Consider the following 115343-nt stretch of genomic DNA (forward strand, 5'->3'; position numbering starts at 1 on the left):
AAGCATCCTCATCACCCCAAGTTTTAATACTTCTATTTTAAAACAAAAAAAACTGTAGGCAAAGTCGATTTTCATCGAGTTTGTCTACAGTCTGAAACACTCTTACGGAGTGTTTTTTTTTAGGGCAATACCAAAAATAGTCCTAAAGTAATGTGAAAATATGTTCAAAAATGAGGAAATTTTCATCAAAATAGCTTAATATTAACATAGAATATGACTTACTATCATAAATCGAAAGCAGATATCCGGAGGCAAGTCTTAATGAAAATCATATGGAAAAATAACCTTACCAATGATATTGATTATATGAAGTATAAGGATCAAGTTGGTATACAAATTAAAAACCATTCAGGTGTGTTAACCCAAATAGACATGATTCATTTAACTACAAAGGATCTCTGTGTTATTCGTTCATTACAGGACGATGTGAAGGAACATATTATTAAAATTGTAGACAATTTCTACAGAAACTTAGAAAAGGAACCCTCTTTAATGCAGGTGATTAATAAGCACAGTTCTGTTGATCGGTTGAAGACGACGTTACACCATCATATGTTTGAAATGTTTAGTGGTTGTATCGATGATGAATATATTAAACAGCGTTATATCATTGCACATGTCCATGTAAGGATTGGCTTGCAGCCAAAATGGTATCTGAGTGCATTTCAGGATTTGCTTCAGTCAATCATTCTCCAAGTGATGACTCATATCAAGGACATAGAACTATACCAGGACACGATTTTGGCTGTCACAAAAATCATGAATTTAGAACAACAAATCGTTCTAGAAGCATATGATCTTGAAAATGAGAGAATTCGCCAACAAATCCAGGGTGATAAGGAAATGATTAAACAACAAGTCAATCGGAATGCAGAAGAATTGTCTGCCATCAGTCAACAGACTAGTTCCGCCACTCAATTAATGGCGGATAAAGTAATGGATATCCAAGTTGTTACCCAAAAGGGATCCGATACCGCCATCAGGACAGAAGAGCAATCCAAAGAAGGGGTTGAACTTTTAAAGGGGCTCGAAAAAAGGATGGTTAAAACCCAAGAGCAAATAATTATTATCTCAAAGGATATGGAGCAGCTATCCAATACATCCAAGGAAATTGAAAGAATTGTATCAATCATTACTTCAATCGCAGAACAGACGAATCTTTTAGCTTTGAATGCAGCAATTGAGGCAGCTAGAGCAGGTGAACATGGTAAAGGCTTTGCGGTGGTGGCTGGTGAGGTTAGAAAGCTATCGGAAAACACGAAAAAGTCCGTTACTGAAGTGGCAAAATTGGTAAACGGAATAGGGGACTTTACAAATGTGATGAATACATCCATTGCTGTCGTGAGTGATGAAATTATTCAAGGTACGCAACAAGGAAAGGAAACTGGATTATTTTTTACTGATATTGCGGAGGCCATGCTGTCTGTCAAAGAGCAAAACATTAAAGTCGCCAAAGAAATGAACGAGCTTAACGAAATATTCGATGGAATCAGTAAAGCGTTCGATCAAGTGGCGGTATCCTCTGAGGAATTAACAACAATGACAATGAATTTATAAGATCATGATAGAAAAGATACGGAATCTGCTAGATTCATTCCTTTTTGACCAATAGCGTGTAAAAGGGAGGGAGTGAATCATGAAATGTATACCCCTCTAAAACGCTTTTTTAGAAAAGTATTCTTAATTCCTTCTTTTTTTGGGAATGAGTGAGTATAGGTGCTACCTAGTAAGGGGACTAAATTAAGAATAGAAAAGTCTCAAACATTAACTTGTAATAATTTCAGATTAATGTTATATTAATAAAGCGATGAGCTAATTTGTGTAAGCCGTAGAACATGCTTTTAGCTAAACGTCGGGATGTGGCCTGACGGTTTTGCGCCACAAACGCATCAAGACGCCTGCTGCGTGCAGGCGTCTTTTTCTATGCACTTTTCTATTTAATGGACTCTTTTTTAGCAGCTTGTACGTCTTCTTTGAAATCGGCTTGTATATCATCGGTGATCCCTTTTGTGGCATCCTTGAACTCACGAAGCGAAGTGCCGACAGCACGTCCAATTTGAGGAAGTTTACTTGGGCCAAAGACCATTAAAGCTAATAGAAGGATTATAATTAAACCAGGTATTCCAATATTTGAAAACATAGATAGTCACCCCTAAAAATATTGATATCTAATATTATAGACTTCACACCGTCAATTGCAAAGGTTAATTACTATTAATTGTAAGCCTTGTTTGCTTATAATCTAAACATATTGCCTCCATATTATTCTCTGCTTGCAAGCTAAATTGTTTGATTGTTCGATTCCCTCATCATAACTTTACCTTCCTACCATATTTTGTGTTACCATTAAATTACATGATGGATAAAAATATTGGATTGGAGGTGTTTATGTGTCCAGTACACTTATTTTTACCCCGCTCAGTCATGTGGGCTGGGGGTCATTGAAACAACTTATTCCTCAAGTGAAGAGGTATGACATCTCCAGTATTCTGATCATCACGGACCCGGTGCTTATAAAAATAGGGGTGACGAATAAGATTACTCTCCCATTGGAAGAAGCAGGGTATCAAGTTCAATTATATACAGAAGTGATTCCTGAACCCCCTTTAGAATCAGGAGAAAAACTGGTTAGCTATATAAAGGAGCATCCATTCGATCTTATCATTGGTCTAGGTGGTGGCAGTGCTCTGGATTTAGCGAAACTGGCTGCGGTTCTTGCTGTTCATGAAGGATCTGTGGCAGATTACCTGAACCTAACGGGAACACGGAAGATTACTGCAAAAGGGATTCCCAAAATATTAATCCCAACCACAGCGGGAACGGGTTCTGAAGTAACCAATATTGCCGTGCTTTCTCTTGGAAACACCAAGGATGTTGTGACCCATGACTTTTTATTGGCGGACGCTGCCATAGTGGATCCAGAACTGACCGTATCCGTGCCACCACATATAACAGCTGCAACAGGTATCGATGCCCTAACTCATGCAGTAGAAGCTTATGTTTCCGTCAATAGCAGCCCTACGACTGAAGCCTTATCATTACACGCTGTCAGGCTCATTAGCAAATCTCTTCGTACTGCCGTTCAGGATGGGCAAAATCAACAAGCAAGGACAGACATGAGCCAGGGAAGTTATATGGCCGGCCTTGCCTTTTTTAATGCTGGCGTAGCGGGAGTACATGCACTTGCCTATCCACTAGGTGGCCAATTTCACCTATCACATGGTGACTCCAATGCCGTCCTGCTTCCGTATGTTATGGGCTATATTAGAAAAAGTTGTACGAAAAAGATGGTTGACTTATTAAATGCCATGGGTGGAAGCTCTGTTTACTTATCCGAAGAAGAGGCATCCCTTAGATGTGTTGAAGAAATTAAAAGATTGGTTCAAGATATAGGGATCCCAACTACTTTAGGTGATTTCGATATTCCTGAAAACGCAATAGACAAGCTGGTGGAGGATGGAGAAAAGCAAAAAAGGCTATTAGCGAGAAGCCCCATGCCACTGGGAAAAGAAGATATTCGAACCATTTATCAATCCGCCTTTAATGGTCGTATTACTGAGCCTTTATAAAATTTATTGCACGAAATGTAGTGGATGGAAATTTTTGACCTTGCAACTTAAGATATCTTTAGGTATTATAAATACATAAGCTGCGTTGTTCGTAATGATAATTAAGTTTTAACCTTTAAGCTGTAATAGGGAGTTTTATATCAAGGTTGGAATGTTATGCCTCGTCACTGACTTGGAAAACAGGAAAATTTTTGCAAACACCCACTTTGAGGAGTGGTGGTTTAAAACTTTCTTACTGAAATACGGCAATGGCGGCTTTATAACCTTTACAATTTGAGACCAGTCCCTAATGGGGGCTGGTCTTTTGTATTTGTTCAACTTAATTAAGCGAAGGTTAATAAACAGAGGCAATGTTATATAATAAAAGATCTTAGAGGCGTTTTTTTAGAGGTATTATAGGATCCTGGGTTCGGGACACTCACGATGTTGAGCTTTAAACCAAGCATGTTCATGCTTTATTTGCTTCTAGCTTTGGCAGGGGAACGACAACAGGTACACAAATCATTACGAATGCCTATGTATCACAGTATTACCCAAATGAAATTGTCCCTTCAGGTCAATTTCTTGGCCTTTGCCATTCCTTGTATTATCGCAGCGATAGCGATATGGTTCATACAAGAAAAATTCAGCAATGCAGCACTAAGTTCAGTAAAGAAAGTAAGTTAACAGAGTATTGTATGATTAGTATCACTTTAGAGTAAAACGTAATGATAAAATATCCGGTCAGTGTTATGATTAACTCTATCATTTCATTTGGAGGATAAAACATGAACATAATCGTATTTGGGGCTTCAGGTAAAACAGGAAAATTGGTTGTGGAGCAAGCACTAAATTTACAGCACGAAGTAACAGCCTTTGTAAGGAACCCAACTAAGCTGCAATTGAATCATCCGAACTTGCATATCATTCAAGGGGATGCTCTAGAAGAAGAGGCGGTACAAAAGGCCATATCGGGCAAAGATGTGGTCATATCATGCCTAGGCTCAAGCAGTGGGTTGGGAAAGACGACCGTTCTACATGAAATGACGCAGAATATTGTCAATGGAATGAAAGTCAACAATGTTTCAAGAATCATTTATATGGCGTCAGCGGGTATTGAAAAAGAAATCCCAGGATTAATTGGGAAGTTGACAATGAAGATGTTGGGGAATGTATTGGAAGATCATCGTAATGCAGTGGATGTTATTAAAGCAAACAATTTGACATGGACCGTGGCAAGACCGATGGGGTTATCTGATAATCCGCCTACTGGTTCGTATCGGGAAGAGCATCAAGGTGTACCAAAAGGAAGCCGTAGCATTTCCCGTGCAGATGTTGCCGATTTCATAACACGAGCACTCACGGATGATAAATATTTAAATCAATCTGTTGCTTTAGGAAACTAAAGGGGTTAATAGCCCTTTAGTTTTTTTAGTTTCTTGGTGCCCATAGGATGATGGATGCCCCGATTACACAAATGATAGCGCCAATCCAATCATATAAATCAGGTGTTTTCTTATCTATTCCCCATCCCCATCCCCATAAAACCGATAATACGATAAAAACGCCACCATATGCTGCATATACACGTCCAAAAGTAGGGAATGTTTGAAATGTGGCAATTATGCCATATAAAATAAGTGCAATTCCTCCGGCCAATCCAAAATAAATGGATTTTCCTTCTCGTAGCCACATCCAGATAAGATATCCGCCACCAATCTCGGCCAGACCAGCCATAAGAAATATAAGGATGGTCACAATCATATGTATCCCTCACTTTCTTCATTGAATTCTATCATAACTTGTATAACGTTGGCAGACTTTGCTACCTATGTTTTAGGAGCATCAACTCCATCTCCTTTTCTTCGATCCATGGGTCATTCACTGAATTCTAACCAATGAATATTCAAATGAATTATTGGATTGCATTTCAAGTACAAAGGGTACTAGAACTAAAACGGAATCATAGTATCCTAGTTAAGGAGATGCAACCATGAAAACCAAATCATATGCTTATATGCTAGCCATATTGCATGCCAGCATTGTTGGCTTATCCTTTTTGTTTACAAAGATGGCAATCGCCGAATCGAACCCACTTGATACGTTGGCGTTCCGTTTCAGCATTTCTTTCGCCGTTATATTAGTTCTGGTCGCACTAAAAGTAATTAAGGTGAGCTATACAATTGAGTCAATCAAAAAACTGCTTCCATTATCATTAATGTTTCCCACCCTTTTCTTTGTCTTTCAAACTTTCGGACTTAAATATTCCCAATCCACGGATGCCGGAATCTTATCGGCTATCACCCCAATCATTACAGTCATCATTGCGGGATACTTTCTAAAGGAAAGAACCTCTCTTTATCAAAACATCTCTATTGTTTTATCGGTAGTAGGGGTCATTTTCATTTTCCTTATGAAAGGAAGTACGATGAATGCCTCTGATTTGCTCGGTATGGGATTAATCCTTCTATCTTGTTTAGCGACAGCAGGATATACGACGATGACACGGTCCTTGGCAAAGGAATATACGCCTGGTGAAATGTCCTTTTTCATGCTGGGAACAGGTTTCATCCTTTTTAACCTGGCTGCAATCATATCTCATATGAGCAAGGGAACGATGCCGGAATTCATTTCACCATGGTCAAGTATGGAATTTGTCGGTTCTATCTTATATTTAGGAATCTTGGCTTCGTTGGTCACGTCGATGCTTTCGAACACGATATTATCAAAAATCAAGGCTTCTCAAATGAGTGTCTTTGCAAATCTATCGACAGTGGTGACCATTATTGCAGGAGCACTCTTTCTTAATGAAAAAATTACGATTTTCGATATAGTGGGTTCAGGTTTAATTATCCTGGGCGTGTTCGGTACCAACTATTTTGGGGAGAGGAAAGATCACCCTATTAAAATGAAACTTCATTTTGATGAGAAAGAGCATAGTGTAAAATGAAAAAATCAGCTTATCCTCAATAAAGGGATAAGCTGATTTTATTTCCACCATATTGTGTCAGGGAATTCCATTCCGCCAATGTGAACAGGCTCGCCGATTTTTGGGGTAGCTATTTGTACGGTTTTTTCCTTGGCAGCTTTTGTCACCCTTTCAATGGGTTCTGTCCAATCATGAAGAGATAAAGTGAAGCCTGCCCAATGAATGGGAATCATTAGTTTTCCTTTTACGTCGATAGTTGCTTGGACCGTTTCTTCAGGCATCATATGAATGGTGGACCATCGTTCATCATACTGTCCGCATTCCATTAATGTAAGATCGAAGGGACCGTATTTTTCGCCGATTTCTCTAAAATGTGTGCCGTACCCGCTATCACCGCTGAAAAAGACCTTATCTTCTTTTCCGTATATCACCCAAGAACACCAAAGTGTAGAATTTCTATCATTTAAACTTCTCCCGGAAAAGTGTCTTGCTGGCGTACAAACTAAATGGAGTCCGTCGTAGAATACTTCATCCCACCAGTTGTGTTCCTGTATCTTTTCCTTCGATACACCCCACTTCACCAAATGGTCTCCTACCCCTAGGGGAACAATGAATTGACCGACCTTATCTTTTAATTTCTTTATGGAATAGTAATCTAAATGATCATAGTGGTCATGCGAGAGAATGACAGCATCAATCGGTGGAAGGTTTTCCAAATCGATTGGCAAGTCACCGCTAAATCTCTTGTTTCCAAACATCGGAAAAGGAGTAGGGGCTTTACCAAACATTGGATCCACCAATAAAGTTTTACCGTCCAACTCAAGCATGAAGGCTGAATGTCCATACCAGGTGATTTTATTGGCGTCTTTGTATGATCGGACCGTCGAATCAATCAAAATGGGAACGGCAGGTCGTCTGTTTGGATTTCCTTTCATATACTCCCGAAGTATGGAGCCAGTATGTTTAAGGCTCATCATCTGACTCGCAGGAATTTGATTGATGAATTGCCCATTCTTAAAATTTTCTTTCGTACTGAAGTTTTTGATTCTTTTCTTTGATGCACGTCTTCCTAGTGGAGGATAAAGACTTATAAAAAGTATCCCGGTTAATAGGATGGACATGAAAATTCTTAACGTTTTCAGCATATATGTTCCTCCTGAATATTTAGGGATTTATTCTGAACTAATCATAACATAAAAATTGGTAATCACTCACTGAAGTGGTTCTGAATGAAACGCGTGAGGGTCGCTGTTCAAGTGCAAATGTAAACAGCAATCCTCACTTATACTTTCTCTTTGCTTGCAGGGAAAAGAGGGAGACATCCTGAATATAATTTATATAAGAATTATAGAAGCTGAAAAAAGGGTAGGAGGATAAAAACAGTGTTGATGTTTTTCAGAGTCTTTGTATGGGCCGTATTTATTGCATTATTAGTTTATGTGGTTTTATCCTGGAGGTATAAAGATAAAATCAGCATGAAAATAGAAGCCATTCGAAAAACATGGTATGTCATTTTCATATTGGGGGCTTTAATATACTGGAGTTTTTATCCGACGAGCATTTTTGATGAGTGGAAGAATTTCCTCATTGTCGCCGTTCTGTTTGTGCTGATAGATATGTTCGTATTTTTGAGCATGTATATATCAAAAATTGGCGATAATGAGCTCTCCTATGCAACTAAAGCGGTTGCGGAAAGCGATAAGTTATTATCGGATAATCGGGAAAAGGTCAAAAATATGTTTTACCTTTTGAAAAAAGAAGGGATTCCGGAGTTTTATCAGACGAATGAGGAATACCTGGCCTACTTGCATATCATGCTTCAGGCTTATGCAGCCAAGGAAGGGATGAATGTCAAAATTATTCCTTTTAAAACGGAACAAGACAAGAACTTGATGTTAAAAGCTTACCCGACCTTGTCTGGAAGTACGATCCGTGCTACATTGGAAAGAGAAGATACGTATTACAATGATGAAGAGAAAATGGCGCTTCAGCCCGTTAATGTTTTGACATTTCCTTATATTTTAGAGATAAGATCGGAAAGCTTCGTGTCAGAAGTGGATTGTTTATTAATAGCATTATTGATCATGATGTTTGATATGGTCATAAAACAAAATTAAGGGGAGTTGGTTAAATGAGCATTTATGATAAAGCTGGAAGCAATGTTTCCGTCGCTGTAATTAAACCCCAGGTCAAAATTCCCGATGTGGCTTTAAGTCCACATACAAAAAAGGTGATGAAACAAAATGAACGTGTTATCCTGAACCATAAAGAAAAGACAACACGTTTGAACAAATTGAGGGATGTCCTCTAGAAAGAAGGAGGCTTGGGATTGATGATATTTTAAGGGCACCTGCATATACTATTTTATAATGATAAATAGGAAGGGTCCTTTAGATATGAACAAGAAACCTGTGAGAGTAGACATCCCAGCCCCTTCAGCATCGCCATCCGAAAACAGGATACATAAAAAAAATGCTGAATTGTTGAATGTTTTGCGTAAGTTGAAAACGAAACGTTGGTTTTTTATACGGTAATTCAAAAAAGTGTGGATGATTACAATCATCCACACTTTTTTGAATTACGAATCAAGTAGGATAATATTCAATATGTTTTTTGCCTTCTTTAGCAAGATACATAGAATGGTCCGCTTTTTTCAGTAACGTAACCATGTCGTCCCCATGGACCGGGTAAACGCTTATCCCCATACTTGCAGAAATCAAATGTTCTTTCCCACCGACTTGAATAGGCATGGAAGATAATTGTTTTAAAAGGAGTTCGGCTGTCTGTTTTGTGCTTTTTATTCTATCCTCAGTGCGTAATAAAATAACAAATTCATCCCCACCAATTCGAGCGACATAACTATTGTCAGGTGAAGATTTCAAAAGACACTCCGCGGTCCTTTTAATGACACTATCTCCAAAATCATGACCAAAAGTATCATTGAAATATTTAAAATTGTCGAGATCGATATAAAGGAGGGACATTTCGTTATAAATTTCATCCTTATTATATTCAAAATAGTTATAAATGTAGTTACGGTTATAGAGACCAGTCAAAGAATCCCTGATTATTCCATTCTCGATGTTGACCGTTTGACTGATCAGCGATGCCAAGGAGCTAAGTAGCACTACATCATACTCTTTAAATTCATAAGGTTTAATATCGAATGCACATAATGTTCCGATGATTTTATCCTCATTTTTAATAGGAGCACCCATGTAGCATCCATTTTTAATCCTATCCAATATGGGGTGATTACATGTCAGGGTACTATTTTTTATATCGTTAATAACTACGGGTTCCATTTTATTCTCGACGACCAGGTTACAAAGAACTTCATTAAAGGGTATGGTATCGCCGGTCTTGATTAGATTTGCTTTCCGATTGAAGGACTTGACGATAAAACTTTGGGATTGATCGAAAACCGTGAGCACGAATGTATTGACTTTAATCGTATGCGCTAGTAATTCTAAGACTTCGTTAGCGATGGAATCAAAATTCTTGTAGTAATTAATGTCGTGGTGAATCATTTTCTGAATCCCCTTTCCATAAGTCAGGTTGTTTGATGGGTTCTATATGGGTGATTTATCATGGGTTGAATCTATTTATATAAATGACGGTATGTTCGTCGCGTTAGCTCATTGCTAATTCGAGGTTACTATCACGAAAAATGGATACAGTTTTGCTTGAAATTTGTTAGTATTAGTTTAAACCATCATTATAAATGTAGAAGTTACATAGCTTATTGTAGACAGAGTCACCATTTACTGTACATGTAATGGAAGTAATACCATTAATCTATCATACATGTCATATTTTATCACTATTTGCATCATAGCACTTCCTTTGTGCTTTCTCACAGTTCCGATAAAATGGCTTATCGTGCTGATTTTAAAAAAAATTTTGGAAAGGATAATAAATAAGAAGATTCAAAAGGGGATTATCATGGGAAAATTAGAAAATATACACCCACTTTCAATTGAACAGACAAAGCAAAAATTACTCCAAGATATCGACCGCTATGTAGAAAATAAAGATGTAATGCCGACCTTTGAAACATACCTTTCAGATCGGATGTCTTATATCGAACAGATTTGGATGAATGTTTGGTTAAATAAAGCGTCCAATGACGTTCCGAGAAAAGAAAAGAAAGTATTTTTAAAAGGCAGGGGATTCGTTACAGAAGGGACAGATCATAAGCATATCAACCATTTGTTTCGAAATGAGTTAAGGACGTATCACCCTTTTGATACAATATCCTGGCTGGAGGAGACCTTTTCCGAAAACGATCAAGATTGGGAACAGAGATATGTGAACGCAAGGGAAGTCTTCTTTAAAAGGCAAGAGGAACAAAAGCTAGCACATAAGCGATGGCTGGTACAGGAAAAGCTTGAAAATGAAGCGTACACTTTTTTAGAAAATAACTCTCTGCTAGTTTATTTACATGTCCGTTATTATATATCAGGCAAAATTGCCACTGATCTTCTTAATAAGCCGAAATTTCAGTCTGTAGAACCGTATCTACTTGAAGAACGGTTGATTGAGGAGGGATCATTCGAATCTACCGATTACCTTATGGTGACTGATTTCTTCGATGAACTGACGGGGGATATTCATTCTACTTTTGATTGGGGTAAAAGTCGTTACGAGTATGAAAATTATTTCTATCGTTATGAACGGTTGGTATTAGACTTTATCTTTGAATATATACCTAAAAAGGTTCTTGAGAACTTGACTACAGAAGTGTTGAACGATTATTCAGAAACCTTAGGGGATATCGTCACCCCGGAGATCCTTAAAGAGTTACTTCAAGAGGATTTGACAGATTTGTCACAGGCTTGTTTCGACGAACTTCAAGAAGAATACCTATCTGACTTACTGAAGCTTGCCCAGATTCCCTTTGATGAATCTGTTCATCAAGAGATTTTTGAAAGGGACGAGGCAACCAGGGAACGAAAAAAAGCAGAAGCGCTGGCAGAAGCTGCTCGAAAGAAGGAAGAAGAGAAAAGAATCCTTGACGACATTTTTGGAAAGGCCTATACACCATCATTAGGACTAAAGGTCAAATACATTTTACACATTGGAGACACGAATACAGGAAAGACACACCAGGCCCTGGAGAAAATGAAAAAGGCCGAGAGCGGATTGTATCTTGCACCACTTAGGCTTCTTGCTCTGGAAGTGTTTGATAAGCTGAATGCAGACGGTGTGCTTTGCTCATTAAAAACGGGAGAAGAAGAAAAGCTGGTAAATGGGGCACAGCATATCTCTTGTACGGTTGAGATGTTTCATGAGAAGGACTACTATGATGTAATTGTCATTGATGAAGCTCAAATGATAGCGGACAAGGACCGTGGATTTTCTTGGTATAGAGCGATTACGAAAGCAAATGCAAAAGAAGTACACATTATAGGAAGTAGAAATATTCAAAAGATGTTGCTGAATTTACTTGATGAAACGGATTTGGAGATTTATGAATATAGTCGGGAAATACCGTTAGAAATAGAACCGAAAGAATTCGAATTGAAAAATACCAAGAAAGGGGACGCCCTTATTTGCTTTTCAAGAAGGCAAGTACTCGAAACGGCCTCACGTGTGCAAGCTAGTGGGCATAGGGTCAGCATGATTTATGGGAGTATGCCACCAGAAAACAGAAAAAGGCAAATTGAGCTTTTTAATCGGGGGGAGACATCCGTCGTTGTTTCAACTGACGCAATTGGGATGGGATTGAATTTACCGATTCGCCGCATCGTTTTTCTTGAAAATGAGAAATTTGACGGGACGAGAAGAAGAAGGCTGACTTCTCAAGAAGTAAAACAGATAGCAGGGCGTGCTGGAAGAAAAGGGATTTATGATACGGGTAAAGTAGCATTTACGGGCGACATAAAAATCATGAGGAAATTACTTGAACAGGTAGATGAGCCGGTTCAAACCTTTACGATTGCCCCGACCTCTGCGGTATTTGAACGGTTTCAGAAGTACTACAGGAATTTAGGGACATTCTTTGAGTTATGGGAAAAGTTCACTCCGCCAAATGGAACAAAAAAAGCATCACTTTCGGAAGAGCGGGAGCTTTATGAACTGATCCGTGAGACTGAAATCGAAGCTCGTTTTTCATTAATGGACCTATATGGTTTCCTGCATTTACCTTTTTCGGCAAAAGAACCTCGCCTTATTCGCCAATGGCTAGAAACCATAGAAGCAATTGCTGAGAGTAGCGAACTTCCCGATCCCTTTATAAGGACTAGGAACTTAGAGGAGTTGGAACTATCTTATAAAGCAATAGGTCTTCATCTTTTGTTTCTATATAGGATGGGTAAGAGAACCGAGGCTGTCTATTGGGAACGGGTGCGGGAAGAAATCAGTAATGGCGTTCATGATCAGTTGAAAGATGAAATAATCAATTATCAGAAAAAGTGTAAGCGCTGTGGAAAACAGCTTCCAGATACCTCGCGTTTTCAAATATGTGACGCTTGTTATCATAATGGCCATAGAAAAAATCGAAAATATTAAGGAAATAATAAAGAAAAACCCCGGATATGGTACACCTTTACATGGTGGCAGATATACGGGGTTTTTGAGTTGAATTCATTTTTTTCGATTGGACTTTGCAATCAAGGCAGCTTGATGCTTCATTCGATTATCCGCTTTTTTGTCATGAACAACCAAAATGGCATGAATTAGGCCTGGAACGTAGAAAAATAAGGTGAGAATCAAGTTAAGCAAGGCTTGAATTGGTTTACCGGCCAATAAGACGGCTAGAGGAGGAAAAAGAATGGCGATTAAATATAGAATATTGATCACTCTCCAAAATTAAAAGTAGATACCCCTAATATAACACTTAACCTATTTCGGTGCTATGAATGGGGTTGGGAATTTTCTATAGAGGTCCCACTGTCGCGTAAAGCCTTCGAATGAAAGTTCTTGATATGATTAGGGAATTGCCTGGGAAATGGGAAACCAAGATATTTGACCCATTAGAAAAAGATATGGACAACATATCCATAGGATAGGGATATATGAAACAGAGCCACTTGCGTTACTAGTTATTTCAATGAAGTGAGCAATCAGCCTCCATTCACTTTATTACGTATCTGTTCAAGGATTAATTCCAACTCTTCAACAGGAAGCTCTGCAAGGGAACTTTTAATTTTTTCTTCAACCCGTTTTCGGTCAAGCTCGCGGTATTGATCCCACCATTCCCTCAAACCATCCGTATTTTCCAATAAGTACTCGATGTCAATTTCTTCTTGCTCGTCGTCGGATAAATACCTCATGACGGCTCCTAATAATCGATTGAGTCGAGTTACCTCGTTTTCTTTCTCTTTCTTATCTATAGTTGATACTTTTTTCCCCTTATCGTTCTCACCGGAAACTTTTTGATTTGCCATGCACATTACCCTCCTGTTTTAAGACTAGTATTCCTAAAATAGCCAAGTTTAATAACTTTGAGGATGGAGGGATGCAAAGTATGAGAATTCAAGTGAAATGCCAACCAATAATTTTAGCATGAACCTCGGTAGAATATATTATTTGATCTTTCAACTCAAAGTATAGTTTAAATAAATTAACATCAATCATTAGGAAGAAAAAAACAAAATTATAAAGGGATAGAGCACCCTATCCCTTTATATGAAGTTATGCTGCAAGTTTCCTGCATTCTTCTGCACACGTTAAGCAAGCCTGGGCACATTTCTGACAATGTTCATGATCATGCTTTTTACATTCATTCCCGCAACTTTCACAAATCTTAGCACAGGTAGCTGCCAATTCAGAAACGAATGGTGTATTTCTTCCTAATGCTTGTTCCAAGTATGAACACATATCCGCGCATTCTCGATCCAAGCGGATGCACTCGGCCATCATCTTTACGTTCTCTTCTTTTAAGCAAGCATCAAAACAATGGTTGCATGCAGTCATGCATTCGTGCAAAGTTTGAATGACTGACTGATAATTTTCGTGTGACATAAGTAAGTTCCTCCTTAATGGTTATCTCATATTGTCTACATCTATTTCCTTAATAACAATTTTCAAAACATGAATAGCCAAACAGATAAAGTACAGACATAGTCGAACATAGCAAAAAATCCAGGTTGAGAAGAACAGGGCAAGCAAAATCTTTTAACGGAATGAATAGGGAAGCTAGTGCATAAATTTAAAGAAAAGGAGGTTGCTTGCATGTATATTAAATTAAGCGTGGCTAGTGTTTCCGGAGCTGTCGTCTATTTGATTTATAATTTAAACAAGACGCTTCGAAAAGGAATGGGTACGCTTGAGGAAACCAATAAAACCCTAGAAGAGGTAAGGAAGGCGGTTCATGGGTTAACAGATGAATCCAAACAATTAATCCATACCGCGAACCAAATTACCGTTGATGTAAAAGGGAAAATGAGTAATGTAGATCCGTTATTGGAATCGGCCCAAGATGTTGGCGAAATGATTCATAACGTCACCAGTACCATCAAAGAAGGAAGCAGGACCGATTCAGAAATTCCTTCAAATCCGACTGCTCCTAATAACCAGCCAGAGGGAGTACACATCAAAATCAAATAAAAGATTTCATATTAGGACCATGCACCCCGAGAATTACTAACATATACATCTAAACTACGGCAATATGCATGTAATGAATTTTTTGAGTTTAAGGGGGATTTTTTCATGGTTATGGAATATAGCGTCGCAGCAATCGCATTGGCTTTCATTTGGTTGGTTGTTTTCTTGATTGGTACATTACAAAAAGTGATGGTGACGTTAGGGGAGGCAAATAAAACATTGATTGATGTGAGAGGAGCGATACAGGACCTTTCATCCGAATCAAAACAACTTATTCATACAGCGAACGATATCACTGTGGATGTGAAAGGGAAGATCAAAACAGTGGAACCATTATTCGACTCGGCCCAAGACGTCGGGGAAGCCATTCATTCAGTGACGGATACGGTTAAAAAAGCTACAAATACCTATAATACAAAGCTTTCACCCAAAAAAAGCAATCCTACTAAACCCAAAAGTAATATTAGATAGCACAAAATCTTCTTCTTATTCTTTCTACATACATCTCATTTACCTCATAGAACAAAAAAGACACTTCCAAATTGGGTAGTGTCTTTCCTTTATTAATCTCATTATTTAATTGTCCAATCTTCTTCTATGGATTTAATTGAATGAATAACCCGTATTAGAATCTGAGACAAGAAAGTTTATTTGTAGCCACTCGATTAAGTGGATTAATTATTTCTCGCTTTTACTACTCGAATCGTTACCATTGGCTTTGGAATCATTGCCATGTTTGACGCCCTTACTTACGTACGGCTTGGCACTCTTTTTCTTATTGGCTCCCGTTTTCCAACGATTCCAACCCTTCTTGCCCGTACCTGTTCCTGTTCCCTTACCTGTTCCACTCTTAGCTTTAGCCTTGCTCATGAAATCACTCCATTAATAGTCTATGCTTAGTTTAAACCACATTGCTTGATTAATACCCAAGTATGTTGAAATATACATCAAATAGCGACATAAGTACAGGAAAAGGGACAAATATTTTTCAAAATCCTTATAGATCAGTTTCTGGAAATAGGTTACGTGTACAAGCATTAAGCAAGATGGTTGGGATTTTGAATGACCAAATTGTCCAAACAATCCATTATTAATAAACGTTTTGTTTGGATTTCGTCAACCAGAGGCTTATCCCGATTTTTTTACAGATGGTTAAGTAATGCATTAATGTAATTAAAACAGCACCTGTATTCATACCCAAGATAACGCCTTCCATATTAAGGACAGCTTGAGATCCAAGAATATACATTAGGGTAAAGGAAACAATATGAGCCCACACGGTATGGATGAATGCATCTTTGACGAGACCTAATCCAATGAGGTAGGCTTGCATCGGTATGATGAAAAAGTGGAAAAGGAAATAAGGACAAAGCATTTTCAAATAAAGAGAAGCTGTTGTGGAAGAAAAGAAGAGTGCTGTCAGAGGTTCCGCAAATAAATAGATAATGAGTACGGCTGGGACTCCATACATAACCGTAAACCACATTGATTTTTGTAACAGGACTCTAAGCTTTTCTTTATCCTGATTTTTGTGAGCTTCCGATACAGTCGGAATAAGCATGATCATTAGAGAATGAGCAATAAATGCCGGAAAGAAACCTATAGTCATCGCGACACCCGTTAACATCCCAAAGTGCTCGGTTGCAAGAACGGCACCAAACCCTGCTGAAAGAAGCGCAGCATGAATAAGAAAGGGTTGAATGGCATTAGTGATTGCATGAAAGATTCTAAGTCCCATAGTTGGGAGGGATACCTCCAAAAGCTTTTGTCGGGCATGTTTACCTGTGGTCCTTAAATTCGTACCACGGCCCATGATCCGAACTTGAAGGATCAGTATGCTGATCAAGTATAAGAATACAAGAAATTCACTTCCTACCAATACGAAAAAGGCCATTAGCAAAGACTTTTCCTGGTTAAATTGAAACAAGTTAAAGATGACGAGCAACAGGCCGAACTGAAAAATCTTCTTTAAAAAGTTTGAGATTGCAATTTTGCTCATTTGTTGTACACCCATAAAATAACCTCTTGCAATCGAGGAAAATGCGACGATAGGTATCAAACCGATCAGCATCCATTTTATATATGGGTGAAACCCGTCCATTATTGAAGAAAATGAAAGGATAAAAGGAAGGATGATACACATGATCAGCACGACCACAGTTGCCAATTTGAAGGCATGAAGCAGTAAATTATAATGTAATGCAGGTTTGTTTTCAGCGACAAACTTGGCAATCGAAACATGCAATTCAAAACTGGCAATTACATATATCAGAAAGAATACAGGCAAAATGGACATGTAAAGCCCCATGCCTTCCTCTTGTAGTTCCCTGGCGAGAATCATGTTTACAAAAAACTCGATACATTCACCAAAAAACGCTGCGACTATCAAGATGAGCGTTCCTTTATAAAAAGATTGCATGCTGTCACACTCCTCAAAAGGTGTTTGTATAAATATATGAGACAGGCACCGGAATATTCATATTGAAGGATGACATGACATGGCATGCTATCCATACAGTTCAAAATGACAGCATGTAGCCATGGTGATGATAAAGTGTGTAAAAGTAACTATGTTATGTCCTTTGTAATCTAACTAATATTTTGCTATCCTGTATTCAGAGGAGATGTTAAAAATGAAATTTTCAGCGATTGACCATTCGAACCTAGACGAATTATGTATTGCATTTGAAAGCTGTTTGACCCAAAATCATATTTCATTCAAATATGTTGACATGACTGAAGAAAATGGAATTATCTCGTTCATATTCTGTAACAATCCCGAGTATGCCCGATCTGTTGAATTGGACGGAAAACAGTTTATCGGTTTAGAAACGGATTACATAGCAAATGAAATATTGGTGCCTATTTTACCTAGATTAAAAGAATTCTCACAAGAATGAACTCCTCTAAATTGAGGAGTTTTTATTTTGATCCGTTTTCTTATATAAGCAATCAGGCAAGAAAATTTTAATTACTCTAGTTCAAAAGAAGGGTAAAGTTAATGCTTATTGAATATATGTAATAGGATGGCTATTACCTGCTCTTTCATTAACTCCATGTTATACATCTCATTTTTTTTATATCTTAATAGTAAATCTTGAGCGGTTACGTATTTCAATGGGGAGGTATTCATGCAAAAAAATATAGATGGTAAGCAAAACGAAACAAAAAGACCAAATAGCCAGTCGAGTGGTAACATGCCAACTCTTCCCTGGTCAAACAAAATAAATAACTTTTTGGTGCTTTGCATCTATGAATCAAACAACCAATATAATGATTTTCATAAAATGTATCACATTCATAAGGCTAAAGGCCGGACAGGTTTTCAAACATTTAAAGAAGGTTTTAGTACATCTTTTGTTATTTGGGAAGAGGCATACAAAAAAAATGAAGAGTTGTTTTTTAAACTAAGGATTACAGCACGAAATGAAACCGTTTCACAAATAGCACAGAATGTTGTGTTTTACCTTATAAGCAGATATGAAAAGATGTCTTCAAAAAGCGAGGCTGTTTTTAATGATAAACAATTAATTGAAGATTCCATTTATCAAATGGAAAACAAATTAAAAACAGATACCTTTTTGGCTAAGGAGACTGTTTGGGTCAATTTTTATAGTTGGTTTAGGAATCAGATAAAAGATTGGATTATTGAGGAAATTGTCGATTTGTTAGGCAATAATCATTTGGCAAGACTGGATAATGATGAACTGAATAAATTATTCTATCAACAACTTACGAATAAATTCGCTAAGGACGCCGATTTTGTATTGAAATTAATTGATATCGTAAATGGCTATGTACAAGAATGGGTTAAATTAATCATCATTCATTTCAATCTGGAATCTTGTTCTGTAAAAAAAATAGAAGAGCTTCTTTGTATTAAGAAAGATGGTTTTCGAACACCCGATTTATTATTAACAAATATCAGGGATTTTTCTTCAAGCTTTACTATTCAAGACCATTTACTGGTAATGAATAGTGCTCCGTACCAATCTGTCAGAGACGCCATTTATAAAAAGAACTTTCAAAAAATCGGAAATGCTCCATGGCCATCAACACCTATTCTACGTGGAAACACAGAAGGATTTATACAAATTATCCCTATATTCAACCACTCTCTAAATGTGGAACAGAGTATAGCCGACGAAGCATGGAACAGAGTACAATCATTGTCGGATGCGGATGTGGATGTATTCGATGCCCTTTGCAGCCTCTTTTTATCCAAGGCGAGAAACAATGAAGAAATTATAGAAATTCACCTGAGTGATTTACTATCCATAAGAGGCTTAAAACCTAAACTTGGTGGAGATGGGCGAAGAGGGGGATATGAAGCGAAACAACGAGAACAAGTTTTGAAATCGCTTACAAATATTCAAAGCATATGGATTAATATCCAAAAAGCGATCGTCTACGAAAAAGGTAAACCAGTTCATACAAGGTTGCAAGGACGGACATTTATTTTTATCGACCGTAAGGGGGAAGAATACTCCATTTCGGAGGAAACATGTAAGAAAAAGATTACCTTTACAATTGATCGGGTTTTCGCGAAGTTCTTGAATGGATCTGGCAGGCAGGTTGCACTTCTTTCAATTAAAGCCCTGCAATATAACCCTTATAAACAACTGTGGGAGAAACGACTTACTAGATATTTAAGCTGGCGTTGGAGGACACAAGCAAGAAAAGGAACCTTTTTACAGCCAAATAAAACAAGTACGCTCTTGGAATCTATTGGGGAAGAGTTGAATATTCGAACTCCATCGCGTACAAGAGAACGTTTTGAAAAGGCTTTTGATAAGTTACTTGATGATGGAGTAATTGCATCATGGCATTATGAAAAGTGGGACGAGTCTATTGCGGATTTTAAAGGATGGGCGAATATTTGGTTGAATTCCATGATTTTAATAGAACCTCCGGAGATTATTATGGAACAATATCGTTCAATTGAGAAAAAAAAGACTATTGATGATTCGGAACAAAAACATTCTAACCAAAAGAATGTACAAATTGGTAAGCAAATAAGAAACACTAGAAAAATGCTCAATCTTACACTATATCAATTGGCAGAAGAACTAGAAATTTCTGCTCCTTACGTTAGTAATATTGAGAGGGGAATTAAAGTCCCATCAAAAAAAATTCGCATGAAAATGCTTAAATGGTTGGAAAAACATGAAACGGTTCATCATACATAGTGGTTAAAACGCCGAATTCCGCTCATTAAATTCCATTGAGCCAAAGAGTCCAATTCCTACACTACACTCTAATAAAAGGGAAGGAATTGGACTATAGCCCCCGAAGTAAGCAGGAGGGATTTGGCCCTAATGCAACTACTGTTTTCGGAGGGGTGAATGTTTCATATTGTCATATGTATTTAAACATATCGCTTCATTATTTATATTTGTATCCCTTATCATATCGTTACAACTAAACAATTATTTACTTATTGGTATATGGCTAATTACGTCTATTTTTATTTTTATAACCTTCGATAAATCCATGAAATCGTTTATTATCACAAGTATTCTATTTGGAGTTGGATTTTCCGCTTATTTATATGCAATTACTCATTGGACGGTACAGTTTGAAACAAAGGAATTACGCATACTTTTCAGTAGAGTATCATTAATTCTAATTTTGGTCCCCTTATTCATTTTATCTTTCTTTTCCAAGTCTCCATTTATAGCATATTTGAAAAAACCACAATGGAATGAACTGATTTACTTTCCATTTATATGGTCCGGTTTTCACCGAACGAGTGTTAAGTTTTTTCTATTCATAGCATTAATCGTTAATACTATTGTCTTTACACCTTTCATTATTCAAAATGGTTGGTTCGCCATCAAAGAAATGTGGCTACTCACCATCATATTTTCAATAACAAATGCTGTATTAGAAGAACTTATTTGGAGAGGTAATCTGCTGAATCGGTTCTCAGAACTATTAGGTGAAAAATGGGCGGTCGTACTAACAAGTTTGGGTTTTGGATTGCAACATTATTCACTTGGAATTCCATGGGTTACTTGCATTGCCTTTTCAATTGGAGGAATGTTTTATGGAGGGATTACTATCAAAGGCAGAAGTGTGATTCCTTCGATTCTTTGGCACTTTATTTTTAATATTCTTATGGTTTTAAGTGGTTTCCTATTGAACTAAGAAAAGGTACGAATTCAAGTATCACCAAGGAACAGTAGAAAAAATTTAATAGAGTTTATATAGGAAATCCTTAAACGGGGTTTCCTTTTTTATTTCAAACTAAAAAGTTAAGCGTTTATCTTGTTCAGATGTCGGGGCTATCCCCACGCATAGTCGGGGTTATATAGAACGTAATTTTTTTAGTGTCTCCTTGTATCCCTTGCTGCATCAAGGTTAAATGAAAGGTTTTACATGAATTAACCTCCTAATGTTTATATGAATTTAGCGATAGTTAATTTTCTTATCTTTTTTTCTCTACATGTAAGATGAAAACAGAGAAATGATTTATACATTACGAGGTTGGGGGAGAATGTATGACAAATGAAAATCAAATAGATCTTTCAAATCAATCGCTTGATCCTTTATTTAATCCTAGGTCTGTAGCCATACTAGGTGCATCTGCGAATAAATATAAGATTGGTAATCTACAAGTGAAGACACTTTTGGATGGGGAATTTATCGGAGAGATTTATCCAATCAATCGCAAAGCGAAGGAGATTGAAGGATTAAAATGTTACCCTTCCTTATTGGATGTACCAAACGATATTGACTTGGCCATATTTTGTTTAAATGCCGAACAAGTACAGCAAGGGTTAGAAGAATGTGCAAAAAAGAATGTTAAAGCGGCCATCATTTTTACTGCGGGCTTTTCTGAAACTGGACAGGAAGGCATTGAAAAGCAGAAGGTGCTCACAGAGATTGCCAAAAAGAATGGTATTCGAATAGTCGGTCCCAACTGCGTTGGGTTAGTTAATTTGTCTAATGGATTAATCGGGACGTTTTCACCTGCGATATTATCAGTTCCGTTGGATGGCCAACAAGGTGTGGGGTATGTCTCGCAAAGTGGGGCATTTGGTGTATTAACATATATGGCTGCTGCACAGAATGAACTAAGCTTTAACTACTTTGTGAGTGTCGGAAATGAAATGGAAACCGAGTTTTCGGATATCGTGGAATATATGATCCATGATCCAAAAATAAGCGTAATAAGTGGCTACTTGGAAGGATCTAAAAATCCAGAAAAGCTAAGAATTTTGGCTAAAGACGCACTGGACAAAAATAAACCAATCATTGTCATGAAAACAGGCAGAAGTATAGCAGGAAGCAGAGCTGCTGCTTCTCACACTGGTTCACTCGCTGGTTCGGATCATGTTTATGATGCATTCTTTACGCAATCCGGTATTGTCAGAGCTGATGATTATGAAGATATCATCTCTTTTTCAAAGTTATTTCTTTCCAATAAGTTGCCTAAAGGAAGAAATACAGTAATCATCACAAGTTCTGGAGGAAGAGGCATTAATGAAGCAGACCGTTGTGAAGCAAATGGTCTTACCATCATTCCTCTAAGTGAAAAAACAAAGGAAAAAATCATGCTTAATATTCCTACTTATGCAAGCGCTTCCAACCCAGTTGATTTAACAGCTGCTGCCTCTGTATCCAATCCAGAATTATTTATCGCTCCATTAAGGGCTCTTATTGAAGATCCTGAAGTAGATAATATTATTTTCACTGAGTTTCCTAATTATTGGGATGCTGATCATCCTTTGTTAAAAGAGTTTATAGGTCTTTGTAAAGCTTCCGACAAATTCATATTCATTACCTCTTTCCCACTGGTAGGCATGTCCATTCCTCAAGGCACAGCAGAGCTTGTTAAAAATGGAATTCCTGTTGTACCGGGTAATTTAAATCCAATCAGAGGATTTGCTAAATTAGTCGAATACAGTGAATATTATCGAAAAAATAAGGAGTTACATGCATTTGAACAACTTGAAATTCCTAAGTTGATAGAGAAGCAAGATATAGAAAAACTATTGCCTGCTGGCAAGACACTGAGTGAATCAGAAGCAAGCGCTATATTGGATCATTATCAAATTCCAACTACAAAGAGATCTTTAGCTACAACAGCTGAAGAAGCATCAAATTTTGCAACAAAAATGGGGTACCCAGTCGTTTTAAAAGTGGATTCCCCTGATATTCCACATAAAACAGAAGCAGATGCCATTCGATTGAATGTGAAAGACGAACAAGAAGTCGTAAAAGCTTTCACTGAAATAACCCGTAATGCACTGAAGTATAAACCAGACGCTATAATCAATGGAATTTCCGTACAGGAAATGCTCCCCGAAGGTGTGGAAGTAATTATAGGGGCTAATAATGATCCGGTTTTTGGACCTGTTATCATGTTTGGTCTGGGAGGGATATTTGTAGAGGTCTTCAAAGATGTGTCACTTAGGGTTGCGCCAATTTCGAGAAAAGATGCTCATGAAATGATTGAAGAGATCAAGGGAAAAGCCATCCTTAAAGGAACGCGGGGAAAAGATCCGGTTCATATCGAATCCATTATTGATGTGTTACTAAAGGTTTCAGCCTTGGTCACTGATTATAAAGATTCCATCAAAGAGCTGGATATAAATCCTCTAATTGTTTATCGAGATGGAATTAAAGCAGCGGATGCGATGCTTGTTATCGGTAACGAATCTGAAGTGAAAACAACGATTAGGGGGTAGCAAACTATGGAGTTGGGTTATTTAAAGGGTTTAACTGGAAATCAATTTGTATTTGAAGTCGAAAAAAGGCATATACGGCAATTTGCAGAAGCAATCGGTGATTTTAATCTTTTATATATCGATGAAGAGTATGCTGCAAAAACAATATATGGAGGCATTATTGCTCCTCCCACTTTCCCTATAGCAATAGGGCAAGATAGTGGAGAAAACTTGGATCTAAAGCTCGATCAAAGAAGAATGCTGCATGGTGAGCAGGAATTCATCTATGAACGCCCAATTCGTCCGGGGGATACACTATATTGCCAGATGAAGGTCTCTGATGTGTATGAACGTGAAGGAAAAAAAGGGCCTATGCAGTTCGTGGTTCTCGATACGGAAATCAGAGATGAAACGGGTAAATTGGTTGTGATAAGCCGTACGAATATTATCTATAGGCCCTTAAAAGCTAAATCATCTACAGTTTAAGTAGGTAATAATTGCTTATAAATAGTCGATTGGAGCAAAAGGAAGACTTCCAATGAGAGGAGTAAAGGGAAATGTTGAATTATGAAGGCTTACAAGAAGGACAAAGACTCAAGTCACTTACCAAGCCAAGTGTAACAAAAGTTCAATTAGTCAAATATGCAGGTGCTTCAGGGGACTTCAATCCGCTCCATACAGATGATGACTTTGCCAAAAAAGTAGGAATGCAAGGGGTGATTGCTCACGGAATGCTGGTCATGGGCTTTCTAGGGGAATATGTAATGAAATTGGCTGGGGATACCGCTATGCCAACGAACTTTAAAATGAGATTCGGTGCTATCACTGTACCCGGAGACCAAATTACCTGTTCAGCATTTGTGAAAAATGTGTATGAGAAAGAGGGAAAACGCTTTGTCAAACTGGATCTTATTGCAGAAAAAGAACCAGAGCATGTTGTAGGATCAGGGCAAGTCGTCTTGCAATTTCAATAGGGGGTTGCTTTAGAAATCAAAAGGGAGGCTTTTTTATGGGAAGTATAAAAGATCGCTACGCCATTGTCGGAGTTGGGGAGAGTGAACGATCCAAGAATTCTGGAACAACGCCCCTTCATTTGGCATTGGATGCAGCACGGGCAGCATTGAATGATGCTGGTCTTCAAGCGAAAGATATTGATGGTTTCATGAGTTATTCCGAACATGATTCTTGCACTTCACATCAGTTAGCCACGTATTTAGGCGTTCGTCCGAAATATGTAAACGATATTATGGGTGGAGGAAGCAGCACGGAGATGTTAATTGCTGATGCTGTTGGTCTAATTGAAACAGGGCAATTAAATACGGTATTAATCTACCGCTCTATGAATGGGAGATCTGGCGTCCGAATGGGCGGGGGAGGTTGGGATGTGAATCTGCTCCAATCGGCCATTGAAGGTGGGAGCTTTATCATTCCTTACGGAGCGGGTAGCCCATCACAGTGGTTCGGACTTTTTGCGACTCGCCATATGCATGAAACCGGGTTGACCCAGGAGCATCTTGGACATGTCTGCACGAGCTTTTATGAGCATGCCCAAAGAAATCCAAAAGCATATTTTTACGGGAAACCGTTAACGATGGAAGAATATAAAAATACACCATATTTAAGTTATCCATTCAATAAGCACGATTTCTGCATGGAGTCAGATGAAGCAAATGCAATCATCGTCACTTCAGCAGAGCGAGCTAAAAATGGTAAATCTAAACCAGTCTACATCATGGGCTTATCTGCAAGGCAATGTGTGTCACATGCCCATTATTGGAACAATTTAGATGAAGTCGCTTCTGACTATGTTGCACCTGAAGTATATAAAATGGCAGGGGTTAAACCCGAAGATATTCAGGTTGCGTCCATTTATGACTGTTATAGCTGGGTGGTGCTACGTCAATTAGAGGCTTATGGATTCGCGCCACGAGGCGAAGTAGGGGATTTTGTAGCCGAAGGAAACTTACGGATGGGTGGGAAATTACCATCGAATACTGCTGGAGGAATGTTATCAGAAGGCTATACACATGGGATGAATAACGTATTGGAAATTGTTCGACAAGTCCGACATGAATATAAAGGGACAGATCGCCAGGTGGAAAATTGTGAAATAGGTATATGTACTGGCTGGGCTGGTCCTGATATCGCAGGAGCTATGATTCTTAGAAACTAGGAGGGAAAAAGATGGAATATCAAAAACCAATTCCGGTAAAAACCCAAGATAATACCCCATATTGGGATGGGGCAGATCGTCATGAACTGATTCTACAAAAGTGTAATAGCTGTCAGGAATATTCGCATCCTCCTGGACCAAGTTGTGCAAAATGCGGAAGTACGGAACTAAGTTGGGAAAGTCAAGGTAGTGACATAAACGGGAAAGTTTATTCGTATATCATTTCCTATCGTCCATTTCTGCCAGGATTCCAAGATGATTTACCACTCATCATTGCAATTGTCGAATTAGATAAATTGCCTGATGTCAAATTAATCGGGAATATTCAGCAGTGTCCTACCGATGATGTTCATATCGGAATGCAGGTCAAGATGACTTGGGAGAAAATGACGGAAGAACGTTCTTTGCCACAATGGATTCAAGTATAGATCATTCAATTTAGACTGGTAAAAAAGGGGGAAAGAAACAATGGACTTTTCGTTTTCAGCAAAGGAAGAAGAATTCCGACATGAATTAAGAATGTGGCTTGAACAAAATTTACCTGAAGGTTGGTTAAATGGATCTAGCCAGGTTTCTAAGGATGAAGGTGAATATGCCGCTTTTTTAAGAGATTGGCAAAGGAAGTTATACGAAGGGGGCTGGGCGGGAATTGCTTGGCCGAAAAAGTATGGTGGCCGGGAAGCTACGTTGATGGAGGAAATTGTTTATCATCAGGAAATGGTTCGTGTTAAAGCACCTCCTTTGGTGAATTATGTTGGACTACATATGGTTGCACCAACACTTATGCAAATAGGTACGGAAGAACAAAAAACAAAGTATATTCAAAAAATCCTCACAGGTGAAGAAGTGTGGTGCCAAGGGTATTCCGAGCCTAACGCTGGATCAGATTTATCCGCCATCCAAACGAGTGCAGTAAAAGATGGAGACCGTTGGATCATTAATGGTCAAAAGGTATGGACAAGCTTTGGGCATCTAGCTGATCGATGCTTTTTACTAGCTAGAACAAATCGTTTTGATAAGAAACATAAAGGGATAACGGTGTTCCTCTTGGATATGAAACAACCAGGAGTGGAAACGCGACCTATCATTCAAATGGATGGGCAGCATGATTTTAATGAAGTGTATTTAAATGACGCGATTGCATATGATGCTGAAATTGTTGGAGAAGTGGATGAAGGATGGAAGGTTTCAATTGCGCTCCTTATGCATGAGAGAACGGGTATAGGAGCACAGGTTTTCACATTGGAACAGCAATTCAATGACCTCGTATCATTGACAAAAGAATGGAAAGAGGATGACAAGCCGTTAATGGCCGATCCACTTGTTAGAAAAACGATGATAGATTTATATACTCGTTCCCGTGGTTCTCTTTTAAATTATTATCGGAATTTAACGAAAACAATAAAAAATGGTTATCCAGGAGCCGAGGGTTCCATGGATAAGTTATTGGTAAGTGAACTTACCAAGGACTTGCTTTCTCAGTCCATTTCCTTACAAGGTCATCAAGGCCTTCTATGGAAAGAAGATGCCATTTCAGGTCAGTCATATTGGCAAGATAATTATCTCTATTCATTCGGCCAGACAATTGGCGGTGGGACGAGTGAAATACAAAAGAATACAATTGCTGAAAGAATTCTAGGCTTACCGAAGGATATGGGACGCTAAGTCTAAATAGGGGTGAGGAAAAATGGATTTTTCTTTAAGTCAAGAACAAGAGATGTTTCGGGGATATGTCCGAAAGTATTTAGATGATGCAGGTCAAACAAAGGCAGCTCGTGATTTTATCAAGGGTGATACAGAATCATTACTAGCCCTGCAAAGAGGAATGGCCGAATTAGGCTGTACTAGTATTAATATATCAGAAGAATATGAAGGAATGGGATTAGGACCTTTGGATTTAATACCTGTTCTTGAAGAATCCGGTCGTTCATTAGTACCAGGACTTTATTTAGAAACGAGTGCATTGGCTGTTCCCTTATTAGAAAAGTTCGGTACGGAAGAACAAAAAGAAAACTATCTACCCAATATAGCGAATGGGACTCAATCATTTTCTCTTGCATGGTTAGAGAGGGGCGGAAGTTATGGTCCTTCTGGAATTAATCTATCTGGAAAAGTAGAAAATGACCAAGTGATATTAAATGGGGTAAAATCGCTTGTTCCAGATGCCGAGTTAGCCGATCATTTTATCGTAACGGTCCGCACAGATATAGGAAAAGGTACAGAAGGGATTTCGTTAGTTATTGTCAATCGTACCGATCCCAATCTGACTATTCAAAACCAAAAAAACATGGATGAGACGCGCAGCTTAGGAAAGCTTACATTTAGTAACGTTAAAATTCCAAGAAATCAAATCCTCGGAACTCTTCACAAAGGCTGGGATGTTCTCCAAGAGGGTTTACTTTCCTTCAATGCTTCACTTTCAGCTGTAATAGTGGGAGCTATGGAGAAAGTAGTGGAGATGGCTACCGAGTACGCAAAAATTCGTGAACAGTTTGGCCAACCCATTGGAAGATTCCAGGCTATCAAACACAGAATAGTAGATATGAAAACGGATTTGGAAACAGCAAGATCTTTGGCATATTATGCGAATTGGGCATTGGAAAGTCATGCATCCGATCGTGTTCAGGCCATTGCTTGCGCAAGAATCTTTGCTACGGATGCCTTTACCCGTATCTCCGCTGATAATATTCAAATTCATGGAGGAATTGGTTTTACAGAAGAAATGGATTGCCAGCTATTTGTAAAGCGGGCCCGATTCTATGAGAATTATTTAGGCCGTACAGATCAGTTTTATAAACAAGCCGCAACAGCATTAGGATGGTATGACGAAAGTGCGGTAATCATGCCTGTTTGAAATATATACTCATTTTGAAAGGCGGAGTTGAACTTTGAAAATAGCAAATGAAATTAGGGATTTTCAAAATATGATCAACGGGAATTTAATTCAATCTTCTTCCGGAAGACAAATAGAAAGTATCAATCCATCTACGGGAAAGGTTTGGGCCACTATTCCTAACAGTACAGTCGAAGATGCCAAATCGGCAGTAAGGACAGCGAGGAGTGCTTTTGAGGGCTGGTCTACCCTACCAGCTATGGAGCGGGCAAACTATTTGAGGAAAATTGGTGATCTGATTGTCCAACATGGCGAAGAACTATCGGAGTTAGAGACTAGAGATAATGGGTGGGTCATTAGGGAAACGAGTTACGGACTCATTCCGAGTTTAGCAAGTTACTGGTACGATGCAGCAGGAGCGACAGCTGTAGGAAGTAAGGGAGATACCGTACAGTTGGGCTCATCGAGTGTTGGATATACATTACGGGAACCTTATGGGGTAGTTGTAGGAATACTTCCATGGAACTCACCTCTTTTTACTTTTACTGTTAAAGCAGCTTATGCCCTTGCTGCGGGGAATACCGTCATAATCAAACCATCTGAACTGGCCTCTGTCGCGTCATTAAGGTACGGTGAATTAATTAATGAGGTTCTTCCGCCTGGTACTCTGAATGTTGTTTCAGGGGATGGAGTGGAAGTAGGAAATACATTGGTCAGTCATCCTAACGTGAATAGAGTCAGCCTAACTGGATCTGGGGCAACGGCCAGGGCAATTGCCCATTCAACGGCTAAAAATCCAAAGCCCATGACGTTTGAACTTGGTGGGAAATCAGCAAACATCGTCTTTGAAGATGCTGATCTTGAAAAAGCTGCACAAGGGGTTACACTCAATGGGATTTTCACTGGGAATGCAGGCCAAATATGTGTAGGTGGATCCAGGATCCTTATTCAAAGATCGATTATTGAAAAGATGGTTACCAAAATGAAAGAAGTGATCACCGAGTATATCCAACTAGGAGATCCGATGCATCCTGAAAGCGCAATGGGGCCAATTGCTAATGCAACACAATATGAAAAAGTGTGCTCGTATATAGAATTAGGTAAAAAAGAAGGTAGAGAAATTATCATCGGCGGTCGCCATGGAGGAAAGGACCTATTGCCAAATCAGCCACATTTAGCGGAAGGTTACTGGGTTGAGCCTACATTAATCAGGGTGGATAGTAACTCCTTTCGAATTTGCCAGGAGGAAATATTCGGTCCGGTGGCGACCGTCATCCCTTTTGATACGGAAGATGAAGCGATTGCTATGGCTAATGATACTGAATTTGGTTTAGGAGCAGGCGTTTGGACGACGAACTTGAACCGGGCACACCGAATGATTCGGAAATTAGAGTCCGGAAATGTCTGGGTCAACACATACCGGACAGTAGGTCCTGAGTTGCCTTTCGGTGGACAAAAAAGTAGTGGATACGGTGTGGATTCTATTATGGAATTCACCCGTGAGAAAACTTGTTATATTGATATCGGTTAATCTTCGAAGGTAAATTGAAGTAGTTGGAGAAAGGCGGTTATGTATGGAGCAAGGAACTAAAGGCGTATTCTATGGTTGGTATGTTGTATTATGTGGGTTCTTTATAATGTTTGCCGCTTACTCTATAATAAATTCTTTACACAGCCTATTTATGGTTTCTGTTACTGAAGATTTAGGAATAAGCAGAACCACTTTTTCAATTGCTCTTTCCATAGCTGGTCTTGGCGTGGCAGTAGCTTCTCCATTTATGGGAAAGCTACTGGCTAAGGGAAATATGAGATTGATCATGTCCATTTGTGTAGTGGTGGCGGGCTTGGGATTCATGTCATACTCATTAGCCAATTCGGCTCTATACTTTTGTATTGTTGGGTTTATGATAGGTATCTGTGTCGCGGGTTTTTCGAATATACCCATTTCCATTATGGTAACGAACTGGTTTTATGAGAAAAAGGGAAAGGCCATGGGTTTTGCCTTTGCTGGATCAGGAATAGGCGCTGCTGTGCTTAGTCCTGTACTAACTACCATCATCACAAACTACGGATGGAGAACGGCTTATGTTATAGCGGGAATACTTCTCATTGTCTTAACATTGCCGTTTGTTTTACTATTTGCCAAGAAAAGTCCTTCCGAAAAAGGACTAGCCCCACTTGGTGCTGATAAAATGGAGGCAACTGAGAATATAGAGACAGCGAAGAGCGGCTTAATGATGGGCGAAGCCAAGAAGACAGTAATGTTTTGGATTTTTGTACTAGGAATCGTTTGTTTTGCATTGGTAGCAGGGGGTGTACAGATGCATATTCCCGCTTATTTAATAGATATTGGTCATCCCGCCATCTTTGCCGGTACGATTTTTGGCCTGCTTTCCCTCGCAAACACAGTGGGGAAATTGATTTTAGGTACTGTATTGGATAAGTTCGGTACCGCTGGAGGAGCTATCTATGTAGGGATATGTATGACTATTGCTATGTTATCCCTCCTGTTGGCAAAAGGCCCTGCTTTCGCGTACTTATTTGCGATTGCTTTTGGATTCAGTGTCGTTATCTCGACATTAGGACCTCCATTCATGACAAACGATATTTTTGGTAACAAGGATTTCGGAGCAATTTTTGGAGTCGTACAAGTCTTCTTTGTTGCAGCAGGTTCCTTAGGTGTCATTGTTTCCGGCTTAATCTATGATCTCACTGAAAGCTACCGTGTTGCATGGATTTTCTTTCTTGGTTTATTTATCTTCAGTATGATTTGCGTGCTAGTTGCTAACAGCATGAAAGGGAAAACAAAAGATAAATTTACAATGGAGTCAAATAAAGAAATCATATCATAAGGGGTAGTTTTGAGCTTTTTCATCACTATAAAACTGAATAATCAGTAAAATTAGGCTGAGGGGTGATTTAGCCCAAATTGAACAAAAAGTGAGGAGGTAGAAACGTTTAACAACATTTCCACCTCCTCACTTTTCCATTATTTTACTCAAAAAGGACTTAGACGGCCCCATTCGGTTTTATCATGTGCTTCATGCTTTTTTTAAAATCTTCCATCCCATAAGGCCACTCTATAAACGTTATAGGGATTTTCGTTGTTTATACATATATAGTTACTCTAAGAGAGTTTACCATTTTTATGCATCAACAAAATGGGGTTGAGAGTTGAGGGAAATAATGAACAGGCAATAAAGTAATAAAATATAAATGATTAAGAAACACTCAAACTCACTTGGAAATCTTAAGGCTCCTCAAAGAAAATCACAATGATAAATATCTGTTCCTCATTTATGTAAAAAGTTAAGCACCAATCTATCTATCTGGACTTCCTTCTAAATAATTCGATTTTCCCCCTATATCTTGGTTGTGACTAAAAGTGCGATACACATGCCAACATGCATTACCTAAGCAAGTTTTTATTATTACATACATTTGAAATATAACAGGTAATAAACAGTAAGCTTACACCTAGGCTTATTAAGGAAAGAGATCTTCATAAAAAAACACTTCTATAATACATGGATAGTTAACTATCATTTTTAACCCATTTTTATTAAACGCTTTTTGGTAAAAGTATTTTAATAGTTTTAATATTCTGTTAATTGTGAGATACTTATAATTAACACTACCCCATTCAGAGAATCTATGAATATTTTTTTAGAACTCATAAATTTTTCCACAACACAAAACTTCCATTACAAGATTCTTCTCTTTTAACTTTCCAAATTAGTATTATGGCTTCTTTTGCATGTGATTGTCCGATTAATGATTATGGTTTCTGACTTTGATGGGGTAGATAACCAAGTATGTCCTTAAGTTGTGAATAGGAGGCGATTAATGGGCTAATAACACGAACGACATGAGTTCATCATCAGGTAATCTTTGAAAAGATAAGCCTACATATAAAGTAGGCCATTTTAGGAGGAGAATTTATTTGAAACTTAGAAATAAGATTACAGTAATAACGACCACATTATTGCTTGCAATGTCTTCAACAGCCGCTTTTGCTGTGGAGCCAGGGCTGGATAAAATGCCAGACCCAGTGGACCCACAGTCATGGGTGAATCCGGAGGATATGATGTGGAATGATTATAATCCAATTCCGGGTATTGACTGGAATAACACCGATATTAAACCGGAAACAGAACTTAAAGGGGCCTTGATTTTGGTCGACTTTCCGGATCAGGATTTTATCTTGACAAAACCTAAGGGCTCAGAACTTGTCGGTAACCCACAAGTGGCTGCTGTTCCTCGTGAAGAACTAGGGGAGTGGTGGAAAAATTTCTTGAATGTTCCTAGCAAACTCAACAACTACCAGACAATAGATAGCTTTTGGAAAGAAAACTCTAATGGAAAATGGGGCGTAACCCTTGAATCATTTGGTCCATACCGTTTGGATAAAAATGAATTTCAATATGGGCTAGAAAGCAGTCATAACTCTAATACACTCCCAAGTAACTATACAAGCGGAAACCTTTTTCAGGATGGCATAAATGCCGCTGCCGCCGATATAGCCGCTTTGGGAGAAGAATATGACTTTGCATTCATCGTTCATGCCGGCTATGATGAGTCAACTGTATGGCAGGAACTCGGCGAAATGATGTTCCTGAATCCAGAATCGGTGCCTGATGCATTTGGTCCACCGGATTTACCTGGATTTGAAAACATGCCAAACTGGGCAAAAACTCGTTATGTACCATGGACTTCTTATTATGCAGCTAAAACGATATGGTCGGCTGCATCTAGTGCAACGATTAATGGGAAAAGGATTCGTGTTTCTACTCAAGGTGAAAGTGATGGAATGGGCACATTTGCTCACGAATTTGGTCATATCCGGGGCCTTGGCGACAACTATAATAATGCAGCTCTTGACCCTAGAACCTATTCGGGTTATTGGGAAACAATGAGCCGTGGATCATTTAATGGTCCCGGTGGAACACATACTCGCTGGATGATTCCTTCTACTCTTGGTGCTTCTTTACCAGCAGCGCATATGCTTCGTAATAAGATGAAGCAGGGATTTATTGAAGAAGATGAAGTCTTGCAGATAAACCGTGATGAATTAAAAGAATCTGGACCAGTATTTGCAGATATTATCGCGCGTCAAGCACCAATTGGCAGTGAATTTGGCCGGACCGGACTCTACGGTATCAACATCAGCATGAAAGATTTAACACCTACAGATTACCTTGCCGGTGACTGGCGTAATGATATTCTAAACAATAGATTGTACGATAACTATACCCTTGAAGTTGTAGACCGATTTGGCACGGATTCCTTTGCAGCAGACTCCGGTGTATTGATAGCCAAGACAAAAAATGCGGAGACTGCTCCGAATATTTGGGTAGTTGATTCACATCCTGAGGATATCAATCTGAAAGATTTTACAAGACCTGACGGCACAACAGCAATGGTTGGCAAAGGGGACCCCCGTCAAACTCTTGATGCTTTATTTAAAGCTGGGAGTGGGGCAAGTTTAGTTGCAGGAAAGTTCGATGGTTCAATTGATAAAGATACTATTGTCAGTGAGTATAACGATCCATACAACAAACTTCATTTCTATATTTTAGGGAATCATAAAGACAATGATGGCGTAGTTCGTTATCAAGTTGCCATCCGTAACACGGATGGTGCAGGTGCCTATAAACGCGGGGTAAATGTAAGCGCTGGAACTATAAAGCCTGCCGTCCAGGACAAAGTGGCAGTATATAATTTTAAAGTCACTAACACCGGCGAGGCAAAGGATCTTATTCGTGTCAACGCCTCTGCAGGTAATGATTGGACAGTTCAACTTGATAAAAACGTAGTGGCTGTGGAGCCTGGAGCAACCGTCAATGTACCGGTATACGTGAAAATTCCGAAGGGCAAGACTGCCCCGGCCACCCTTGCCTTTACGGCTACTTCAGAGACAGATCCTAATCAAAGTATTACCGATACGAATCTTTTGGCAAGCAATCTTAGCGCAACCGGTCTAAGTTCTATTATTGATAGCTTTGCCAAAGAGGGAGCCTTTAAAGCAGGTGCAGCGCAAGCTTTGAAACTTCATTTGGCGGGCGTTGACCAATTTGAAAAATCAGGATCTGCGGATAAGGTTGTCAAACAAATGATTGGTTTTAAAGTGCTGTTGGATCATCAAAAAAATACGAATGTGATCTCCGCGAAAGCGTATAACAGTTTGAAAGCGAATGCCGATGCAATGATTGAGGTCTGGCAGTAGGTTAGATTACATGTCAGGATATGCCTTCTGTGCCGGGGGCGGCCCGGCATAGGGGGTAACAAACTCAAAAACTTTTAAAACGTGAAGGTGGCAAATTATTGAAGAGAAAAGCCGGTTAGTGTACAAACCCATGTTAAAAAAGGGGAGGTCGTTACTTATAAAACAAGTGACGGAATCCTGATTACCCATCGGATTGTTAAGGGGCGGGGACGCAATACATAACAAAGGGCGATCACAACAATGCACCGGATTCCCCAATATATGGTGGGCATCTATACAGGGGTTACAATTCCCTATATCGGTTATATCGGTCACTTTGTCAATTCACGTGAGACTAGCGCTTTACTCCTTATTCTACCGGGGGTGTTGTTATTCTGCAATGCAGGTTTTACCATTTGGCAGACCCTAAGGGGAATTGGAAGTAAAGAAGAAAGCGAAGGAACAATATCATTTAGCCTATTTATCCAGTTCGAATCGGTTATAAAACTACAACTTAATAGCCGTTCAAAAATAAAATCCCTGAAAAAGGGGGAAAAAGCTTAAGGAGGAGTAAATATGGAATTGAAAAAGAAGTTAGGTATGGGAATTATGGCGGGAATAATGGGGGTATCTTTAATTGGGGGGGGAACTTTCGCGTACTTTAGTGACAGTGCAGATGCGAGCGGTACGTTTGCGGCGGGGACACTCGATTTATCTGTGCAACCCACAACGATTATTGATATCAGCAACATCGCTCCTGGAGACTCGATGACGCGTGTTTTTGAACTGCATAATGACGGGACACTAGATATCAAAGACGTGACGTTGGGTACCCAGTATTCCGTGGTTGATACCAAAGGGGATAACACGGAGGATTTTGGCAAGTATATTGAAGTGGAATTTCTGTACAATATGGACCAATATAATGAAATCATTTACAAAACAACATTGGATAAGCTAAAGGGTATGAGCCCAAAAGCGGTGTCAGAAAAGATATTTAACGAAGCTCTTGATGGTGGCATCCTTAAGGTGGGCGATGAACATGATTTAGTAGTGAAGTTCAATTTCATTGATAACGAGGGAGATCAAAATCAATTCCAAGGGGATAAACTTAAACTATCATGGACTTTTAACGCCACACAAGGCAAAGGTAGAGACCTATAAGATAAAAAAAGCTGTGTCATGGCTGTTTACTTATTTTGATTGGGACACTTCTCTATCAAACTTAATTATAGATTTTCGCATTTATGAGATTCATAGGAAAAAACCAATAGAATGGATGGGACAGTTGGAGAACTGTCCCGTCTCATTTAAGAAAGTTTAGAATTGAGAAACCAAATTGGCATTTATTTGCTGCTTGAACTTTGCCCTATATAGTTACGTTTTTACAATACCCAGTAAAATATCGGAGGCATTTTAAAGCTTATTAAGCTTTTTATTTGATGGGTAAACTCAAGTCTGATCAGTCAGCGACAATGACTTTGGAAAGTTATCAAAAGTAGGAGTGAAGATAATTGAGGAATAAAATCACAATTTTATCTATTTTATCATTGTTATGTTTACTTGGTGCCTGTTCGTCTTTAACCTCTGTCAATGATAACGATATACTTATTAAAACGAAAAGTGGAAATATCTCCAAAGATGATTTATATAAGGAAGTGGTAAATACCGAACGGGGAAAGGAATTGGTTCAGGAATTGGTTTATATGCAAATATTGAAAGGTAAATATGAGGTATCTGATAATGAAGTGAATCATCGATTAACAGAGATTAAAGAACAAGTCGGTGATAAAGATGAATTTACAATATTTCTACAAAAACAAGGATTTAATAATGAAAATGAACTAAAGGATTATATCGAACAATCACTTTATTTCTTAAAAGCAACAACAGAAGGGTTAAAAGTCTCGGATAAACAAATAAAAGATTACTATGAACAAAATAAAGATCAATATACAAAGGTGAGAACTAGCCATATTCTCGTGAAAAATGAGTCAGATGCTAAAATAGTAGATGAAGAACTCAAAAAAGGAAATGACTTTACTGAATTAGCAAAAAAACAATCGACAGACAAGGTGTCTGCATCACAAGGCGGAGATTTGGGTTATCTTTCCGGTCGAAGCCAGGAATTGGATCCGACTTTTCTTGCTGCGGCTATGAAGTTAAAAAAAGGTGAAGTGAGTGAGCCAGTCAAGACACTATTTGGTTATCACATAATTAAGGTAACAGATAGAAAGGAGAAACCATTAAGTGAAGTGGAAGACCAAATTAAACAAACACTTATGGAAAAAGACGCAAAACCGGTACAAGAGGTATTAAACAATTTGAATAAAGAAATTGAGATAAAAGAAGATGTATTTAAAGATGTATTTAAGAATGTAGAATCAAAAGAACCAAATATGTCCCATTAAGGTTAAAATGTTCAACTATAATTTTTCACTTCAGTTTACATAATGCATGTTATTGTACTATTCCATAACTGACGGGCGTATAGTTGTTATGAAATGGTTGTATTTTTTGTTATAAGTGTCTAATAAGAGGATTGTTACAATTGAACAAAACTGATCTAGTAAATACTGTAGCGACACCAGCAGAACCAACAATAGATGATGCTAAAAAGATGGTAGAAGAATACTTGAACAGATTTCTACTACCTGCGAAAGAGGAGAAAGTCCAGTTAGTTGGATTGGTACATTTGAAGTGCGTAACCGTGCAGCATGAATGGGGAGGAATCCGCAAACAGGAAAAAAACTACAAAGTGCGGATTCTAAAGTCCCAGCATTTAAGAGATAAAGAATTAAAGGAAAGCTCTTAAATAAATTTATACTTGTTTAAAATCGTCTTGGGACTCATGTATCAAGGGGATTTTTTTTCATGTTATTTTAGGTACTTATAGGACAGCCCCCTGAAATTTTGAACAGGACCCATATTAGCATTCCATAGATAGATTAATTAAAACGTTTTTCGCCATTCGTCATCTTCTAATGCCACTCCATCAGTGCTGACGTAATTCACGATGAGTTCACCTCGAACAAGAGCGCGGTCGGTTTTAATGGATTGAATAATACTGTTAAAATCATTTTCATCTGAATCTTGTTTTTTACGGTGAATTGTAAGAAGGATAGATGGTGCAACATCATACTCTTTATAACTTTTTGGATGATTCGGGTCAATGTCTAATTCTCTTCCAATCTCCCTATCAAAAAGGACAACTAATTCACTAGAATCCCCTATTTTAGCCTGGATTTCTTCATAATTGTTACTATCAGTAATTTCTTTCATTTCCACTGATGACTTTACATCCCCAATTTTTTCTTCGATATAGGGCTTTATTTCTTTTTCTGAATCATCTCTCCATTTATTGGAAATAAAGGAATCCTCCATTTTTCCAGTATGCACGTTAGAATACACAAGAAATTCTGTACCATACTTTTCCTCTCTAACTTTAGCGGCGTATTCAAACTCATCAAAGTTACCCATGTTATCGTATAACACGTCGTATACATACGTTTTTTCTTTAAAATTTTCCACTAGATATTGTTCCGCTTGCACCCGGACTTTCTTTTCTTCGTCAGGATCACCCTTCATACCTTGTGTGAAGGAATACATCAGGATGACTACTCCGGCTAATATAAATAGAAAAATTACAAGTAAAATCAATAAAATCTTTTTTGTCTTACTCACGATATGCCCCCTATTATCCATTCTCTTATTTCCATTATATTCTAATGTTTGAGATATACAAAAAGATATCCAAATTTACTGATTTATCTCTTGGAAAAATACCATTTCCTTGTTGCTGAGAATCTCTACATTAGAGCAGTCTTTTGATACAATAGTTTAATCAGTTGTACATAAAGGAGTGTTAAGTCTTGGAAGCCTTCCAAAGGGATTTGAATCATAATCGTGACGAATATAGAAGGATTAAATGGGGAAAACATCGTGAACGGGTAACAGAATTATTTGATACCGTTTTTTTCAAACAAGCTTTTGTAAATAAAATAGGGATTATTGGAGCGGGCAATTGTGATGATCTGGATTTAAATCATCTATCAACAAAATGTAATTCGATTTATTTATTCGATATAGATAAAGAAAGCATGGTAAATGGAATTAAGAACTTTTCAGAAAGTACTCGCAATAAAATTCAGTTAGTTGCAATGGATGTGACCGGATTGGATAAAATAAATTTCGAACAAACACTGACTTCCATGTTGGAGCATGGTGAAAAGACTGAAGACATCATTCAATACGTATTGAATATGAAGGATAAGTTATCAGAAATCGTTCATAATGAATTCAATGATTATATTGGCCAATTTGACATATTCGCAACATCGGCCATTTATACTCAATTATTTTATAATTGGGCGTTAGATACTCTTGAAAAGAATAAACACCACTATGAACAATTTGATTTAGTAAGAATGAAAGATGGATTTTTGGATGTAAGAGATCAGATTGTGCTTAATTTGCAGGATGTAGCCTTCAAGTGTTGTACTGGAAATGGGTTCTACATAACCTGGTCCGATATCTTGAAGATGGAACCAGAATACATTGAGACTACCAATCAAGGAATTAACGCCATTTTTTCATTAGCTTCCAATGTCGGGTACGGGGCCGCATTAATTGCCATCCAGCATTATATGAGTAAAGTGGATCGGCAAGATTTTTCCTTGCGCCATTGGTTATGGGATTTCGATGAAAATAAGCAATATTTATCAATCGGGCTATTGGGAAAAGTGAAACAAGTTTAAGGAACATCAGAGGACAATAAGGATATTAGCACAGACCTGCATCAAAAAAATCAAAATCCTACTTTCATATAAAGAGATCCTTTCTACTAGAAATCGAATAGAAGGGATCTCTTTATTTTTGAAAAACCTTACTAGTTATCTGCCACATCCAAAATAGGAAATATATTATTTGTAAGATTTTTCATAAACTTTTTAAACCCTCCATATACACACCAGCGAAGTTTGAATCGTTAAACTAGTGATTACTGGTAAAAAGGAGGACGATGATGATGGACTCACGAGAATTAACATATTTCGAACATACTATAGAAAAGCTAAAGGAAGCTTATGAACAAGTTTCAAAAGATATTACAAAACAAGACCACTCCTATAAAGAGTTACAAAAATATATGATTGATTACAAAAGTGAAATCGATAAATTTGAGATATATGATTATAGCCAAACGTTAAATATGATTGACCGACGGGGTTTTGCTCAAGTTACCGAACGAGAGCAACTAGAGAAACTAATCGATTCCCCATACTTTGGTCGATTTAATTTTGTTTATGAAGGCGATGAACCAGATGAAGTGGAATCATTTTATATAGGCCGTTTTGGATTTAGTGATGAAGCCAGTAATAATCTCATCTATGATTGGCGTGCTCCAGTTTGTAATATGTACTATGAATTTGAAATAGGAAAAGCTTATTATGAGGCAAAAGAAAATCATTTTGACGGTGAAATTGTTTCGAAAAGGCAATTCAAAATCGAAAATTCCAAAATTGAGTATATGGTTGAAAGCTCATTAACAATTCAAGATGCTGTGTTACAAAAGACTTTAAGTGAGCATGCGAATGATAAAATGAAAACGATCGTGACCTCAATTCAACGGGAACAAAATAAAATTGTCCGTAATGATTCTGCCTATAATGTCATCATACAAGGTGTCGCGGGATCGGGGAAAACGGCAGTTGCTCTGCATCGTATTGCGTACCTTTTATACAAATTTCGAGATACCCTACAAGCAAATCGAATTTTTATACTATCCCCTAACAAAGTTTTCGGTGATTATATATCTTCAGTCCTACCGGAACTTGGCGAGCAGCCAATCCGTTCCTTTACTATAGATGAGTTAACGGAACAGTTACTTCCTAACCACTTAACTTACGTATCGTTTGAACAAGAGGTAAAAGATATTTTAGCAGATCCCAAAAGTGGCTATGCAAAAAGAGCTTCGATCAAATCAACTTATGCTTTTGTAGAACAGTTAAATGCTTTTTTACAAAGATTGAACTCAACCTTATTTAAAAATGGTACCCTTTCGGTTGCTGATTATGAATTCACAACAGAATATTTGCAGAATCGTTTCAGCAAATATGCAAAAGAACCCGTACTTATTCGCTTAGAAATGATAGCTGACGATGTAATGAATGTTCTCAAGACGAAGCGCCAAGGTGAACTAAAACTACCCAGTAAAAACGATTAAAAAAACGGCTACTTATTAACTCCGCAATCGATATTTATAAAGTATTTATGTCGGAATTCAGTGAAGAAACATTCTATTTCAAAAAGCGGCACTTTGAATTTACCGATGTATATCCCTATCTTTATTGTCAGCTTTACTTTGAGGGTATAAAGACATTTGATATGATACAGCATTTTGTCCTAGACGAGATGCAAGATTATACACCCATTCAATATGCACTACTCTAAAAAGTATTTGAGTGTAAACGTACGATTATTGGTGATTTTAGTCAGGCACTTCTACCATACGAAACAATTTCAAAAGAAGGTTTCGAGCAAATTTTTTCAAACCTAGAATATGTTGAACTAACGACTAGTTACAGGTCATCTTTTGAAATCGCAATGTATGCGAAAAAATTCATGCGTAATTCGACAATTCATCCAATCGCTCGTCACGGAGAGGAACCAAAAGAAATCCCCTATAAAACAATGAATGAAATGATTTTGAGATTGCTTGGATCTATTAAAAATGATTTCAAATCTACAGCCATCATTTGTAAAACGGAATCAGACCTTGTTTTGTTAAAAGAACATGTAAACCATTTGCCGATTCACCTAGTAGATGCTCATACAGAAAAATTCGAAAAGGGGATTATTTTAACAACAATACAATATGCAAAGGGACTTGAATTTGACTCAGTAATAGTGCCATTCGTAAATGGAACGAATTATCGGAATGAATTCGATCGTGGGTTACTCTATATTTCAACGACAAGAGCAATGCATGAACTAACCATTTTAAAAGACGAAGTAAATCCGTCTCCTTTATTATAAGTCCTCTAATAATGCGATGATTGACTTTACGTCTTTCATCGCATTTTTTAAATTTATCTCAAGTTCATCTGTAACATGTAAAAATTCATCAGCAAACTTTGGTGAATTTAAAAGGGATTGAATATCCCGTGCGGTTTGCACTTCTTCAATACCTTCTATTAAATGATGTATGGCTGCAATGGAAAAATAAGCAGTACGGAGCGTACGAATAATTAATAGTTTCTGAATATCACGCTCTGAATATTGACGTCGGTTTTGGGAATTTCGTTTTACCGTAAATAAGCCATTTCTTTCCCAATTCCTAAGGGTTTCTTCCGTTAATTGCAGATTATTTGCTACTTCTTTATGAGTGTATGTCTCAGTATGGACTACTACCTTCGTTAAAATCTTTTCAACTATTTGGACAGCACGACAAGTATAAGAATACTCCGCTTCTAAAAATTGCAGATATTTATTTGCTTCTATTAATGCCTCGCTAAACAGCTCACTACCACTTAATCGGACAATTCGGGTAGCTTGTTTGCGCAGGTTATTTTGAATGAATTCTTGTCGAAAAGCATAGCGAGCGATTTGCATTTGAATTAGATGGATGTTTGAATATCTCCTGTATGTATTTGCTTCTCTGGGAACTGAAGAAATAAACCCCCAATCCTCATAAAGCCTTACAGTGTTAGGGTGAACTTTCACTTTTTTTGCTAATTCATTTGTTCGCATTAAATCACTCCTTCCTTTAGCTTTTCCATTATAGTTAACTTTTAAAAATACAACAACATTTCATATCCCTTAGTAAAAAACAATTGTTGGTAGTGTTTTTTTGTTGTTTTAGATAGTAGTAATTGAAAATAGATAAAAGGTATAAAAAACGGTCCAAAGAATTAACTTTTTGTCTAATGAATGTAACAGTCTATGCAAGTATAATAAAAAGAATAATCCGAAAATTAAATTTTATAGAAAGTCATGATGTTTTTTAGTAAGTATTCGAAGGGAGTAGTGCTCTATGAAAAAGCAAAAACTACTGATAAATGGTAAGAGGTTAAGTGACTCACTTGAAAAATTTGCAGATTTCGGACGTACTGAAAATAATGGAGTCACCCGCCTTTCGTTAACTGAAGAAGACCGTTTAGTCAGAGATTACTTTTGCTCTTGTTGTGAAGAATTAGGAATGTCGATTAAAGTTGATGATATGGGTAATATTTACGCTACATTAGAAGGTTTGGAGAATAAACCGCCAATCGTCATGGGTTCACATATGGATACCGTGAAAAAAGGTGGGCGCTTTGATGGAATCCTAGGGGTGGCTGCTGGGTTGGAAGTGGTTCGTACCTTAGTAGATAATGATATCAAACCAAATGTTCCAATCACGATCGTCAATTTTACAAATGAAGAAGGAGCAAGATTCGAGCCTTCGATGATGGCCTCCGGGGTCCTTTCGGGGAAATTTGAAAAAACTACGATGATACAAAAAACCGATAGTGATGGAATTACTTTCGAAGATGCCCTGAACTCGATTGGGTATGCAGGAGACATTGAGTCCCGCCTAAAAGAGGCCACAGCCTTTTTAGAATTACATATTGAGCAAGGACCTATCCTTGAAAGAGAAGCTTTGAAGATTGGTGTAGTGGAATGTGTTCTTGGAATGGTCTGCTACGAAATAGAAGTGACTGGCGAATCAGATCATGCTGGAACCACTCCTATGAATATGAGAAAAGATGCCTTCTTTACGACAAATAGTCTTGTCACAGAAGCCATTCAAAAGTTAAATCTTCTTGATGAAGATTTAGTTTTTACCATAGGGCGGGTAAATGTGCATCCTAATATTCATACAGTCATTCCGAATAAAGTAGTTTTTACATTAGAAGCGAGACATAAGGATCAACAGGTTATTGAGCGTGTAGAAGAAATTATAAAAGGGCTAATACAGTCAGGCTCAAATGATGGGTGTGAAGTCATTGCCACAAAGCTATGGGGACGCGACACGGTTTGGTTTGATGAGTCACTTTGCGATTTAATAGAGCAATCTACTAATTCATTGGGGTATTCCTACAAAAGAATGGTAAGTGGAGCTGGGCATGATGCACAATTCATCGCAAGCTATATCCCTACCGCGATGGTTTTCGTTCCAAGTGTCAACGGAAAAAGCCACTGCGAAAACGAGCTGACATCTTGGGAAGATTGTGAAAAAGGTGTGAATGTCATCTTAGAAACAGTCCTTGCGATACAAGCTAAATAGGCAGATTGAAAAAACACTACTAATATATTACGTGGTTTCCTAAAAGGGCAGATTTCATATGAAATCATGCCTTTTTTTATTGCAACTTACCATGTTGGTGAAATGTATTTCTAAAGATAATGGAGCCTTCCGGATTTAGCTAAATGGAGGGTCGGAAATCTAGAATAGAATAGGAAAAAAATGGTTTTAAAATAGAGAAGATGGGTAATTTAAAAAAACAAATATATTTAGGGTGTTCAATGGCAAGAGGATGCGAAGGAGAGATGGAATTGTTCTTTTCTAAGGAGTTTTTACCAATAGGGAGTGTAGTTGGAGTCCAAGGTGATTCAAGGCGTTTGTTAATCATCGGTCGTCTGGTGTTTTCTGAAAATCATAATGTGGTTAAAGATTATACAGCTATTGAATATCCAAATGGTTATATCCATTCGAAAGAAAAATTCATTCTTTTTAACAAGGATGATATAGACGTTTTGTATCATTATGGGTATGTGGATGAAATGGAAGTAAAAGTTGATCAATTACTTAAAGAGGCGGAAACAAAGGGAGGCGATTCGAAAATTGAAGGAGGCCAAATAAGTGGGGGTATTTAAATTTAATAAAGACTTGCCTGATATGGTTTCTGGAAGCGTCCGAAAATTAGAAGATACGATATTAGCCGTTTATAAACCCATCGTTTTTTTTAGTAAGGAACTTGAGAATCATAGCGGTGAAGCTGTTACAGCGCTTAAGACAAAATTGAGTAATCATATCGAATTTTTTAACAAAGCTAGCGTTGGTTTACTGTATTTTGCTGATACTGTTATGAACTTTGTATCAATGATTTTGAGTACGGATGAATCAGGTTCAGTAGAGACTGTACCTCAGAACAACCGTGCAGTGCAGCAATACGAGTTTTCTTATGAAAATATGAGTAACGAAATTAAACTAAATGCCTACACATTAAAAACAGCAAAAAAAGAATTTTCTTCTAACTTAGATAGCTTAAACGAGTTGTTAAAAGACTTTGAAAAATTATTGAATGATGTACTTTTTCATACGGAGTTTCCTTGGGGGGATGTTGCCGATGTGTGGGAGGAAGGAAAGGTGCAAATTACTTTCCTTTTATCCACGTTTTTAAAAAGTGTCGAAGAACTTAGCACAGACGCGGATGGAATTATTAAAGAGCTTGAACGAGTAGATAATCTCATTGCTCATAACCTAGGGAAGTGTGAATAACCAGGAAAGGATAAAGAACCTATGTATTAAGAGCCAGAAGTAACGAGTTTGATCAATTTACACACTAGCCGCGCAAATGCTACGGTATTATTAGCAAATTCCAAACTTGTAAGAAATGCATATGCAAAGATTTGGGGTTTTATTGATTCAGGCAGTATAACGGAATTGGCTGGTACTATGATTATGTTTGACTTCTCTGATTTGAAAGCTGAAGTGGACCAATACATAAGTGATTTAGACGAGTTAAGGTTGAAGTCGGAGAACAAAAAACTTCAGTTAAAAGGCGATCAGATTGAAGAAGAACTATTAAAACTTACGAATATTATCTCTCAATGTCAGGAAATTTCACTTTATTATAATATGCTCAAAAGTGAAATATCTGAAATTGAATTAGATTTCGAAAATGCTGTCCGCTATTATCGTTCGCCGATGCGACAGGGATTAAATGATATTTCAATAATTTATAATTCCATGAAAAATATTAAAGGACCTATGGGGGACTTTGAAGAAGTATCAGTTTATATTCATGGAATCGAATCAAACGGGAACGAGTTTTTGGAAAGTGCTAAAAAGGCTTCTGTTGAGGGTGACGTAATCGTTCATGTGAAACGTAACGGAAAGAAAGAATATTATGTTGTGAAAATGAATGAATATGGCGAAAAGGAAGTGCTTGCACTAGACGATTTTCAATCCTTACAAAAGGAAGATGCCTTTAAATATCCTGAAGGACGTATTCATTTAGTTTATGATACAGAACAGTCAAATGAACATAGACAGGAAACCAGTGATGATTTAACTAGATTGCTCTCAGAAATGGGGCTTATAAACAAAACCACAAAACTTAATTTGTTTGGTCATAGTTATGGAGGCAGAAGATCTATGCAATTTGCAATGGATTATCCAGACTATGTACAGAGCATTACTACTATCGGCACACCTTATGACAAAAACAAACTAGCTAAAACGGGAAACAGTTTACCTTATGTTGCTGAAAAAATAGGGCAAGACCCACGGCAATTTACAGATTTTTTGGATTTCAATCCAGAAAATAAAAGGGAGGATAATGGAATTCTCCATAGCAATGTCTATACCGATCTATCTAAGGAAGAAATGAAAGAGGACTTACAAAATCTCAAATCTGCAAATCCTGAAGTATATACTAAACTGGAAAAGATGAATATAATAGCTTCTGCCGGTTATCGAATGGAAACGGTATATTATGAGGGTGGGTCTATGGAAGTTAAAAAAGATAGCGACGATGTAGTCTCATTGGAAAGTCAAAATGCAAACAATCTTGAATCATTGATTGATGAAAGACCGCAATATGAGGTAGAGGGTGTTAGCACAATAAAGAATCCAGGTCATGGTAATGAAATTAAAGATGAAGAATTCATTGAACTCATAAGACAAGTTAATACAGACAAATAATTAGGAGCTAAAATCTATGAAAAAGTGTTTCTTTAACGGAATCGTACTTTTAATCATTATTTTTCTCATTGGATGTGGACCGGATCTTTCAACAACAAAAAAACAAGAGGAAGTGAAGGACTTGCTTTATATAAAGGGATTCCCTGAAACGGATAATGAGTCACTTTCTCGATTTATGATCATTTTTTTCGCTCCGAATTATGGTAATCCTCTTTTTATGGAAGACGGCGTTAGCGTAAATGCCATAAGAAAAGGGTCTGAAGAGTTCTCCCCCATTCAATACTTTTCGTATGGTAAGGTATTCCGTGACTTTTACAAGCCCTTGTTAGGTTTAGAGGATGTTTCATCAACATTGAACTCATTACAAAATAAAAATATAAAGCAGGAGGTTTTTCTACCAGTAAAACCACTGCATGAATATAATCTCCCTTTAGTTGAATTGGAAAAAAAGAATAGATTACGAATTAAGACCATGGAAGGTGAGAAAACACTCAATTTGCCTGGCATTTTAAATCGATATAGTTTGACGGAGACCGATCGGCTCAGTTTTAATATAAGGGGATTAAGTAAGGAATCAATGGCAATTGAAATACAACAATTAAATAAAAAAGAAAGTGGGTCAATTTTTCTTTTCGTAAAAAGTGATTTTTCAACGGTAACCGCCAGTAAACTGGTACCAGATGAACTTCAAAACGTCGTTGATTCTGAAGAATTGAAAAACTTTGAAGATTTATTCGTTAAGACTGATCCATCAGGGGAATTCTTTAACATCCTGCATTCCGAAACGATATGGAATAAAAAGGAACATACTGTTTTTAGGATTCATGAAAAAGATGTTCTTCTTAGTGATGATGGGAAGTTTGTCTATTTAAATGGAACGAAAGAAAGCTTTAAAGATGGGATACAAAGGATACAGACTATAGAAAATTATAAAAAAGGAAATGAGAAATACGAAAAAGTATTTAAAATAGATTTTATGGATATAGCAAAAGAGCTTAATCTAAAAGCGGATAGTGTCAACTTTGCCCATATTAATTTTTTTTACGATGACTTAATCGTATTAAGTGTTGATTACGAAGCAAAAGTAGTTGGAACAGCAGGTTTTACGAATGTATTAATTGATCTTAACGAGGATAGCGATAATTCTAAGGCTTATCTGGTGGATTTGGGGGTCCAATAACACCTTAAAGTTGATATATCAATACCCATGTCAAACTTCGATAAGGTAAACTATATAGGCAATTATTTGGCTAACCGACATCGGTTGGCCTTTTATTAGTTGCGATGAAATCCTGTAAATCATAAGGACACCAAGATGCCTTTTTTAGTAGACTTTGCCTGTTTCATTTTTTCTCAATATTCCGTATACTTATATTATTAGGAGTTACAGAGAGAACGTAATGTATCTCAAAATGAAGGTGCATGAGCGGGGGGATTAACATGAAATTTTCCATGATATTGGTCTTTATCATCATGATTGCTGCCTTATTTGGTACCATGGCTTTGGGTGGAAAAAGCGATGAAAATTATTCAGGCGCTGTTAGAGGCAATTTAACCAGGCTAACTTGGATATATGCCGTCCTAGGGATTGTCTTAGCTCTAGGAGTGGGGATTTATATAGTCACTGTATAAAACTAAGGGAGCGTTTCTTCTAACCGAGAAACGCTCCTCTTAGTTTAAGTTGGTATATCCATGCTATTTGTTCATCCTAAATACACGGTAGCCTAAACTATTTCCATAAGTGAGGGTTAGACGATAATGTTCTTCCAGTATTCGGCTGTAGGCTTCATTAGAAGGCAGAGGCTTGACATGTTCCGCTTGAGCATTCTCTAATTCTTCTATAACCGTATTGGATTTTAGAATTTCCAGGTGTGAAAATCCTTCTTTTTCAAAAGCACTTATCCATTCAGATTGTGTCAAGATGGTTTTAAGCTGATAAAAATTCATGATTTCCTCTTTATGTTCACCAGGCAAAATACATTCCGCTGTCATATCTATAGAGATTAACGTGCCTCCAGGTTTAAGGACACGGTAGTATTCCCGAATGGATTTTTGAATGGTAGTGAATGATGTAGATGATTCAGCTATGATAAAATCAAAAAAATATTTGGGGAAGGGCATTTTTTCAATGGAGCCCATAAATACATTCACCGGTAATTGAACTTGTTGTAATCTTTTCGTTGTCTTATTTACCATTTCCGGATGATTATCCATTGCATAAACCTGACAACCATAAGTTTCGGCTAGATATTGTGAAGTCTGGCCAAGTCCACATCCAGCCTCGAGGATCTTATCATTTTTATGAATGTCTTCATTTTTTAGAATACTTTTGGTTAGTTCAAAACCGCCTGGATGGGCCCCTTCCAATTCATAAAAGACCAAGGCATCTTGGTAAGAGTGTTTCATTCCTGTTGTCTCCTTTTTCCATGTAATTGATTCATAGTATGTCACGGAAGTTAAAGTGGATATGATAATTGCTTTTCATAGTGGGTGTTTAACTATGCAAGCTAGTCCCCTTCTGCATACCATGTAGAATCGAATATAAGGGAAGTGTTTATTAAAGTGGGATATAACAATCAAAACTATTTTCATAAGTGCAGCCAAGGAATTGGGAGACCGGTAGAAATCCGTACAAATAGAGGAACAATCCATAGGGGCATTATTCATAGGGTAACACCCAACAAAGTCTATATTCGCCCATTTAATAATGGAGGTAACCTTGGTGGATTTGGCTATGGTGGATATTATGGGGGATTCGGTTGGGGAGCGGCTTCTGGGTTCGCTTTTGGAGCAATCACCTCATTAATCTTCCTTGCATTCCTTTGGTAATAGAAAAAGATTCTTTAAAAACCTGTAAGGCAATGGCAACAGGTTTTTTTCTATCTTTGTATTCCAAAGCGGAAAGGTACAATTAAATATTAAGGTACTAACAATAAGTATAATCACTCTAAACAATATAATCCCCTTAATAAAAATTGTAAATGATCTATTATTAGGGGGATCATTTCATTCGAGAAGATTTTCTTTTATAACAGCTTCACATAAAACTACAGCCATTTCGCTAGATTATTAGATGATACGGCAATTTATTGGAGAATCCTTCTAAGGAGACAGAAACCATTGGAAAGTAAGACTGCTATCCCTTGCTCACCCTAAACGCACGGTAACCAAGACTATTTCCATGAGTAAGCATAAGGCGATAATGCTCTTTGATGATATCATTTAAGGTTCCTTTGAAAACCGGAGAATCGCTCGAGCGTTGGTTGGCAGCAGAGTATCTTTTTAACTCTTCTAAAACTGTACTGGAATGAAGGATTTCCGTATGTTTGAACCCTTGTTCTTTAAAGGCACGTACCCATTCCAATTCAGTCGGAATATTTTTAAGTTTATAGAAATTCATCAATTCAACTTTCAAATTGGCATGCAATGCAATTTCCGCAGTCATATCAATTGAAAGCAAAATTCCGCCAGGTTTTAATACCCTATAATATTCTGCAATGGACTTGTTGATTTCCGTAAAACCTGTGGTGGACTCAGCCACAATATAGTCAAATGAATCGTTGGGAAACGGTAGTTCTTCTAAGGAACTCATATACACTCGAATAGGCAGATTGGCTTGTTGAAATCGCTGTGCTGCCTTTTTAACCATCTGTGGATGATTATCCACCGCATAAATGTGGCATTTAAAGGTTTCTGCCAAGAAATGTGATGTTTGCCCTATCCCGCATCCTGCGTCGAGTATTGTGGTATTCGCATCAATTCTCTCATTCATCATGATGTTTGATGTCAAATCGAAACCGCCTGGATGAGCACTTTCAATCCCGTAGAAGGCTAAGGCATCTAGATATGTGTGATACATAACTTTTATCTCCCTTGGTGTAGTCATATACATATTTTATGCTTTAGAATGAAAGGGTGACTAAAACATTCATGTCCTAGGTTGAATATTAGTGGACGTATTAGGAGTTGCCTCAGAAATAAGGGGCGGTTTGTATGTGGAATCGGTGTTATCAAGTTCATTCCGCGAGCTTGCACTAAGGAAATGATCATTAGTTCTAGAATATATACTCGTTGTTTAATTCAAAATCACAGATATTCTCTATCTTTAAAGGTAAGAAATTGGTGTGAAGGCACTTGAAAGAAGGAACATAAATGAATAAGACAATTGGAATAGTGGCACATGTGGACGCTGGGAAAACAACATTTTCCGAACAGCTTCTTTTTTATACGAATAGCATTAAACATAGGGGGCGTGTTGATCATCAGGACGCATTCCTCGATAGCCATGATATCGAGCGGCAACGAGGAATTACGGTCTTTGCAGATCAAGCCATGTTTTCTTACCGAGATTCGAACTATAATCTCATCGATACGCCGGGCCATGTTGACTTTTCACCGGAGATGGAGCGGAGTATTCAGGTGATGGATTATGCAATCATCATCGTCAGTGCAGTGGAAGGCATAGAAGGTCATACGGAAACCGTTTGGGGGCTTCTCCAGAAGTATCAAGTGCCCACTTTTTTCTTTATCAATAAAATTGACCGTGTAGGAGCAGATGTGGATGCTGTAATGAAAGATATACAGTTGAATTTAACCCAGGACGTCTGTAATATCACAGACTCTTTCACAGATGGAGTGATGAAAGAGGAGCTTGTGGAATTTGTCGCTGAACGTAATGAACTCTTACTGGATCATTATATGGATCAAGGTTATAACCAGGATTTGTGGTTTAAGACGATGAAAGATTTGTTTCATGATAATAAAGTATTCCCACTTGCATGTGGGTCAGCACTGCATGGTGTCGGAGTAGAGAGTTTTATGAAAAAGGTTGACCAGTTAACGGCCACGGATTATCGCAGCCAGGGACCATTTGCTGGGCGTGTGTATAAGATTCGTCATGATGGTAACGGAACGAGAATAACATTTATCAAAGCATTAAGTGGAACATTAAGAGTACGAGATGAAATCGAATATGGAAAACCAGAAGATTCCGTCTTCGAAAAAATCACATCCATTCGCATCTATAATGGTAGTACATTTAAAAACGTAAATCAGGTTGCGGCAGGGGAACTCTTTGCAGTCACCGGTTTATCCTTGGCATCAGTTGGGGATGGTCTAGGACTGATTAAAGAAAGTTCCGTTTTTGACATGATACCGACATTAAAGTCAAAAGTTACATTTGAACCTACTGTGAATATCAAAGAAGCATTACAGTATTTTAAAACTTTGAATGTTGAAGACCCCTCATTGGATGTGTCATGGGAAGAACGCTCTCAAGAAATACACGTTCATGTCATGGGGACCATACAGCTAGAAGTATTGGTGCAGTTGGTCAAGGACCGATTCCTATTAAATATCACTTTTGAAAAGCCTGAAATCCTCTATAAAGAAACAATCGGTACAGACGCTATTGGATATGGACATTTTGAGCCTTTAGGACATTATGCGGAAGTTCATCTTCAATTAGAGCCGGGAGAAAGAAATAGTGGGATTACGTTTGATAATAGATGTCATGCTGATGACCTTACTGTGGGAATACAGAACTTAATCCGCCATCATCTCTTTGAACGGGAACATCATGGCATACTTACAGGTTCTCCCCTTACGGATATACATGTAACACTACTTACTGGACGAGCTCACAATAAACATACATCAGGTGGGGACTTTAGAGAGGCTACATACCGGGCATTAAGGCAGGGATTGGAAAAGGCGGAAAATATCTTGCTTGAACCTGTTTACCTATTTAAGATCAGAGTAGACCTGGACCAGATGGGCCGTGTACTTTCTGATATTCAACAGGCACATGGGAGTTTCGATTCTCCAAAAACGGAAGGTGACAAAGCGATTTTAACGGGTCTCGTACCAGTTGCCACATTTATGGACTATAGTAGCCAACTGGCTTCTTTCACCCAAGGGAAAGGGGCCATAAACTTGACCTTCGCTGGATATGACTTGTGTCATAATCCCAAAGAGGTCATCGAACGGACCGAATATAATAAAAATGCTGATCCTGATTACACCTCATCCTCCATTTTCTGTTCCAAAGGGCAAGGGTATACAGTAACGTGGGAAGAGGCCGAGGGAAATATGCATGGACTTCAATAAGAAAAATCATATGGAATTATACAGTTAAAATAAAAAGAAACCAGATGTCGCAGCTAAAATGCTTCATCTGATTTCTCTTCAATGGCAATGGCAGGGGTGCTTTTTGTAAGTGTATCAAGAATCTTTTCTACTTTATCACTATAAGAAAAGTCCCCGTAACAATATGGATAACGGAAATTTTCCTCATTGCCGCCACAGTCGTAGAGTTCAGGGTTCTTTTCAACTTGCAGGGCAGAGAACTGTTTTGCTAGCTCCTCAGTATGTTTGCCGCCGGAATTTGCAACGTAATCAATATATCCAATCCCCATATTATAAGATTGGATGATGGTTGAGAAGTCAACGGCTTTTTCGTTCCCATATTCCATGATTCTCTGGAAATGTTTCACGCCATATTCGATGCTTTCATTAGGGTCGGTTATTGTATTGGGAGCGAGACCGGCGGATTCGGATGCTTGCATGGGATCTCCTCCTTTTCCTCGACTTTCTTGTTGCATCACGGCAATCAATGTTAGCGTTTGATCCTCAAGGCCATATTTCTTCAATTCAGATTGAATTTGGGTGCTATATTTTTCAACGATTGCAAACGAGTTCATCTTATTAAGTGGTGTTGATAGTTTTACTGAAAAAGGTGTCTGCAACACTTGTTTTATAAACAGAAATAAAAAAAGCATCATCGATATTATCAGAATGACCTTTGATTTTTTACGTAATCTTCTCATGTTTTCTCCCTATTATCACTTTATCTTCTCTTATTCTACCAAAAAGAATGAGTAATAACTATTTTAGTATTCTTTTAAACATCCACAGTATATAGAATGCGTCTAGTCGTAGAAAGTACGTATCAGAATCTATTCGCCTTCAATCATTTTTTAAATTGAAGGGCACGAACGATTTATATTTACCGGATGAAAATATATGTTCATGAAATGAGTAAACCATTGTTTTTTACCGGTGTTTTGGTTGCTTTTTATGTAAAGGAAGGCATATGATAAATAAGGAGTCTCAACTAGAAAAGATAATTTAAGATGAAAGAGGATTTTAAATGATTACATTGAAAAGTGAACGAGAAATACATTTGATGCATGAAGCGGGCAAGCTTCTTGCTGAGACGCATAGAGAAATCGCAAAAATGATCAAGCCGGGCGTAACGACTTGGGAAATTGAAGAATTCGTTGAAAAGTTCTTGGCTGATCATGGTGCAACACCGGAACAAAAAGGCTACCAAGGTTATAAATACGCGACGTGCGCATCTGTTAATGATGTAATCTGTCACGGTTTCCCACAGAAGAAGCCATTGAACGAGGGAGATATCGTAACGATCGACATGGTTGTAAGGCTTAACGGAGGATTAGCTGATTCAGCTTGGACCTATAGTGTGGGTGAAGTTTCCGAGGAAGCACAACGCTTGATGGATGTAACGAAAAATGCTCTTTATAAAGGGATCGAGGCTGCACAAGTAGGCAATCGTCTTGGAGATATCGGGCACGCCATCCAATCGTATGCTGAAGGAGAAAAATTCTCTGTCGTACGTGATTTCACAGGACATGGTATCGGTAAAACGATGCATGAAGATCCAACCGTGTTACATTACGGTAAACCTGGTAAAGGCGCTCGTTTAAAAGAAGGCATGGTCATCACGATCGAACCTATGTTGAATGCCGGAACATGGCATATGAAAGTGGACAAGGATGGCTGGACAGCAAGAACAACAGACGGCAAACTTTCCGCCCAATATGAACATACGATAGTTATTACAAAAGAAGGACCAATCATTCTTACGGAACAATAAGAGATAACAAAAGCGATGACCTAATTTTATGGTCATCGCTTTTGTTGTATCCTCGGTGTAAATTTATTCCAGTAAATACCTCGTCAGAATACTATGAATGAATTTGACAACTAAAATGGACGGTATACATAGTTTAAGTACTAAGGTAATTAGGCACGAAACCCTTTACTAATTTGTGGGTGCGCAGGATAATAAGAAGAAGCTGAACTATTTTGTGACAAACAATATATAAGGGGGGTTGACAGTGAAGAAAGGGGAAAAACTATCTACAACGGTTGAGTCTGTTGGATTAAGCCAGAGAGAATTCTTAACGATTTTTTTACTGCATTCTTTGACGGATAAAGCTAACTATCCACGTGCCATTCATCAAGACCTGAAAAATATGTTTACAGGGAAAGTCCATAGTTATGACTACTTATGTAAAATTTCTAATAATCTCGTCGAATCCGGCCATTTATCATTATATACGAGTAAAGGAAGAAATTATTATCAAATAACAGAAAAAGGGAAAGACCTTTATACATGGTACCAAGAAAATTTCCTGGAACGTTTTTCTGAAGTGAAAAAGGTCATTGACAGGTTTATGTTCGATTTAAAAGGTTCTGGTACGAATCCTCCGGTTGTGAATGAACTACCAGAAGAATACCGCTCTTATTTCTCGAAAATCATTTCTGTGAAGGATCTAGTCCGTTACGTTACTTTGAAGGCCGCTTTCACTAAAAGACCGATTTATATGGGGGAAATTGCCGACTTGTTAAAAAATCAATTCGGCTGGATTGCCTCCAATGGATACTTATATGATTTATCACACGAAATGGAGGAGAATGGGTTACTTGTTGGTAGATGGGAAAGTGAAAAACGAACGAAGCGTTATTTACGGATTACAGATGAAGGACAGCATCACTATAAACAAATTGCCGATTCTGCGGCTTACCAAGTGCAGGAAATCCAAAAGTACCTGGCAAGCGTAGTGACCTTTCTCGAAGAAAAATCCTAACATCTTTCAATCTCTTTTTACTTCGTTAAGAACAACTAATGCCTAGTGACTGAAAAGATCAATCATCTCATGTATATGCTTAAGACGAATCGTTCAGGGGTAAAGTTTAATAAAACTGTTCTTAATTAAGGGGGAATTACAATGAAAGAAAAGCGCGATGAAATGAGTAGTATATATACATTGATTAAGAGCCAGGTCGATAAACTTCCTATTTCAGAATCTAAAAAGAATAAAATGCTGGACCAACTCTTAAAAGTAAAAACGATGACGGTTGATGCTAGGGAGCCACGGATTGCTCTTGTCGGAAGGCGTGGTTCAGGAAAGTCCTCTCTTATTAATTCGATGTTTGGAGAAAAACGGCAATATGTCAGTTCTGTCAAGTCTGGAACGGGTAAAGGAAAATGGCTGTGGTACCCTAGTGAAAACAATCCAAAAATACGTTTGCTTGACTCTCGTGGTTTGGGAGAAAGTGAAGCGCCTACAGAGGCGTTTGAAGAAGAAACGCCATTGGAGGAGTTAATTAGTGCAGTTACTGGGGAACAGCCGGATGTGTTTCTTTTCTTGATTAAAGCGAAAGAAACCGATTCACGGATTGAAGAAGATTTAAAAGAGCTAAATAAGCTACGGAAAATCGTGAAAAATAAACATCACTATGATGTACCAGTAATCTGTGTGGTTACCCAAGTCGATGAATTGGATCCACCTCATTATAAACAAGTGCCATTTGATGCCCACCCCAAGAAAAAACAGCATATAGATGAAGCTGTTTCATTGATGGAAAAGCGATTTAAAGAAAGCGACATCCCACTTTTGAATATCATTCCGATTTGTTCTTATATTGATTTTGATGAAAATGGCAATATCGATTACGACATGAGATGGAACATCGATGAGTTATCTACCTACTTGATCGAGGCCTTACCCAGTGAAGCGAAATTAATGACGGCTAAGGCCATGCAAAGTCACTTCGTCAAGAAGAAATTCGCACGGACAATCGTCAGCACATTTACCGCGATTGCCAGTTTAATCGGTGCTGAACCCATCCCATTTGCTGATTTTCCAATATTGACCGGTATTCAAGGACTGATGATTGTAGTGATTGGATTTATCGCGGATAAAGAAATTAACACAAAAACAGCAAGTGAATTCATCGCTGCTCTAGGCATTAATGTCGGATTAGGCCTCCTTGTTAGGGAAGGCGTGCGTGCCGCAGTCCGTTTGATACCCGGCGCAGGTCTAGCTGTTTCGGGGGCTGTAGCGGGAGCCGTAACATATGGCATTGGTCAGGCTGCAATCGCTTATTTCATTGAAGACAAAAGCATAGAGCAAGCGAAAGAAGCATATAAGCATGCTAATAATGTATATGAAAAAGAAGAAATTATCCCTTAATCAATTCGATTAAGGGAATTCTCGAATCATATATATGACTAAAGTGATAAGATATAGGTGAGTTATAGTGATGAATGATACTCGCGAATACTTGTAAGAGTATTTGGTTACATATCTAGAAGGGATGATCGACATGTTTTATCAAACAGACGCGCAAAAAAAATATATAGAAGAATTAGAGCGAGCGATACAGTCCTTCCCGGATCGTTCCGAATCACTTGATGAGTCTAAAGGTTTTCCTTTTGACAACATTCAGGAATTAAAAGCATTCGGTTATCCAACATTAACGTTGGCTAAAGAGTTTGGAGGACAGGGCGGTTCCTTATATGATTTTCTCTTAGCCCAGGAGAAAATTGCAGAATATTGTGGACCAACCGCTTTAGGAATTGGTTGGCATGTTGGGACGGTTTTATCTTTAACGGAGAAAAGGCCGTGGGAAAAAGAGGTCATGGACGAATTTTTCGAAGAAATATCTAGAGGAGCCCTTGTCAATACGGCTGCATCAGAAGCCGGAACAGGTAGTCCCACACGTGGAGGACGTCCTGAAACGACGGCACGTAAGAAAGGCGATAAATGGATACTTAGTGGTCGTAAAACGTTTACGACGCTTTCCCCAGTCCTTGATATTTTTCTTGTTACCGCCTGGGTAACGGAAGAAGGACAGATGGGTACTTTTTTGGTCCATCGAGACGTTCCAGGTGTATCGATAGAAGAAACATGGGATATGATTTCCATGCAGGGAACAGGTAGTCATGATCTTGTCTTAGATAACGTTAAGATTCCAGAAAAGTACTATGTCATGCAGAAAAATCCTGGTAAAAGAATACCGGATGCTTGGCTACTGCATATACCAGCTTGTTATCTGGGAATTGCGACCGCAGCAAGAAATTATGCAGTCGAATTTGCAAAGACGTATTCCCCAAATAGTCTACCCGGACCCATCCGCGACCTTCCGAATGTGCAAAGAACAATTGGGGAAATTGAATTGGCATTAATGGAAGCGCGACATTTTCTCTTTTCCGTTGCGGAAAAATGGGAAATGCAACCCGAAAATCATGACGAATTATCAAAAGAATTAGGAGCGGTTAAATTATCGGTCGTCAACAAATCCATAACCATTGTCGACAAGGCGATGAGAGTCGTTGGAGCGAAGAGTCTGCAACGGTCTAATCCGCTGCAACGATATTACCGGGATGTACGTGCAGGACTTCATAATCCACCCATGGATGATGTTACAATTACCACGCTTGCGAAATCAGCCCTTTATTAAGAATAAAGCTATTTAGACACTGAAATGGACCATTCGTTTCAGTGTTTTTTACGTTTAGGTTATAGGGAAGCTTTAAATCTCTTTAAGACAAAACTTGTGAGGGATTCTAAGAAGAAGAACCTCATTCTCAGCTTTCATGGGTACAAATTAATGGAGATATTTATCACTTCGTTTTAAGTAAATATTCAATCTAGCTTTTATAGTACGTGAAGGTCTATAGGCGTGTTTGAAGGGGATTATCGAATAATTCAGCCTTCTTGACTGTATACGGATTGACGGTATTTCAACAATCCAGTATCATCAAGTTGAATTACCATTTATAGGATGTGTGCATTGATAAACAACTAGTAATAAACTGTTTGATTTTCGATAGCGAAGGGGGAAAATGATATGAAGTCACTTACAGAAGGACAAATCATTTGGGAACCGACACAAAAGCGGATTGAGCAAACGGGATTGACACACTATGCAAACTGGTTGAAAGAAAAGAAAGGCTTGGAATTTCAAGATTATCAACAACTATGGAAATGGTCAGTCGATGAACTCGAGGAATTTTGGGCATCTGTGTGGGAATTTTGCGAAGTGATTGCAACTAGACCATATGATAGGGTTTTAGCGGATCAGACGATGCCAGGTGCTAAGTGGTTTGAAGGCTCGCGGTTAAATTATGCGGAGAATGCCCTATCGAAAGAACAAGAAGGCAAGACGGCCATTTTCTTTCGTTCCGAGCATATAGTCAATCAAGAAATCAGCTGGAAAGCGCTAAAAGAAAAAGTTGCCTCTGTTTCTCACTCATTAAGAAAACTAGGGGTGAAATCGGGTGATCGAGTTGTTGCATACATGCCCAATATCCCTGAAACCGTCATTGCGTTCTTGGCTACGGCCAGTATAGGTGCCATTTGGTCAAGCTGCTCACCTGACTTTGGGGCAAAAAGCGTCATTGATCGCTTCAAACAGATAGAACCCGTTGTTTTATTTGCTGTTGATGGATATCACTATAATGGAAAGTCGTTCGATAAAACATCCGTAGTTGCCCAGTTACAAAAAGAATTGATTACAGTTAAACATACCGTACTAGTTCCTTACATAGATAAAAAGAATCTAGAGCAAAAAATAGAAAATATCATTCCATGGAAAACACTTTTAATAGAATCATCAGAGTTGTCCTTTGAAAGCGTTGCATTCGACCACCCACTTTGGATTCTTTATTCTTCAGGTACCACGGGCATGCCGAAACCGATTGTTCAAGGACATGGAGGAATCATTCTAGAGCATTTAAAAGCCACGCGCCTGCATCAAGATATGACATCTGAAGATACGGTTTTCTGGTTCACAACGACTGGCTGGATGATGTGGAACCTGTTGATGGCCGGACTACTCAATAGGGCGACCATTGTCCTTTATGATGGCAGTCCTTCCTATCCTGATATGGATACACTTTGGAAATTGGCAGAAGATGCAGGTGTGACTTCATTTGGTACTAGTGCTCCTTTTCTTACCAGCTCGATGAAACTAGGCATTAAACCAATCGAAACATATGATCTATCAAAATTAAAATCTCTTTTTTCTACGGGGGCCCCTTTATCAAGTGATGCTTATAAGTGGGTGTATGAACATGTTAAAAAGGATATTTGGCTTAGTTCATCCAGTGGAGGGACTGATGTATGCTCCGGCTTTGTGGGGGGTGTATCCATACTTCCTGTTAGGATTGGAGAAATACAGGGTCGCTCGTTAGGTGTCCATGTTGAAGCATTTGATGAACAAGGGAACTCACTAGTAAACGATGTCGGTGAACTAGTGATCACTAAACCGATGCCTTCCATGCCGCTATATTTTTGGAATGATCATGATGGTGCAAGATACTTCGATAGTTACTTCGATACGTATCCAGGCATCTGGAAGCATGGCGACTGGATTAAGATTGATGATAGAGGGAGCTGCATCATTTATGGACGTTCAGATTCTACCATCAACCGTTCAGGTGTACGCATGGGGACCAGCGATATTTACCGTGTCGTGGAAGCGATGGATGAAGTGATGGAGAGCCTGGTTATTGATAGGGAGGTACTTGGTCGAGGATCATCCTTGCTGCTATTCGTTGTCCTTAAGCAAGGGAACACTCTCGATTCGAATCTGATGAAAAAAATCAAAAATGAAATTAGGGAACATGTTTCCCCACGCTTTATTTCAGATGAGATTTATCTCGTCAATCAAATACCAAAAACGTTGAATGGTAAGAAGATGGAAGTGCCAATACGTAAACTACTATTAGGATTCGAATTCGATAAAGTAGTAAATCCCGATTCCATGAGCAATCCTGAATCACTGTCGTTTTTCAAACAGTTGGCAATCGAGTTAAACGAGGAGAGAATCTTTTAAGAAAGATGGGCGGGGTTCAAAAACTCCGTCTTTTATTCGTTTTCTTAATGCTATTTTAATCTATCATTTTGTTAAGCTCATACTGTTGACTGGTGAGGCTTTGCAGGCGTAAGGGGTTTAAGTAATATGTTGGGCTCAAATTAGAAGAAAAATTCAAGGATAGTGGCTTTATGGCCATTAAAGACGTACCCATTCAAAGTAACGTACAAGTTTATTTAAACGATATTGGTATTAGAAGGTTCAGACTAGATTAAGAGAAAGGACATCTACTTTGGAGATATGAATACATAGGGAGAGGAATTAAGTGGGTTTTGTAGAGTACATTCATGATTAATTGAATTCGTACCTGATAACACGGCGGAGTTTCATAATCTGATGAAAAATTATTTATAGTTCTATACTTCATTAATGGAGAATTGGAGCAACTTTTCATATGAATTAACGTCTATGTAATAAAGGTGGGGATTCTATATGAAAAAATGGTTAGCATTATCATTCTTTGTGCTTAATCTAATGGGGTGTTCAAACAGTAATGAAATGGATGGGGAAAAGCCCCCAAAGGTTCAGATTGAACTGGCTAATGAAGCATATGAAACGAAACTAGGTACTTACTGTTGGAGGGATAGCAAAGTAAATACTTGTGTAGATATGGCAGGACCAGTGGAACTATTAGCGGATAAAAAGCCTATTGAGGCACTACCAGGTGAGAAGGTTACCATAAAGATGGATTATGAACCTAAACCAAATGAAATGTATATAACACAGTTTAATGCGAATGAGAAAAATAAAGAAACAGACATTCATTTAAGGGATGATCAGTTTACTGTTCCTAAAGAAAAAGGCATATACTATTATTCATATAGTGTGTGGTGGATGGATGGAGAGGATGCTACTGTGTCCAAAGGTGATGCTTTGTATGCATTTGTACTAAAAGTTAATTAGGAAGGGGATGTTGGTTGATGATACCTATATTCTAATAGCGAAAAACCCAAACCAATAAATACCTATTAGTGGTTTGGGTTTTTATTTTGGTAAGTATCAGAACTAGAAGAGTGAATACATTTTTAAAAAGCAACAGGAAGTGAATCAAGACTTTGGGATGAGAGTGAAAACTGCCACTCAACTTTCTCCTTAGGAATACTTAACCTTAAGTTGGGCATTCGTTTTAAAAGAGTAGTAAAGGCAATATCTCCTTCTATACGAGCAAGCGGAGACCCTAGACATACGTGTAGGCCATGTCCAAAGGCGAGGTGACGATCTATCTTACGTTTTATATCTAAATCTTCTGAGTCAGTAAAGACTTTCTCATCACGATTGGCGGCTTTCACCATCACAAGTAGTAAATCTCCTTTTTTGATTTGCTGCCCACCCAATCGTGTATCTTCTTTAGCAAAACGTGGTCCTACAATCGTTGATGGACCATTGAATCGCAATAGTTCTTCAACAGCTGAAGGAACTAAAGTTAAATCAGCCTTAAGCATTTCTAGCTGTTCTGGATGTTCAAATAACATCATAGTCCCAGTTGCAATTAAGTTCGACGTTGTCTCATGACCTGCAAAAATGAGTAAAGTGATCATCGAAATCAATTCTGACTTATCAAGACGCTCACCTTGTTCTTCAATGGCAATCAACTGGCTAATTAAGTCATCGGAAGGATTCTTCCTTTTTTCTTCAACTAACATTTCAGTATATTCCCCGAACTCTTGTAAGTGCTTCCCAACTGTCGGGTCTTGTTTACCCAAACCTAGGCCATTAGCGATTGCGGTGGACCAAACTTTAAGCTTTTCACGATCTTCATGGGGCACACCTAACATTTCTGAAATTACGTTTATCGGTAAGGGGTAAGCATAGTCTTTAACAATGTCCATCTCACCTTGAGACTGAACTTGATCCAGTAATTCATCGGCGATTTCTTGAACGCGAGAACGTAACCCTTCCATGTATCGAGGTGTAAAGGCTTTTGAAACTAACATACGTAATCTTCTATGATCTACACCATCAGCAAAGAGCATGGACTTCCCAGTGAAAAAGGTATCGGGCGACGATGAATCTACATCATTAGCCATTTTATCCCTAAAGCTTTTGTCATTCTCAATCGTTTTTGGGTCTACAGTATATATAGCGTGCTGTTTCAAAACTTGAATCGCTTCATCCATATGTACAACTAGCCATGCTTTACTATCTGTTTGGCCAAAAGGGTTTGGAATAGAAATGACAGATCCCGCTTTACGTATTTGCGCGAATATAGAAAATGGATTCTCTTTATTTTCTCCACTTAATAGATTTAGAACTTGCTCTGGCATCATTTGATCTGACTTATTCATGTTCTATCATCCTTCCTAATAAATATTGGTTATTAGTTCATACTCGTGTAAGTTGTCGTAAAGCAAAACTATTTCATTCAAAGAATCCAAAATTAATTTGCAGTTTAGTAATAAGTACATGTACTATGATTACTTATTTCACTAACCTCCTTAATTAGAACTTCATCTTACTCAAAATACATTACTTTAATTTGAGTAAGATATTATTAAAGGTTACAATTGATTTTTTTCTTAGTCAATGCGAGTAAAGTACTTTACTGATAGTAGGTATAATGGAGGAATGTTTAGAAATATAGTTTTAAATCTGTATAACTTTGCTTATAAAAGAAATCTATATCTAACTAATTAATTGACTAAAGTATGTATTCAATTAATTAGTTAGGAGTGACACTTGTCCATTTATACTCAGCGAACTTATTAGTGAACGTATTAACGGAATTGCTATCATTCGTAACAAAATCAGACTGGAGGGAAAACGGAAAGGAAACATAATTATCATTATCAGTTTAATTTATGGAAAGCGGCTACAGTTATATTTAACAATTGGGAAGGTTGTGATGTTGAAAAGAATTTATAGATATTATTAGTTTTAAAGTGGAAATCACTAATAAATTCGAATGAATTTATTATTCTGAAATACTTTTATTGAAGTGTTAACCCGTGATTTTTATCATTTTAGTTATATTTATATATATTGATATAGTAATGGGCGTTTTAAGAATATCTTGTTCATTCGTTATACTTTTGATTGATCGAAGCCAGTGAAGTAAACGGATTTTACTAATATATATAATACGAGATAGAAGGGAAGGGCGGGTAATATTGATAGTGGGTTTAAAACAATTCAAGTCAATACACATCCAAAATTGAGAGAGATATTACTCGTATGGTAAACCAAAGTTTACATAACAATAAAAAAGTATTTTGGATGTTGTTTCATCTAGAATTAAAGACTCTTGGCGGTTTGCTGTTATAACGTACGGTATGGGGATAAGATACAGGCTTGATACAAAATGTGATACAAACGCTTGTTATTATCTGGTAAGTGATTTAAAGCGAGACTAATATTAATAATATAAGCAGGAACTCATTATGAATATATTTCTGTTTGGAAATCAAATAACACTGGAGTTTCCAGATTACATTTACTGTGAGTGCATTAAAATGAAAATTGTATGTGATCCTGATCAAGAATAATCAATAATAGTTTTATAAATTATTTACATTAAATCTAAATCATTTAAATAGATGAAAACTTGTATGTGTTATAAAAATCATAGTTATGTTAGAGCTTTATATAAAAACATAAATTTTGATTCGGTCTCACTTAGTTAAGTATTCTTATGATATGAGACACAGATTGATATTATTTTATAACTTCCTATAATATATATTATGTAAACTAGAATTATTCATTTTGCTCTGTGACAGACTTTCTTCCCTAACCTTTCATGTCTGTTATACTTTAATGTTGATTTCAAGCATAGCCACTTTTGTGATTTTTTTATTAATCTAAAGCCCCATTAGTTCCCGTTGAAAATCAAAATAATTCTAAAGTAATTCCTGCATTTCATAACACTATGGTAGCTGGAATTTTTGATGCTCCAGGTCCTAATGCTGTTCTTTCAGAATTGGGATCAATGTTACAAAGTTTATGTATAAGCACATATGAAAAAGCAGAATTAATTGCTGTTAAACGTTCAATTGGCCCATGAGAATAAAAAGCTCGGATAACCTTAAGCCCAACCCCTCCTTCTCTTTCTAATTTTGTATTATTTGCAAATCATGGATGTTATTATAATGAGAATACCAATACATACATAAATTAGGATTGGAGGATACCTATGAGTAATAATCAAAAGTTATTTTTAATATTGACCTTGATACCTTTAGTGATCGCTCTTGTTATTGTATTTAATACCGACTTTTTAATACCATTAGGGTATGAACTAGGTGTCAATGGTCTAGTCATTTCAAGAAATCTTTATGTCTTGTTTATCTTATACTTGATAACTAAGATCGGTTTTTATTTTGCAGAAAAGAAAAAGGATTAGCCATATAAAGCTAGTCCCTTTTACTTTATGTTTGACATCTTATTTTCCTCCCTTCCATAGAAAGGTAGCCATTTCCGGCTGTCTTTTTTTATTTCTACATATCTACGAAAGAAGGAATACATATGGCTAAAACTAAAAAGAAAACAATTGGCGAACTAACAAATAGTAGAATGTGTTGGGCTTTCGACCCCTCCACTCGTGTAATCAAGAATAAGAAAGGAAAGGGTTCTTATAATCGTAAAAAGGTTTCCGTATAAAATGCTACACAGGTTTCGCTCTTTAATGCACCAAAAATTTTATAATGCACCAAAACGATTTAATGAGCGGAGCTGAGATAATAAATAAGAGCAGTCCATTTAAGGCGCTGCTCATTCCTATAATATCTATACTAGTGAAGTTTTCTTCTTCCAGTTCCTCATAATGACTTCTCCTTCTCAATGTCCGATAATCTCTCCTTTTAGTAAAAGGAAGTGCCCGACTCGTTATTGAACTAAAGCCCCTATTTGCTCAATAAGTGTATTACTTTTTTAGGATTTTCCATTATTCTTTGAATTCACAATACGTTCATTTCCTCTTTTAAAGTTCCCTGTGATCTTTGCCAATATCAGTTGCACTGCTTTTTCATTTTCAGCAATGTTAATCTTTTCTAAAATTTTTTCAGCATCTTTACCTTTTAATAATTTTACTTGTTTTCCCTTATAATCGATAAAAACAGTATTACTTTTGGTAATTCTGTAACTAAACGGAGCTTCATCTAATCGTTTTCTATTATCAATATTGCCCACTTATAAACCTCCCTAATAAACTCCGAATCTACATTCCATTTAATCTCATTCGATTCCCGCCCCGTGCTCAAAGGCAATTATTTTGCCCCATTTTCTTTTTCATAAGCATTTCACAGAAAAAGGCCAATCCTACTTGGTTCAGGAATCCTTCCAAAATCTTTTAATATGCAAATACCATTCGAAATATTTTACAGATTTCCTTTTATTGAACGACAATATATTGTTGCTGTCGAACGTAGTTCTGAATTTTTTCATTATATGTTCAAAGGATCTCCAAATAGAATGAAATTTTATTTGGAGACCAATAATAGATACTATTTCATATGATGTACATGATTATGTGAGACAAAGTGTTACTTTCACCTTGGCTGAATTCTTGTCTGATCCCAAAAACTCTACTGTTCGACGTTCTACTATTGGATCTAAATTCTTTGGACTTTTCAATTTCAGACAAAAAAAGAATCCCATGAAGAATGGAATTCTTAAATCATTCATATTTAAACCTTCGTCTCCATTGGCTGCACCGGTATTTCCTCGATCTCTTTATTACCAGCAGACTTTTTTGACCAGTATGTCGCAAGAATGGGTCCGGATATATTATGCCAAGCAGCCGCCAGAACGCTTGGGAGCGCTGCTAACGGTCCGAAATGAGCAGTTGCAAGGGCAACGCCTAATCCAGAGTTTTGCATGCCTACTTCAATTGAAATCGCCCTTCTATTCACTTCATCAAGCCCAAGCGCTTTTGCCGCAAAGTAACCAATCAGAAGTCCGAATCCATTGTGAAGCATGACTGCCGTGAAAATAAGGAACCCAGATGTAGCAATACTGGAGGCGTTTCCTGAAACTACTGCGCTTACAATCGTGATAATAGCTACAACGGATATAAGCGGTAATACGGTTAAGCTTTTCTCTACTATAACAGGGAAAAACTTTTTAATGATCAGACCTAAAACAATGGGAAGAATGATGACTTGAACGATGGACATGAACATTGATGAAAAATTAACCGGCATCCATTGGCCTGCCAGCAACAGCAGAAGCAATGGTGTCATAATTGGAGCCAGTAAGGTTGATACCGAAGTCATAGCAATTGACAAGGGAACATTCCCTTTTGCTAGATATACCATAACGTTCGAGGCGGTCCCGCCTGGTACACAGCCAAGTAACACCAACCCTGCAGCCAATTCAGGTGGTAAATTCATGACTTTCGCAATAAAGAATGCCACTAATGGCATGATGACAAACTGTGCGGCAACACCAATGATTACGGGCAGAGGTTTTGTAATGATGATTTTAAAATCAACTGCCTTTAACGTAAGACCCATTCCGAACATGACAACGCCTAACAATATCGTAATATATCCTCCAAGACCCAAAAAGGGATCTGGAAACATAAAGGCAATGACGGATATTAAGATAACCCAAACAGCAAAATATTTTCCGGCTAACGCACTGAGAGTTTCTAGAACTTTCATCTCGTCACTCTCCTTCTTGCATGAATATTTTACTTGGATTTAATAGATTGTCAGGATCAAGGGCTTTTTTTATTTTTTCCATCACCAAGAGTGACTCCCCATGTTCTTGTTTCTGATATTTTTGTTTACCGACTCCCACTCCATGCTCTCCCGTACATGTTCCGTTGCGTTCAAGGGCGTATAGAACAATTTGTTCATTTAATTGTTTAGCCCTTCCCACCTCTTCTTTATTTTCGTTATCGATCATTAAGAGGATATGATAGTTGCCATCGCCTACATGGCCAACGATTCCACCGGTCAGGCCTAATGAATCCACCGTTTCCCTGGCGTGGTGAATGGCTCCAGATAGCTCCGATATCGGCAGGCAGACATCCGTTACCATCAGTTTTTTCCCAGGATGGCCGTGAATATAAGCATAGGCAAGATTATGGCGAGCTTCCCATAGGCGGTTCCTAGCAGCATTATCTGTTTCGAATTCAATATCGAGGCAATTATGTTCTGCTACTATTTCTTTTGTGAAAGCTACATCTTGTTTCAATCCAGCTTCATTCCCATGAAACTCCAAAAATAGCGTAGGGCCTTCGTTATAGCTTGTTTCGCTATGGAGATTCACCTGTTTCATGGATGGCTCATCCACTAGCTCTACCCTTGCGATTGGAATGCCAGCCTGTAATATAGATACTACGCCTTCAACTGCATCATTCAATGAAGGAAAGGATGCTCTTGCGGCCATAATATGCTCAGGAATTCCGTAAACTCTAAGGGTTAATTCAGTAAAACATCCTAGGGTCCCCTCAGAACCAACGAATAGGCCGTTTAGATGGTAACCTGATGATGATTTAGCGGCCAAATTACCGGTATGTATAATTGAACCATCCGCAAGAACCACTTCAAGATCACGGACCTGGTCTCGCATTACACCATATTTAACTGATGTAGTTCCACTAGCATTGGTAGCAGCCATTCCTCCTAGGGTAGCATCTGCTCCCGGATCGACGGAAAAGAATAAACCGTATTTTTTCAATTCTTTGTTCAGTTGAGAACGAGTCACGCCAGGCTGCACCTTTACAAGAAAATCATCACCACGTACTTCCAATACTTTATTCATTAGTGAAAAGTCAATGGTGATACCATGTTGGTATGGGATGACATGCCCTTCTAAGCTAGATCCCAATCCAAAAGGAACCACTGAAACTTTATGTATACTTGCTACCTTTACAACTTCGCTCACTTGCTGCGTTGTTTCCGGAAATACAACAATATCCGGAAGGCTTGTAGCATGATAGGATTCATCTCTGCCATGCAGTTCTCTTACTGTCTGGTTTTCGGTTACTTGACTTTCCGATAGAACTTCTTTTAAAGCCTTTACTAAACCTACGCTAGTTGCTTCCATCCCCATCTCCCACTTTCTACTCAAATATCTGATTGTAATAAAGTAAACGATTTCATAAACGAGTTATTTGTCCACGAATCATTATGAATCTTAATAATTGGTCCAACCAGTTTTCATTATACTAAATATTTTGATTTTTTCAACAAATTTTCGTTTTCTTGAAATTAACGCTAATAAAACACATATTTATTAAAGATTAGTAGGTTCCGCCAATATCACCATGTATGAAATCTCTCTTTTATTTAGGGAGGAATTTATCAACATTGGTCTAACCAGTGTTAATACTCGTATTTATTATGTAAGGTGAAAATAACATTCCACTTATCCGCTTGCTACAATGAGAAATGCTTGTTAAAATGAGTCCACTTATAGTGGGATAAGGATGTGTAATGAGTAATGGATTCTATACCAGTTAAATCGCCAAAAGTATACGAAATAATCTTCAATCAAATTAAAGAATCTTTTATTACTGGGGAACTCAAACCTGGTGATAAATTACCCTCTGAGCGGGATCTATCCATACGGTTTAAGGTGAGTCGAACTTCAATCAGAGAAGCTCTTCGGGTATTGGAGATTAACGGAGTCATAGAGGTAAGACCAGGTGATGGGAGATTTATAAGACATTCTGAAGTTCAGTCACTGATCAATCAGTTATCCACCACCATCATTGATGCTGAGAATGATATGGTTTATGAAATGCTCGAAGTTCGTAGAGTAATTGAAACGGAGTGTGCATTTTTAGCTGCACAGAAAGCAACCTCGCTAGATTTCCAAAAAATGCTTAAGGCTTTAGAAGATATGGCGAATTCAGAACACGATGAGGAATTGGGTTTACAAGCAGATCTGTTGTTTCATAATAGCATTGCACAAGCTACAAACAATTCCATATTTGCAGGACTGGTACATACCCTTAGTGATCAAATGAAAGAAACGATTCAAGCGACTAGACAGCACCGTTTTTCAAAACCAGGTCACTTTCAAGAAACCCTTCAAGAACATAAAGATATCTATATTTCTATCGCATTAAAAGATGCCGACAAAGCCAAGCACCTCATGGATGTCCATATTAAACGTATTAGAGAACAAATGGCCACAGCTACACTTGATAGCATTGGAGATAACGGAGAAAATAAGCTTCCAATTGTTTAAAAGAATCGGAAAGGATATATTTTGTATTATCGTCCCCATTTCCGCTTCCTTCTTCATTTCATATAGTTATTGGAAGATCAACTATCTACTTTTTTTGTTTAATTTTGGAACCAGTAATATCAATTTCATTATATTTACTCTTGTAATATACTTTGTCCCTTTTATAATAGATGTTCTTTTGTTCAGTAGTCATCACATTACCATCAGGCAATTCAATTATTAACATTTGATCACTTTCATTTGAACTTCCCCCAGCTGGAACGAAAGTATTCTTCTTATTGGCTACCTGATTCCATGTGCCGAGAAAAAGGATAAGAGTAAAGATTACTATGGCTATATATAAAGTCCATTGACGCTTTTTTAATCTATCACTTCTGTTCAATTTAGTTCTCCTTTAGTAAGTTTTTCATAAGTCACAAAATAATGTACTCCTTAAAAGGAACGAGTTCAAGAGAAAGGGTTTGGAACTTATAACCAACCTCCGAAATCAGGAAGCTATTACCCTTTTAAAACCTCATAGTATCAGTAATCAAACGATATCTATCCATATAGAATAACGTTTTGAAAATAGGATAGCGTGCTTTGTCTTCATTTCATTTTCTCATTTCCAAAGCCAATGCCCTTTTCCTATATATTTTATGACAGTCTGCAAAAAGCCCTACCGCTTCCAGGTATTCCTACATAAAGTATTATAGCTAATCCCTCTTAGGAAAGAAGGCGGTATTTTGAACAGAAGTAAACGATTAAATCGAGGTTTTTGTGTACCAGGGTATAGATGGTGTGGTCCGGGTTGTTCGGGACCTGGTGCACCTACTAACGCGGTCGATTCGTGCTGCAAATCACATGATATTTGTTATGAAAAATATGGACCTTCAGAACACTGTGATCGAATCTTCCAGAATTGTCTTCGTCCATACATGAATACACGTAACAAAATGGGTAGGGATGCTTCCTTATTTTATGGATTTACGAGATTAAATAATAAATTCAGGTGAAGGCACGGCTCACCTTATGATGTAATTAATATAGGGAAAAATCTATTTTATAACCCATGTTTTTTCACTATTTGTCTTACCTGTCGCTCTCTACCTATTATGCTTAGGTTATGAAAGAAAGGGATGGCTCACTTGTCACCTAGAAATAATGCTCTCTAATCAGGAACTCTGGTTAAACAGGGCTGTATTTAGTGGATACCTTCTGATCACGTGTCTGTCACTTAATTGCTCTTCCATTGAAGAGTCCAATATTACCTGTCACTTTGGTCCATGAAGTGTATGAAATATGAAAGGTAAAGCCATTTGATATGCTTTACCTCTAAATTTCTATAAAATGATGACAATTCCTTTTTTAGTTTATTGGTCCGTGGTTTTTTGTTGAGTGAAGAAAAAAATGAAAAAAATTATTGGAAGAACTATTAGAAATACATTGTACCTCGAATTTTTTACGGTAGGTATATCAGTTAATGACATTATACTCATTCCCTCTTAATTTAGTTACCATTTCTGGAGGAACGTTGTAATGTTTACTTACGATTTTATTGAAAAAGTCATAATCTTCAAAGGGCAGTGCGGGGACAACTTCCGGGTAACCAAAAATGGGGCCTGAAACATTAATGGAGAAGTCACCGGATGAAACGAATGTGCCCGTAACATGTATGACGTTATTGATGAGTAATATAGCTAAAATAATATCAAGTATATCGATGAAAAGATTTCCCACTTCCTCATGATTCTTTCCCTCTAAACGATGCCCTCCAAAAAGTGGCCCACCTAAAGAGAGGCTAAATCTACCCGGTCTTACAAACACTCCAATAATTGTGATTTGTCCGGTCAATAATAGGATGGCTGTCGTAATTTCAATACTACGCTGAAAGGAGTGAATTATTGTTAAATTGGTATCCTTCTCACAGGATTCATTCAATATCATCACTCCCCATGTAGGCATTTTATTCAGGTAAACAGAAATCTGTCACTTCATTCAATGAATTTTATATTGTGTATGGCTGAATGTATCGCTTCTTCAATTTCTTTGTACCCGGTGCATCGACAAATATTAGAAGAAAGCCATGTTTTGATTTTCTCAGGGGTTGGGTCGTCGTCATTAAGAAGTAAAGCCGTAGCATTCATGATAAATCCAGGTGTACAGTACCCGCATTGAAAAGCAAAATGCTCAACGAATGCCTGTTGTATGGGGGTTTTGTGAAGACCTTCAATAGTAATGATTTCTGTATCATTGGCTTCAATCGCTAATACTAAACATGATTTCATTGGCTGTTTACCCATGATTACCGTGCATGCCCCGCAATCACCATTTAAGCATCCTGGCTTGGCTCCCGTGAATCCTATTTTTCGCAATACATCTAGTAATAGATCTGAGGCCAGTATCTCTCTCTCGTACCTCTCCTGATTAATTTTTAAGCGAATTGTTGTATTTTGATTCCCCAAATTCCTATTCATATTCTTCATCACCCAACTTAGACAAAATAGAAGTTAGCGTATTTTCCAATACAAATAGTCGATATTCATTAGATCCTTCCATGTCATTTAAAATTGAATTAGGCAAGTATTCAAAAGATGCCAAAACTCGGTCTTTATAGGATAAATTCTGGTCATTGAGGGTTTCTTCCATTGGGATCGAACGAAAGGGAAATGGACAAACTCCGCTAAATGCAAAACGTACATAACCGTCTTTTTTCAGGGAAGCCACGGTCAAAAGTGGATATCCCGTATCCCATTGTTGCCGTTTCTTAATACTCAGATGGGGAGCAGGAAGATACTCTTTTTCTGTAAGAATTTGCACTAGAAATTCACCTTCTTCCAGTTGTAATTCATTATGAAAAACTTTGCTTAATAATAATTTTCTTATTCCTTTAGGTCCTGCAATAATTACAGCACTATCCGCTAATAAGAATGGCAGAACAGACTCCCTATAAAAAATGTTCCCACATATATTCCCACCAATGGTAATCTTATTTCTTGAAGTATAATCTGCAACTTCCTTTGAAGTCTTCGTTAATAAAGGGAAAAGCATTTTCTCTTCAAAAGCGCTTAGGCTCACTGTAGAACCAATAATGAGTTCATTATTTTGGAATTCAAATATATTACATTCGTAAATCCCTTTTAAATCAATAATAGCATCGGCATATACAAGATTCAGTCGTCCTAATGTTATAATCTCTGTTCCTCCACCATAGTACAAAGGAGTCTTCCCTAGACCTTTTAATGTTTGAAAAAGGTCTAGAGCTTCTTGTATGGATTCTGGTTTATAATAATCAAAATGGAAGGGTAACATCAGTGATGCCTCCCTTCTTTCTTCCCTTCCCAAATTAGTTCGGGAAGTAAGGGTAAGTGATTTAAAGGTATACCCGCAGCAAGGGATAAACAGTTACCTAATGCAGCTGGCATTCCTAACAGGCCATGTTCACCGAGACCTCTTGCCCCATATGGTGCTTCTAGATGCGGTGTCTCTAAAAACTCACAAATGTATTCGGGATTTTCACCATATCTTAAGGGTCGGTACGTCCGGAATTGCGGGTTAAGGACCCTGCCTGCATGGTCGAAATAGAACGTTTCACGACCAGCAAAGGCTAAGCCCATACTCATTGCCCCCATTATTTGACCTTCTGCCGTTTTTTGGTTCAGCACTTTCCCTGCATCGATGACGGATATGGCTCTTACTACCTTATAGGTATATTCATGGGTATCATATTCTACTTCAACCCCTTGTACGCCTACTGTCCATTCAGGTCCTGGGTTCCCTGCTCCCGTTTCGGAATCTAATTTGGAAATATGGGGAGTTATATAATGTCCTCTACCGATGATTTGTCCTCCGATGGCATTTCCATTTGGATAAGTATATCCATAAACTAGCTCCTTGAAAGGAATGCGTATTGTTGGATCACCCTTGAGATATACAATTTCCTGACCGATTTCAATGTCTTCCAGGGGAACTCCTAATACAACCGAAGCAAGTTTCTTGATTTGAAAGATAGCATCTTCAGCAGCTTGGATTGCTGCTCTTCCAGCCATGAACGTTCCACGACTAGCGACCGTCTTCCAATGCTCAGGAGTACTTTGCGTATGGACTCCCATCTGAACATTCACACGATCGACTTCTATCTTCAATTTATCTGATACAATTTGTGCCAACACCGTTTTCGTACCTGTGCCGATTTCCACTACTCCTGATATAAGGTTAACACTCCCATCAGGATTGAATGTTAAAATCACACCGGACCCTGCGTTTGTATCAATGGTGGAATTTTTCCATACGCAAGCTATCCCCTTCGCCAATACTGTTTTGTCACTTTTTCTAATGAACTGTCCTTCTTCCCAATTCATTTTTTTCTTGAGGACATGTATACATTCAGGAAGATTCCCTACGGTACTTGAATTCAACGTAACTTGAGTTGGAGTAGAATGTCCAGGAAGTATCGCATTCCGTTCACGAAGTTCAAGTGGATCCATGCCAAGTTTTTTTGAAAGAGAATCCATGGTCCTCTCAAAAGCAAACAAAACCTCTGCATGGGCAAACCCTCGATATGGAGAAGCGTATGGATGATTTGTATACATACAAAAAGAATCACACCAAACATTTTCAATGTGGTAGGGTCCCGTGCAATCCACTGCTCCAGCACGACTAAGGTCTGTAGCCTTGTCAGCATATGCTCCCCCATCCCAGAGATAAGTCAATTCAGCTACCTTAAGGACCCCAGACTGTGTGCATCCCAGTTTCACTGTCGCATCTAAACCTATATGGCATGGGGATGTAATGATATCCTCTTCACGACTATTTTCCACCTTAACCAACTTTCCACCGACCGCTTTAGAAGCGATATAGGCTAATAGCTCAAGTTGTACTGAGGCTTTACCGCCGAATCCTCCTCCAACCAAAGGAGTGTTTACGACGACTTTTCCGATTTCAACGCCAAAGTATTCGCTTATAAGCCGCTTGATCATGAAAGGAGCTTGCGAAGAAGAAGTGATGAAGACTTTTTGATCTGCATGAATTTCTGCCAATGAACATCTTGTTTCCATTGCAACATGATCAGAAGGAGAAAAGGAGAAATTTTCTTCAACGATTATATCGCTCTCTTGCCATCCACTTTCTTTATCACCTTTTCGGATTTTTGAATGATTTGCTATATTCGTACCTGGTTCAGGATATACCTCGGATATTTTTGTATATGTACCTAAATGGGAATGGAGTAGAGGAGATGAAGGGTTTATGCTTTCAGTCGGAGAATTGACAACAGGCAAAGGTTCATAAACAACTTTTACCTGGTCAGCAGCCATTCTTGCTTGTTTAGGCGTGTCCGCGACTACGAGTGCGACAACTTCACCGTGATAACGGACTTTGTCTTGAGCTATGGGATAACGATCTCTAATCTCTTCTCCTGTTAGGGGTAAATTTCCGCCTGTTATGATTGCACGGACCCCACTGATTTTTTCAGCTTTCGATATATCAATCTTTCTAATTAGTGCATGAGCATAAGGACTGATCACCTTTTTAACGGAAAGGATATTTGCATGATGATGATCTCCTGTATACCTGGCTTGACCGGTCACCTTATCCCACGCATCTTTACGAATCACACCTTTTCCAATGATATCCATATAAATCCCCTCATTATCTGTTTGATTCTACGTGTTTTTTCCAAAACAAGTACTCATCCATATAATCAATGTCAGTAAACAGTTTTTCGTCATTAAAGGGTAAAAGAATTCCTTGCTCCATTTGCTCCTTCAATATCTTTTTTGCACCTTGATCTCCTGTTAAGTGAAGTATCTTGGAAAAAAGCTGGTTATCTAAAAGAATGGGTGGCTGGATAATATCAAGAAAACTAGAGGCAACAAAGGAGGTAGTAGGTTTTTGTTTATATATTTTAATGAGTTGATTTATCATATCTGTCGTAATAAAAGGTTGATCGGCAAGTAAAATGATGACTGCATCCGAATGTAAGATGTTCGCTTGTTCTATACCGACTTTAAGTGAGTGAGATTGTCCCGCATTAGATTTGGTAACTTCTACTTCCATTACTTTTTGGGTGCATAATCCAGATAAGTCTAGTCGATTTTGGTGTTGAGAAATGAGGATAATATCATCCAGATTTGAATCGAGGGCCTTTTCTAAACCCCATCTACCTATTTCTTTATTACCTAATGTTAAGGTTAATTTATTTGTTCCCATACGATAACTATTACCAGCAGCCAAGTATATACCGGAAATTCTCATTGACTGGTCTTCCTTGTTTTTATATGAATTAGTTCAGCTATGATACTTACTGCAATCTCATATGGTCCTACAGCTCCGATCGATAAACCAATGGGTGCATGTATATTCTTAGGAATTTCATCATCAAATAGACTTGCCGTTCGCTTTCTTGAACCTAAAATGCCTAAATAGAATAATGACTCATCTTTAACAAAAGAAAGGATTTCCTTATCTCTTTGAAAGTTATGGGTCATTATAATGACATAATCGTCTTTTTTGAAGGAAATTTGTTTCTCGATTTCTTTTGGGAAGCCAATTATATACTTATCCGCTTCAGGTATATTATGTTCGTTACAAAGTGATTCTCTCCAATCACAAACTGTAACCGAGAATCCGGTTTGGGAAGCTAAAGAAACAACTGGATGTGCATCTGCTCCAGCACCAAAGATAATTAATCGAGGTTTTGGCGAGAACTTTTGAGTAAATACATAATTGGATGTTTGACTATATCTAAGCGATTCGTCTTTGAATGAATCTTCTGGTGAAAAATAGGATTCTGATAAGTTCCATTCATTACTTAGTACTCTTTGATAAATGCTATCCTTACCCTTGGTGATTGTGTCGTTGATACATAAAAGATTTTCTTTTAACTTATGATCTACATATTCAAGTAAAATATATAAGATTCCATTACAACCTGTAGATACTCCCCAATCCAAATCTTCATTATTTTCCATGTTATAGACGACGGTTTCCGCTTTTTTACTTTCAAATATTCTTTGAGAATGATGCAATAAATCGGTTTCCAAACAACCAGCACTAATAATGCCTGTGAATGTGCCATCTTTTTTTATGAGCATCGAGGTACCTTCACGCAAGTATGCCGAACCCTTCACCTGAATAATTGTTGCTAAGACACACTCCATAGAAGTGTTTTGCACTTCTTCCAAGATTTCGAATAGTTGATTCATGATCCTCCCCCGGTCATGTATGAATTCAAATAGGGTATTACTATCATTATGTTGAGTTATGAAAAAAATGAATCTTAGTGGAGAAAGTAGGATTACTTCTTTTTATGATTCGATTTACAAGCTCTAGGAGGTTAGGCCTTTCAATGGTTTATGAATGTTTAGAATATGTGACGAGATGCATAATCAAACTAATATGTATGCATAAGAAAAAGGAGCAAAATGATTGCTCCTTTTTCCTATACTATGAAACTAAATCGAATTACTTTTTCGATAACCCTTCCCAGGTAGACTGAAGCCACTTATCGAAGTCGGCTCCCTTTTCGCCTTCGTAGGCATCATATATATCAATTCTCATCTTTTTGAACTTTTCTTTGAACTCGTTATACGTATGACCTTCAGGCAAGCTCTTTTTAATTCTTACCAAGACTTTGGTTACCCCTTTAAACAATTCACCTTTTTTCTTTGCAGGTAACTGGACATCTTCACCTAAACCTTTTAATTGACGGTAGGCTGCCTCTTGTACTTTATATACAGCATCGTTATTCATAATATGTGTTAGAATATCAATTACTTGTTGGTTTTTCAGCTGTCCTAACTCTTCGATAGCATCTAACCGTTCTCTCCAGTTCGCAGTACGGTGTGCCGATTTTTTTAATTCCTCATAATTTGCTGGTAATTCGATTGCTTTTGCTTCTTTATTATTCAAACGTATCAATTCTCCTTCTGTCTGTATGTAAGAATCAGGTTCTGACTAAATGGAACCATTCTTACATGTGTTACTAAGAATATATATATTCTTATCTATCTAGTATACCCTTTTCTTTATGTTAATATAGGAAAATTTTATAGACTGCCTAAGTAAATGTCCTAATCTGCACAAAAGTATAAACAATATTCACCATTTTGGTTTTGTTACCTTACATTCTGCTTCAGATAGTCTAATGCAAAAAGGGATCCCCAAAATGAGAATCCCTTTTCTTTAGTCATTTAATTCTTCAATAGAATCGATATCCATATAGGTTGGTACCACTAACCCGAGTTTCGTACCTTTCAAGTTTGGCCCAAGATCTACAATATCCTCTTTGTATTCTTCGAAGTATTCAGCTGAAGTGGTTGGCAGCCAGGCGGCAACCATAGCATCAGCGCTACCATTTGCGATTCCTGCGAACATAGGTCCTATCTCTACTTGCTGTAAAGTAACTTTGAATCCTTGTTGTTCCAGAACTTTTCCAATTACATGGGTACTAGCGATTTCTGATTCCCATGCTACGTAAACTAGACTGATACTTTCTCCATTTCCTTTTTGTGCCCCGTCTGTCCACTCTGCTACTTGTTTTGGATGTGCTGCTATCCATTTTTCTGCGGCTTCTTCGGGTTCCATTCCAGTTGCTGTATCTGCCATCACTTCTTCCATATCACTCGATTTCCAGAAGAATTGGTCCAGTACGGTATGGGCTCCTTTCGCATCCTTTTCAAGGCCTTTTCTAGTAATGGTATGAATGTCTTCATCTTTACCATAGGAGTTTTTGGGATCTTCAAGATATTTTAAGTCGAATGATTGAAACATCCAGTGCGGCGTCCAGCCAGTTACAATGATGGGTTCTTTATTGCCATAAGCCTTTTTCAATTCAGCGGTCATGGCAGCTGATGATCCTTCAACAAGGGTCCAATCATCCAGGTTATAATCTTCCATAGCCTTTTTGGTGGATTTCATGATTCCTGCTCCTGGGTCAATACCAATAATTTCATAATCGGTCAGACTGCCTACACTACCTGAATTCTCCTCGGAAGGGTTCTCTCCTTGTAAAGAAGCAAAAATACAGGCACCTAGAAACAAGACACCAAAAACTGAGAAGACGATTCGTTTACTCAAAAAATTCGTATAGGCAGGATTTCGTAGGTTTTGTGTAATTCGGTCTAGGATAACGGCGATTATGACAATAGACAAACCCGCTTCAAACCCTTGTCCTACTTTGATCTGAGCTACAGCACGATAAACTTCTGCACCTAGACCTGGTGCTCCTACCAAGGAAGCTATAACAACCATAGAGAGAGCTAACATAATGCTTTGATTAATGCCGGCAAAAATGGTTGGAGCAGCCAATGGTAATTGAACTTTGAGTAATTTTTGATTATTTGTTGAACCGAACGCATCAGAAGCTTCAATTAATTCTTTCGGAACTTCCTGTATGCCAAGATTGGTTAAGCGAATTGTCGGTGCAACTGCAAAGATAATCGAAGCGAAAATACCAGGAACAACCCCAATTCCAAAAAATAAGATGGCTGGAATCAAATATACGAAAGCTGGCATTGTCTGCATGAAATCCAGAGTTGGAATGATGATTTTTCTCGCAGTAGGACTTTGGGCAGCCCAAATCCCTATCGGAATACCAATCGCAATCGTTAAGATCGCCGATGAAAGAACGAGGGCCAAAGTTTGGACACTAGCTTCCCAATAACCCAGATTATCGATTAACAGGAGGGCTAATACTGTAAAAAGGCCTAACTTCCATTTACTCGTATAGGCAACTAAAAGCGTCAAAAATATAATTAAAACCAGTGGTGGCCCTATACTCAAAGCATCAACAAGGATATTTAAAATCCCTTCGATTAATCGTGTTAGAAAAGAGAATAAACCAACGAATGTGATGGTGATCCAATCAACTATTTTATCAACCCAAGTGCCTAATGGGATTCTTGTGATATTCATGTATTCACTTCCATCTCGTTCAAGGAATCTTTATTACCAGCCAAAGCACCAATGACGGCTCCACGGATAATGACTCCTTTCAATCTTTTCTCTTCATCGACTACAGATATCGGAAGTGTTGAAGTGGACATCACATCTAGTATTTCAATGAGTAATTGGTCTTCCTTAGCTAGCGGTATATCAGTTGTCATGACCTCTGATATAGGTTGATGGCTGTCTATAGCTTTAAGGGCCTGCTCAGCTGTAATGGCGCCCAATAACCTTAGCCTTCGATCTACTACAAAGATACTTGAATATCCTTGCTTCCGCATAATTTCCAATGCAACCCTTGGACCACGGTCCACACTGATTTTCTCTGCTCTTTTCATAACATGGGAAGCGGTTAATACCTTCGATAAATCTACATCTTCAACAAATTTCTCAACGTATTCATTTGCAGGGTTCATCATGATCTGTTCAGGTGTCCCGAGCTGGATGACGCTTCCATCCTTCATCAATGCGATTCTATCACCAATCCGTAAAGCTTCATCCAAATCATGTGTGATGAAAATGATGGTTTTCTTAAATTGGTCTTGTATCTCAAGTAATTCATCTTGCATATCTTTTCGAATTAGCGGGTCAAGCGCACTGAATGCTTCATCCATTAAGATGATATCAGTATGGCTAGCAAGTGCCCGGGCTAAGCCGACACGTTGCTGCATCCCACCGCTCAATTGGGAGGGTACCTGATTTTCATACCCTTTTAGTCCCACAACCTCTAGGGATTGCATCGCCCTTTTTTCTCGTTCTTCTACCGGCACTTTTTGTATTTCTAATCCAAACTCGGTGTTTTCCAAGATCGTTTTATGAGGGAACAAAGCAAAGTTTTGAAACACCATACTAATTTTTTTTCGTCTAACTTCCCTTAAACGAGAAGCATTCATTTTAACAATGTCTTCATTATTGATGAGGATTTCTCCCCTAGTAGGTGAAATTAAACGATTGAACATTCGAATTAAGGTGGACTTCCCGCTTCCAGATAGCCCCATGATCACGAAGATTTCACCCGGATAGATTTCGAAGTTCACTTTATTGACACCAACTGTTTGACCAGTTTCTTTTAAAATTTCCTTTTTGGATTTCCCTTTCTCCAATAAATCGATGGCTGCTTTTGGAAACTTACCGAAGATCTTTGATACATTCCTAACCGTTACAATTGGTTCTTCCATCAACTCACCTCTTCATTCATCATGTGTTCTTAACTAGTTATGTTAGAATGTGCTTCCAAACCAAATACATTCGTATGCAACTAAGTATGTACAATCATCCCATCGAGGATTCAGGAACTTTTTAGACCCACCGGATGTGAAAAGGAATGTTCTATAAGGATATGTTCTTATCTGGCATACGATAAAAAACACAGCAAGTACACTGTGTTTAAGGAATTTCCACTATTATTTTCTCAATCCCTCATGTCAATAATTACTGTCCAGAAGAAGCAATAAAGGTACGCAGAACTTGTTCAGTCAGCATCTCTAACAGTTCAGCTCCACGTTCCATGGCTTCTTGTAGTGACATAGGTTCGTTGACAAGGCTATGCACACTTGTAAATCCATGTTGATATAAAGCATCAACTCCTTTGCCTATTGAGCCTGCTAGGGCAAATACAGGGATTCTTAGTTTCTTCGCTTCTTCAGCCACTCCCATTGGCGTCTTCCCTGATGTCGTTTGAACATCGATTTGTCCCTCTCCAGTAAAAACACATTGTGCTCCCGATAACTTTTCTATAAGACTTGAATATTCCATGACGATATCGACGCCTCTTCTCGTTTTAGAAGGAAAGAAAGCTTGAAAGGCACCACCAATCCCACCAGCTGCACCAGCCCCTGCTTTATGGTGTAATTGGACACCTGTCTTGATTTCCACCAGATCCGCCCAGGTCGATAAAGCCTCTTCCAACATTTCAACCATGTCTGGGGTTGCCCCTTTTTGCGGACCGAAAACCTTAGTTGCCCCATCGGCTCCAATCAACGGATTTTGGACATCTGTAGCAATGATGAATTCACATTCAGCTATTCTTGGATCGAAATCATGCATCTCGATTGCTGTAATGCGTGATAGTTCCGCTCCTCCATATCCGATTTCTACCCCTTCTTTATCTAAAACCTTCAGCCCTAACGCTTGGAGCATACCGACACCAGCATCATTTGTGGCGCTACCACCGATGGCTAATATGATTTTTCGATACCCGTCATTTAGCGCTTGATGAATAAGCTCACCCGTTCCATAAGTCGTCGCAATTAAAGGATTCAGCTTATTGGGTTCAACTAGACATAAACCGGATGCAGAAGCCATTTCGACTACACAGGTTTCTTCATCTCCTAAAACCCCATAGGCAGCTTGTACTTTGTTTAATAGTGGTCCAGATACTAGTACGTCAACTCTTTGACCATGTGTCGCAGCTATTAGACTTTCCATCGTTCCCTCACCGCCATCAGCCATGGGGACTACTACTGTTTCTGCCGCAGGCAAAACCCTTTTAACGCCACGCTCCATTGCCTGTGCCACCTCAGGGGCCGTCAAACTTCCTTTAAAGGAATCTGGTGCAAGAACGATTTTCATAATTCCATCTCCTTCCTAAGCGGTTTATATATACAGTTAATTATAAACTTAATAGACGGATTATTCCTTCTTCTATTGAATCACAAGTAAACGGGGACCATGAGGAAAAAATGAAGCGCATGTGCCGCCATTGGATAATTGTATAAATGCAGGAAGGACCGCGTAGATTAAACGATATAGTTCTGCATATAGGAGGGGTAAAATGGATGTCATAGCCAATCTTTTGATTATCTTGGGATTCGCTCTTGTCTTTATCATTATAATTATGGCTGTCCTGATGTTGATTTACATGATTTTCTTTGACCGAAATCAGAAGCATCATGCAATACTTAGAAACTATCCCGTACTCGGAAGGGTTCGCTATTTCTTGGAAAAAATCGGACCAGAAATGCGGCAATATTGGTTTAACAGTGATAATGAAGGGAAACCTTTTTCCCGTGATGAATACGAGCATATGGTTAAAGGTTCTAAATATTTAAGAGATGTGGTAGGGTTTGGTTCAAAACGTGATTTTGATGAGGAAGGTCTTTTTGTTCGAAATAGTATGTTCCCAAAACTAGCCGAAGAAGAGAAATACGATAGGGAAACAAAAGTGAAAACCAAAAGGTATATCCTCCTAAAAGATCCTCTCTTTTCGCAAAGAGAGGAAAAATGGGAAGATGAAGAATCACTTGCCTTTTTATTGCACGACAATGATACGGTAGTTATAGGCCCAAACGTAAAATACCCATTTAAATTAAAAGGTCTTATCGGAATGTCTGCGATGAGCTATGGATCTCTGGGTAAGAATGCTATTACAGCTTTGTCTGAAGGGTTAGGCATGGCTAAAGGTACTTGGATGAACACGGGTGAAGGTGGTTTGTCTCCTTATCATTTAGAAGGTGGAGTGGATATCATCATGCAAATCGGCCCCGCAATGTTTGGCGTACGGGATAAGTTTGGTGAGATGGATTGGGATGAACTGAAAAGGAAAAGCGAAATTCCACAAATCAAGGCATTTGAAATAAAATTAGCTCAAGGAGCTAAAACTCGCGGAGGACATATCGATGCAGAAAAGGTAAATCCTGAAATTGCCGAAATACGAAAAGTTGAGCCTTATAAATCGATAGATAGCCCGAATCGTTTTCATCAATTTAGTGATGTAGGTACTTTATGTGAATTCATTGAAAAAATCAGGAATCATACAGGGATACCAGTAGGAATCAAGATGGTCATCGGGGGAAATGATAGTGTCGAGGAATTGGCTAAATATATGAAAGATACTGGAAAAGGGCCTAATTTCATTTCATTGGATGGTGGGGAAGGCGGTACGGGAGCTTCATATCAAGAATTGATTGATAGCGTAGGATTGCCTATTAAATCGGCTTTACCCATTCTTGTATCAACCCTTGAGAAATATGGAGTAAGGAATCAGGTTAAAATCATTGCCTCAGGAAAATTATTCACCCCGGATCGGATAGCAATTGCTTTAGCCATGGGAGCTGATTTGGTCAATATTGCCCGGGGATTCATGATAGCGATTGGTTGTATACAGACAATGAAATGTCAATCCAACGCATGTCCAGTCGGAGTAGCGACAACTGATCCAGACTTGCAAAAGGCACTGGTCATTGACGAAAAGAAGTACCGGGTCGTTAACTTTCTTGTCACTTTACGAAAAGGTCTTTTTCGTATATCGGCTGCTGCTGGTTTAGATTCACCTGTCGATTTTCAACCAAAGCATATTAGCTATAAAGATGAAAAAGGCATCGTAACTTCATTGGAAAATATCATGCACGAAGTAAAAGAAAAAATAGCCACACAATAACGTCTACTCCTACACTTTATTTTCATAAAAGAAAAGGGCCTCCCGACGAGAGACCCTTTTCATATATATATCAAGAATTAGGCATTTAAACGAAAATCCACTTTTTCCTCTTCAGGTTTCTTGTTCTTGTCTACCAACTGACCATGGCGATAATAGACATACACCGCAGAAATAAAACCTATTATTGAGAGAAAAGCATCGAAAATGAATATGATAGATATATTCCCACTTTTCGACATCATCCCTGTGATAAGCGGCATGACAATTGATGCCAATCCAGCTGCGGTTGCAACAAATCCTGTAACGGTCCCTTTTTTCTCCCAAAAGAATTCAGTCATAATTGTAATGGCTAATTGGAAAACGCCTGCAGTAGAAAGGCCAATAAAAAAGGCTGTAATGGACACGATGATAGGTATCTTAACTAAAAGGATCGTCAAAATAGAAATAAAGGTAATAATCGGATAAACCATGATGACGGTAATTGGTTGTAAAAATTTCTTTAGCAATACAGATAGAACCAAAACGGAAATGAGAGCACCCAAACTATAATAACTTAATAGTTTTATTGAATTGGCCATACTCATGCCTACCGCTTCCTGTCCATAAGATGGAAGCCATATTTGGGAAACGGTGAACAAGCCAGTCGATGTAAACCCAATTAAAATAAGGGCAAATCCCTCTTTCCTCAACACCGGTTTCCCTTTGAACTTGCTCTTCTTTGTAGTATTCTCGGGCATGCTAGCTTTTCCTTTTGGGTTACTCGGGAATGATACAGTAAATAAAAATAGCATATTGATTAAATAAATAGCAGCAGGTATAAAGAAGGCGTATCCGTAAAACATATCATGATCTGAGATAAATAGAATCATGAAAGGAAGAAGGAATGCTCCTGCAGACATAAAGGCTTTAACTAAAACACTAGCAGAGCCAGCTGAATTAGGAAAAATCTCGATCAGACCCGGATATGAACCGGCATCCATCGATGAATTGGCAACACCTGCGAGTATTGCAAAAACAAAAGCCAATTGATAACTCGGGGACAGGGGAATCCCGATTAGAAAAATGCCCATACCGAATGCAGAGGCATAGACTAGCGGTTTTCGCCCGATTTTATCTGATAAATAACCAGTATAGGCATATGTAAGCAATTTCCCTACTCCGATAGCAGCAATAATATAACTAATACCAGCACTATCCGTATCCCATTGCTCCGATAAATAAGACATATTCGATGCCAGCATGATATTCACCATACCAAGCAAGAAATAATTCATATAAACTCCTGTTGCGGTATTCAAATGCCTGTTCTTCATTCTCAAAACTCCCAACTAATTAGTGACAGAGAATCAACTTTAAATTTTCTGAATAATATAATTATATAACACTTTCCATCATATTACGATACCCCGTCATGTAAATAACGCCATATATTCATATTTTTAATGAGTATGAATAATCTCCATCTCTTAGTGCTGTCCTATTTTCCTAACTTAAAGAATTATACGTATCAATCAGCAGATTAAGTTGTTTAATATCATGTCTTCCTCTGATTCCTCTGCAAAGATCCGCCATCTTTTGTAACATGATTATTTGTTGTTCATATTTAAAAGCTTTATTATTGCTCTCCACTCTACTAGTCTTTTTATCGACATTCGAAATTATTAATCCTAAAAGCCGATTTTTAATTTTCATTTGATTAGTAAGCTCTTTAACGAAATGTTCTTTCTTCGCTTTATCCCAAAATAATACTTTGTCCACGGAGTACCCTCTTCCTTTCACTTGATTATTAGTATAAACTTCGAAACAAAAAAAGAATAATGGTAAATCTCAACTTCAATTGTAAGATTAAAATGGGATAGGACAATGTTGGCAGTTTTTTAATATTGAATATATTGGGTCAAAACGTTAAAAAAGCTCATAAAATGAGCTTAATCATTAAATCGATTGGTAATACCAAATCCCATCTCTTTTATATTTTCGGCATTTTCCTTCGGAATGGAGATACTCTAGGTGAGCCAATGTCTCCCCAATTGCAAACCGAGATTCGTGAGTCGATAGGTGTTTGAACAGAATCTTACAAGCAGTTTGTATTGTTGTCGGCTCTTTCATATTTTCATAGGCTACATGTAACCGTTCTTGGTGATGATCTAATAATTCCGTAATTCTTTTATTTGCGTCTTTGAAGGGCTTTCCATGTGAAGGAATCACATAGTCTACATGTAACTTCTGAATTTTCTTTAAGGAAGTAAAAAAAGCCTCCAACGGATTGCTGATTCCTTGAAACCAATAAGATATGTTTGGAGAGATTCTCGGCAATATATGGTCAGTAGAAAAAAGAATGCTGTTTTCCTTATTGTATAAAGTAATTAACCCGTCTGAATGTCCTGGTGTAAAAATCACCTCATACTCTAGCTTGCCAAATAAAATCTTCATTCCTTCCTCAAGATGATGGTTAACCGTGGGATAGGGCTTTACCTTTGGAATAAAGCTGCTTTCATCACTAGATAAGGCTTGGGCTAAATCCTCTTCCATACCGCATGATTCATAATTAGATTTCAGGAAATCGAGTGTTTCAGGTTCCCAATAGGTAGTGCCTGCTTTTTCATCCACTTCCGTCATCCACACATCAGCACCCGTTAACCGTTGTAAATGACCTGCATACCCAAAGTGGTCGGGATGATAATGAGTAAGGATAATATCCCCTATTTCATGTTTTTCGATTATCGGTTTCCATATATCACGTGCTGTTTGGTTGTTTAATCCTGCATCGATAATTGTCCACCCATTCGCTCCTTCGGCTAAAAAACAATGCACGTGATCTAACCTAAAAGGCAATGGAATCGTCACTTGTGTAACTCCCAATTCATTCAGCAAATATAATTACTCTCCTTCTAATTCTGGATTTTTTATATTAAATAAAAAGAGAACTAAATAAGAATTCAATGTTATTTACTAATTCGGCACTTTTTCAATAGTTCCTTTAATTTGGTTATGACAATAAAAATAAAAGGATGCACATGAATGACCCCCATCAAACAATGATGGGGGTCATTCACCTATTTTATAGTTCTTCTTCGATTGTTTCATTGAGATTAAAGAGAAAATGGTAAGTTAGTTGGAACGCTTCACCTAACGTCATCTCTTCCTTAAATCCTTGTACAGCATTCAAGGCAAAATTTACATCCCATAGGCCATCACCTTGGTTAAATATCATGCTGAATGTTCCCATATCTCCTTGAAGTTCTTGATTGAAATATGATTTAAGTGCGTCTCCCATTTTTTTCTGGAATTTCAACCCGAACATGGCGTTATAAGTGCCGAATACATCATCTACTTCCAAAGAAAGCGCCTCAACTCCAATTAAATCAAACCAAGATGATTCAAAGTAAAGGAATTCATTTTTATTCGTTTTTAAGTATTCAAGCGGCTGTGTTAGAAATGCAGCGGTTTCTTCTTTAATCAATTCTTCGGTTTCTTTATCACTGAGTTCGATATAAGCATCAGTAAAGCGGGTAGTGTTTTCGATTTCTTCTATAGTTATATCATCAGCGAGCAACTGATGCTTTTTTACATACACCTTTTCTTCTGTATATAACTCAATCGTATCTCCATTCAAAGTCTTCGATATGTATGTTTCCATTTGTTTTCTTAACATCGGTATTCGTCCTCCTAATATCTTTTCAAGCCTTTTCCTCTTAATCATAGCATAACTTACAGAGATAAAATAACTGTGTGAATAATCAAATACCATTCAAGATGTAGCAATCGGATAGTGTCTTCGTTATAGTTATAGAAGAACGTTTACACATATGAAAGAAATGGGATGTTTATATGCAAAAAATCATTATAATAGGTGCAGGGATTTTAGGCGCATCCACTGCCTACCAGCTTGTGAAAAAAGGCGCTGAAGTAGTCATTATAGATCGTCAAGATAATGGGCAAGCCACCGCTGCTGCGGCAGGTATCGTTTGTCCTTGGATATCGCAGAGACGTAACAAAGCATGGTATCATCTTGCTAAAAATGGGGCCCGCTTTTATCCAAGTTTAATTAAAGAGCTTGAAAATGATGGGGAAACAGAGACAGGCTACGCTAAAGTAGGGGCCATCAGCTTACATACTGATGAAGAAAAACTGATTGGCATGCAAAAAAGAGCGACAAAGCGTAAGGAAGAGGCTCCTGAAATTGGTGATATCACCATGCTCAGTGTGGAAGAAACACGTGCTCTCTTCCCGCCACTTTCGGATGAGTATGCTGCGGTTCATATAAGTGGTGCGGCACGGGTTGATGGTCGCGCGTTACGAGATAGTTTATTGCGTGCGGCACAAAAAAATGGAGCGACATTGATTCATGGTGATGCTTCACTGAACTTCGAAGAAAATTCTGTAACTGGTGTAATGGTTGAAGGCAATACCATGGTTGCGGATAAAGTAATTGTCTGTGCAGGTGCATGGGCGTCTCATTTACTTGAACCATTAGGAGTAAACTTTCAAGTTAGCTTCCAAAAGGCGCAGATTATCCATCTAGCATTACCAAATAGCAACACGAATAACTGGCCTGTTGTTATGCCCCCTAGCGATCAATACATATTAGCTTTCAATGAAAATAGAATTGTAGCTGGAGCCACTCATGAAAATATGGAGGAATTTGATTACCGTATGACGGCAGGAGGTATGCAGGAGGTTTTTGATAAAGCTTTACACACCGCGCCAGGTTTGGCCGAGAGTACATTTACTGAAGCAAGAGTCGGCTTCCGTCCCTTTACTCCTGGCTTCCTTCCGGTCATTGGCCCCCTTCCTGATTGGGATGGCATCATCGTAGCCAATGGACTTGGCGCTTCTGGTTTAACAATGGGACCTTATATTGGATCTCAACTGGCGAACCTTGCTCTTGACAGGGAATTAGACATTGATTTAGCAAACTATGACGTAAAAGGTGCCATACTGTAAATCTTCAATTCGACTTAGTAAAATGACAAAAAGATCCGAGGCATTCATTTCTTCCTTGGTCTTTTTGCTTTGCTTCGTTAGTAATTAATCATAATTTTATTATGTAAACTAAATGAAACTTCCTTTCTTTACCTCCATCGCGAACAACATTTTATACGGAGAAAATCCCTATATACCTCTTGGACCATTTTTTTCACTCATATCAGTTACTTTATCCTGTTTTTCTTCATTCTTCGATGGTATGAGCTAGCCTTATTCACTCATTTTATTAAAAATTGAAGGAATAACATAGGCGACGCCTGAATTTAAACTTAAGAGTCAAGTTGGTTTTGGAAATTATAAAGCACAAGGAGGAATGTGTATGAAAAGAATATGGTATCAAATCATTCTTGTTACTTTTCTATTTTCATTATTTTTGTTTATGAATTCTCCATCTAAAACTTCAGCTGCAGAAATCGAGCCCTATGGTAAGCTAAAGCCCCCCAGTGAAAGTTTTACACCTGGTGATTGGTTTCTAGGAAGCACCCCTCCTAATTATAACTCAAGTAAGCCGCCCATCGTTTTTGTTCAGGGGAAGAACGGATCTTCAACCAGTTGGTATGGTGAAACGGAATATCATGGAATCAATGATATGTATACAAAAGCATACGAAGCGGGTTATCAAACGGTTTTTGTTCAGCTTTATGATGCAGCAGGAAATGGGTCTTCCAGTCAATATAAGAATGGGAGGCTATTAGCTACTAAGCTTGCTGAAATCAGTGCACACTTTGGTGGAAAAAAAGTGAATATTATCGCTCATAGTAAAGGTGGACCAGATACACAAGCTGCTCTAGTCACTTATGGGGCACATTCATATGTGGGTCGAGTTATAACCCTTGCCTCCCCTCATCACGGTTCCAACTTAGCTGATTTGGCTAACAGCTGGTATGCTGGATGGCTAGCTTCTCTTCTTGGAGCAAATGATGAAGGAACGGCTTCGTTACAAATTGGACAGATGGCTGAATTCCGTTCTGTCATCGATAACCATGTAAATTCAAGAAAAAATAAATACTACACGCTTACCGGTACCAATCAGGGACCAGCATTGTCTGCATTATCGATTGGAGGGCTGTATTTATCTTCCTATGGCAGTAATGATGGACTCGTCAATGAGTGGAGTTCAAAATTACCCTATGGTACCCATCTCTTTACTGATAGCAAATACGATCATGATAATATCCGTACGGGATCCGCTGTTTTTTCAAGAATCGAACCCTATTTACGCAGTTCCTCTACTGCAGGGATTGCTAGTTTAAGTGAACAGCCTGCCAAAGAAGAAAATATTTCGACTACACACAATCAAATTATCCACGGTGGTTCTTTACAATCAAATAATTGGATAGAACAGCCTATCACTTTGAATGAAACAACTAAAGATGGTGAAGTAACCATTTATACAGCCACTGCAGATGTTGATATAGAATTAATCTCTCCATCAGGAGTGGTTTATCCAAGCTCCCAAGTTTCACAGGTTTCTAAAGAAGAAACGTCTTTTCTTGCAGGTGCCCATATTCACACTTTAAAACAAACGAATATGGAACCTGGAAATTGGATAATTAGAATGAAGACAAAGGCCCAGCAAGATGCGTATTTACTTACCGCAAAAGTGGATGACAAGGAGCCGCTTGTTCTTGAAATGCCAGGGAAAGTAAAGCATAATGATGCACAGTTTGTACTTAAATCTCCTGTCAAAAGCAACCTCTTAACCAACCCATTAACATTTGATGTTCACCTAACAGACGAAGAAGGTGTTGAAATTAAAAATAAGGGTTCTCTTAATAAAGTGAATTCAGGTACCTACTTTGGTAATCTTCCGGACGTCCCAAAATCGGGGACCTATAATCTAACAATCGATGTAAAAGAAAAAAATATGGCTGGTCAAATGGTGAATCGCACCATTGTTCGTTCTATCTATATTAATAAGTAATGGAATCACTGTCCCAAACTGTCGTTTACTTGGCGGTTTGGGAAGTTTCCTAATTAATATGCATAAAACAAGATTTAAATTGAGTATATTCTATAGTGATTTTGCTACATAATGTGGCTTAAAAACAAAAATACATAATATTTCCAATTAATAACGTCGAATCACTGCTCTCTATTTTTCTATCACTATTTTACCTTGTTTACATAATGTTATTATGGGCAATATAAAAAAAAGACCATTTCTGGTCCCTTTTATCAAAAATAAAAATCCATCAATGTTTCGTCCATCAAATCTTGAGTGAGTCCTATGTATATCATGGTGTCTTTCGGATTAGAGTGATTAAGGATTTGTTGGAGCAAAGCGATATCCTTAAACTTCTGATAATGGAGATAACCGAAAGTTTTTCGGAGTGTATGTGTCCCCACGTCTGGAATGTCAGCCATTTCAGCGGCCTTATTCAAAACACGATAGGCTTGAACCCTGCTTATGGGACCATTGCCTTTGCGACTAGGAAATAAATAGTCATCATTTTTTAATTTCATTTTTTTTACATACTTTCTTACTTCTTTACGAAGTTGTGGGTTGACTATGAAACGTTTAATTTTTTCAGTTTTTTGCTCAACAATGACAATATGCGTCCCTTCTAATATATCCCGGACACGTAATTTTAAGAGATCACCAATCCGTAGACCGATGTTGATACCAATAGAGAACATCATGTAATCACGGTAGCTGCAATATTTTAATAGAGACTTTTTCATCTTATCTATATGATCTAGCCGGCGTATCGGCTGGACATTTTTTATTCGTTGTGAGGTCCTTTGCATCTGTCATTCATCTCCCCTTTTCCCTCTTTATATTGTACGTTAAGACGCAAAAAAAAGCCAAGTTTTTTGAATTTCATAAGGCTTATAAACGTTGATTTAAAGGGATTTCGAATGTATCAAAACAGGTCCTTTGTTACATTCGGAATATTTTGTTATATTGTGACGGAATATCATTAAAAAACATAGAATCTCATTAAACGATCTTATTGGAGCAATACAGATCATTTAGGTTCTATGGTACCTATTACTCTAGTTTTAAATTATAAGCACCTTAAAATAAGAATATGGAAGCCGTTTTTGATTCATCTTTGAGAACGCTCTGTCGATTTTAATGAATATCACACTATATTGGTGTTAATTATTTCGAAATATCATGCTGGTTCACGATGACATTTAATTTTCCTACTGAAAATAATTTTGTGCATGGTTTTGTTCCTAATGGTTCTATTTGAGAATTTACTCCTTCCAATAACTGCAACTATAGCGTCAATCCTCTTAAATCAATTATATGATACCTTGTGCGCACTTAACTCCTTTCGATACCTATTACTCTAGTAAAATAAAATAGGTATCTTAAAACCGAAATATGAGCCTCGTTTTTTTGAGAATCTTCATATTTTCTGTATAGTTTCAGAGATTAATCATAACTTGAAATTACGCCAGTCATCACCATACTTCTTCTTTTTCATTTTTGTTTCTATATTTGATTACCATAATGTTATTATGTAAACTAAAAATAAATACCTGATGAATTAATAAAAGTCAACTATTAATTCACCAAGGATTTAAAAATTATTATATTTCATCAGTGTATAAAAAAGCTCCCCCCATTAATGATTTCAATTTCAGGAAATTCTTTTATTTGGTCCATTAACTGGAATAGAGCTCCATCCTTTTGTTTTGCTTCAATCATACAATCCAACTGTGGTAAACTCCCCTTGATTTCCCGTAAAAAATCGACAAACATATTAACATCCACAAAATCTGCATGTGCTCTAAATTCTTTTTCATTCCTAGGACTAGAAATGTGCATTTTGGGTGGTAATTTCGAATAGTGCCATGTATTAAGGATACGACCCCAATGCTCGCTCCAATTTTCATCCTTAGAATGGTGAGCTAGATAGTGATGATAATCAAATACAAGAGGTACGCCCAGTTTTTCACATAAGTAGAGTGTCTCTGATAAAGTGAAAGTCGTATCGTCATTCTCAAGGATAATCATCCTTTGAAGAGATTCTGGGATGCTCCCCCAGTTTAGTATGAACTGTTCCAAAGCCTTCTCGTTTTCGCCATACCCGCCACCTACATGGAGAACACACCGATGCTCAGGATCAATGCCTAGTTTCTTCAATAATAAAAAATGCATTTTCAGTGTTTTCATTGAAGTTTTTAGTATATCAATATTGCTACTATTCAAGATGACAAAATGATCTGGATGAAAGTCTATCCGCACTTCTGGATGAGATAGAAGGAAATCTTTTATCTTGTTCAGTTCATCAGCCAGTGGTTCAAGATAGTCCCATTTTGGTATTTCAGGATGGTTTACTAGAGGTATAAGTTTAGAAGAAAGGCGAAAAAACTGGATATCATATGCAGCATTATGTATGAGAAGACGCCAGCAATTTTGGAGATTTGAAGCGGAAATCCTTTCTAACTTTCGTATTGCAGCTTCTTTATCTTTAATTTTAGAGAATTGTGCAAAAGTCATCGTTTGAGAAGGCGAACAATGTGGTACTTGATTGCTCATAGCTACATAACCAAGGCGGATTAAAGTCAATATGAAAACTCCCTTGAATGTCTTATATGAGGAAGTATCCCCATAGCTCCTATTATTATTACATCTTGAGCTTAGGATTTCTGATTGCAAGATTGGAATCAATGCTTACAATGAAAAAGGGATAAAATAAAGAAACAGATACATAAGTGCACCTGTTTCTTTATTTTGGATTTATTTTCATTCCTTTTTAGTACCTTAACTCTTACTTACACTTCAGGAGTCGGAGTTGGTTTAGCATACCCTTTTTTATAGGCTTTATCTACTTTGTCCCGAATATCCTTTATAGTCATTCCATCGTTTAAATCAAGGATGGATTGTGCTGCTATTTCTAGGCATACTCCACATTTCGTCCCATGATCATCCCAAACCACAGCTCCATTTTTTTTATTTTCATGGATAAAACAATCGTAATTGTTTTTGTGGCCAGCTTCCTCTCCACATCCACAGTAACACGGTATTTTTTCCAATAGCGCCTGGTTTTGGGCAACGGCTAAATAGATGGTTTTCATGTCTTCAGGTTTTCCAGAAAGAAACTCAGGTGCTGTAGCTTTGTTAATAGTTTCTTGCTGAACATCCCCAGAAACGGTATGGTCATGGCTCTCATGGCTAGTTTCTTGCTTCACTTCACTTTTCTCTTCAGTACATGCTGAAAGTAATAAAGACGAACACATACCGAGAGTTAACGCTGTGTATTTAAGTTTCATTTTTACACTCCTTGAAAATTTTGGTTACCCTTATTTTATGTGTAAAAGTTTTAAACTACAAGTGGATTATTTAAATGAAACCTTAAAAAAGGACCCTCAGTATAAGGATCCTTCTCTCGTTACTATTCAATTTTATTTTGTTCGTTCTTTTGCCTCTTTGATAGAAGCGGAAGGGTCATGAGGGAAACCCCTGCTGCAATCCAAAGCCAATTACTGCTTTTTCTTGATTCTCTTCCGCTTTTACTGGGCATACTTGAACCGAAATCTTTCTTTGAAGTCGGTCTTTGAATGGTTGCCTGTTCATTTTCTTTATGAACTTGTTGATCTTCTGGTAATTGAGTGGTTCGTTCTAAATCACTTGTGTCTTCTCCCATTCCTTTTAAGAAGGTCATCAATAACGTCATCGCTTGTTTTACTTCTTTGTCATTTAATGAACGTACCAATGAAAGGTAGCCGGACTTTTCATCCGATTTATCAATTTCTGCGACTCTGGCTATACCTGAATTCACCTTCAGGATAAGTGGCTCAAGCTGTTTAACATTTAGCGTTCCTAATGTTCCAAGCATGAGAAGAAGGTTTTTTAGAGTATTGGCTGTTTCAGGAGTATCCGCTGTTTTGACCAGAATATTCAGGACTTTATCTCCTTCCTTCAGCAGGCTGTTGACCATGGAAAGTATTCCACGGTCCTGCATGCCTTTCATGACTTCGAACGTTTCTTTAATGACCTCTTTATTTTCGAGAAGAGTTCTTTCAATATCTTCGAACTCAATTTTTCGCAATTCTTCTTCACTGAGTTCTATGCGATTGATTACTTTTGTCGCTTTAGCCACGGTTCCTCGACTCCTTTTTTATTTTTAAAAGGTCACCAGGGAAAATATAATCTTCACGGGCCCATTTTTTCTGCACTTGTACCCCGATTTGAGGTTGAGGATTACCATTACGATGGTTGATGCGAGGTAATGGATTTTCTCCTTTCGCCTTCAATACTTCCATTTTTGCCTGTACTTCTTTATAGGCTGGAGTATCCGTGTCTTTATCAGCATAGCTGCTGGTCAAAAAGTTGATGGCGCCATCTCCCGAATCATTCATTGGCAAGTAGACCTCTTTACCTTTCACTCGATCGGTAATGAGACACTGTATTTTTACATTTCCGTATGGAGAAGAAAGGCGGACTAGCGTACCATCCTCTAGGCCTCTTTCTTCAGCCAATTCAGGTGAAATCTCAAGAAATGCATTTGGAGTCTTGGAAGTGATTCCTTTCGATTTATATGTTAGATTTCCTTCATGGAAATGCTCTAATAATCTTCCATTATTCACATGGATATCGTATTCTTCTCCAAAATCGATTGGTTTTGACCAATCAACCGGGAATAGCCGTGCTTTCCCATCCGGGAATGGGAATTCTTCTGTAAATAGAAGTGGTGTATCCTGACCATCTGCGGCAACGGGCCATTGAAGGCTATTGTATCCTTCTAACCGCTCATAGCTTACACCTGCATAAATTGGTGATAAGCGAGCGGCTTCATCCATGATTTCACCTGGGTGAGCATAATTCCATCCGGCACCTAACCTATTTGCCACTTCCATAATGATTTGCCAATCAGGTTTAGAGTCACCAAGGGGTTCAAATACTTGGTACAATCTTTGAATACGACGTTCTGTATTAGTAAACGTTCCCTCTTTTTCAAAACTTGGACTAGCAGGAAGGACGACATCAGCAAATTCAGCAGTTTTGGATAAAAAGATATCTTGTACTACGAAAAAGTCCAGCTTTTCAAACGCATCATGTACATAGTTGATATTGGAATCGACTAATCCCATATCTTCACCTTTTAAATACATGGCCTTTAAGGTGCCTTCATGAATGCCCTCGACCATTTCATGATTGTTCAGTCCAGGCTTTGAAGGTACTGGTGTGCCCCATATTTTTTCATATTTATCCCGGACTTTCTTATCTGTGACCATTTCATATCCAGGAAGTTTGTCCGGCGTACTACCAAAGTCGCTGGCTCCTTGAACATTATTATGGCCTCGTAAAGGATAGGTACCTGTTCCTGGTTTTCCGTAGTTACCAGTAATAAGCATGAGATTGGAAATGGCGGTACTAGTATCACTTCCACCTATATGCTGTGTTACACCCATTGCCCAAAGGGAAACAGCACTGTTAGCTTCATGAAGTGCTTCTGCAATGGCGATTAAATCCTTTTTGCTTACTCCGGTATGCTTTTCTGCATATTCCATTGTAAAAGGTTCCAGGCTTCTGATGTATTCATCCATGCCATTCACACGATCTCTGATGAACTTTTTGTCCGCCCAGCCTTTATCGATGATATATTTAGACACGGCTGATAACCAAACGATATCTGACCCTGGAGCTGGTTGAATGAATAAATCAGAGCGTTCAGCCATTTCATGTCTTCTGATATCAGCAACGATTAATTTTTGCTTTCCAAGTTTATGTGAACGTTTAACCCTGGTCGATAAAACTGGATGAGATTCTGAAGTATTCGATCCAATAATCAAAACGAGTTCAGATTTTTCTATATCCTTAATTCCACCTGTATCCCCACCATAACCGACGGTCCTGAACAAACCAACGGTCGCTGGGTTTTGGCAATATCTAGAACAGTTATCGACATTATTGGTTCCAATAACGCTTCTGGCCAATTTTTGCATCAAGTACGATTCTTCATTTGTACACTTAGAGGAAGTAATGAAGGCTAAAGAATCAGGTCCGTTCTCTTTTTTGATTTCCTTGAATCTCCTAGTAATTAAATTCAGTGCCTCTTCCCATTCGGCCTCGCGGAAAGCATCGCCCTCCCTTATCAATGGCTTAGTTAGCCTTTCTTCACTATTCACGAAATCCCAACCGAATTTACCCTTTACACAAGTAGAAATACCATTTGCCGGTGCTTCTGCTTGTGGTTCTACTTTTAATATTTTTCTATCTTTTGTCCACACGTCAAAGCTGCAGCCTACACCGCAATATGTACAAACGGTCTTTGTCTTTTTGATTTTTGCATCACGCATGGCAGATTCCATATCAGAAATGGCTAAAATAGATCCATATCCAGTTTCGACATTTTTGGTAATTTCAATCATTGGTCTAAGGGTTTGTTTAGCAATGCCTGTCAAAAAGCCCGCTTCCCCTTCCATTCCTTTTTCCATCATCGCGTTACATGGGCAAACAGTTGAACAATGGCCGCATGATACACATGATGATTCATTTATAGGAACATTATTATCCCAAATGACCCGTGGTCTTTTGGCTTCCCAATCAATCGATAATGTTTCTGTTACTTGAACATCTTGACAGGCTTCTACGCACCGGCCACAAAGGATGCATTGATCAGGGTCATATCGGTAAAATGGATTGGATTGATCCACTTCATAAGGTTTTTGATCAAACGGAACACTTTGGTGGTTCACTTTCATTTCTTTCACCGTATTGTGGATTTCACAACCGCCGTTATTATAATCACAAACCGTACAATACAATTCATGGTTATATAAGATCTTATCCATTGCCATTACCTGTGCTTCTTTCACATCAGGTGCTAATGTATCAATCACATCTCCGTCTTTGATTTCAGTTGAACAAGATCTCACAAGTTCACCATTTACACTAACGAGACACGTATCGCAAGTTTCAATCGGCCCTAAGCTTGGATGATAACAAACACTAGGAACCTCTATTGAACTATCATTAAGCATTTGTAGCACTGTTTGATTGCCATCCAGAACTGTCTCCGCTCCATTAATTTTTATATGTACTTTTTCTCGCAAAATAAACTCCTCCTAATACAAGTGGTCAATCTATAAATCTAATTTACCCTGCTTAAAAACGCCTTAAACTTGTTAAAATAATGGATAATCACATCTGTCCTGGATTCTTCCGGTACTTTTGATAGCATTTTAGATTCAAACTTGCCATTAGAACGATTCATCTTATCTTTTTTCATGAAAAAAAGAAAGAACGCAATTTACCGTTCTTCCTTTTCGGTTCTCATGAGATATTAATCGGCAGCACTTTTTATCACAAATGAACTTAAGGGTGATACGTTAATATGACTACTATGAATTACTTCTATTGTTTCTAGACCCGCTTTCTGTCCATTAACTAAAAGTGACCACTTTTTTAGATGAGGCAAAGTAATGTCGATTGAATGCCAGTTTGCATTATGAACGACAACTATATTTGAATCTTCTGTCATTAATGAATAAGCTATTACATTTGCAGGAGCATCGAGGAACATCAAGTGCCGTTCAATCTCTTCAGCCGAAGTAAGTCTAAATACAGGATGTTTTTTTCGCAAAGCAATTAATCCTTTTACATACTCTACTTCATGGTCGAATTCCGCTCTTCGTTTCCAATTCAGTCGATTGATCCAATCTGGGGATTGATAGCTATTTTCATCTCCATCTTTTGTTCGCATGAATTCTTGACCGGCATGTATCATGGGGATTCCCTGAGATAACAATACGACAGCAGTTGCCAATTTATGCATCTGTTTACGTTCTTCATCTGACACGTCAGGTTGGGTGATGACAAGCTTATCCCATAAAGTATAATTATCATGAGCCTCTACATAATTTATGACCTGGGATGGGGTCTGGTACGTAGCTAAATGATCATCGTATTTCAATCCACCAGCAATTCCCTTTTTTACGATATCTTCCATGCCTTGTTTGCCGTTGACAAAGCCCCTATCGTATTTATCCATTACAAAACCTTTCAAGCCATCTCTAATGGCGTCATTAAAATGAGCAATACCCGGCATCTTATGCGCGTTTTTCTGGTTTGCCTTCAGGGAAGCATCCAGTGGTGTATTCATATCCCATCCTTCACCTAACAGAATGATAGACGGATCAATTTCATGAACAGCTTTTTTCACCTCATTCATCGTCTCCACATCATGAACCCCCATAAGATCGAACCGGAAGCCATCGAGGTGATACTCTTTTGCCCAATAAACCACAGAGTCGACAATGAATTTACGCATCATGTTATGTTCGGAAGCGGTGTCATTCCCTACCCCCGTCCCATTAGACAGTGTTCCGTCTTCGTTAAAGCGGAAAAAGTAATTGGGTACGAGTTTATTAAAATTTGAGTCATCCACTGTATATACGTGATTGAAAACTACATCCATGATGACACGTAAACCTTGATCATGCAGCGTTTGAATCATCTGCTTTAACTCTCTAATTCTAAGTTTCGGCTGATAAGGGTCCAATGAGTAGGATCCTTCCGGTGCATTAAAATTTTTTGGGTCGTATCCCCAGTTATATTGAGGCTCAGTCAATCTCGTTTCATCTACTGTAGCAAAATCAAATATGGGGATGAATTGAACATGAGTTACACCTAAGTCCTTAATATGATTGATTCCTGTTTTCGTACCATATGGGCTTATAGTATCTGTTTCAGTCACACCTAAATATTTACCTTTTTGTTGAATCCCACTGTCGGGATGAATTGATAAATCCCTGATATGAAGTTCATATATAATCGCATCCTCCGGTTTAGCTAATGGTGGCTTATCAGTACTCCATTTTTGGGGATTAGTATCATTTAAATTAATGACTACCCCTCTATTCCCGTTAACCGTGACGGCACGGACGTATGGATCCACAGCTTCATTCCATACATTACCGACTTTCACTTTGTATGTATATATCAAGCCATCTTGATCACCTGGAAGTTCAGCCGTCCACGTTCCCTTCTCCGAGCGCTTCATATCAAACTCGGTACCAACAGGATCATCCCAACTTTTATACGTAACAAGCTTAGCTTCACTTGAAGTAGGTGCCCAGAGACGGAAAGCTGTTCGATTTGGGTGAAAGTCATTCCCTAAATCATTGCCATCATAATAATAAAGGTTATCCATTTCTTGCGGGCTCATTGGGTCAATTTCTGCAACCGGCAAGGAGTCCAGAATTTTTTCGATTTCTTTTTCCTTAGGTGCTTGATTGGTATTTTCCTCTTCGAAATAAGAAAGTGAATCTTTCATAGGTCACTCCTCCAATGAAATTCCCCTTATGAAATAGGAATTCGTTTTTTTATATACTATTTTGATTTCATTTGAATGGCCCAATCCATAAAAGTGAATACACTTTCTTTTAATTCCACAACTGTTTCATCATCAAACATATACCATTTCTCCCATTGTTAAACAATATTATATACTATGCTCTCTGCAAAAAGAAATAAGTCCTTGTTTATACCTAACAATTTTTTTATTGCAGTTCCTTCAAGTAATTGATATCCTTATGAAAAAAACTATTTCAAACTAAGACTTCATTAAAAGAATTCTAATTATTAAACTAAACGAGCGGTCATTATAGAACGTTTTAAAAAATGCCCCCATTACAGTCATACTGTCTTGGAGGCATTTCTAGTACTAATCATTATGAATTGATAATTTTCAATTGGTCATCTTTAACGATAGCTTTGAAGTTTTTCACTTCAGGCTGTTCAAAAATATAGTCTGTTATGCCATCTTCAAGTTGTTCCTGAAGAACACGGCGAAGCGGCCTTGCACCAAACTGTGGGTGATAACCCATCTCAATCAATTTGTGCCTAGCTTCATCTGTCACGACAAGTGATAAGCCTTGAGCAATCAGGGTTTCTTCAAGTTCATGAATCATGATATCAACGATTTGTAATAAATCTTCTTTCTTCAGTGTGGAGAACTCAATAATACTGTCAAATCGGTTTAGGAATTCTGGTTTAAAGAAACTACCCAATGATTGTAGGATTGAAGCTTCTTCAACAGCAGTGCTCGTACCGAATCCCATAACTTTTTGCTTTTCACCGACTCCAGCATTACTTGTCATGATGATGACAGTATCTTTAAATGTCACAGTCCTTCCCTGACTATCCGTCAGACGACCATCCTCAAGAATCTGTAAGAACATATGCATCACATCAGGATGGGCTTTTTCAATTTCGTCCAATAAAATAATGCTGTATGGTTTACGGCGTACTTTCTCAGTTAATTGTCCTGCCTCCTCATGACCAACATAACCTGGAGGAGAACCAATCAATTTAGAAACACTATGTTTCTCCATGAATTCGCTCATATCTAAGCGAATCATTGCTTCTTTATCGCCAAACAGTTCCTCGGCTAGCGTTTTAGCCAATTCAGTTTTACCTACGCCGGTCGGTCCAACAAAAAGGAAAGAGCCGGTCGGACGGTTTTTGGATTTTAAACCTGCACGGCTTCGACGAACAGCTTTTGCAACCTTTTTGACTGCTTCTTCTTGACCAATGACTTTTTTCATTAAGTCCTCTTGTAGGTGAACCATTTTTTTCTGTTCATCTTCTTGCAACTTGCCTATAGGAATTCCCGTTTTTTGTTCTATAATCCTTTGTATATCTTCTACAGTGACGTTCGGTTTAGCTGCATTGGCTCCAGCCTGTAGGGATTTTTCCAACTTTTCTTCTTCATCTCGAAGCTCGGCCGCTTTTTCGTAGGCTTCTTCTTTTAGAGCCTTTTCTTTTTCTTTATAGATTTGTTCAAGACGTTGTGTTACTACATCCTCTTGTCTATATTCAATCGTCAAATTTTGTTTAGAGCCGGCTTCGTCCATTAAGTCAATCGCTTTATCTGGTAGAAAGCGATCTTGGATGTAACGATGTGAAAGTTCAACAGCTGCTTCCAGCGCTTCCTCAGTATACATGACTCCATGGAAAGACTCGTAACGATCTTTCAGACCTTGTAAAATGACTATCGCTTCTTCTGTTGTCGGCTCATCAACTTGTACGGGTTGGAATCGTCGTTCAAGGGCCCCATCTTTTTCAATTTTCCGATATTCAGAAAGGGTCGTTGCACCCACAAGTTGAAGTTCACCGCGTGCTAAGGCAGGTTTTAAAATATTCCCTGCATCCATTGAACCTTCAGCTGAACCAGCACCTACGATTTGGTGAATTTCATCAATGAATAGAATGACATTCTTTCTATCTTGTAATTCACTGATTAATTGTTTCACTCTTTCTTCAAATTGACCACGAATGCCTGTGTTCGTTACAAGGGATGCCATATCGAGTGAAAAAACCAGTTTGTTACGTAATTTTTCCGGGACCTTTCCTTCAACAATTGCTAAGGCCAATCCTTCTGCAATAGCTGTTTTACCAACGCCAGGCTCACCAATCAAAACTGGATTGTTTTTGTTTCGTCTATTTAACACTTCGATGACTCTTTTGATTTCTTCATTTCTTCCAATGACCGGATCAATGAGTCCTGCTTTTGCAACATCATTCAGATTGTGACCATACTCTTCAAGCAAACCTCCGTCTTTATCTTCTTGTACGGGTTTTGATGGAGGCATGTTGCTACTATTAAAAGGGTTGAATGAATTTGAAAATCCATCAAATTGGAACTTTCCTGTATCCATTCCTCCCATGGCTGCACCAAGTTTATTTCGTTCTTCTTTATAACAAGTGGAGCACAATTTGACATCATGCTGTTGCCCATTCATATTGAGATGAACCTGAATATTTGCTTGGTTTTCATGACATTTTTCACATAACATATGAGTACTCCTCCTTATTTATTATTACAAGTTATCATTTGACTTTGACTAACTTTGACCTTATGCCTTTATTATACATTGACCTTCTTTGACTTTCAAGAATTTTGCTTGACTAGTTTTAGTGCACATTTAATCTGTTAAATAAAAAAAGAGACTGAATTCAGCCTCAATCTCCGTTTCTATAAGGAATAGTTTTACTAATTATATACGTTTTGCCCCAATATACTTTGGTTTCCAATAACTATTATTCGTCTTTGCGTAGGAAACTCCCTTGGAAGATGCGGAGTGTATGAATTTATTGTCACCTATATATATCGCTACATGCGTTGGTTTTTTTGCTTTATTCGGTGAGAAGAACATTAGATCCCCTTTTTTCAAGGTTTTAACTTTCTTTCCTTTTTTGTAAATGTCAGCAGCTGTTCGCGGTAATGTCTTTCCAGCTTTGTTATATGAATATTTCACCAAACCTGAACAGTCAAAACCGGAAGAAGACATACCACCCATTTTATATTTCGTCCCTAATTCACTTTTAGCGGTTTTAATTGCTTTGGTATGATAAGATGCAGCTTCTACATTGTTTCCAGTAAAGGAACCAAATCCAATCATTGTAACTAACGACAATCCGACAAAAATTTTCTTTAACAATATAACTTACCCCCTGATGCAATATGCTAAACCTAATATACTAGAAAAGTCATAACATGCGCATCACAGGGACTTTACAATTATATTACATTAGTAGATTTAGGAAATAAACGATACTAAAATAAAGATCACCTTATATAAAAGGAAAGAAGCCGCAATGTCTCTATTAAAGAAACACTGCGGCTCTTCCTAAAATTCCTTTGAGAAAAATGGTAGCAATAACTTTACCCCCCGTTTATTAAAGGGCAGAAACTTCATATCAGCCAGCAAATGACTTATGTACCCTAAAATGCAAGTAGTGAAAATCCCTTCAGTCCCCAATGTCTCTTGGAACTGAAACGCAATCACTCCAAAGAATAGAACCCCCGCTATCGAATGGGTATAACTACGGTGCGGTGTAAAGGAAGCTAGTATAATATAAATTCCTAAAAGCCATAGCCAGTCAACATCTAAAGAGAGCCCAGTCCCTAAAATACCAAGACCTGTAAGAGTCAACATATGTCTTTGTGTTATAAAAGAAGAAATGATAATAATACCGATACCTGCGCCTACACCTAGCCATCTCTCCGTTTCAGAACTTGCTAGAAGACTATAAATGATCATAAGCACTCCGATGGTTTGAGCCAAAGTTCGAATGAATTTGTGTGAAAAGGTAATCTTATTACTCAACTTTCCGTCAATATCCATGTCAGGCATTAATCCTGAAACTCCACCTACACCGACTAGAAATAACGTAGTGGTTGGATCGGTCTGTAGAGTATTCGCCGTTAGAAATCCTACTGTTGCCCCTATTGCCATATGTGCTGTTCCGTTCACTTTCTCTCCCCTGTTCCTCTAAGAAGTTAGCTTACAAACAAGAAACGAATGTTTGTTCGAATCTCGTCTTTTTAACTATACATTATTTTGGATTAATTTTCTTTAAATTAGGGAAGAAAATTTACCTGTATGTTATCTTAGAGAGCTATATTCTTTATTGGAAGAGGGAAGTCATCAGATTGTTTTACGAACGAGCGTTAAACACATGAAAGTTCAAAGGAGCGAAGTAAAATAGTTGTGTAAGTGGATTCTATCTAATATTTAGGATGCAGCCAATGATAAAGCTCAACCATGCTATGTTTTGGGGAATCGTAACTAAGGAATGAATAATCAATGAAATCCACATACTTTTTTAATGAGGAATTCCGATGACCATATGAAGTCGGAATCTCATTGGGGAATTTGTTGAGAAAATGAAGAGTCGGTAACTGTTGGTACACAATCGATAAAGTCCTAATAATTCTTTTTTTCGTCTTATGCCGTTTTGTATCTTCCAGCAATCTTACATAATCAATATTCAGAGTAGAAATCAGTTGGATAATATCAATAAAGTACTTTAATGATTCCATATTGTGCCGCCATCCGTGTAGGCAAATCATATAAAAAAGATGAAACTCAGAAAGTTGTTTAATATAGAAAGAGTCATTTATTGATAATGCTTCCTCCCAAATTTCTTCAACACAAAAATTTGCAGTAGTCTGCTTTAAAATATCCCAATGAAGTTCGACCGTTAAGGGAATAGAAGAACCAGGTAGGACTTTACTGTATGAACGATGAAAATGGAATGGGATTGGTTTCCTCTCTTCTATGTATCCCAAGCTTTTAACTATATCAATGGCACGATCCATATCAGTAGGCATAATTAATAGATCAATATCAGAGGTTGGTCGTGATCCTAGATGACCAAAATGTTGTTCAGCAAATGCAGTTCCTTTTAACGGAATGATATCTATGCCGCTTTTCTCAAAATCATTCAGGATTTGGTTCGTTTGATTTTTAATAAGGATATTTTGGAATAAGACACGTTGAAATTTTTCTTTTAATATTTGTTGATAGAACGCCGGAGTTGCCTCCAACCTCCCTCCCTGCTTCATAATAGTATATGTTTGTGCGTGAACATTCGATTTTTCAATATCATCAAGAAGCCCCCAATAATAGGCTGAATCGTTGGGCAGCCCTATATGTGAATCATATAGGATTTGCAACAATGTAGGATTCATTAATTAACCCCTCCCTTTTTCCTTCGTTGAAAATTGATATACCTTCGTAAAACAATCGTCAACATTGGAACAGACATAATCAGTTTCCCCCATGTTTTAGCTAGAAAACTAGAAACATAAAGTTTAGTATGCCTTTTTTGGACATAAAGCAGCTTACCGACAATCTGTTCTCCATGTATGGGCTGATCGTAGCCCAAATTCGTGTCTCCTTTGAAAAGGAATTGCCGCTGTTGATTATTCTTCATTTCCTTATAATAACGGTGCGCAATCAATCGCTTTGTTGCACTATAAAACAATACAATATCTCCCTTTTTCAATTGAACTAGCTTACATTCGTTAAAATAGCAGATATCACCGCTTTTTATGAAAGGGTACATACTGTTCCCTTGAGCTGGTAGATGAAAAGATCCCTCTTTTTTCACAACAGTTTTAAATAAGTCTACTGTCTCTTTATCAAACAACATGCTGAATTAAACCAAAATGTAATAAGTCAGTTAAGTAATTTTCTATATCAATTTTAGATTCATCTTCTGTCGTGTCATATTGATTCGTGATTTTCTGAATCAAGGAATCCACTGTTTGAGCTTGGCTTAGAAGATCCCAACAATATCCCCCGATTCCGTTTAATTTTGTGACTGTGAATGTATCCGTATGTAAAATAATCCACTCATCATCAAGCTGTGTAGCTTCCACATGATTACTTTGTATATATTGAACCATTACGAGATCAACTCCCAAAAAGAATTATTTTTTTGAAAAAAAAGATCATATGCTGGCACCTGGTTTGCAACTTTAGTTAACATGCCCAAAATAACTTTAGTGTTCACTGGATCATCGGACCAATAAAACACTTTATCAATCAAAGTTAAAAGCGTGTCCGACTTCGCTAATTTACTTCTTCGATTAGTAAGTGACTGATGTAAAACTTGTATACTACCTAATGGTAAGTGGCCCTCTTCTCCCTCTGATCGTAGTTCACTTCGAAAAGGTGAATTAAAAACTTCTACTTTATCAGGGGTAACTTTTAAAATGGTCGCTTCGTCCGACAGAAGATTTCTGGGATATGATAGTTTAGCAGCCGTTGATTTTCCAGCCCCCGAATGCCCTGCAAAAATATGAGCTTTTCCGTTATCAATAACACAGGAGGAGTGAATTAACAGCCCCCATTCATGATATACAATGAATGAACTATATAAATTTATGAATGCATGCTTTAAAGCCAACTCATTATAAGCGGAAATCTCGGCAAATTGGTAATCTGTATCTACTTCGACTAGATAATCCGACCTTCGAAAATAAATTCTATCAGCCGTATTAGTAACATTCACCTCGTAATCTACAAAAGGTTCTCCAAATTCCATCTGGACGGTTATGGTGAGATCAGGATTTTTATTCGAGCTTCCTAAATCACGAAACATTCCGTCTATAAAATCAGGAGCATTTTCTATCTGGATAAAATGTTCCCCTATTTTTGTGTGGGTTATTTTCATAACTAGTTCCTTTCTTTGTATTATTAGTAATATTATCCTATAGCGATAATTATAATGGATTATTTATTCTTTTTAAAGAACAAATTTCAAGCAATATATAATATAATGCTCATGAATTTAAGGATACTTGCCGTTTTTATAAGTAGAAATGATGATTTAATGAATTCATTAATTATTTTTCAAACGTATTGTTCTTTATCGAGAACGATGGTATTCTGAAAAATATAGGGTATTTAGTTCTATATAACGTGAGATATATCGAGTGAGTGAGGAATACATACCATTACCTTCAACCTGTTCTCTCCGTGCTTATTCTTTATAAATAATATATTTTGATAGGGGGAGGATACCAAAGATAGTTTAGTTTCTATAAAACATTCTTTACTGGGGGAAGATTTTATGTTGTTTACAAGGTATTTCAAAACGCTCACGATTTTAATGCTAACGATTTTCTTTATTTATCTAAACGGTAGCTCGCAAGCCTTTGCAACAAATGGAGGTGGAAAAGGCAATAAGTCTGTGCCTGTAACGGGTGTTTCCTTACATCCGGATACCTTATATATGAACATTAAGGATAAAGATGAAAGACTTACGGAAACGATTAAACCTTCTAATGCCACAAATAAACAGGTGACCTGGACTTCCTCAAATACTAAGGTAGCCAAGGTATCTGGAAGCGGGGTTGTCCATTCTGTAAGCGCTGGGTCCACTACGATTACTGTCACAACTAAAGATGGGAATTTTAAAGCTAGAACCACAGTAATAGTTAGTGATCCTAATATTGCTGTAAAAGGTGTTTCTTTAAATCCAAATTCCTTAAAGCTAAACATCAATGATAAAGATGCTCCACTCACTGCAACAATAAAGCCATCCAATGCCACTAACAAAAATGTCACCTGGACTTCATCCAATCCGAGTGTAGCTACAGTTTCAAGTAGCGGGCTTGTGCATCCTGTCAAACCGGGTACAGCAACAATTACTGTTACAACTCAGGACGGGAATTTTAAAGACAAAGTCACTGTGACGGTTTGTGACCCGGTTATCGCTGTTTCATCTGTGTATTTAAATCCGAAAATAGTAACCCTTACTGTTGATGGAGAAGATGCTACATTAAAAGCAACAATTAAACCATCGAATGCGACAAATCAGGAACTCATTTGGTTATCTTTTAACCCAAAAGTAGCTACCATATCTTCTGATGGAGTGGTGCACGCCATAAGTCCTGGAGTCGCCATAGTAAAAGTATTTACCAAAAATGGACATTACGATTGGTCCTTAATAACCGTTTGTGCTAGTAAACTAGTACCTATTAAAAGCTTATCACTTAACCCGAAAAATTTAGACATGACTGTCGGTGGAAAAGATGCAACAATAACAGCCACAATTACACCAAATAACGCTACTAACAAAAACGTCGTCTGGTCTACTTCTGACCCTAGTATTGCCACTGTGAAAAATGGCATCGTCCATGCTGTCGGTCCTGGCACAGCTATTATTACTGTTTCAACAGAAGATGGCAAACTTCAAGACAAAGCTAAAGTCAGTGTTACAGTACCAGTGACAGGAGTAAGCGTTGATCCTAATTCTCTCAATCTTACAGTAGGTGGAAAAGATGCAAAGTTAACTGCTTCGATCGCTCCATCCAACGCATCAAATAAAAATGTCACTTGGTCTACCTCTGACCCAAGTGTGGCAACTGTCGATAACGGTGTCGTTCACCCAGTCGGACCAGGTAAGGCTATGATTACCGTTACGACAGAAGATGGCGGGTTTACCGATACAGCAACTGTTATTGTAACGGTTCCTATAACCGGTATATCACTTGACCCTAAATCACTTGACCTAATCGTAGGCGGAAAAGATGAAAAACTAACTACTACGATTGCTCCATCCAATGCATCAAATAAAAATGTCATTTGGTCTACCTCTGATCCAAGTGTAGCCACTGTCGATAACGGAGTCGTTCACCCAGTCGGACCAGGTAAAGCTACTATTACCGTTACGACAGAAGACGGTAGTTTCACCGATACAGCAGCCATCACCGTAGCGGTTCCAGTTAATGGAATATCACTTGATCCAGATTCACTTGATCTAATTGTTGGTGGAAAAGACGCAACGTTAACTGCTACGATTGCTCCATCCGATGCCACTAACAAAAGTGTTACTTGGTCTACTTCTGATTCAAGTGTAGCCATTGTAGAAAAAGGTATCGTCCACCCTGTTGGACCAGGTATAGCAATTATTACCGTTACGACGGAAGATGGAGGATTCACAGATACAGCAACCGTTACTGTAACAGTACCAGTGTTAAGCGTATCACTTGACCCTAAAACACTGAATTTTAATCTAGGTGATGCGGACCAAACTTTAACAGCAACACTAAATCCTTCTTACGCCACTAATCAAAGGATTACGTGGTCTACCTCCGATCCGAGTGTAGCCACTGTAGAAAATGGTATCGTCCATCCTGTCGGTGTAGGTCAAGCGACCATCACGGTTACAACTGATGAAGGTGGCTTCACGGATACAGCTATCGTAACCGTTAGTAATCCTGATACAAAACCACCGGTTACCAAAAATAAGATGACACCTATTTTCAACGATAAAAACACCTATATCATTGCATTAACTGTTACTTACACAGCAACTGATGATAAATCCGGTGTAAAAGAAACCATATACCGTATAAACGGTGGGACTTGGCAAGTCTACACGAATCCATTTGATGTCTACGCCGAAGATACCCACACCTTGGAATACTACAGTATAGATAAAGCAGGCAACAAAGAAAAAATCAATGTATACGATTTCGACAAAGGAACATGCTCTTGTTCTAAATAATAAGGAGGAATTATTATGGAAGACAAAGTAAAAATGAAATATGAAGCACCCAAAGTTCTGCATCATCAAAATGTAACATTTGAGACAGCTATCTCTTCTGGTACAACAGGACATTGGGAGTTTCAACTTATTGAAGGAGGCTGGAAGAGGGTTTTTGTTCCTGGTTAACTGGAAATAAAATATTAATATTGAAAAAGCCCGTTATAATCGTGTAAGTTACGATTATAACGGGCTTTTCTTGTAGAATTCATATAAAATCTCCTATGATATATCCCCATTCTATAATTCTAAATGGCTTTTCTACAATAGACCAAGCTTAAGTTAATGTTATATTAGATAACTTGTCCAATCAAAGAAATCTCCACCTCATATAATATCTAAGACAGATAAAAAACACAGCAAAAAATATAACGATATCCATAAATTGAATATTAATGTCATCATCGGTGCTAAAATACCTGTATTCGACAATCAAAAAAATGCATAAAACGGCAATCAATAATGTATCCACTTGCCAACGATTAAATTAGTTGTGTGTAACTGACTCTTTGTAGCGATGGCTATCACCATTAAATACGATTAAGTGTGAATGGTGAATGAGCCGGTCAATGACTGTCTCAGTTAAGATGGGATCCCCGAAGACATGATTCCATTGACCAAACTGTAGATTCGTCGTAATAATAATGCTCTTGGTCTCGTAACACATAGAAATGACTTGAAATAATAATTCTGCCCCCTTTTTATGACATCTAGTTTTTCCATTTGCTTGAACAACTTATTAAGCGTCCCTTTTTCATTTGCTTCTAATAATCGATTGACCAATGACACCACTGTGTAGAATTTAATGGACTTGCCAAACCTAACTATATTTCAAAGCTACAGTACTCTAATTGATGCATTTTTATTTTCACGGTTACGGGGCGTTTTGGGACCTTGAGTGGGTGTAAACCTCCCATTTCTCAGCGGGTCAATTGCGCTCTCATTCCTTCGTCATGCCTATCCAAGGGGTGGAGGCCAGTTATGCTAACCTAATGGGTCACATTGCCCTTTTTTTAATAAACCTGGTACTCCATAAATATTGGAATGTTTTATTTCTATGCTGCTAAAGGGATTATTTTTTGGACTTTATTTGGACAGTAAGACTCATTTCGTCTTGCTATTCCTACAAAAATCCTTGCTAGTTTACCTATCAGTCTCATTATTGACTTCATTTTTAAATACCCTGATTACTCGTGCGTCATTTGTTTTTTGCTTTATAAATTTTTTTCTCAAGTAGATCATTTGTGGTTTTTCTACTATAAAATAAAATATACAGCCTACAAATATGGCAATAATACAGGTAATCAATTCTATAGTTCCATTATTAATATCGTTAATAAAATCTATCCTTTTAATAATAAATGGCATTACAATTAATGTTATTAAATGGGTTAAGTATATTGAATATGAGGCATCTCCTAAAACTATACATATTTTTGGAATTTTAATATTTAAAGAATTATTTATTTCTAATCTAACAACACCAAAGATTATTATTGAGCAAGGAATTCCCCAAAATATTACTCTGTGCAAATTCCAAATATCCAATAAATCTAACACCATCAATAGAACAAGTGTAGTAATTCCAAATGTAGTAATCCACCTTAAATTTTGAAATTTATTATTTACAACTAAATATGCTATTAAACAGCCCAATAAAAATTCAATATTCATTGAGCTTAACATCAATCTGATTAACGGGATATCTAGAACTTCATTAAACAATACATTGAAAATAATAATAAAAAATACCCAGGAAATAAATAACGGAAAAATTATTTTTTTATTTAGAATAAACAAACTAAATATAAAATAAAATAATAACTCATTTTGTAATGACCAAGCTACTCCTAGTATTGGGTCTTTCTCTTGTGGTAAAAGTAAAAAAGATTTAATAATATATTCTATTGAAAAATCACTAAAGGGTAGTACTACAACAAGATAAATCATTGTTACAACAAAATATAGAGGATATATTCTTAATAACCGCTTTTGTATATATGGAATTAACTTATCTTTTTTTCCAAAATCCGAATAGTGTTTATAGAAAATAATAAAACCACTTAATACAAAAAATAAGTCCACACCTGAATATCCGAACTGAAAGATAGATAAAAAACCTTGGTAATCTGTACCGTGATAAAAGACAACAAGCACTGCAGCTATACCTCTTAAAAGTTGAAGTGAGGTAAAATTGTGGACTTTTACATCTGGCATTTTTCCACTTCCTTACTTGGTTTTAGTTTTTAATTTTCTTAATTATGTACTTTTTGGAGTTAGTAATGTCTCTTTGACACAATAGATCTTCTATCACACGGGTAATTTAGTAACCTATCGTTTTAAGAAAGATTTGGATCGTCTATACTTATCTGGACAGTTATTTTAAGGTTAGTTACACTTAACATACTACAGGTAAAGGAGCACCCAAGATTACCAAAAGAGAGCGCCGTACATTCACTTCCGAATTTAAAAAACAGATGATTCAACTTTATCAAATTAGAAAAACCAGAAAGGCACTTATTGAAGAATATGAACTGACTCCTTCTTCTTTAGATGGATTAAACAAAGTGAAAACACAGGTTCTTTTAAGGGAAAAGACAATCGTTCTCCCGAGAAAAGAAACTTATCAAACTACGAAAAGAATTGAAACAGTTACAGATGGAGAATGATATTTTAAAGCAAGCAGTGATGATACTAGACGAAAGTAAATGTTATTAAGCGAAACAAAGACAAATACTCGGTATCATTCATGTGCAACGTCCTGAAGTTATCACGGAGCACTTATTACTACGAAGAAAAAGAACGGAAATCAGAAGACGATATGACACCTATTATAGAAAAATTTGAAAAGAACCGTAAGGTATATGGAACACGCAATATTAAAGTAGAGTTAAAGAAGCTCGACCTAACGGTCTCCAGACGCCGAATTGGCTGAATTATGAAAGAACAAGGCTTGTATCATCTTATACCGTCTCTCAGTATAAGCCGCAGAAATCCTCATGTAACGAATCATCAGTCCTTGCTAACGAATTAAATCGGGAATATCAACAAGAAGAAGAAAAAAAGTAGTGGTCAGCGATTTAACATATGTCAAAGTCAAAAATAAATGGCATTACATATGTGTCTTTGTCGATCTCTTTAATCGTGAAATTATTGGTTTTAGTACGGGTTCTAATAAGGACGCCCAGCTTGTGGCGCGCGCATTTGCATCCATCAAAGGAAGCCTTCATCAAATTCAGCTCTTCCTCACAGATCGAGGAAATGAATTTTAAAAAAATCTAATAGATGAAACCTTAACCACATTTAATATTGGCTGTTCTCTTAGTATGAAAGGGTGTCCATTTGATAACGCCGTCGCGGAAGCGACCTTTAAAATCATTAAAACTGAGTTCGCCTATCAAAAAACATTTGATAACTTAGCCCAGTTAACACTCAAATTTGGAGACTATGTGAACTGGTTTAATAAGCTCAGAATTCATGGAACTCTTGGCTACTTAAGTCCAATAGAATATAAAAAAATTATTCCTTGAAATAGTTGTTTGATTTAGTGTTGACAATCCAATTGCATGACTCCGAAGGAATTACAAGTCATACACAAAAGAAAAAATTCTTTTGAAACAGGAAGTTAAAACTTTAGAAATGCTATGCGAAAAGTAAACGATACTGATTTTATCGAATTTATCTAAAAACATATGAATACGTATACCGCATACAGAAAATTTTAAAGTATTTGAGATCCCAAGAAGCAGCCTGGATCTCTTCAACCCGTCGTATCAAATCACGAACAGGAAAACAAAGAACTAACGAACGAAATTCATCTCGTGTTGCTAGGAAGTATGGAACATCATGTTACCTCCAAGATACATGAATTTTTCCAACCAAAGTTTTGCTTAAGTCTAAAGCCTGTGCAATGCCTAAGAGAAAGGTGAAAATTCGTTCTATCATTAAGATATAAATACCTTCATTCTCTGTCTGACAAATGGGTTAACCAGTTAGAAAATTTGCTAACACGAGACTTTACCACCCAATTCATTAATAAGAAATAGGTATACCTTTATCCACACGTTTCAGACGGATATGTTATTTTGCTTCTGTATTGGTTATTCATTCTAAAAAATATAGTAGGTTTTTCATTATATTAGGATATAGTACAATAGAGCTGGTCATAAAAGTTTTCAATAACGTCCGTTCTCCAAAAGAAACCTCGGCGAGCTTAGTACTTCATACTGTTCTTGGTTTAAAATATACAAGTATTGAGTTTAAATAAACGTATTAAGCAATCTTCAGCTAGAAAGGTTGCAAGTACAATATCTAGACTACCAAACAATAAAATTTAATATGTTCCAATTTATGAGGGGAGGTATAATAGAAAAAGGAATCACTGCATTTTATGGGAGATACCATACCCCACATGCCATTGAAGATCGAATTAGAAATACAGCTAAAGATTAACCTTTTTGTATCCATTTATTGATTAGACCATTTCTCTTTAAATATTTTTTATTTCCAATAAGAGTATTGGCTATACTTATTAGATACAATAGCTCTTCCGATTTTCTAAATACTATAAAAAATATTATGTTAGGAATAATAAGACTTGTAATTGCACGAATAAAAAGATTTGTAAATGAATTAAAATGAAAATTAATATACAAGGTGTCAGTAATTAATATAGAAACTAAAATTAAAGTGAGATAGATAGAATATCTAATGAAATACAATTTAATAGGCTTTTTAAAAATATACTTATAAATAATAAATGGGTCATACCAAAAATAGGTGCATAATCTACTAATAACCGTTCCTATGAATATACCAGAAATTCCAATAATTCGAACAAGAATGACAGATACAATTATATTTAAAATAGCAGCTACGATTGGTCTATATTTCCCTTTGTTAAAAAGTCCTGTTGTTTCTCTATAGATAGTTGAGGCATTTTGCATTCCTGTTGTTAAAAAATTAAGTAGGATAGAAAATACAATTAATTTATTGAAAATATATCCTTCCCCTAACCAAATAGTTATAAAAGGGTTTATTAAATTCCAAATCAATACAGAACAAAGTCCATAAATCCAAAAATTAGAAAAGTTAATTACACGGAAAATTAAATATTTTTTTTCAACATTTTCTTTCACCACTAAATTTCCAACACTAGCATTCAGTGAATAAAAAACATGGCTCAAAAAAGTATTAAGAGTAGATATGATTAAAAGATAGTTTGAATAAACTCCTACCTGAATTATACCCACATACTTGGCAATAAGAATGTTATCAGTCCCATTAGTTACTACTCCACTG

Annotated in this window: 100 protein-coding genes, 1 other RNA gene and 4 pseudogenes (1 of these 105 running past the window's edge); 55 read left to right on the top strand and 50 right to left on the bottom strand. The window is 37.6% G+C overall.

Going from position 1 to position 115343, the window contains the following annotated elements; all coding sequences use genetic code 11:
• Nucleotides 1-261 precede the first annotated feature (261 nt).
• Nucleotides 262-1557 (top strand): protoglobin domain-containing protein, encoded by a 1296-nt coding sequence (locus ACQKIC_RS10500; protein WP_402959497.1) that lies wholly within the window; start codon nucleotides 262-264, stop codon nucleotides 1555-1557.
• A gap of 376 nt (nucleotides 1558-1933) precedes the next feature.
• On the opposite strand, the gene tatA is transcribed toward ACQKIC_RS10500, so the two are convergent.
• On the bottom strand, nucleotides 1934-2140 hold the full coding sequence (gene tatA / locus ACQKIC_RS10505; RefSeq protein WP_402872789.1) for a twin-arginine translocase TatA/TatE family subunit: 207 nt from the start codon (nucleotides 2138-2140) through the stop codon (nucleotides 1934-1936).
• A 250-nt stretch (nucleotides 2141-2390) separates the two neighbouring features.
• Here tatA and ACQKIC_RS10510 point away from each other — a divergent pair, with 250 nt between their 5' ends.
• The 4 genes from ACQKIC_RS10510 to ACQKIC_RS10525 all read left to right on the top strand — a co-directional run bounded on the left by ACQKIC_RS10510 (nucleotide 2391) and on the right by ACQKIC_RS10525 (nucleotide 4954).
• Nucleotides 2391-3569: an iron-containing alcohol dehydrogenase gene (locus tag ACQKIC_RS10510; protein WP_427591346.1), complete on the top strand. Its 1179-nt coding sequence runs from the start codon at nucleotides 2391-2393 to the stop codon at nucleotides 3567-3569.
• Nucleotides 3570-3643: 74 nt separating this feature from the next.
• Nucleotides 3644-3831: non-coding RNA, 6S RNA (gene ssrS / locus ACQKIC_RS10515), on the top strand.
• A 161-nt stretch (nucleotides 3832-3992) separates the two neighbouring features.
• Nucleotides 3993-4235: a hypothetical protein gene (locus ACQKIC_RS10520; protein ID WP_427591345.1), complete on the top strand. Its 243-nt coding sequence runs from the start codon at nucleotides 3993-3995 to the stop codon at nucleotides 4233-4235.
• 101 nt (nucleotides 4236-4336) lie between these two features.
• Entirely contained in the window at nucleotides 4337-4954 is a 618-nt protein-coding gene (locus tag ACQKIC_RS10525; RefSeq protein ID WP_403080125.1) for an NAD(P)-dependent oxidoreductase, read from the top strand.
• A 25-nt stretch (nucleotides 4955-4979) separates the two neighbouring features.
• On the opposite strand, the gene ACQKIC_RS10530 is transcribed toward ACQKIC_RS10525, so the two are convergent.
• Nucleotides 4980-5312: a YnfA family protein gene (locus tag ACQKIC_RS10530; RefSeq protein ID WP_427591344.1), complete on the bottom strand. Its 333-nt coding sequence runs from the start codon at nucleotides 5310-5312 to the stop codon at nucleotides 4980-4982.
• A 229-nt stretch (nucleotides 5313-5541) separates the two neighbouring features.
• Between ACQKIC_RS10530 and ACQKIC_RS10535 the strand changes: the two genes are divergently transcribed.
• Nucleotides 5542-6498 (top strand): DMT family transporter, encoded by a 957-nt coding sequence (locus ACQKIC_RS10535; protein ID WP_427591342.1) that lies wholly within the window; start codon nucleotides 5542-5544, stop codon nucleotides 6496-6498.
• Between the two features lie 38 nt (nucleotides 6499-6536).
• On the opposite strand, the gene ACQKIC_RS10540 is transcribed toward ACQKIC_RS10535, so the two are convergent.
• Entirely contained in the window at nucleotides 6537-7622 is a 1086-nt protein-coding gene (locus ACQKIC_RS10540) for an MBL fold metallo-hydrolase (protein ID WP_402959503.1), read from the bottom strand.
• Nucleotides 7623-7865: 243 nt separating this feature from the next.
• Between ACQKIC_RS10540 and ACQKIC_RS10545 the strand changes: the two genes are divergently transcribed.
• Complete coding sequence (locus tag ACQKIC_RS10545; RefSeq protein ID WP_402873209.1) at nucleotides 7866-8594, top strand: type II toxin-antitoxin system SpoIISA family toxin; 729 nt, start codon at nucleotides 7866-7868, stop codon at nucleotides 8592-8594.
• 14 nt (nucleotides 8595-8608) lie between these two features.
• Nucleotides 8609-8788 (top strand): hypothetical protein, encoded by a 180-nt coding sequence (locus ACQKIC_RS10550; RefSeq protein ID WP_402872807.1) that lies wholly within the window; start codon nucleotides 8609-8611, stop codon nucleotides 8786-8788.
• Nucleotides 8789-9062: 274 nt separating this feature from the next.
• On the opposite strand, the gene ACQKIC_RS10555 is transcribed toward ACQKIC_RS10550, so the two are convergent.
• Nucleotides 9063-10007 (bottom strand): sensor domain-containing diguanylate cyclase, encoded by a 945-nt coding sequence (locus ACQKIC_RS10555; RefSeq protein ID WP_427591341.1) that lies wholly within the window; start codon nucleotides 10005-10007, stop codon nucleotides 9063-9065.
• A gap of 415 nt (nucleotides 10008-10422) precedes the next feature.
• Between ACQKIC_RS10555 and ACQKIC_RS10560 the strand changes: the two genes are divergently transcribed.
• Entirely contained in the window at nucleotides 10423-12990 is a 2568-nt protein-coding gene (locus ACQKIC_RS10560) for a DEAD/DEAH box helicase (RefSeq protein ID WP_402872812.1), read from the top strand.
• Nucleotides 12991-13065: 75 nt separating this feature from the next.
• Here the strand turns inward: ACQKIC_RS10560 and ACQKIC_RS10565 are convergent, their stop codons facing one another.
• The 3 genes from ACQKIC_RS10565 to ACQKIC_RS10575 form a co-directional block, all read right to left on the bottom strand.
• Nucleotides 13066-13272: a YqaE/Pmp3 family membrane protein gene (locus tag ACQKIC_RS10565; RefSeq protein ID WP_402873212.1), complete on the bottom strand. Its 207-nt coding sequence runs from the start codon at nucleotides 13270-13272 to the stop codon at nucleotides 13066-13068.
• A gap of 272 nt (nucleotides 13273-13544) precedes the next feature.
• Nucleotides 13545-13868 (bottom strand): hypothetical protein, encoded by a 324-nt coding sequence (locus ACQKIC_RS10570; protein WP_402959509.1) that lies wholly within the window; start codon nucleotides 13866-13868, stop codon nucleotides 13545-13547.
• 247 nt (nucleotides 13869-14115) lie between these two features.
• On the bottom strand, nucleotides 14116-14445 hold the full coding sequence (locus tag ACQKIC_RS10575) for a four-helix bundle copper-binding protein (RefSeq protein ID WP_402959511.1): 330 nt from the start codon (nucleotides 14443-14445) through the stop codon (nucleotides 14116-14118).
• Between the two features lie 210 nt (nucleotides 14446-14655).
• On the opposite strand from ACQKIC_RS10575, the gene ACQKIC_RS10580 reads away from it, so the two are divergent.
• Nucleotides 14656-15030 (top strand): DUF948 domain-containing protein, encoded by a 375-nt coding sequence (locus tag ACQKIC_RS10580; RefSeq protein WP_402872818.1) that lies wholly within the window; start codon nucleotides 14656-14658, stop codon nucleotides 15028-15030.
• A gap of 105 nt (nucleotides 15031-15135) precedes the next feature.
• Nucleotides 15136-15501: a DUF948 domain-containing protein gene (locus ACQKIC_RS10585; protein ID WP_402872821.1), complete on the top strand. Its 366-nt coding sequence runs from the start codon at nucleotides 15136-15138 to the stop codon at nucleotides 15499-15501.
• Between the two features lie 207 nt (nucleotides 15502-15708).
• Here the strand turns inward: ACQKIC_RS10585 and ACQKIC_RS10590 are convergent, their stop codons facing one another.
• Both ACQKIC_RS10590 and ACQKIC_RS10595 read right to left on the bottom strand, forming a co-directional pair.
• The gene (locus ACQKIC_RS10590; RefSeq protein ID WP_402872824.1) at nucleotides 15709-15900 is read right to left on the bottom strand and encodes a DUF3934 family protein; all 192 of its coding nucleotides are present in this window, start codon (nucleotides 15898-15900) and stop codon (nucleotides 15709-15711) included.
• A 220-nt stretch (nucleotides 15901-16120) separates the two neighbouring features.
• Entirely contained in the window at nucleotides 16121-17449 is a 1329-nt protein-coding gene (locus ACQKIC_RS10595) for a polysaccharide biosynthesis protein (protein WP_402992037.1), read from the bottom strand.
• A 214-nt stretch (nucleotides 17450-17663) separates the two neighbouring features.
• On the opposite strand from ACQKIC_RS10595, the gene ACQKIC_RS10600 reads away from it, so the two are divergent.
• From ACQKIC_RS10600 to ACQKIC_RS10680, 17 genes are all read left to right on the top strand, one after another.
• Nucleotides 17664-17930: a hypothetical protein gene (locus ACQKIC_RS10600; RefSeq protein WP_402992035.1), complete on the top strand. Its 267-nt coding sequence runs from the start codon at nucleotides 17664-17666 to the stop codon at nucleotides 17928-17930.
• 231 nt (nucleotides 17931-18161) lie between these two features.
• Nucleotides 18162-20219: a helix-turn-helix domain-containing protein gene (locus ACQKIC_RS10605; RefSeq protein WP_427591340.1), complete on the top strand. Its 2058-nt coding sequence runs from the start codon at nucleotides 18162-18164 to the stop codon at nucleotides 20217-20219.
• A gap of 304 nt (nucleotides 20220-20523) precedes the next feature.
• Entirely contained in the window at nucleotides 20524-21180 is a 657-nt protein-coding gene (locus ACQKIC_RS10610; protein WP_427668623.1) for a CPBP family intramembrane glutamic endopeptidase, read from the top strand.
• Nucleotides 21181-21533: 353 nt separating this feature from the next.
• On the top strand, nucleotides 21534-23726 hold the full coding sequence (locus ACQKIC_RS10615; RefSeq protein WP_427591339.1) for an acetate--CoA ligase family protein: 2193 nt from the start codon (nucleotides 21534-21536) through the stop codon (nucleotides 23724-23726).
• 6 nt (nucleotides 23727-23732) lie between these two features.
• Complete coding sequence (locus ACQKIC_RS10620; protein ID WP_427591338.1) at nucleotides 23733-24191, top strand: MaoC family dehydratase N-terminal domain-containing protein; 459 nt, start codon at nucleotides 23733-23735, stop codon at nucleotides 24189-24191.
• A 71-nt stretch (nucleotides 24192-24262) separates the two neighbouring features.
• Nucleotides 24263-24679, top strand: coding sequence for a MaoC/PaaZ C-terminal domain-containing protein (locus ACQKIC_RS10625; RefSeq protein WP_402872843.1), 417 nt, complete (start codon nucleotides 24263-24265; stop codon nucleotides 24677-24679).
• A 35-nt stretch (nucleotides 24680-24714) separates the two neighbouring features.
• Nucleotides 24715-25878, top strand: coding sequence for a thiolase C-terminal domain-containing protein (locus ACQKIC_RS10630; RefSeq protein ID WP_402970346.1), 1164 nt, complete (start codon nucleotides 24715-24717; stop codon nucleotides 25876-25878).
• An 11-nt stretch (nucleotides 25879-25889) separates the two neighbouring features.
• Nucleotides 25890-26306 (top strand): Zn-ribbon domain-containing OB-fold protein, encoded by a 417-nt coding sequence (locus ACQKIC_RS10635; protein WP_402959526.1) that lies wholly within the window; start codon nucleotides 25890-25892, stop codon nucleotides 26304-26306.
• Between the two features lie 40 nt (nucleotides 26307-26346).
• Nucleotides 26347-27543, top strand: coding sequence for an acyl-CoA dehydrogenase family protein (locus tag ACQKIC_RS10640; protein ID WP_427591336.1), 1197 nt, complete (start codon nucleotides 26347-26349; stop codon nucleotides 27541-27543).
• 22 nt (nucleotides 27544-27565) lie between these two features.
• On the top strand, nucleotides 27566-28732 hold the full coding sequence (locus ACQKIC_RS10645; protein WP_427591335.1) for an acyl-CoA dehydrogenase family protein: 1167 nt from the start codon (nucleotides 27566-27568) through the stop codon (nucleotides 28730-28732).
• Between the two features lie 34 nt (nucleotides 28733-28766).
• A complete protein-coding gene (locus ACQKIC_RS10650; RefSeq protein WP_427591334.1) occupies nucleotides 28767-30242 on the top strand; it encodes an aldehyde dehydrogenase family protein in 1476 nt (491 codons plus the stop codon).
• Nucleotides 30243-30285: 43 nt separating this feature from the next.
• Nucleotides 30286-31563: an MFS transporter gene (locus ACQKIC_RS10655; protein WP_402992021.1), complete on the top strand. Its 1278-nt coding sequence runs from the start codon at nucleotides 30286-30288 to the stop codon at nucleotides 31561-31563.
• A gap of 1091 nt (nucleotides 31564-32654) precedes the next feature.
• A complete protein-coding gene (locus ACQKIC_RS10660; RefSeq protein ID WP_407407311.1) occupies nucleotides 32655-34937 on the top strand; it encodes a M6 family metalloprotease domain-containing protein in 2283 nt (760 codons plus the stop codon).
• A gap of 240 nt (nucleotides 34938-35177) precedes the next feature.
• Nucleotides 35178-35480, top strand: coding sequence for a hypothetical protein (locus ACQKIC_RS10665; protein ID WP_407407309.1), 303 nt, complete (start codon nucleotides 35178-35180; stop codon nucleotides 35478-35480).
• A 12-nt stretch (nucleotides 35481-35492) separates the two neighbouring features.
• A complete protein-coding gene (locus ACQKIC_RS10670; protein WP_427591333.1) occupies nucleotides 35493-36080 on the top strand; it encodes a TasA family protein in 588 nt (195 codons plus the stop codon).
• A 350-nt stretch (nucleotides 36081-36430) separates the two neighbouring features.
• On the top strand, nucleotides 36431-37327 hold the full coding sequence (locus tag ACQKIC_RS10675) for a peptidylprolyl isomerase (RefSeq protein ID WP_402991672.1): 897 nt from the start codon (nucleotides 36431-36433) through the stop codon (nucleotides 37325-37327).
• Between the two features lie 140 nt (nucleotides 37328-37467).
• Entirely contained in the window at nucleotides 37468-37731 is a 264-nt protein-coding gene (locus tag ACQKIC_RS10680) for a hypothetical protein (RefSeq protein WP_427591332.1), read from the top strand.
• Nucleotides 37732-37868: 137 nt separating this feature from the next.
• Here ACQKIC_RS10680 and ACQKIC_RS10685 read toward each other — a convergent pair whose 3' ends face one another.
• Nucleotides 37869-38600, bottom strand: coding sequence for a hypothetical protein (locus ACQKIC_RS10685; protein WP_427591331.1), 732 nt, complete (start codon nucleotides 38598-38600; stop codon nucleotides 37869-37871).
• A gap of 188 nt (nucleotides 38601-38788) precedes the next feature.
• Between ACQKIC_RS10685 and ACQKIC_RS10690 the strand changes: the two genes are divergently transcribed.
• The 3 genes from ACQKIC_RS10690 to ACQKIC_RS10700 all read left to right on the top strand — a co-directional run bounded on the left by ACQKIC_RS10690 (nucleotide 38789) and on the right by ACQKIC_RS10700 (nucleotide 41951).
• Nucleotides 38789-39673, top strand: coding sequence for a hypothetical protein (locus ACQKIC_RS10690; protein WP_427591330.1), 885 nt, complete (start codon nucleotides 38789-38791; stop codon nucleotides 39671-39673).
• A gap of 269 nt (nucleotides 39674-39942) precedes the next feature.
• Complete coding sequence (locus tag ACQKIC_RS10695; protein WP_427591329.1) at nucleotides 39943-41139, top strand: HelD family protein; 1197 nt, start codon at nucleotides 39943-39945, stop codon at nucleotides 41137-41139.
• A gap of 398 nt (nucleotides 41140-41537) precedes the next feature.
• A complete protein-coding gene (locus ACQKIC_RS10700) occupies nucleotides 41538-41951 on the top strand; it encodes an ATP-binding domain-containing protein (RefSeq protein ID WP_427591328.1) in 414 nt (137 codons plus the stop codon).
• On the opposite strand, the gene ACQKIC_RS10705 is transcribed toward ACQKIC_RS10700, so the two are convergent.
• Entirely contained in the window at nucleotides 41946-42665 is a 720-nt protein-coding gene (locus tag ACQKIC_RS10705) for a MerR family transcriptional regulator (RefSeq protein ID WP_427591327.1), read from the bottom strand. The genes ACQKIC_RS10700 and ACQKIC_RS10705 overlap by 6 nt on opposite strands.
• Before the next feature lie 283 nt (nucleotides 42666-42948).
• On the opposite strand from ACQKIC_RS10705, the gene ACQKIC_RS10710 reads away from it, so the two are divergent.
• From ACQKIC_RS10710 to ACQKIC_RS10735, 6 genes are all read left to right on the top strand, one after another.
• Nucleotides 42949-44181: a Zn-dependent hydrolase gene (locus tag ACQKIC_RS10710; protein WP_427591326.1), complete on the top strand. Its 1233-nt coding sequence runs from the start codon at nucleotides 42949-42951 to the stop codon at nucleotides 44179-44181.
• Nucleotides 44182-44381: 200 nt separating this feature from the next.
• Nucleotides 44382-44771 carry a DUF4176 domain-containing protein gene (locus tag ACQKIC_RS10715; protein WP_402959540.1) on the top strand — a complete coding sequence of 130 codons (390 nt, stop codon included), beginning with the start codon at nucleotides 44382-44384 and terminating at the stop codon, nucleotides 44769-44771.
• Nucleotides 44758-45396 (top strand): hypothetical protein, encoded by a 639-nt coding sequence (locus tag ACQKIC_RS10720; RefSeq protein WP_402959542.1) that lies wholly within the window; start codon nucleotides 44758-44760, stop codon nucleotides 45394-45396. Before ACQKIC_RS10715 ends, ACQKIC_RS10720 begins: the two co-directional genes overlap by 14 nt.
• Before the next feature lie 48 nt (nucleotides 45397-45444).
• Nucleotides 45445-46824, top strand: coding sequence for an alpha/beta fold hydrolase (locus ACQKIC_RS10725; protein ID WP_427591325.1), 1380 nt, complete (start codon nucleotides 45445-45447; stop codon nucleotides 46822-46824).
• A 121-nt stretch (nucleotides 46825-46945) separates the two neighbouring features.
• Nucleotides 46946-48004, top strand: a complete 1059-nt coding sequence (locus ACQKIC_RS10730) for a hypothetical protein (protein WP_427651295.1) — start codon at nucleotides 46946-46948, stop codon at nucleotides 48002-48004.
• A 260-nt stretch (nucleotides 48005-48264) separates the two neighbouring features.
• Nucleotides 48265-48456, top strand: a complete 192-nt coding sequence (locus ACQKIC_RS10735) for a hypothetical protein (RefSeq protein ID WP_402872894.1) — start codon at nucleotides 48265-48267, stop codon at nucleotides 48454-48456.
• A gap of 63 nt (nucleotides 48457-48519) precedes the next feature.
• Here the strand turns inward: ACQKIC_RS10735 and ACQKIC_RS10740 are convergent, their stop codons facing one another.
• The gene (locus ACQKIC_RS10740; RefSeq protein WP_402872897.1) at nucleotides 48520-49230 is read right to left on the bottom strand and encodes a class I SAM-dependent methyltransferase; all 711 of its coding nucleotides are present in this window, start codon (nucleotides 49228-49230) and stop codon (nucleotides 48520-48522) included.
• A 156-nt stretch (nucleotides 49231-49386) separates the two neighbouring features.
• On the opposite strand from ACQKIC_RS10740, the gene ACQKIC_RS10745 reads away from it, so the two are divergent.
• Complete coding sequence (locus ACQKIC_RS10745; RefSeq protein WP_402872900.1) at nucleotides 49387-49653, top strand: hypothetical protein; 267 nt, start codon at nucleotides 49387-49389, stop codon at nucleotides 49651-49653.
• Nucleotides 49654-49960: 307 nt separating this feature from the next.
• On the opposite strand, the gene ACQKIC_RS10750 is transcribed toward ACQKIC_RS10745, so the two are convergent.
• The gene (locus tag ACQKIC_RS10750; RefSeq protein WP_402872902.1) at nucleotides 49961-50683 is read right to left on the bottom strand and encodes a class I SAM-dependent methyltransferase; all 723 of its coding nucleotides are present in this window, start codon (nucleotides 50681-50683) and stop codon (nucleotides 49961-49963) included.
• A gap of 293 nt (nucleotides 50684-50976) precedes the next feature.
• On the opposite strand from ACQKIC_RS10750, the gene ACQKIC_RS10755 reads away from it, so the two are divergent.
• The gene (locus ACQKIC_RS10755) at nucleotides 50977-52932 is read left to right on the top strand and encodes a GTP-binding protein (protein WP_427591323.1); all 1956 of its coding nucleotides are present in this window, start codon (nucleotides 50977-50979) and stop codon (nucleotides 52930-52932) included.
• 53 nt (nucleotides 52933-52985) lie between these two features.
• Here the strand turns inward: ACQKIC_RS10755 and ACQKIC_RS10760 are convergent, their stop codons facing one another.
• Entirely contained in the window at nucleotides 52986-53651 is a 666-nt protein-coding gene (locus ACQKIC_RS10760) for a lysozyme family protein (protein WP_402872907.1), read from the bottom strand.
• 323 nt (nucleotides 53652-53974) lie between these two features.
• On the opposite strand from ACQKIC_RS10760, the gene map reads away from it, so the two are divergent.
• The 6 genes from map to ACQKIC_RS10790 all read left to right on the top strand — a co-directional run bounded on the left by map (nucleotide 53975) and on the right by ACQKIC_RS10790 (nucleotide 61698).
• Nucleotides 53975-54721, top strand: a complete 747-nt coding sequence (gene map / locus ACQKIC_RS10765; RefSeq protein ID WP_402872909.1) for a type I methionyl aminopeptidase — start codon at nucleotides 53975-53977, stop codon at nucleotides 54719-54721.
• A gap of 244 nt (nucleotides 54722-54965) precedes the next feature.
• Nucleotides 54966-55718 (top strand): helix-turn-helix transcriptional regulator, encoded by a 753-nt coding sequence (locus ACQKIC_RS10770; protein ID WP_402872911.1) that lies wholly within the window; start codon nucleotides 54966-54968, stop codon nucleotides 55716-55718.
• A 141-nt stretch (nucleotides 55719-55859) separates the two neighbouring features.
• Nucleotides 55860-57107, top strand: coding sequence for a GTPase family protein (locus ACQKIC_RS10775; protein WP_427591322.1), 1248 nt, complete (start codon nucleotides 55860-55862; stop codon nucleotides 57105-57107).
• A gap of 124 nt (nucleotides 57108-57231) precedes the next feature.
• Nucleotides 57232-58377 carry an acyl-CoA dehydrogenase family protein gene (locus tag ACQKIC_RS10780; RefSeq protein ID WP_427591348.1) on the top strand — a complete coding sequence of 382 codons (1146 nt, stop codon included), beginning with the start codon at nucleotides 57232-57234 and terminating at the stop codon, nucleotides 58375-58377.
• A 390-nt stretch (nucleotides 58378-58767) separates the two neighbouring features.
• Nucleotides 58768-60756 carry an acetoacetate--CoA ligase gene (locus tag ACQKIC_RS10785; RefSeq protein ID WP_427591321.1) on the top strand — a complete coding sequence of 663 codons (1989 nt, stop codon included), beginning with the start codon at nucleotides 58768-58770 and terminating at the stop codon, nucleotides 60754-60756.
• A gap of 471 nt (nucleotides 60757-61227) precedes the next feature.
• Nucleotides 61228-61698, top strand: a complete 471-nt coding sequence (locus ACQKIC_RS10790; protein ID WP_427591320.1) for a hypothetical protein — start codon at nucleotides 61228-61230, stop codon at nucleotides 61696-61698.
• A 122-nt stretch (nucleotides 61699-61820) separates the two neighbouring features.
• On the opposite strand, the gene ACQKIC_RS10795 is transcribed toward ACQKIC_RS10790, so the two are convergent.
• Nucleotides 61821-63080, bottom strand: a complete 1260-nt coding sequence (locus ACQKIC_RS10795; protein ID WP_402991710.1) for a cytochrome P450 family protein — start codon at nucleotides 63078-63080, stop codon at nucleotides 61821-61823.
• Between the two features lie 1844 nt (nucleotides 63081-64924).
• Between ACQKIC_RS10795 and ACQKIC_RS10800 the strand changes: the two genes are divergently transcribed.
• Nucleotides 64925-65134, top strand: coding sequence for a hypothetical protein (locus ACQKIC_RS10800; RefSeq protein WP_427591319.1), 210 nt, complete (start codon nucleotides 64925-64927; stop codon nucleotides 65132-65134).
• 122 nt (nucleotides 65135-65256) lie between these two features.
• Nucleotides 65257-65391 (top strand): alternative ribosome rescue factor ArfA, encoded by a 135-nt coding sequence (arfA, locus tag ACQKIC_RS10805; RefSeq protein WP_402991715.1) that lies wholly within the window; start codon nucleotides 65257-65259, stop codon nucleotides 65389-65391.
• 270 nt (nucleotides 65392-65661) lie between these two features.
• Here arfA and ACQKIC_RS10810 read toward each other — a convergent pair whose 3' ends face one another.
• The 3 genes from ACQKIC_RS10810 to ACQKIC_RS10820 all read right to left on the bottom strand — a co-directional run bounded on the left by ACQKIC_RS10810 (nucleotide 65662) and on the right by ACQKIC_RS10820 (nucleotide 68787).
• Nucleotides 65662-65919 (bottom strand): hypothetical protein, encoded by a 258-nt coding sequence (locus ACQKIC_RS10810; RefSeq protein WP_402959434.1) that lies wholly within the window; start codon nucleotides 65917-65919, stop codon nucleotides 65662-65664.
• 497 nt (nucleotides 65920-66416) lie between these two features.
• Entirely contained in the window at nucleotides 66417-67394 is a 978-nt protein-coding gene (locus ACQKIC_RS10815) for a bile acid:sodium symporter family protein (protein ID WP_402991718.1), read from the bottom strand.
• Nucleotides 67395-67398: 4 nt separating this feature from the next.
• Nucleotides 67399-68787 (bottom strand): FAD-binding oxidoreductase, encoded by a 1389-nt coding sequence (locus tag ACQKIC_RS10820; protein WP_427591318.1) that lies wholly within the window; start codon nucleotides 68785-68787, stop codon nucleotides 67399-67401.
• A gap of 396 nt (nucleotides 68788-69183) precedes the next feature.
• Here ACQKIC_RS10820 and ACQKIC_RS10825 point away from each other — a divergent pair, with 396 nt between their 5' ends.
• On the top strand, nucleotides 69184-69936 hold the full coding sequence (locus ACQKIC_RS10825; protein WP_427591317.1) for a FadR/GntR family transcriptional regulator: 753 nt from the start codon (nucleotides 69184-69186) through the stop codon (nucleotides 69934-69936).
• A gap of 85 nt (nucleotides 69937-70021) precedes the next feature.
• Here the strand turns inward: ACQKIC_RS10825 and ACQKIC_RS10830 are convergent, their stop codons facing one another.
• A complete protein-coding gene (locus ACQKIC_RS10830) occupies nucleotides 70022-70318 on the bottom strand; it encodes a hypothetical protein (protein WP_427591316.1) in 297 nt (98 codons plus the stop codon).
• Nucleotides 70319-70661: 343 nt separating this feature from the next.
• On the opposite strand from ACQKIC_RS10830, the gene ACQKIC_RS10835 reads away from it, so the two are divergent.
• Complete coding sequence (locus tag ACQKIC_RS10835) at nucleotides 70662-70931, top strand: Parvovirus coat protein VP1-like protein (protein ID WP_427591315.1); 270 nt, start codon at nucleotides 70662-70664, stop codon at nucleotides 70929-70931.
• 460 nt (nucleotides 70932-71391) lie between these two features.
• Here ACQKIC_RS10835 and ACQKIC_RS10840 read toward each other — a convergent pair whose 3' ends face one another.
• The 10 genes from ACQKIC_RS10840 to ACQKIC_RS10885 form a co-directional block, all read right to left on the bottom strand.
• On the bottom strand, nucleotides 71392-71880 hold the full coding sequence (locus ACQKIC_RS10840) for a hypothetical protein (protein ID WP_427668625.1): 489 nt from the start codon (nucleotides 71878-71880) through the stop codon (nucleotides 71392-71394).
• Between the two features lie 29 nt (nucleotides 71881-71909).
• Nucleotides 71910-72392, bottom strand: coding sequence for a (2Fe-2S)-binding protein (locus tag ACQKIC_RS10845; protein ID WP_402872989.1), 483 nt, complete (start codon nucleotides 72390-72392; stop codon nucleotides 71910-71912).
• The gene (locus ACQKIC_RS10850; RefSeq protein ID WP_427591314.1) at nucleotides 72385-73227 is read right to left on the bottom strand and encodes an FAD binding domain-containing protein; all 843 of its coding nucleotides are present in this window, start codon (nucleotides 73225-73227) and stop codon (nucleotides 72385-72387) included. The genes ACQKIC_RS10845 and ACQKIC_RS10850 overlap by 8 nt, the downstream gene beginning before the upstream one ends.
• Nucleotides 73227-75551: a xanthine dehydrogenase family protein molybdopterin-binding subunit gene (locus ACQKIC_RS10855; protein WP_427591313.1), complete on the bottom strand. Its 2325-nt coding sequence runs from the start codon at nucleotides 75549-75551 to the stop codon at nucleotides 73227-73229. The genes ACQKIC_RS10850 and ACQKIC_RS10855 overlap by 1 nt, the downstream gene beginning before the upstream one ends.
• Nucleotides 75552-75564: 13 nt before the next feature.
• Nucleotides 75565-76170: a nucleotidyltransferase family protein gene (locus ACQKIC_RS10860; RefSeq protein ID WP_402959417.1), complete on the bottom strand. Its 606-nt coding sequence runs from the start codon at nucleotides 76168-76170 to the stop codon at nucleotides 75565-75567.
• Nucleotides 76167-77090, bottom strand: a complete 924-nt coding sequence (locus tag ACQKIC_RS10865) for an XdhC family protein (protein WP_427668642.1) — start codon at nucleotides 77088-77090, stop codon at nucleotides 76167-76169. Before ACQKIC_RS10865 ends, ACQKIC_RS10860 begins: the two co-directional genes overlap by 4 nt.
• A gap of 289 nt (nucleotides 77091-77379) precedes the next feature.
• Nucleotides 77380-77826, bottom strand: a complete 447-nt coding sequence (locus ACQKIC_RS10870) for a HEAT repeat domain-containing protein (RefSeq protein WP_427591311.1) — start codon at nucleotides 77824-77826, stop codon at nucleotides 77380-77382.
• 273 nt (nucleotides 77827-78099) lie between these two features.
• Nucleotides 78100-79830: a glycine betaine ABC transporter substrate-binding protein gene (locus ACQKIC_RS10875; protein WP_427591310.1), complete on the bottom strand. Its 1731-nt coding sequence runs from the start codon at nucleotides 79828-79830 to the stop codon at nucleotides 78100-78102.
• Nucleotides 79827-81038 (bottom strand): quaternary amine ABC transporter ATP-binding protein, encoded by a 1212-nt coding sequence (locus ACQKIC_RS10880; protein ID WP_427591309.1) that lies wholly within the window; start codon nucleotides 81036-81038, stop codon nucleotides 79827-79829. The genes ACQKIC_RS10875 and ACQKIC_RS10880 overlap by 4 nt, the downstream gene beginning before the upstream one ends.
• A 253-nt stretch (nucleotides 81039-81291) precedes the next feature.
• The gene (locus tag ACQKIC_RS10885) at nucleotides 81292-82431 is read right to left on the bottom strand and encodes a glycerate kinase (protein ID WP_427591308.1); all 1140 of its coding nucleotides are present in this window, start codon (nucleotides 82429-82431) and stop codon (nucleotides 81292-81294) included.
• Nucleotides 82432-82633: 202 nt separating this feature from the next.
• Here ACQKIC_RS10885 and ACQKIC_RS10890 point away from each other — a divergent pair, with 202 nt between their 5' ends.
• On the top strand, nucleotides 82634-84238 hold the full coding sequence (locus tag ACQKIC_RS10890; protein WP_427591307.1) for an FMN-binding glutamate synthase family protein: 1605 nt from the start codon (nucleotides 82634-82636) through the stop codon (nucleotides 84236-84238).
• Between the two features lie 77 nt (nucleotides 84239-84315).
• Here the strand turns inward: ACQKIC_RS10890 and ACQKIC_RS10895 are convergent, their stop codons facing one another.
• From ACQKIC_RS10895 to ACQKIC_RS10910, 4 genes are all read right to left on the bottom strand, one after another.
• Nucleotides 84316-85551 (bottom strand): MFS transporter, encoded by a 1236-nt coding sequence (locus ACQKIC_RS10895; RefSeq protein WP_402873012.1) that lies wholly within the window; start codon nucleotides 85549-85551, stop codon nucleotides 84316-84318.
• A gap of 172 nt (nucleotides 85552-85723) precedes the next feature.
• Nucleotides 85724-85996, bottom strand: a complete 273-nt coding sequence (locus tag ACQKIC_RS10900; protein ID WP_427591306.1) for a hypothetical protein — start codon at nucleotides 85994-85996, stop codon at nucleotides 85724-85726.
• Nucleotides 85997-86173: 177 nt separating this feature from the next.
• Nucleotides 86174-87112: an MBL fold metallo-hydrolase gene (locus ACQKIC_RS10905; protein ID WP_427591305.1), complete on the bottom strand. Its 939-nt coding sequence runs from the start codon at nucleotides 87110-87112 to the stop codon at nucleotides 86174-86176.
• A gap of 187 nt (nucleotides 87113-87299) precedes the next feature.
• Complete coding sequence (locus ACQKIC_RS10910) at nucleotides 87300-87893, bottom strand: branched-chain amino acid aminotransferase (RefSeq protein ID WP_427591304.1); 594 nt, start codon at nucleotides 87891-87893, stop codon at nucleotides 87300-87302.
• A gap of 176 nt (nucleotides 87894-88069) precedes the next feature.
• On the opposite strand from ACQKIC_RS10910, the gene ACQKIC_RS10915 reads away from it, so the two are divergent.
• The gene (locus ACQKIC_RS10915) at nucleotides 88070-89185 is read left to right on the top strand and encodes an NAD(P)/FAD-dependent oxidoreductase (RefSeq protein ID WP_427591303.1); all 1116 of its coding nucleotides are present in this window, start codon (nucleotides 88070-88072) and stop codon (nucleotides 89183-89185) included.
• Between the two features lie 361 nt (nucleotides 89186-89546).
• Nucleotides 89547-91151, top strand: coding sequence for an esterase/lipase family protein (locus tag ACQKIC_RS10920; protein ID WP_427591302.1), 1605 nt, complete (start codon nucleotides 89547-89549; stop codon nucleotides 91149-91151).
• Between the two features lie 254 nt (nucleotides 91152-91405).
• Here the strand turns inward: ACQKIC_RS10920 and ACQKIC_RS10925 are convergent, their stop codons facing one another.
• From ACQKIC_RS10925 to ACQKIC_RS10990, 14 genes and pseudogenes are all read right to left on the bottom strand, one after another.
• Nucleotides 91406-91978 (bottom strand): tyrosine-type recombinase/integrase, encoded by a 573-nt coding sequence (locus ACQKIC_RS10925; RefSeq protein ID WP_402873024.1) that lies wholly within the window; start codon nucleotides 91976-91978, stop codon nucleotides 91406-91408.
• An 805-nt stretch (nucleotides 91979-92783) separates the two neighbouring features.
• Nucleotides 92784-93755, bottom strand: coding sequence for a UV DNA damage repair endonuclease UvsE (gene uvsE / locus ACQKIC_RS10930; protein WP_427591301.1), 972 nt, complete (start codon nucleotides 93753-93755; stop codon nucleotides 92784-92786).
• A gap of 206 nt (nucleotides 93756-93961) precedes the next feature.
• Entirely contained in the window at nucleotides 93962-94459 is a 498-nt protein-coding gene (locus ACQKIC_RS10935) for a PCYCGC motif-containing (lipo)protein (protein WP_407406238.1), read from the bottom strand.
• A 263-nt stretch (nucleotides 94460-94722) separates the two neighbouring features.
• Nucleotides 94723-95289, bottom strand: a pseudogene (locus ACQKIC_RS10940) (DUF1641 domain-containing protein); the annotation flags it as partial.
• Nucleotides 95282-98245, bottom strand: a complete 2964-nt coding sequence (gene fdhF, locus ACQKIC_RS10945) for a formate dehydrogenase subunit alpha (RefSeq protein WP_427591300.1) — start codon at nucleotides 98243-98245, stop codon at nucleotides 95282-95284. The pseudogene ACQKIC_RS10940 and the gene fdhF, both read right to left, overlap by 8 nt.
• 38 nt (nucleotides 98246-98283) lie before the next feature.
• Entirely contained in the window at nucleotides 98284-98421 is a 138-nt protein-coding gene (locus ACQKIC_RS10950) for a hypothetical protein (RefSeq protein WP_427668627.1), read from the bottom strand.
• Between the two features lie 54 nt (nucleotides 98422-98475).
• Nucleotides 98476-100428: pseudogene (gene pulA, locus ACQKIC_RS10955) on the bottom strand (type I pullulanase); the annotation flags it as partial.
• A gap of 436 nt (nucleotides 100429-100864) precedes the next feature.
• Entirely contained in the window at nucleotides 100865-102991 is a 2127-nt protein-coding gene (locus ACQKIC_RS10960) for an AAA family ATPase (protein WP_427591299.1), read from the bottom strand.
• A gap of 201 nt (nucleotides 102992-103192) precedes the next feature.
• Nucleotides 103193-103597 (bottom strand): C40 family peptidase, encoded by a 405-nt coding sequence (locus ACQKIC_RS10965; RefSeq protein ID WP_427591347.1) that lies wholly within the window; start codon nucleotides 103595-103597, stop codon nucleotides 103193-103195.
• Between the two features lie 228 nt (nucleotides 103598-103825).
• Nucleotides 103826-104452: a metal-dependent hydrolase gene (locus ACQKIC_RS10970; protein ID WP_427591298.1), complete on the bottom strand. Its 627-nt coding sequence runs from the start codon at nucleotides 104450-104452 to the stop codon at nucleotides 103826-103828.
• Nucleotides 104453-104706: 254 nt separating this feature from the next.
• A complete protein-coding gene (locus ACQKIC_RS10975; protein ID WP_427591297.1) occupies nucleotides 104707-105672 on the bottom strand; it encodes a nucleotidyltransferase family protein in 966 nt (321 codons plus the stop codon).
• Nucleotides 105672-106136 (bottom strand): signal peptidase I, encoded by a 465-nt coding sequence (locus tag ACQKIC_RS10980; protein WP_427591296.1) that lies wholly within the window; start codon nucleotides 106134-106136, stop codon nucleotides 105672-105674. Before ACQKIC_RS10980 ends, ACQKIC_RS10975 begins: the two co-directional genes overlap by 1 nt.
• A complete protein-coding gene (locus ACQKIC_RS10985; protein WP_427591295.1) occupies nucleotides 106126-106392 on the bottom strand; it encodes a PqqD family protein in 267 nt (88 codons plus the stop codon). The genes ACQKIC_RS10980 and ACQKIC_RS10985 overlap by 11 nt, the downstream gene beginning before the upstream one ends.
• Nucleotides 106392-107090, bottom strand: a complete 699-nt coding sequence (locus ACQKIC_RS10990; protein ID WP_427668629.1) for a hypothetical protein — start codon at nucleotides 107088-107090, stop codon at nucleotides 106392-106394. The genes ACQKIC_RS10985 and ACQKIC_RS10990 overlap by 1 nt, the downstream gene beginning before the upstream one ends.
• 471 nt (nucleotides 107091-107561) lie before the next feature.
• Here ACQKIC_RS10990 and ACQKIC_RS10995 point away from each other — a divergent pair, with 471 nt between their 5' ends.
• Together ACQKIC_RS10995 and ACQKIC_RS11000 are read left to right on the top strand one after the other, a co-directional pair.
• Nucleotides 107562-110003, top strand: coding sequence for an Ig-like domain-containing protein (locus ACQKIC_RS10995; RefSeq protein WP_427591293.1), 2442 nt, complete (start codon nucleotides 107562-107564; stop codon nucleotides 110001-110003).
• A 15-nt stretch (nucleotides 110004-110018) separates the two neighbouring features.
• Nucleotides 110019-110171: a hypothetical protein gene (locus ACQKIC_RS11000; RefSeq protein ID WP_427591292.1), complete on the top strand. Its 153-nt coding sequence runs from the start codon at nucleotides 110019-110021 to the stop codon at nucleotides 110169-110171.
• A gap of 358 nt (nucleotides 110172-110529) precedes the next feature.
• Here the strand turns inward: ACQKIC_RS11000 and ACQKIC_RS11005 are convergent.
• Nucleotides 110530-110858, bottom strand: a pseudogene (locus ACQKIC_RS11005) (ATP-binding protein); the annotation flags it as partial.
• 327 nt (nucleotides 110859-111185) lie between these two features.
• Nucleotides 111186-112259, bottom strand: a complete 1074-nt coding sequence (locus ACQKIC_RS11010; protein ID WP_427591291.1) for an acyltransferase family protein — start codon at nucleotides 112257-112259, stop codon at nucleotides 111186-111188.
• A 260-nt stretch (nucleotides 112260-112519) separates the two neighbouring features.
• Here ACQKIC_RS11010 and ACQKIC_RS11015 point away from each other — a divergent pair.
• Nucleotides 112520-113572: pseudogene (locus tag ACQKIC_RS11015) on the top strand (IS3 family transposase).
• A 918-nt stretch (nucleotides 113573-114490) separates the two neighbouring features.
• Here ACQKIC_RS11015 and ACQKIC_RS11020 read toward each other — a convergent pair.
• Nucleotides 114491-115343: the 3' portion of a lipopolysaccharide biosynthesis protein gene (locus ACQKIC_RS11020; RefSeq protein WP_427591290.1), read on the bottom strand. 710 nt of this gene lie beyond the right edge of the window; 853 of the gene's 1563 nt are visible here — the last part of the coding sequence; its start codon lies off the right edge, out of view; it ends in the stop codon at nucleotides 114491-114493.

The organism is Peribacillus sp. NPDC046944, from assembly GCF_050272735.1.
GTDB lineage: Bacteria > Bacillota > Bacilli > Bacillales > DSM-1321 > Peribacillus.

Coding starts and splice junctions, on each gene's coding strand:
- ACQKIC_RS10595 (WP_402992037.1), bottom strand. CDS start 17,449: ATGCAATCTTTTTATAAAGGAACGCTCATCTTGATAGTCGCAGCGTTT.
- ACQKIC_RS10710 (WP_427591326.1), top strand. CDS start 42,949: ATGAAAAAGCAAAAACTACTGATAAATGGTAAGAGGTTAAGTGACTCA.
- ACQKIC_RS10640 (WP_427591336.1), top strand. CDS start 26,347: ATGGACTTTTCGTTTTCAGCAAAGGAAGAAGAATTCCGACATGAATTA.
- ACQKIC_RS10880 (WP_427591309.1), bottom strand. CDS start 81,038: ATGGAAGAACCAATTGTAACGGTTAGGAATGTATCAAAGATCTTCGGT.
- ACQKIC_RS10990 (WP_427668629.1), bottom strand. CDS start 107,090: ATGTTTCGTGATTTAGGAAGCTCGAATAAAAATCCTGATCTCACCATA.
- ACQKIC_RS10815 (WP_402991718.1), bottom strand. CDS start 67,394: ATGAAAGTTCTAGAAACTCTCAGTGCGTTAGCCGGAAAATATTTTGCT.
- ACQKIC_RS10645 (WP_427591335.1), top strand. CDS start 27,566: ATGGATTTTTCTTTAAGTCAAGAACAAGAGATGTTTCGGGGATATGTC.
- ACQKIC_RS10850 (WP_427591314.1), bottom strand. CDS start 73,227: ATGTTACCCTTCCATTTTGATTATTATAAACCAGAATCCATACAAGAA.
- ACQKIC_RS10995 (WP_427591293.1), top strand. CDS start 107,562: ATGTTGTTTACAAGGTATTTCAAAACGCTCACGATTTTAATGCTAACG.
- ACQKIC_RS10560 (WP_402872812.1), top strand. CDS start 10,423: ATGGGAAAATTAGAAAATATACACCCACTTTCAATTGAACAGACAAAG.
- ACQKIC_RS10620 (WP_427591338.1), top strand. CDS start 23,733: ATGGAGTTGGGTTATTTAAAGGGTTTAACTGGAAATCAATTTGTATTT.
- ACQKIC_RS10580 (WP_402872818.1), top strand. CDS start 14,656: ATGTATATTAAATTAAGCGTGGCTAGTGTTTCCGGAGCTGTCGTCTAT.
- ACQKIC_RS10555 (WP_427591341.1), bottom strand. CDS start 10,007: ATGATTCACCACGACATTAATTACTACAAGAATTTTGATTCCATCGCT.
- ACQKIC_RS10750 (WP_402872902.1), bottom strand. CDS start 50,683: ATGTATCACACATATCTAGATGCCTTAGCCTTCTACGGGATTGAAAGT.
- arfA (WP_402991715.1), top strand. CDS start 65,257: ATGGCTAAAACTAAAAAGAAAACAATTGGCGAACTAACAAATAGTAGA.
- ACQKIC_RS10960 (WP_427591299.1), bottom strand. CDS start 102,991: ATGTTATGTGAAAAATGTCATGAAAACCAAGCAAATATTCAGGTTCAT.
- ACQKIC_RS10910 (WP_427591304.1), bottom strand. CDS start 87,893: ATGTTAAGAAAACAAATGGAAACATACATATCGAAGACTTTGAATGGA.
- ACQKIC_RS10780 (WP_427591348.1), top strand. CDS start 57,232: ATGATCGACATGTTTTATCAAACAGACGCGCAAAAAAAATATATAGAA.
- ACQKIC_RS10820 (WP_427591318.1), bottom strand. CDS start 68,787: ATGGAAGCAACTAGCGTAGGTTTAGTAAAGGCTTTAAAAGAAGTTCTA.
- tatA (WP_402872789.1), bottom strand. CDS start 2,140: ATGTTTTCAAATATTGGAATACCTGGTTTAATTATAATCCTTCTATTA.
- ACQKIC_RS10800 (WP_427591319.1), top strand. CDS start 64,925: ATGAGTAATAATCAAAAGTTATTTTTAATATTGACCTTGATACCTTTA.
- ACQKIC_RS10825 (WP_427591317.1), top strand. CDS start 69,184: ATGGATTCTATACCAGTTAAATCGCCAAAAGTATACGAAATAATCTTC.
- ACQKIC_RS10695 (WP_427591329.1), top strand. CDS start 39,943: ATGGACTCACGAGAATTAACATATTTCGAACATACTATAGAAAAGCTA.
- ACQKIC_RS10785 (WP_427591321.1), top strand. CDS start 58,768: ATGAAGTCACTTACAGAAGGACAAATCATTTGGGAACCGACACAAAAG.
- ACQKIC_RS10715 (WP_402959540.1), top strand. CDS start 44,382: ATGGGTAATTTAAAAAAACAAATATATTTAGGGTGTTCAATGGCAAGA.
- ACQKIC_RS10885 (WP_427591308.1), bottom strand. CDS start 82,431: ATGAAAATCGTTCTTGCACCAGATTCCTTTAAAGGAAGTTTGACGGCC.
- ACQKIC_RS10760 (WP_402872907.1), bottom strand. CDS start 53,651: ATGAGAAGATTACGTAAAAAATCAAAGGTCATTCTGATAATATCGATG.
- ACQKIC_RS10790 (WP_427591320.1), top strand. CDS start 61,228: ATGAAAAAATGGTTAGCATTATCATTCTTTGTGCTTAATCTAATGGGG.
- ACQKIC_RS10525 (WP_403080125.1), top strand. CDS start 4,337: ATGAACATAATCGTATTTGGGGCTTCAGGTAAAACAGGAAAATTGGTT.
- ACQKIC_RS10615 (WP_427591339.1), top strand. CDS start 21,534: ATGACAAATGAAAATCAAATAGATCTTTCAAATCAATCGCTTGATCCT.
- ACQKIC_RS10915 (WP_427591303.1), top strand. CDS start 88,070: ATGCAAAAAATCATTATAATAGGTGCAGGGATTTTAGGCGCATCCACT.
- ACQKIC_RS10920 (WP_427591302.1), top strand. CDS start 89,547: ATGAAAAGAATATGGTATCAAATCATTCTTGTTACTTTTCTATTTTCA.
- map (WP_402872909.1), top strand. CDS start 53,975: ATGATTACATTGAAAAGTGAACGAGAAATACATTTGATGCATGAAGCG.
- ACQKIC_RS10975 (WP_427591297.1), bottom strand. CDS start 105,672: ATGAATCCTACATTGTTGCAAATCCTATATGATTCACATATAGGGCTG.
- ACQKIC_RS10535 (WP_427591342.1), top strand. CDS start 5,542: ATGAAAACCAAATCATATGCTTATATGCTAGCCATATTGCATGCCAGC.
- ACQKIC_RS10570 (WP_402959509.1), bottom strand. CDS start 13,868: ATGGCAAATCAAAAAGTTTCCGGTGAGAACGATAAGGGGAAAAAAGTA.
- ACQKIC_RS10925 (WP_402873024.1), bottom strand. CDS start 91,978: ATGCAAAGGACCTCACAACGAATAAAAAATGTCCAGCCGATACGCCGG.
- ACQKIC_RS10520 (WP_427591345.1), top strand. CDS start 3,993: ATGTTGAGCTTTAAACCAAGCATGTTCATGCTTTATTTGCTTCTAGCT.
- ACQKIC_RS10540 (WP_402959503.1), bottom strand. CDS start 7,622: ATGCTGAAAACGTTAAGAATTTTCATGTCCATCCTATTAACCGGGATA.
- ACQKIC_RS10980 (WP_427591296.1), bottom strand. CDS start 106,136: ATGTTGTTTGATAAAGAGACAGTAGACTTATTTAAAACTGTTGTGAAA.
- ACQKIC_RS10890 (WP_427591307.1), top strand. CDS start 82,634: ATGGATGTCATAGCCAATCTTTTGATTATCTTGGGATTCGCTCTTGTC.
- ACQKIC_RS10795 (WP_402991710.1), bottom strand. CDS start 63,080: ATGAATAAGTCAGATCAAATGATGCCAGAGCAAGTTCTAAATCTATTA.
- ACQKIC_RS10670 (WP_427591333.1), top strand. CDS start 35,493: ATGGAATTGAAAAAGAAGTTAGGTATGGGAATTATGGCGGGAATAATG.
- ACQKIC_RS10735 (WP_402872894.1), top strand. CDS start 48,265: ATGAAATTTTCCATGATATTGGTCTTTATCATCATGATTGCTGCCTTA.
- ACQKIC_RS10875 (WP_427591310.1), bottom strand. CDS start 79,830: ATGAATATCACAAGAATCCCATTAGGCACTTGGGTTGATAAAATAGTT.
- ACQKIC_RS10665 (WP_407407309.1), top strand. CDS start 35,178: ATGCACCGGATTCCCCAATATATGGTGGGCATCTATACAGGGGTTACA.
- ACQKIC_RS10895 (WP_402873012.1), bottom strand. CDS start 85,551: ATGAAGAACAGGCATTTGAATACCGCAACAGGAGTTTATATGAATTAT.
- ACQKIC_RS10985 (WP_427591295.1), bottom strand. CDS start 106,392: ATGGTTCAATATATACAAAGTAATCATGTGGAAGCTACACAGCTTGAT.
- ACQKIC_RS10840 (WP_427668625.1), bottom strand. CDS start 71,880: ATGCCTACATGGGGAGTGATGATATTGAATGAATCCTGTGAGAAGGAT.
- ACQKIC_RS10630 (WP_402970346.1), top strand. CDS start 24,715: ATGGGAAGTATAAAAGATCGCTACGCCATTGTCGGAGTTGGGGAGAGT.
- ACQKIC_RS10775 (WP_427591322.1), top strand. CDS start 55,860: ATGAAAGAAAAGCGCGATGAAATGAGTAGTATATATACATTGATTAAG.
- ACQKIC_RS10860 (WP_402959417.1), bottom strand. CDS start 76,170: ATGAGAATTTCCGGTATATACTTGGCTGCTGGTAATAGTTATCGTATG.
- ACQKIC_RS10655 (WP_402992021.1), top strand. CDS start 30,286: ATGGAGCAAGGAACTAAAGGCGTATTCTATGGTTGGTATGTTGTATTA.
- ACQKIC_RS10585 (WP_402872821.1), top strand. CDS start 15,136: ATGGTTATGGAATATAGCGTCGCAGCAATCGCATTGGCTTTCATTTGG.
- ACQKIC_RS10845 (WP_402872989.1), bottom strand. CDS start 72,392: ATGAATAGGAATTTGGGGAATCAAAATACAACAATTCGCTTAAAAATT.
- ACQKIC_RS10550 (WP_402872807.1), top strand. CDS start 8,609: ATGAGCATTTATGATAAAGCTGGAAGCAATGTTTCCGTCGCTGTAATT.
- ACQKIC_RS10700 (WP_427591328.1), top strand. CDS start 41,538: ATGCGTAATTCGACAATTCATCCAATCGCTCGTCACGGAGAGGAACCA.
- ACQKIC_RS11010 (WP_427591291.1), bottom strand. CDS start 112,259: ATGCCAGATGTAAAAGTCCACAATTTTACCTCACTTCAACTTTTAAGA.
- ACQKIC_RS10740 (WP_402872897.1), bottom strand. CDS start 49,230: ATGAAACACTCTTACCAAGATGCCTTGGTCTTTTATGAATTGGAAGGG.
- ACQKIC_RS10590 (WP_402872824.1), bottom strand. CDS start 15,900: ATGAGCAAGGCTAAAGCTAAGAGTGGAACAGGTAAGGGAACAGGAACA.
- ACQKIC_RS10530 (WP_427591344.1), bottom strand. CDS start 5,312: ATGATTGTGACCATCCTTATATTTCTTATGGCTGGTCTGGCCGAGATT.
- ACQKIC_RS10855 (WP_427591313.1), bottom strand. CDS start 75,551: ATGGATATCATTGGAAAAGGTGTGATTCGTAAAGATGCGTGGGATAAG.
- ACQKIC_RS10500 (WP_402959497.1), top strand. CDS start 262: ATGAAAATCATATGGAAAAATAACCTTACCAATGATATTGATTATATG.
- ACQKIC_RS10950 (WP_427668627.1), bottom strand. CDS start 98,421: ATGAAAAAAGATAAGATGAATCGTTCTAATGGCAAGTTTGAATCTAAA.
- ACQKIC_RS10935 (WP_407406238.1), bottom strand. CDS start 94,459: ATGAAACTTAAATACACAGCGTTAACTCTCGGTATGTGTTCGTCTTTA.
- ACQKIC_RS10605 (WP_427591340.1), top strand. CDS start 18,162: ATGCAAAAAAATATAGATGGTAAGCAAAACGAAACAAAAAGACCAAAT.
- ACQKIC_RS10635 (WP_402959526.1), top strand. CDS start 25,890: ATGGAATATCAAAAACCAATTCCGGTAAAAACCCAAGATAATACCCCA.
- ACQKIC_RS10600 (WP_402992035.1), top strand. CDS start 17,664: ATGAAATTTTCAGCGATTGACCATTCGAACCTAGACGAATTATGTATT.
- ACQKIC_RS10625 (WP_402872843.1), top strand. CDS start 24,263: ATGTTGAATTATGAAGGCTTACAAGAAGGACAAAGACTCAAGTCACTT.
- ACQKIC_RS10755 (WP_427591323.1), top strand. CDS start 50,977: ATGAATAAGACAATTGGAATAGTGGCACATGTGGACGCTGGGAAAACA.
- ACQKIC_RS10965 (WP_427591347.1), bottom strand. CDS start 103,597: ATGATTGGATTTGGTTCCTTTACTGGAAACAATGTAGAAGCTGCATCT.
- ACQKIC_RS10545 (WP_402873209.1), top strand. CDS start 7,866: ATGTTTTTCAGAGTCTTTGTATGGGCCGTATTTATTGCATTATTAGTT.
- ACQKIC_RS10705 (WP_427591327.1), bottom strand. CDS start 42,665: ATGCGAACAAATGAATTAGCAAAAAAAGTGAAAGTTCACCCTAACACT.
- ACQKIC_RS11000 (WP_427591292.1), top strand. CDS start 110,019: ATGGAAGACAAAGTAAAAATGAAATATGAAGCACCCAAAGTTCTGCAT.
- ACQKIC_RS10575 (WP_402959511.1), bottom strand. CDS start 14,445: ATGTCACACGAAAATTATCAGTCAGTCATTCAAACTTTGCACGAATGC.
- ACQKIC_RS10610 (WP_427668623.1), top strand. CDS start 20,524: ATGAAATCGTTTATTATCACAAGTATTCTATTTGGAGTTGGATTTTCC.